Consider the following 115,343-nt stretch of genomic DNA (forward strand, 5'->3'; position numbering starts at 1 on the left):
GACAGCTGTACTGGGACTCCCGGAGAAAATTCGTCGCCGTCTGCGGACAACCAATGGCGTGGAACGGCTAAACGAAGAGATTCGCAGACGTGAACGCGTGATCCGCATCTTCTCGAACCGCGAATCAGCGATTCGCCTGATCGGCGCTCTACTCATGGAGATAGACGAAGCATGGACAACGGGGCGCAGATATCTCGATATGGAGGCGTATTGGGCATGGAGAGAACAGCAAGCATCATCCGCACAAACCGCAAAGGTGCACACGCTACGGGGATAACGGGAGGAGCTGTGGTGCGGTGAACACCGCAGGTGAAGGCTTTGCCCCTTCGTTCCTTATCATCGACCGGCGAAGCGCCTCTTGATGGAGCGACGACGGGACATATTTGATTTGCCGAGGCAAAGCCGTCAAAGGCGGCACGTCGAAACTCAGCACATTCTACATGTAGGGGCAATTTACACACAAATTCGGACTTGACCTAAAGAACTGCACCGCAAGCCGAGTGGCCTACGGCGCAGCCTTGAGTTTCGTCTTGTTGGAAGTTAACCCAGAATGGAAAGATCATCCCCAGGATACGAATTTGAAGCGTTTTGTGTTTGAATCACGGTAGTTGTTCCGCTCTGCGACTGCGTCGTACCTGTCGAACCGTCCGCTTGTTGTCCAGAGACGTTCACCACGGCTGCCGACTGCCCTTGGCCGATGGAGCTATCATGTGCACCCTGGATTTGACCAATATTTGTTCCAGTAGACTGCACCTGTGTTACATTGGTTGCACCATTCGCATGTTGGCCCGAGAGATTCGCGACGCCAGCGGCCTGGTGCTGCGCAGTATCGGAACCACTCGTAGAAGATTGGCCCTGACCAATGCCAGACTGATTGATTTGATACTGACCGTCCGTACTGTTATCGCCAATTTGCCCTGTCGAGCCATTCGCCTGTTGAACTCCCACGTTCAGCACGCCAGCGGCCTGTGTCTGATGCGAGTTGGAGTTGACATTCGTCTGATCCTGACCGAAGTCATTCAAATTCGACTGCGACTGATATTGGCCGTTTGCTCCTTCTGCAGACTGCACGCCTACATTTACAGCGCCTCCAATTTGCGTCTGGCTGCGATCCCCACTCAAACCAATTTGCTTTTGGACGGATCCCGTGGATGTCGTCTGAGACTGCATAGTGTCAGTTGAGCCATTGGCAGATTGCAAGTTCACATTTAGGCTGCCGCTAGCCTGGGTTTGTGGTAGGTACCCTCTTCCCACTTGCCCTTGTGACTGTGCTGTCAAGTATGTGTTGGATTGACTCTGAAACGTTCCTGATGCCCCTTGAGCCGACTGTCCATCCAGATTCGCCACACCACTGGCCTGCGTTTGTGTAGCCATGCCTCCAACAGCTTTTTGCTGTTGTGTTGCATTGTTGTTATCTCCCTGTTCTTGCAATGTATCAGTCGATCCATCCGCTTGCTGGCCGCTAAGGTTCACATTCGTATCTAACTGTTTTTGCTCTGCACCTGAGATCACACTGTTTTGAGTCTGTGCACTTCCTGTGCTAGTGGTTTGAGCTTGATCGCTCCCCATGGCTCCTTCTGCGGACTGGCCGTCGGCTGTGAAAACTGCTGTCTTTTGGCTTTGCCCAGTGATTGAAAACAAACTGCCTTGCGTTTGCTGAGCCGTAGTTTGATTTTGTTGTCCTTGAAATACATCCAGCGATCCATCCGCACGCTGGCCGGTCAAGGTATGGTTGACAAACGACTGTGACTGCTGTCCGAAGATAGATGCGCCAAGTTGCTGAGATTGTGCAAGCCCCGTATCATTAGCTGACTCCTGTGTGTTGTAACCCGCGACACCTGTTGCATCATTTGCGGACTGCACAGATTTCGTTGTGTTGAGCGCTTGCTGGTTTTGTCCGGAAAGCAACGTCCATTTTCCTGTCTGTGATTGAGCAACAGATGTTGCACCGGACTCTTGTTGGCCAACATCTGTCGATCTATTTGCACTTTCTGTCGCAGCTGTTACTCCACGATACGTAGCCGTTTGCTGGCTTCCTTCCGATGATGTGTTGCCCTGCGACTGTGCAACCGCCGTACCTGGATCCTGAAGCGTTCCATTTCCGTAGTCTTGCTGCTGTACAACACCATCTGCTCCGTTTGCCGACTGGCTTAACACGTTTTTCTGCGTAACACTTTGCTGCTGTGGACTAACGCCAGCAAACGCCATCGGAGAAGCAATAGCCAAAACCGTCACTGCCGCTGCCACTGTCATACCCGCCTTGCCCTTTCCGTTCATCAACGCTTTTTTCCTCCCTAATAATTGCTCTTTATATGGGAACCTCATGTACATACGAATGATCTACAAGAGGATTCCTCCACCCTTAACCCCACGGAGGTTCGCGCTGATGATCCGGCAAAACACAACCGTGGTTTGCGCCGGAGTTGTTGTCGATCTCTATCTTGTCTGTCTTTTAACCCAGCCGCTCTGAATCTATTCTCACATCACAATCCTTTAGACCGATCCCGCTGAAAAATTTTTCTCCCCGTCCGCCGACGCCCGCATCACCACCGCAAAGGTGAAATATCGCCCGTTCTGAGTTTTGCCGGACAACCTACTTTCCATACGTTGTTTGTAAAATTTTCAGTCATGGGTTTAGCAGAAGCATATTTGCGAAAAGCTGTTCATCAAATAGACAGACTTGAAGTCATAGAAGCAGATACAGACTCAAACAGTGAGGGTGAAAATGGGTGATTAGAAGTTTGGGGATTACGATTGCCGCATCGTTCGCGGGGCTTGCAGGCGGCTATGTGACTGTCCACGCGGCGACACAATCGCAGAATCAAAATGCATTCAGTCAACAGTATCAGGGCATTCAGAGTGGCAATAGCAACAGCTTAGAATCCGCCGCACAAACTTCCGCCATATCAGGAACGCAAATCTTGCAGCTCCCTACTCAATCCACCGCAACCCCTTCCACAAGTTACCATGGATATCAAGCGGTTGCGCAAGAAAGCTCCATCGGTACACAGAATGCTAGCTCATCCGAGATTCAACAAACACAAACCATCGGTACAACCGAAAGTCAGAATCAAGAGATCCCCCTTGATGAAAACGTACAACCTTTTCTGTCAGGATCACATGATTCCCCCGCTACATCCGTCGATCAATTCGCCGGTTACGCTGTTTTTGATGCATCTGGAAACATGATAAGCGACACATTCGGAAATTTAGGTAACGGAGTTCAACACTTCGACGACTTTCAACCCAATATTCCTGTCGTGCTAGTTGTTCGTGCAGTTGATAAACAAGGCAACCCGATTGCCAACCCTTCCGCAGCTAGAATTCACTTTCATTCCAATAACCCTGACGGACAAGTGAGTGTTATGGGCAAAGATGTGCATAGTCTGTACATGCCAATGGGTTCACTTGGTGTGCCGTTTATATACACAAATTTAGGAAGACAAGCGGGATTTGATGTGATTGACGCTGAAGTTCTGCGAAACTGGTCTACTGCCGCTTCCATCTGTACTCAAGGCTGGACAGAACCGTCATCCTCAAGTACCTGGTCGCAGACGTCATCCTGGTGGTACTGGGCCTACCGCCGTTCAAAAGGTTCGCAACAGACCGTCGCCGGCTACGCCGTCTTCGATTTAAATGGCAATCGCCTCAGCGACAGTTTTGGCAGTATGAGTAACGCAACAGCACATTTTGACTGCTTCCAGCCCAACCAATCTACCATTTTAATTGTCTGTGCGGTTAACTCGGCCGGTATGCCCATTGTCAGTCCAGATAATTGCTATGTGAACTTATACTCCAACAATCCGAACGGCACCATATCCGTTGGGGGACACCCAGCTTACGGTATTGAAGTTCCTGAAGGCTCCTACGGTGTGCCATTCGTCTATACAAACGCAGGAAATTCACCAAGTTATGACGTGATCGATGCCAGAATATGCAATCCAGGTGTCGTGATCAAATCTGCGTCAAGCCCTTTTGTCCCGACACCCGGTACAGCCATACAAACCGCTGACGTAAATGCGTCACAACAAGAAAGTGCCACGGTGAGTACGCCAGCGATTGCTGTTCAAAGTGAGATGACAAATGTAGGAAGCTCACAAACACAGTCGTTCAGCGGGACGACATCTGATACCCAAACGCAATCCAATGGTAGTATCACAAAGCAAACTCAACAAATTTCGACGAACGGACCCGTAAGTTTCAACCAAATTCAGTCATCAAACACCAGCACATCTCAAGTGCAGTCTACGACGATGTCTTCTCCAGGTAACGAACCTGGTACGACAATGACAATTGCCATGAACCAGCTGCAAGCAATACAACCTTCCGACTTGTCATCGTCTGCAGAATCAAATACAGGAAGTCCAATCGTGCAAACATACGCAAGCGGTTCAAATGCCACGGCAAGTGCCGACCAATCTCAATCGGCAAGTTTTCAAGTGGCTTCGGTTACGAATCTCTATGTGACGCAGAACGCGACAGCATCGACATCAGGAGTACTACTTTCGGAAGGAATAGAAGTCGACTTATCATCCACAGGAAACTCCACCGCAAACACCGGAATTTTGAACGTCTATGTCAATGGACAGTTCTTTCATACGTATGACTGCAATGGAACCGTAACCGTCGCGGAGCACCAATCGGCAACTCCTGTGAATCCAAATATACCCACAGGAGACAGTGTGGACGGCCCCAATGACAACAGTACATTGAGCGTTGAACAGGGCCAGAGTGCCCAACCCAGCAGCGCTTCGCAACCCAGCAGCGCTTCGCAATCCAGCGGCGCTTCGCAATCCAGCAGTGCTTCGCAATCCAGCGACACTGCACAATCCAGCAGTGCTTCGCAATCCAGCGACACTGCACAATCCAGCGGCGCTTCGCAATCCAGCGGCGCTTCGCAATCCAGCGGCGCTTCGCAATCCAGCAGCGCTTCGCAATCCAGCGGCGCTTCGCAATCCAGCGGCGCTTCGCAATCCAGCGGCGCTACACAATCCAGCGGCGCTTCGCAATCCAGCAGTGCTTCGCAATCCAGCGACACTGCACAATCCAGCAGTGCTTCGCAATCCAGCGACACTGCACAATCCAGCGGCGCTTCGCAATCCAGCGGCGCTACACAATCCAGCGGCGCTACACAATCCAGCGGCGCTGCACAATCCAGCAGTGCTCCGCAATCCAGCGGCGCTTCGCAATCCAGCAGCGCTGCACAACCCAGCGACACTGCACAATCCAGCGGCGCTTCGCAATCCAGCGGCGCTTCGCAACCCAGTGGGGCCAATCAGCCTACGCCAGGGAACTCCGGTTCCTCATCCCAAATGTCTCAGGAGTCAGTTTCCAGCAGCGCAACGTTAACCTTCGGCCAAAACGGCCAACAAGTAACCGTACAACTTCCGTAATGCAAAAAACGCCGGTATGAGACGCTTGCCTCATACTGGCGTTCTAAGTTGCAGTGACTGAAGATTACTCACTCTGCGCCGTGTTCGCATCCCCATCTCGGAAATTTGGCTTTGCAAAGGCACTTCGTACTCCCCAGACGTAAAACAGCAAGGCCGAAATGGCCACGACCACCATGTCGACCCCGTACGGGATGACGTTGCTGCCGCCAAACTGCTTACTCCCTAGGAATGAAATCAAAGCCATCCATAGGAAGTAGCCAATTAGCCAGATACCGGAGCGGAGGTGGCGACCTATATCCTGCCAACCACCTTTAGCCATGTAATAAAAGTAAATTGGCAATCCGATCACGATGACCACAATCACTTCTCCGGTCAACGGCCATTGCGCCCAGTACAAAATGAGCGACGCAAAGATGAACGCGATTGGAGCGATGATGGACATCCCCCGAACCTTTACCGGTCGCTTGACAGCGTCACCCATACGCCGGAACGCAATCACCGAAATCGGACCGGTCACGTAGGAAATAAGCGTCGCCACGGAGATGACTCCGGACAACTCGCCCCACCCACGAAACATCAGCATGAAGATGTACGCAATCACAAGGTTCAGCCACATGGCCGCACGCGGCACTCCATACAGAGGATGAATGCGGCCAAAGACCTCAGGGAAGTACCCGTTCTGCTGCATGCCATGCACCATGCGTGCGGTTGTTGCCGTGTAGGTGATGCCCGTACCCGATGGAGATACGAAGGCATCCAGGAAGAGGACAATGGCCAACCAGTTGACGCCAAGCGACAAGGCGAGGTCAGCGAATGGCGAGTTCAGATTCAATCCAGCCCATCCGTGCGTCAACATGTTGCCACGCACAGCTCCAATGAACGCGGTCTGCAATAGAAGGTAGATGACACCGGCCAAGAGCACCGATCCAATGACGGCCAGTGGAATATTCCGGCTCGGATTACGCGCTTCCCCGGCCAGGTTCACGGGACTTTGGAAGCCATTAAAAGCAAAGATAACGCCAGATGTCGCAATTGCAGTCAGCACGCTGGACCAGCCATTGGGCGTGAAGCCGCCGTACTGCGTGAAGTTCTGCCCGTGAAACCCCGCAACCATTAAGCCGATTACGGTCAAAGTCGGGATGATGAATTTGAAAACCGTGATGAGTGTATTGGAACGCGCAAATATCTTTACCGTCCAATAATTTAAGAAAAAGTAAATCAGCACAAGTATACCCGCCAACACGAGCCCGGGTGGCGTTAACGTTTTATTGTGATACAACCCATGCGCCCATGCTGCCCAATGCCACGGCCAGGAACTCATATATTGGATGGACGCCTCTGCTTCGACCGGAATAACCGAAACGATGGCAATCCAGTTGGCCCACCCAGAAAGAAATCCTACGAACGAACCGTGTGAATAGTGTGCGTAGCGAACCATGCCGCCCGATTGTGGAAACATTGAGCCTAATTCTGCATACGTGAGGCCAATGAGCAAAATGACGATCACGCCTAATATCCAGGCGACAAGTGCACCAGGACCAGCCACTTTAGCGGCTTTCCAGGCACCAAACAGCCAGCCCGAGCCAATAATGGAACCTAGGCCTGTCATCGTCAAGGCCAGTAGGCCAATGTCTCGCCGCATGCCTTTCTCCATGCGATCCCTCCTTAACAAAATACAATCCCGGTTGAGGCTACTCGGACATGTTATCCACTTTTTGTGAATCCGATTACAACAAATGGACTCCGGCTTCTCTCGATAGTAATGAAGAATGAAGCCCTACAAGCACACATCCCCAACCTAATGAATTTTATGATGAAGAAATCGGGCCAATTTGTCAACGTAGATACTTATTGGGTTTACAATCCAAATCACGCGCACAAATGGTTATCGTAATTTTTTGTATTTTTAAATGTATACTCAAGTTACACGCGTTGGGTAGGCATATTTCGACAAAACTTCTCATTGATACTCCTTTCTGTAAGGGTTAGGATCCTATATGAAAGCGGTTTCTGACCACTTTCGTGAAATCTGAGGGAGGGAAACTTGATGGCTGTCAATCAAGTGGGTAGCTCACTGCATCCGAACGTGATCAATTTCTTACAAGGTACAAAGGAATTGTTTATCGATGGTCGGTTTGTCCCTTCGTCGTCCGGAAAAACATTTGAAACGCTGAATCCAGCGACAGAAGAAGTGCTCGCTGTCGTCTCGGAAGCCGAAGCGGCCGATATCGACAAAGCGGTGAAAGCTGCACGACGAGCGTTCGACGAAGGACCATGGTCAACCATGAGTGGAGCCGAACGCGGACGCCTCATTTACAAATTGGCCGATTTAATGGAAGAACATCGGCTGGAACTTGCCCAGTTGGATACTCTGGATAACGGTAAACCCATTCGGGAAACGACGAATGCAGACGTCCCTCTTGCCATTGAACATTTCCGATACTACGCCGGCTGGGCTAGCAAAGTCGTCGGTCAGACCATACCTGTCGCAGGACACTACTTGAACTACACGCGGCACGAACCAGTTGGCGTCGTCGGCCAGATCATCCCATGGAACTTCCCACTCCTCATGGCAGCATGGAAGCTGGGAGCGGCTTTGGCGATGGGCTGTACCGTCGTTCTCAAGCCAGCGGAGCAAACACCGCTTTCCGCCCTCTACCTCGCGACACTCATTCAAGAAGCTGGGTTTCCCGATGGGGTGGTCAATGTCGTCCCTGGATTCGGTGAGACTGCCGGTGCCGCTCTTGTCGATCACCCGCAGGTCGATAAAATCGCATTCACCGGATCGACCGAGGTTGGCAAGTTGATTATGCGCCAGGCATCCCAGACCCTAAAGCGCGTTACATTGGAGTTAGGCGGCAAATCACCGAACATCATTCTGCCCGATGCCGACCTGTCGCGCGCAATCCCTGGTGCGTTGATGGGCATCATGTTCAACCAAGGGCAGGTTTGTTGCGCAGGATCGCGTCTGTTCGTCCAAAAGAAGGCTTACGATCATGTGGTCGCCGATCTTGTTTCCTTGGCAAAAAATATCCATCAAGGCGTCGGTATTCAGCCGGATACCGAGATGGGGCCTCTTGTCTCGGACGAACAGCAAGACAAGGTTTTGCGCTATATCGAGAGTGGTGTGAGCGACGGCGCGGAGTTACTCGTCGGCGGCGGTCGGCCCACAGACCAAGGTTACTTTGTCTCCCCTACGATTTTCGCCAATGTGCGTGATGACATGACGATTGCCAAAGAGGAAATTTTCGGGCCCGTCGTGGCTGCCATGCCATTCGACGATCTCGACGAAGTGATTCGCCGTGCAAACCGTTCCGATTACGGTCTGGCTGCGGGGCTGTGGACGGAGAACGTCCGCAATGCTCACTACGTCGCAAGCAAATTAAAGGCGGGAACGGTGTGGGTGAACTGTTATAACGTCTTTGATGCGGCAGCGCCATTTGGAGGCTACAAGCAGTCGGGCATCGGTCGCGAAATGGGATCATACGCATTGAACAACTACACAGAAGTCAAAGACGTGTGGATCAATTTGCAGTGACGCTTTGATCTCGGCCAAAAGGCCCCGCTGATGGCGAGGCCTTTTTCCTTGGGAATGGTTTTATTGTACTGGCTTGAGATGTTGCATGACAATCGCTGCAGATTGATAGTTGGCAGGGCCAGGAGTGATCCAAAGATTTGCCTTGGTTGGCCAGCCTGTGTAATTCGTATCGTTGTACTCGTACCAGTACGCTCCCGTCAGCAACGGAATGACCGGCAACTTGTCTGCGGCGATCCGCTCAATCTTGTACATGGCCTGCTTCTGTTTGGCCAGGTCCGTAGTTGACGCGAACTCGTTGAGCGCTTGATCGACTTGCGGATCCTTAAAGCCCTCGACGTTAAACGACCCATTCGAATCGAGCATGTCGTAATATGCCAAATACGGCGTTGGACCCGAGTTCGTCCAGGAAATGGCGAGATCGTACTTGCCGACTTGAACACCGTTTGCGGACGCGGTGGGCGCGATGTTTGAATAGTACGTCCCGAAGTTCACCTGGTTAATCGTGATTTTGATGCCTATCTTGGCGAGATCCTGCTGGATCAACAAGCAATCCTCGTCCCAATCGCTCCACCCAGAGACCACCTCAAGCGAGAAGTTGAGCTCCTTGCCGTTTTTCGCGTAAATGCCATTTGCGTCTTTGCGAAAACCGGCAGCTTGCAACAGTTGCTGGGCCTTCGCATCGTTGACCGCCGGGAACTTGAGGTACGATTGGGACAAGCTCGGATCGAGCCAGCTTTTGTAGTTGGGCAATGGAAGGCTGATAGGGTTGCCAACAGCTTCGTAGCCGGTTTCCCCAAGGGTGGAGAGCTTGTTTCGATCAATCGCCAAACTGATAGCCTCGCGAACGTTATAGTTGGCCAAAAGTGGGTTGGTCAGATTCGGATACAGCTCGACTTCGTTATCGGGCGGGAAGTAGTAGTGGTTGTGCGGATTTGCCGCAACGTATGTCTTCTGCACATTCGGAATATCCAAGTTGCCATATTGCACGTTGCCTTGTGCTAGGGCCAAATCTGCGCTACTGTTGCTCGTGAAAGCGGGATAGTCGAGTTCAGGTACCTTGGGTGCGCCGAGATAGTAATTTGGGTTTGCTTTAAATTTGTAGTCCTGCGAAGAAAAATATGAGACGATGAAGGGACCGGTCCCAATGGCCTTATCCCAAGTGATTTTGGCCTTCGCGGGATCGCCCAGAGAAGCCCACTCGTGTTGTGGCAAAATGTAGGTTGAACCCAGCACATATTGCTCCGCAAATGGGACGTTCACCGTTTTAAAGGTGAAGACGACTTGATAGTTGCCTACAGCCTTGACGCTCGCGAGATGTTGCCAAACACCATTGGCGTCCGCATCCGGGTACTTTTTCATGGCATTAAACGTGAACACGACGTCTTGTGCGGTAAATGCCTTCCCATCGGTCCACTTTGCATTGTGTCGAAGATTCACGGTCAACGTCTTATTGTCGCTTGAAAAGTGATAGCTCGTTCCAAGCAAGTCGAAGGTATGACCGCTGACCGCATCAAAGTAGAATAGTGTCTCGTATACATTGCCCAGCGTTCCGGCCAAATTGCCAGACGCATATGGGTTGAAGTTATCTGCGTAGGTTCCTTGCGGACTGGTGCAGACAACCAGCGGCGGCAACGTCTTGGCCGTTGCCGTGGCTGCTGGAATCGCAAAGCCAGCAACTGTGACAGCCGAAGTGGCCAATAAAACTGATAATCTTTTCTTATCCATACATTTCAACCCCCCTGAATTCGTATACAAGCAATCACACCAATCAAAGTTCGTATCGTCACTGCATTGGCCGGGGCCCTTTGTCCCGCAGGCTGAAATCCCCCCTCCAAGAGCAAGCGCTTTCATTTAGCTTAAACGTTAAAGCTAACATACACTTTCCTCTTCTTAGATGCAAGACATTTACTGATTGTCAAGGGATATTGTGGAGGTCGATTCGCGTGGTACGAAGCGAACCGGCAGTATCACAGGGCACTTGTACTCTCGCCCGTCCAGCTTGGCGATGAGCATGGAAGCAGCCTCCCGCCCGGCACGGTAAATATCGTGGTGCACCGTTGTTATCGATGGCCGCACATACTTGGAGAAGTCGGCATCATCAAACCCAATCACGGACATATCGTCCGGAACACGAAGCCCGCGTTCATGCAGATACTCTATCGCACCAAGGGCCATGATGTCGGTCGACGCAAAAATCGCCGTCGGCCGGACGCCACGTGTCAAAATGGCATGTATCGCCAACGCCCCGCCTTCACGGCTGTTCTCGCCCGTCGCACAAAGCCGCCGATCCAATGACAACCCAAGTTCAGCGTGCATACAACGAAAGATGCGGTACCGTTCACACACATACTCATAACCAAGCGGGCCCAGCAAATAGCCCATGCGGCGGTGTCCCAAGCGATAGACATGATTGATCGCTTCTCGAATCCCACGATTCGTATCCGAAATGACGTAATCACGCAGCATCGGATCGCCGCCTCTCCCCAAGGCGACAAACGGCATGCGAATTCTTTTGAAATACTGTACATATTCGTCGTTGTTTTTCAGCTCTGTGAGCACAAGTCCGTCGATCCGTTGACGCACAGAGTCGCTCAAGCCGTCCGAATAAATGATGGACACGACATAGCCATACTGTAGCGCCACTTCCGTCATTCCGCGAAGCGCTTCGGCGAAATACGAATCCGATAATACGCGTGGTGAAGCGGGGATGAAGAGTCCTATCGTATACGTGCGGCGCTTGACGAGGGCCCGTGCAGACATGTTGGGCGTGTACTGCAATTCCTCGACAGCCTGTAACACTCGCCGCCTCGTCTCATCACTGATGCGGTTGGTTCCATTTAACACGTTCGATACAGTGGTTGGCGTGACACCAACTGCTCTCGCCACATCTTTAATCGTAACTTTTTTACGCATGGTTTTCAGTCCCTAGTAAATCACGGAATGGAACGCTGTCTACTACGGTGCCAGCTTCGAGAAAATCCGTCAAGTTCGCCACCGCACCAGATACGAATAACCGAGTCTTGACACGAGCGGTTGAAAACGATTTCATCTTGGTGAGAGAAGGTTCCCTGCCACCGCCATTCTGAGTAAGGGGGAATCGAAGCTATGGACTGGTTCCAATTGCGTTACTTCATGCGCGCCGCCGAATTAGAAAACGTCAGCAAGGCGGCTGAAGAACTTTCCGTTTCGCAACCAGCCCTCAGCCGGGCCATCGCAAAACTGGAAGAGGAACTCGCTGCCCCCTTGTTTATTCGAGAAAGCCGCGGCGTTCGCCTTACTCCGTACGGCAAGACATTTTTGCCCTACGTTCAACGCGCGTTCGCAGAGCTTGCGCAGGGGCAAGAGGCTGTGCGCGCACTGGTGAATCCGAGCCATGGCGTGCTCCATATTGGACTTATCTATTCTTTGGGAACACGATTTTTGCCCGAGCTCATCCACGCGTTTAGCCAAGACGAACCCAAGATTTCTGTCCAATTAATCGAGTCGCCAACGCGCGGTTTACTGGAGTGTCTCGAACGAGGCGATATTGACATTGCGTTCTGCTCACCAGGGGACGACTTCCGTCACTTAGAGCGAATCGAAGTACTGCGGGAAGATTTGGTGTTTATCGTACCGAAGGAGCATAAATGGGCGGGCCATGAGCGAGCCGCACTGATAGAGGGCAAGGACGAGCCATTCGTTATGTATAGTAAGGAAAGTGGTATTCGCGCAATGATTATGCGATACTGCAAAATAGCAGGTTTTACACCGAAAATCGTCATGGAAGGCATCGAGGATTTGACGGTAGCAGGCTTGGTTGCAGCGGGCCTGGGAATTGCCATCGTGCCATACAACCGCCATTTGCTTCAACTTCCTATTCACGTCGTGCATATCGACATACCCAAGTGCTTTCGTGCCGTGAGCATGGTTTGGCGAAAGCACCAACTGCTCACGCCAGCAGCCCGTAAATTCGTAAACTTCGTCACGCAGCACCGAGCCGAGTTATGTCCACAGCAAAACTTGCCCAATACGCCTTTCGAGTAACAGGAGGAGCTACTCATGGAAATTCGTTGTTTTTTCCTTTCCCCACTGCGTTCATGTTGCTATATCATGGCCGAATCATTTGAAAAAGGGGCAAAGGCGGTCGTGATCGATCCAGGAGATCTTCATCTTGACCCAGTTTTTGAGTTTGTTGATAACACAGGCCTCCAAGTGGTTGCCAACTGGAACACACACGCCCACTTCGATCACATCATAGGTGTCGATGTTCTGCGCGATCGCTACGGCATTCCTGCTTGGGTGCATGAAGCGGATGCTCCAGTCTGGGCGAAGGCACATGTGGCGCATGAGCAGTTTCTTGGCGCATCGGCGCCAGCCGTGGCAAAGCCGGATCAATACATGCACGACGGTGACACGCTGACGCTGGGCACCGAGACATTCACAGTCTGGCACACGCCAGGCCATTCGCCGGGCAGCGTCTGTTTGGTAGGGAACGAGATTGTCTTTTCAGGCGATACCCTATTCGCTGGTACTATCGGACGAACAGACTTGGAAGGCTCAAGTCCGGAAGATATGCGGCAATCGCTTGCGCGTATTCTGGATTGGCATGACGATTTGATGATTTACCCAGGACACGGCGTGCCGACAAAGATGGCTGTGGAACGGCAGAACAATCGATTTTTGCGCGAGATTGCCAGCCGTTTCTCGTGAGATTACCCGTGGACCCGTGACGAGAAAGTCAAAGGGCGTCCCTTTTGCTTGGAGGTTTTTGGCACCTTTATATATGGAGTCCACGTTGAATCCCATCAACAATTCCATGATTGCGACCGCACTCGTTCCGATTGCAACACGCATACACGTTTCCGTCGCGCAAGTCACAGTACTCGTGACCGTTCTCTACCTCGCAAGCGCGATCGCCCAACCCACCTCGGGAAAACTCGCAGCGGAATTCGGTCCGAGGCGGATCTTTCTCTCTGGCATCCTCTTGGTCCTTTTTGGAGGTCTGTTAGGTGGCTTAGGGCGCAACCTAGCCATGTTGATTTTCTCGCGCATCCTGATTGGTATTGGCACTTCTCCTGCCTATCCATCTGCAATGCTTTTGATTCGGCGTCATGCCGTATGGTAACCAAACGGCGTTATATATACAGGTTTCAACTAAACATATGGGGCTGGTACGCAAATCCGCTTTCATTGACGGATGAATGGCCAGCCCCGTTTGGGGAATTACATATAGTTTGGCGTCACTCCCAAAAGTCTGCTAGATTCAATCATCCAGTGTACGTTGCCTGCGCGTCATGACCACACGCGACATGTTACAATGAATTCGAACGAGGGATGGGACGGCTGCCTGCAGAAGCTTGTTCCATGGGTGCGATTGGATCGAGATCGGTTAGCAAAAAAGCATAACTGAATATGCCGATGACGAGCACGCCGGCCGCGCAGAGAAAAGCATCCATGAAAGAACCTGTCGCTTGCACAATGAACCCAGTGACAATAGGTGCAACAATGCCCATGGCGTTATTTCCAAACGTGAGGAAACCGGTTAGGACGCCAACTGTACCACGCGGGGCAATGAACGTCGGCACACTATACGCAACCGAAGAGGTACATACGAGCGAACCTAGCGCCAAAGATATCCACAAAACCGCCCACCCCGCGGAGTGCACATAGGCGGCCCCAATAACGGATAATCCAAGCAGGAGACCAATAACCAGAACCGCTTTACGCACCCGCAAAGGGTTACGTCCGCGGCGAATCAGCGCATCCACGAGTATACCGCCCACCAGCATCTCGGCCAGGAACCCGACGAGCCATGGCACCGCCGCGTACCAACCTGTTTTTAAAACGGTCAAGTGCATTTGGTCTTCCAGATAACCAGGCAGCCAGGATAAAAAGAGCCACCAGGAATATCCGTAAGCCGCAAAGCCAATAAAGACACCCCAAACCTTCTTGAACCGAAGCAAATACACTAAATTGCTCCAAGTGCCACCGACGGCCTCACCTTCAGCTTGGCTTCCTCCCGCCTCAATGTACTTGCGTTCTTCTGACGAAAGCCGCTGATCCTCGCTTGGATTGCGATACATCGCCCAAAAGACGATGACATAGACAATGCTGAGGGCGCCAGTCGCAATGAAGCCCCCGCGCCAGCCCCAGGCCGTGACGGCCCAGGCGAGCAAAGGAGCCCCAATGGCACTAGCCAGTTTGGACTCTGAATCGTATAGAGATACCGCACGGGCGCGCTCAGCAACGGGAAACCAATACGCCGATGCCTTGGTTGCGGCTGGAAAATACGGCGCCTCACCAAACCCAAGTAGCACGCGTGCGAATAAAAGCAACCCCTGCCCCGTGGCCGCCGCCGTGGTGAAACATGCAATCGACCACAACAACATCCCCAAACGAATAACCCATTTCACGCCGACCTTATCGAGCAGCGCGCCAACCGGAATCTGAAGCAATGCGTAGGACCAACCAAATGCCGATAAGATGATGCCCATTTGCCCGGCTGTCAAGTGAAAGCCCGACTCGATGGGCTTTGTCGCGATCGACATGGTCGAGCGATCCAAGTAGTTGACGATCACGCCAAACGCAATCAGTATGCCAATCCACCAACGTCGATGTTTCATTGCGTCACTCCCCTATTGTGCGTGCTATTACGTTCTGGTCAGTTGTCCTCCATTCCTGCCGAACGCTGATTGAAAGGGCTTACATGCAAGGCGGAAGAAGGGACAACTAGGCGGATCGCCCACGGCACTCCGCAAGCGAACGCAACAGTGCGCTCCACCCACGATGCCCAAAATACTCTAAGGAAACGTAACCCGTGTAGCCCCGACCTTGCAATTCACGCAACACAGCCGTATTGTTGACATCGCCTGTCGGATCGAACACAGACACTGGCTGGCTGCGATACCAACAATCGTGATTCCAGTGATAGTTTTTGCAATGCACATGTGCGATACTTGCATACATCGCGTCTAAAACCTGCAGCGGATCAATGTGATCTGGATTGAAATTGGCCGGATCAAAAATCAATTTGACATCGCAGTCGCGCGTAGCCTCAATCAGCTCCTCAAGCGCATCAAGGTGATCCGCGAACGTCTGATAATGTGTCTCCACCCATAGCTCCATTCCGTCTGCATACGCAATTTTTGCCGCGTGGCGCAAAGCCATCAACGACTCATCCCATAGTTCGGGACTCGTTTTCGCGGACGGAATGTGACCAAAAAACGTCCGTACCGCCTTTGCACCGATTTTACGGCCTATCGCGGCTAGCTGCTGTACCTTCAGAATGTCCTTCTCCCGCTCGGCTGGACCTTGCGAAAAATAGGTATACCCACTTACCACAGGCACTTCAACGCGATTTCCTTCCAATTGCTCGATCAAGCCCTCAAGCGCATTTCGTGATGCGTACGGCTCGAGGTGACCCTCCCACAACTCCAGGCCATCGATGCTGGCACCTTCCCTGCGCCATAGATCGACTTGTTGCAACACCCATTGTACGTCGTGCTCTTTCATACCTGTCGTGCAAACACTCCACTTCATAGCTGCATCCCTCGCTTGTTCGGAGTTAGAATCTGAGCAACGCTTTACCTGGTTTACCGGAAAGCGCATGGGCATAAGCCGCTTCAAATGCATCGAGCGATACCTCAGCCCCAATGCATGCCTCCAGTTTAGACGCCAGTTCGCGATCGCGATTGAGCCACGCCAAAGCCGCCACGAAGTCGTCATAGACATAAATGATAGAGCCATACAGCGTGGCCTCTTTACGCACAAACCGCTGCATCGGAATGGCCGCTTCCTCAGCCATGCCAACGCCAATGATGGAACCGCCCGACGACACGGCAGCAAATGCCGCTTCAACGGATGCACGTGCACCCGCCGCCTCAACCACCACGGAAAAGGCGTCATCCTCAACTTGATCCGGCGTGATCGTATGCACATCTGGCAAAAACGAGCGAATCCAGGTCAGGCGGCTCGGCTGGATATCAGTTACAGTAACCTGAGCGCCCCGAGCTCTGGCAACCATCGCGCATAGTGCCCCTTCCGTCCCGCAACCGCTGACGAGAACCTCTTCACCTTCGCAAATGTGTACTTTGCGCATTGCGTGCACAGCCACCGCAAATGGCTCGACAAGAACCGCCACTCGATCGGGTATTGCTTCCGGTACAGGTACCGCGTACTTGGCTGCAACCACCCATTCGTCAGCAAAGCCACCAGGTACGTTGATGCCAAGCGATTGCTTGTTTCGACAGATGTTTGTCTGGCCCCGCTTACATCTGTCACACTCATTACAAAACGTATTGGGAATGATAACAATGCGATCCCCTGGTACAAACGAAGTCCCATCGCCGGCTTCCGTCACGACAGCAAGTACTTCATGCCCAGGCCGCACCGGGTACACAGCATGTGCAAGATGCCCCTCATATACCTTCAAATCCGATCCACAGATACCACCATACAGCGTGCTAACCCGAAGCTCGCCAGCCTGCAAGGGACGGCTTTCGGAACGAGGCGTGTGCACGAATAACTTTCCAGGCTCCTCCAGAATAAGCTCCCGCACCTGTCCCCACTCCTTCGCTCTTCGTTTCGTCGAGAAGATGACATATGCTCCACCGGCCGGGTACACCGAATGTATCACCAGCTAAAGCGGAGGTCTAATACCGATTGTGACACGCAGGCATGCATACGGGTTATATCTGAGACTCGCCTGCCTGTTACAACCGATTCAAACGATCCCGCTGGATCTTGCACGACTCGGCGTGAATGGCGCGAAATACATCCTGCATGAACTCCCCCCGCAACCCTAACGCAGTCCCCAAGCGAACATAGTTTTCCTGTACCGCGGCGGCCCGCTGCGGCTGATAGACAGACTCAGATGTCGCCTGTTTGCGCGCCCCGATCTCCGCCGACAATGTCAAACGTCTGGCAATACACGCAATCAATTCGCGATCCACTCGGTCAATCTCCCTGCGCAATGTCTCAAGGATGGGATCTGACATCGTATTCACGCCCCCCATTGTACAACACAAAATATCCCCGCCCCTTGAGGGGCGAGGATATGCTCGCGGTACCACCCTGCAAAGGCCTGCCTAAGCAATGGCGTATCACAATAAAAACCCCGCCCCAAGTAGGGACGAGGTCGTCGTGGTACCACCCTATTGCAAAGGCCGCAAGCCTTTTACTTCATTGGGATAACGGAAACGTTAGGCGCTTCCGGCTCGAGCTACAAGCTACCATACCAGTAGTCTTCACTCTGCGGCTCCGAAGTGAACTTCCACTGCCCATCTCAGTTCGGTTTGCACCAACCACCGACTCTCTGTACCGATCCGAACAGGTACTCTCTTCATCCATGCCGTTTCCACGATAGAGTTGTCAGTATAGTCGAAATATATATCGACATCCGCAGATTGTCAATCCCAAAAGCCATCTCAGCTGCGAATGAGGTGATCGAAGGCCCCCAAGGCTGCCGTCGCTCCCGATCCCATGGAGATGATAATCTGCTTATATGGGGCATTGGTACAATCCCCTGCCGCGAATACGCCGGGTATGTTTGTCGCCCCTCGGCTATCGACGACGATTTCACCAATCCGCGTACGTTCCACGACGCCGCCCAGCCACTCGGTATTCGGCACAAGGCCAATCTGAACAAAGACGCCATCCAGATCCATGTGCTTGGTTTCACCTGAACTGCGATCCAGGTACGTGATTCCGTCAACCTTGTCGGTACCGGTGATTTCTTTTGTCTCAACATGGGTGAGCACGGTGACATTGGCCAAGCTGAATAGTCGTTTTTGCAAGACATCGTCGGCCTTAAGCTCCGGCAAGAATTCGAGTACCGTCACATGGCGGGCAAGACCGGCGAGATCAATGGCGGCTTCAATTCCAGAATTCCCTCCGCCAATGACAGCCACGTGCTTTCCTTGAAACAGAGGTCCATCACAGTGCGGGCAGTAAGCGACGCCTTTATTTTTGAACTCCGCTTCTCCTGGCACGCCAAGCGTCCGCCAACGAGCCCCAGTCGCGATAATCACCGCTTTACTCCTCAAGACCGCGCCATTCTCAAGTTCGACTTCAGCAAGCTCGCCCTTTCGCAGCTGTTTTGCGCGTTGCGCTGGAATGATATCCACGTCATAATGCCGCACATGCTCCTCTAAACGAGCAGCGAACGTCGGCCCCTCCGTGTATTTGACACTGATGAAGTTTTCGATCCCCAAGGTGTCCAGAACTTGGCCGCCAAACCGCTCGGCTATCATCCCTGTGCGAATCCCTTTGCGCGCGGCATAAATTGCGGCGCTGGCCCCCGCCGGGCCGCCACCTACCACCAATACGTCGTACGGATCGCGATCCGCTAGATCAACCGGATCCGGATTGCTCCCGAGTTTCGCCAAGATTTCACCAATGGTCATTCGCCCACTTTCAAACCATTCCCCGTTCAAATACACCGCGGGCACCGCCATCACGCTTTTCGCTTCAACTTCCGCCTTGAACGCCGCCCCGTCGATCATCGTGTGCGTAATCCGGGGATGCAAAACGCTCATCGCGTTAAGAGCTTGGACGACATCGGGGCAATTGTGGCAACTCAAGCTTACGTACGTTTCAAAGTGGTATTCGCCCTGCAAGCCTTGAATTTGACGAATCACCGCTTCATCCAGCTTCGGAGTCCGGCCACTCACCTGCAAGAGCGCTAAAACAAGGGAAGTGAATTCGTGACCCAGGGGAACGCCTGCAAACGCAATGCCCGTATCTTCACCGATACGATTGAGCGTGAAACTCGGAGTCCTCGGCAGTGTCGCCTGTTCAACGCGAATATGCTGTGACATGTCTGCCAACTCGTTGACGAGGGACAGCATATCCTTTGACACATCGTCCGATCCTACGCTGACACGGATGACCACGTCCCCCTCCATCAATTGGAGGTACTGCGTCAATTGGCCGCGAATGTCATCATCTAATACCATCACTCGACCTCCTTAAATCTTGCCGACCAGGTCGAGGCTTGGCTTAAGTGTCTTTTCCCCTTCTTTCCATTTCGCCGGACAAACCTCACCGGGGTGGTTGCGCACATATTGTGCAGCCTTGATTTTATTGACAAGCATACTTGCATCGCGACCGATACCGTCAGCATGAATTTCGTACACCTGAATGACACCGTCCGGATCCACAACAAAGGTTCCCCGTTCAGCAATGCCTTGCGATTCAATAAGAACGTCGAAGTTGCGCGATAAGACGTGTGCCGCATCGCTGAGCATGGTGTAGGTAATTTTGCCGATGGCAGGTGACGCATCGTGCCATGCCTTGTGAGTGAAATGCGTGTCTGTAGAAATGGAATACACTTCTACACCGAGTGACTTCAACGTCTCATATTGATCTTGCAAGTCCTCTAATTCCGTTGGACAGACAAATGAGAAGTCTGCCGGATAAAAGCAAAGAACGTTCCACTTCCCCTTCAAATCTGCATCGGTAACTTCAACAAACTCACCATTGCGATATCCCGTAACCTTAAACGGTTTGATCTCAGTTCCTATCAGCGACATGTCATTTCCTCCTTCACATCGTTCACATGTACTTTCGCGCGATCATACCCGTGGACAATCCCGGCGATTCTTAGTAGGCTTAGTTCATATCAACTCCTTGTTGATAATTATTATTAACTTGATTCGATTATAAAGAATGCACTTGGCTTTGTCAAAACACATCTGATACATTGGATGGAGAACAGAAGGGAGGGAAGGTACGTGCACGGACATGCAATCAACAGCGTGCAGTTGCTCAAAGAGGCTGGTCTTCGGGTGACCCCCCAGCGTGAGGTGATTCTGCAGTTCCTGATGGACTACCAGGGACATGCGACAGTCGATGAGATCTATCGGTCCGTTCATCCGACCTTCCCAAGCATGAGTGTTTCGACGGTGTACAACACGGTGAAGAACTTCGCCCAACTCGGCTTGGTCAAAGAGATCACAGTCGGGGATGGACCGAGCCGTTTCGATATCAACGTCAAGCCGCACCATCACCTTGTGTGTGTCAAATGTGGCGCACTCATTGACTTTTATATGGAGGAACAACCGAAGTTCCAATTGCCGCCGGAAGCCACTGGGTTTGAAATCGAAGATTATCATGTCGAGGTCAAAGGAATTTGCCCTGCTTGCCGCGGAAAGTCCGCAGGTTGATGACATTGCCCGTCTTTTGTGGGTAAGAAACTCACACTGTGCTTCCACCGTCGTTGTACGAAAGTCGTAGATGAGGAAATCCCCCGCCGGAGAACCAGCGGGGGATTGTGCATCCTGCGCCTTTTTGGCTTTGGCTCTTTTCGTATCGGTTGTTGCTCATTGGGACAATCATGTTCGGCACAATGCGTCCAAGCGCGTGACACAACGTATTCCTGCCACACGCCAGACAAAGATCGAGTGAACGGAAGCAGCCCGATTTGCGACCCAGAAATTCCTTTAGCTCACCAAATTACTTCGGTTCACCAGGTATTGCGATGGTTTTGACTTGCTCACTGTCCGACGCATTGCCCAGATACCCAAGATTCCAGTTTTGCTCAATCGTACGCAGCAAAGAGTAGTGGTCTGCCCACGTGTTCACCTTGAAGGGGCCAACTGCCGCATTATCCACGATAATCATCGGAACCTGCCCGCCCCCGTATGGGCCGCCGGTCCATGTATAGCCGTTGTCCACCGTGACGCCTTTCGGCAGAATCGGAGCATCCGGACCAGGTGCGGTGAAAATGTCCATTGTGGCCTTGTCCGGCACGGTTCCATAGGGTGGATACTCCGCTTCATCCCACGTGATGTAAATCACGGACTTGCTCGTCTTCCAGCTCTTCGACGAGGTGATTTCCTGTACCAACCGTTGGATCGTCTGATCGCCATCTTTCGCCAATTCCGCGTCGGTCTCCTTGTACGGGGGCGTACCGTGCATGTCGTTGATGAGATTCGGGCTGATGAACGCGAAGTTCGGCACGCGGTTGTTCTGCAGATCCTGTTGCAACTGGGTCAACGGTACTACGTTTTGCAACCGCTTCTGGTTGTCAAGGATATCGGTCATCAACACGAACGGATCGTGCTTGTTCGCGTACAACGCGCCAGTCGGTGTGCTGAGAGACGTAGCGTTGTTATCCCAGTAGCCAGTATACCCGGCATACGGAATGCTCTCCATATAGCCTTTCCAAGTGAGGTGGTGCGCTTCGAGCTGATCGACCAAGTTGGTGTGATCAAAAGTCTGCGAAGGGTCGTCGCTGTTGGTCCCCCAGTTACTTCCGCTCAACAGAGCCACATAGTTGGCCAGACTGTCGTGCGTCACACCAAAATAGTTGCTTTCATAGCCGTCGCGCTGTGCAAGTTCGTTGACATACGGCATGTTGACGTTGCCAAGAATTTGTTGGGCGCCTTCGTTTTCCATCATAATCACGTAAATATGCTGGAATGGTTGCACAGATTCAGATGATCCGTGCACAGTGGATTGGCCCTTAACAGAATTCGCGACACGCTGCGCGGCGTGGGCGGGAAGCGCAACCGCTCCAACGAGCAGCGCGGCAACACCTGCGGTAGAAAACCAAACCGATCTTATCTTCATCAGCAGCCCCTCCCAAATTTCGTTCGTGGATGACACCGCCCTACACCCAGGGATATTAGCCGCCTGATATGAAGATGTCATGTGGCTTGGATTGAAGTTTTGTAAAGGATATTTTCGTAAAGGTTGTTGCTAACAGCCCATGTGTTTGAATAGACTTCATATACCTTGGCTCAGGAAAAGCGTACTGTACCCGCTTCAAACTGGGCGGGTTTTTCCAGCTTGGCTCAATTCATCAAACAACCTTCGTATACGTCTTACCACCGCGCTCAAATCGCTCCCTGGACATACTGTGTCGGGTATTATGTATTCAAAAGGCAACATCTATACGGAAACAGCTGCCCAGTCCGTCACCGACTTTCTTTGGGATTCGAAACGTAACGTTCATACCACTGTTCAAACTCGTTGGCCACAATCCTCTCACTCGTGAATCCATCCGATAGGTTTGACGCCAAGAACACAATCGGCTCTGCCATCACTTCTGGGTATAGCAAAGGAGATGTAAGCTTCGCCTTCATGTCTTCCGGAATCATGCCGGTTTCCGTTGCACCGCCCGGTAACAGCATATTGACCGTAATCCCGTGCGGCAACAAATCTTCCGCCATAATGTACGACAGGGACTCCGCCCCGGCACGAGACGGCCCATACGGGACAAAACCCCGCCGGCGCATCGTCGCGTGGTTCATACTGATGTTAATGATCTTCCCGTGGCCCTGCGCCACCATCATCGGTGCAAAACCACGGGCCACCAGAAAGTAGCCGGTCAGATTTGTGTCGATTACGTCACGAAATCCGTCCGGCGTAACTTCATAGAAAGGCAGCGGTTCGACCATAAAGCGAGGATTGACCGTTCGCATGCCAATCCCGGCGTTGTTCACGAGGACATCGAGGCTCCCCCACGTTTCTCTTACCCACGTGACCGCGTCACTCACCGAATCCTCAGAGCGAACGTCCATCGGCAGCTTGTGCGCGTCGTATCCCACATCAACAAGGCGTTTCACTTCGCTGTCCAGTTTGGAACTTTGTCGTGCGGCCAAGGCGACTGAAGCCCCTGCACGTAACAATGCTTCGCTCATGGCAAGGCCGAGGCCACTGGAAGCGCCGGTCACAAGAATGCGGACTCCTGTCAAACTGATGGGTTCCATCTCGGATAGCTCCTCACTGTGATTTACGTCGATGATGTCGTCGGTCGTTCGTAAACGCCCCAATTGTCGGACGGATGGGCCTAATTACATGGTCTGTGTGCTATCATACCCAAGAAAATTGCCAATATCTCATCTACAGTGCCTCTGTAGCGCCCATCCGTATAAACCTGAAGGGGCATATGTGGCCAAATGCAACTTATTGTAGCATCTGGAGATTATCATCGCCCTCGCCACTCAACCAAGTTCGGTCAGCCTATCGACAAGTTTACCAGGGTTGAAAATCCCCAAAGGATCGAGCATGCGTTTTATATCCTGCATGATGGCCAGGGCAGGGCCATGCTCCGCCTGTTGGTATGCACGCTTGCCAAGGCCTACGCCGTGTTCCCCTGTGCACGTGCCACCAACCGAGAGGGCAAACTCCACCACATGGTGGGAAAAGTCTTCGGCGCGCCTCAAATCGTCCGGATCGTTCGTATCTACCATGACGCCGACATGGAAGTTGCCATCACCCACGTGCCCAATGATCCCGCCGCGGATTTGCAGGCGCTCCATCCACGACTCCGCAACTGCGATGGCCTCTGGTAGCTGGGAAATCGGGACACAAACATCCGTGCTCATGTGAAACAACCCTGGGTAGGAACGCATCAGCGCATAAGCAGCATTGTGCCGCGCGGTCCACAACTGGCGTCGATCCTCCTCTGACTGCACAGCTCGAAACTGCGCACAACCCTCGTCGCGCAGGATGGCCTCCACCAGCTCCGTATCCGCCTGAACACTGGCTTCAGAACCTGACAATTCGAGGAACAATGTCGGTGTCTCCGCGTACTGTGTACCTAGCTGCTTATTGATAACCTCCATGTATTGGCGACTCACCAACTCACATCGCGTGAGCAACAAGCCCGTCCCAAGCAAGGTGCAGACAGCTTGTACAGCCGCTTGAACGCTGCCAAATTCCGCTGCAGCGGCGACTGTGCGCTCCGGTATGCCATATAACCTCAGCCACAGTTTGCTAAACACGCCCAGTGTCCCTTCCGACCCCACAAACAACTCGGTCAGATGATAGCCTGAACTCGACTTGGCGGCGAGCGATCCGGTCTGTATGACGCGTCCATCAGCCAACACGACCTCCAAGCTCCGCACGTTGTCCTTCATGCCGCCGTAGCGAACGGTCGTCGTGCCGCTGGCGTTGGTGGCCGCCATGCCACCCAGTGTGGCGTTTGCACCGGGATCGACCGGAAAAAAGAGTCCATACGGCCGCAAGGCCTCATGTAAGGCGCGTCGCGTGACACCCGGTTCGACACAGACAAGAAAATCGTTGGGCCGTACTTCGATCACGCGATTCATTCGTGTCAAATCAAGCGAAATGCCGCCATCAACCGGAATCACGTGCCCCTCCAAGCCAGACCCAGCGCCAAACGGCACAATCGGTACACGGTGCTCGCGGGCAAACCGCACCGTCTGACAAATATCATCGAGCGATTCTGCAAATACCACCGCATCAGGAAGGTGCTCTGGATGATACGACTCGTCCCGCGCATGTGCCCGCCGCACGCTCTCGCCCCGGCTCACCTTGTCCGCGCCTAACAACCTCTGCAGCGACTCCCAGTCTACACTCACTCCGTCTCACGCCTTTCCTTGTGACACTCTCCAACGACATTCACGAACACAGCGCTTCCTGTTCAAAAAAACACGTTCATCAATTCTTCTACAGAACCATTCTCGAACCCTGGGTCTTTTAATATAATAATTCGAGAGTGGAAATATTACTGATGTCATTAACAAGAGGTGATCAGGATGACCGGCACCCCCCAAATGGGTAAACCGCACATCGTAGAGCCAACCGAAACACCCCGGCCGTTCTTGAAAGCGCTTATATCCATTGCCTTGGTATGGGCGTTTGACGCGATGGACTTCTCCATCTTGACGTTTGTTCTCATTGATATTATCAAAGATTATCATGTACCGCTGACACTGGCTGCCGCTGTTTCGTCCGCCACCACGTTTGCGCGGCTCGGCGGTGGCTTTCTGGGCGGACTGTTGGGCGATGCCGCCGGGCGTAAAATTGGCCTCATCATCTCGATCCTATGGTTCAGCGTGTTCGAGTGTCTCACCGGCTTTTCCATCGGATTCGCACTGTTGTTCGTCGTTCGCATCCTTTATGGCATCGGCATGGGCGGGATGTATGCCAACGGCACGCCGATGCTGATGGAAATGATGCCTGCCAAGTGGCGCGGCCTCGCATCCGGCTTGATGCAATCAGGCTTCTCGTTTGGCTATATTTTCGCAGCAATCCTGTATCGCCTGTGGTATTCCGATCTCGGTTGGCACAATCTGTTCTTTATCGCCTGTGTTCCAGCCGTTCTCGTGGCCATCTACATCTGGCGCACCTTACCCGAATCCCGCCGTTGGAAGCAAGCTCAAGCCACGCAGAATAAGCGCATACCCATTTCTTCTATCTTTGGCAAAGGCCGTACGTGGAACACCCTCCACGCCACACTCATCGCGATCATCGCCTTTAGCGTCACCTATCCCATCAACACGTTCTACGCGACACTGCTCAAAGAAGACGGCCACTTCTCGACTGCCGTTGTCGCCAATACCATCATCATTCTGAACGTCGCCGGTATTCTCGGCAACCTGATTGGCGGTTGGGTTTCAGATGCCATCGGTCGCCGCTTGACGCTCGTGATTGCCTCGATTGGCACGGCCGCAAGCTCATTTGTCTTTTTGCACATCGCGAACCAAGCCGATCGCGACATCTTTACGTTCCTGATTGGATTTTTCTCGATTGGGGGCGTATGGTCAGTGATCCCGACGTATTTGGCCGAGCACTTCCCCACTGGCGTTCGCTCGACGGGCCAAGGCACCACGTATCATATCGGTGCGGCACTCGGAGGTGCCGTTGTTCCATTGATTGTATCCGGAATGGCCAATTCCGTTGGGGGACTCGCTGCGGCGATGACCTATTCCGTCGCGATCGCGTCCCTTCTTGTGATCATCTTTGCGTCCCTATGGCGTGAATCAAAAGGCGAAGTGTTGGAGTAAACGCTTTCGTACATCGTATCGCGATCTCCCGCTGTGCTCAGGAGGCATTGCGCATGACAAGCACAGCGGGGTGCAGCAAACCAGCGATCATACGAGCGACATCATTTCAGCATGAAGTTCTTCGTACATCGATGCTTCTGACAAGGCAATATACCTTCCTGTTTCATACATCAGACGCAGTTCATCCGGTGCTGTGTGACGCTGTAAGATCTGTTTGCACAATTCGTAATGCCGAGGCTCGTGCTCGTCGGCATGAACCTGCCAGAACAGGCTGTTCACAGCCCCCTCCGCCTGGTAATGTGGGTGCAAGACCCCTTCCCCAATGCGCGCCATAACCGCACCCGCAAAAAGTTCCGATCCGAGTCCCACCGCAGCCATGGCTTGTAGCGGCGTCGCCTCTCGGAAGAACTGAATGAAGGTGTCAATGGCTGTTTCCACTGCAGGTGACATCGGGACATCCGGTATGCCGTGCCGATCCAACTTGGCATCTGGCACCACCGACTTTAAAAAGGTCAGATACAATTTTTCGTGTGCCCTGCCAGATTCGCCGCGTCCGGCCTCATCCCATAGATTGTCTGCCACAGGAACCCACCATTCGTCAATGGGAGGCATGGCCGCAATGGCGGCTCCGAGCACGCGAGGAAAATGCCGACTGTAATAGCCATACTGAAGCGCGAAATAACGAAGCTGAACGTTGTTATAGTTGCCGCTGCACAGCGTTTGCAGGAAGCTCCCTTGAAAGAAGTGCTCGTCTACCAAGGCAAGCATGCTCTGTTCTACGTCTTCATACGTGGAGAATTGCCGATTCATGACCTGCACGTCGTACCTGCCTTTCCGTCTTGGATGACTCTCCATGATGTTCCTACTAAAAACGACCCCGAAAGCATACGAAATCTAGCCGTCAAAGGTCAAGAGAACGTCGCCCACAGAGATACGAAACATGGCACCTCGCGGGACAAGCGAAGTGCCATGCCGGAACGTGACGCATCCGTACAGGAAAAGGGACCTCAACGTCGTGTCAAAGCAGATCGGAACCAGTGGATGGTAAGCAATACAGCGACGCTTACCAAACTTAAAACAAGCTGTGAGACATCCCCTTTGTGAAAGACCATCGAGATCATGACCGCCACCATGCCAGCAATGCAAAGATAGGTGAGATACGGATAAAACCACATCTTGACTGGGAGTTCTACGCGATCGCGATTCAACTGGCGACGCAGCCGAAGTTGTGAACAGGCAATGAGCAAGTAGATAAACAGACCGACCGCACCGGACGAGTTTAAGAGAAACAAGAACACGTGCTGTGGCGAGACGTAGTCCATGATGATGGACAGGTACCCCACAATGGTGCACACAAGGATCGCACGTACGGGTACGCCGCGCCGATTCACACGCAAGAGATTCTTGGGTGCATTCCCCTGATGAGCTAGGGCAAACAACATGCGCGAAGCGGTATAAAGCCCAGAGTTCAAGCAGGATAGAACCGCTGTGATGACGACGACATCCATGGCCGAAGCGACACCGGGTACTCCTAACAGTTTCAACGCGTTGACGTAGGGGCTCGCCAAGGCCTTCGGATCGTTCCACGGCAAGATGGTCACAATGAGAAAGATAGATAAAACATAGAAGACCAGGACCCGCCAAATGACGGAATTGGTGGCCCGGGCAACGGATCGCGCGGGTTCTTTGGACTCGGCCGCGGCAATAGTTACAATTTCTGAGCCGAAAAATGAAAAGATGAGCGTGGTCACGCTCGAAAAGAGCGCCCCTACACCAAACGGTATGAAGCCACCATGTTTGGTCAAATTGGAAAAATTGAGATGAGCGTGCGGCCAAAGTCCGAGGACAAACAATGCGCCCAGCACGATGAAAACGACGATCGCCGCGACTTTGATAAAGGCGAACCAATACTCAAACTCGCCGTACGATCGCACGGAAAAGACGTTGGTCAGTGTCAATATGACAAGCAAGGCCAAGGATAACAGCCACAGTGGGACGCCAGGAAGCACCCAGTTGTGCAAGGTCAAGGCGCCTGCGGTAGCCTCAACGGCGACGACAATGACCCAGAAGTACCAGTACAGCCAGCCAATGAGAAATCCCGCCCACTCTCCAAGCGCGATCCGGCCATACTCTGCAAACGATCCCACGGATGGTCTCGCCACCGCCATTTCACCAAGCATGCGCATAATGAAAATGACCAGCAGACCGGCCATCGCGTAGGAAATGATGGCCGCGGGACCTGTCGCTTGAATCACGGCACCGCTTCCCACAAACAATCCAGCGCCGATCACGCCGCCCAGCGAGATCATGGTCATGTGCCGCATACGCAGACTTTGTTGTAGTGTTCCCGACGCATGTTCAGACTCAGTTCGCATCGCCAATGCACTCACCCTCTCCATCCAGCGCAACGCCACTGGGTTTGGTGAACCACTTTACGCTCTGACGAGTGATTTCAATACGAAGGAAACATTCGCAGGCCGCTCGGCCAACCTGCGCATAAAGTACCCATACCAGTCTTCTCCAAAGGGAACGTATACACGTACGCGATACCCTTCCTGTGCCAATGACTCTTGCAATTGTGGACGGATACCATAGAGCATCTGAAATTCCCAAACCGATTGCGGGATATTGTGCTCTCTTACAAACGCTTTCACCCAATCGATGATCCGTTCATCATGGGTGGCCACGGCAGTCGGGCAGTGTGCCTCAAGTTGGGCGGCAATCATACGCTTATAGTTTTCATCGACGTCCCGTTTCTCTGGATATGCGACGCTCGCAGGTTCCTTATATGCACCTTTGACCAAGCGAAGGTTTGGCTGCAAAGACCGCAGTGCAGCCAAATCGTCCATGCTTTTATACAGATACGCTTGGATCACAGTTCCGATTGCATGGGATCCAAATTCATCGCATAAAGCACGGTACATGTGCAGGGTCTTCTCGTTGCGCGCATAGTCCTCCATATCAATTCGAACAAAACGACCGATCTCGCGCGCTTGACGAACAATCCTTCGCATGTTTTCGTGGCATAGTTCCTCCGAGATATCCAAACCCAACTGCGTCAACTTCACCGATAGATAGACATCACCGGTTTCATTTTCCGTTGCCTGTAGCGTGCGTACACAAAACTCCGCTGCCGCTATGGCCTCTTCGCGATTGTCGACAAACTCGCCCAAATGATCGAGCGCTGTGGCCAATCCCTTGCTTTGCAGCATGCGGACGGCCCTGACGGCGTCCTCAATCGTCTCGCCTGGAACAAACCGCGAAGCACCCAGCCGCGGCCCGAAGCGGCGTGCCATACGCTCGACCTTGCGATTTTGCGATAGCTGTAAGAGTGTGCTGCGCATCCACTGCTCCATGGCCATTCCTCCGTTTCTCCAAGAAACGTCTGTTCTTGTGTTTCATTTTTGGACATATCGATCAGAAAGTTGACACACCAAGCGTATCGTGGTTTCATTTTAGACACACACATGTGAAAGCGCAATACATGGATATCATGGGGGTACATGTACAAGAGACATCGCTGTATTCATGCAGCATCTGCTGTGTCTCTCGATATGCTGCGCCTAGTACAAGTGCCTGGTTCAATGTGGGAGAGGAAGCGAACGATGGGCAATTTCATGCAGTGCGTACCTGGCCCATACGACTTAACGGAACCCGTTCTCAATCTCATTCACGACGCCATTACCGCCATCAATACGGAGGGTATGGTCACCGTCTGGAATGCCGCCGCACAGGCCCTTTACGGGATCGCGGAAGAGGAGATTTTAGGGCACTCCATCGGCGAATTCTTCCCAGCTGAGTCCATCATGTTGTTCAACGTGATGCGCACAGGAGAATCTCTGCACCAGGTCTATCATCAACCGCGATCCGACGTCCATGTCTTCATTTCCGCCGAGCCCCTATATGACACGGACGGCGAACTGATTGGCGCCGTGGCCGTCGAGCAGGATATCACCCACCTCGTGCGCATGAGCGGAGAGCAGATGCGGACGGCAGTTCAAAAAATCGACGCGAATGACGGACCTTACATAGGCCCGTCAACACAAACCATCCTACAGTTGCTCACGCACACGCCTCTGCTCGGCCATCACGCGCCCATTTTACTGATGGGTGAACCTGGTACTGGAAAACGCACCATTGCTCACACTGTGCTTTGGCAGCTGCGGCAAGATGGCCCCTTTGTCCCAATAGCCTGTAATGCGATTCCGCCCGCCCTCGCGGATGTGGAACTATTCGGATTTCAAGGAGGATTGCTGGCCGGGGAATCCGAAGGTCGCATCGGTCGGCTCGAACAGGCCGCCGGTGGCACATTGTACCTCGCGAACGTGCACGCGCTGCCCCCGCCCGCCCAGCGAGCCCTGGCCAAGGCCCTGCGCGTTGGCTCCTTTTCACGCGTGGGAAGCGCTGATCGCAAACCGATCAACTGCCACGTGATCGCGTCCGCAGTGCCCGGTACCAAGCTCGATCCGGCGCTGGAATGTGTCCTGCATCGAATTGATGTGTTACCTCTGCGCGATCGCAAAGAGGAAATTTCGGGGTTTTGTCAATTTTTCTTATCGCGTCTCGCACGAGAAATGGGACGCCCGGTCCCAACTCTCTCGGATGAAGTGCTGGCCCTGTTGCGGGCCTATGACTGGCCAGGCAATGTGGCCGAACTGGAGCAAACGATGCGACACGCAGTCACGGTGTGCCAAGGCAGCACACTGATGAAGGAAGATCTTCCGACCGCGCTCGCGCAGGGATCTCTGGCGCAGTTTACCGGAGATGCTACCCCGCTCGCCGTCGTCTCGCGCGCAGCTGAACGCACTCGCATTGAAGAAGCGTTGAAGCAGAGCAAAGGCAACAAAACCATTGCTGCGCGATTGCTTGGTATTTCTCGCGGAGCACTGTACTACAAAATGAAACAGTACCATCTCGACACCGAGTGAGTTTCATGATTCTACCCAGCCAATCCTTCTGTATGAGCTATCTCAATCCACTAAGGAGGTTTTCATATGTTACCAGAATTCCGCAATGAGCCATTCAGCCGTTTTTCCAATCCCGAAGTCCGTGCGCAGATGCTTGCGGCCCTGGAAGCCGTCAAACACGAACACGACGTTGTCTATCCGCTCTACATTGATGGTGAAGCGATCACGACCGCGAACGTGATCGAATCCCTCAATCCGTCGCGCAAGGAGCAAGTGATTGGCCGCGTTCACGAAGGAACGGCCGAGCACGCTGAACGCGCCATTGCAGGAGCTGCACGCGCCTTTACATCGTGGAGCAAGAAGTCGTTCGAAGAACGGGCACGCTATTTGTTCAAGGCCGCAGCTATTATGCGGCGACGCAAGTTTGAGTTATCCGCGACCATGGTGTTGGAAGCAGGAAAGACGTGGGCAGAGGCCGATGCAGACACCGCGGAAGCGATTGATTTCCTGGAATTTTATGCGCGAGAGGCCATGCGCCTAGGTGCGCCTCAGCCATTGACACGCATTCGCGAAGAAGACAATGAACTCTACTATATTCCGCTTGGTGTGGGCGCTATCATCACGCCTTGGAACTTCCCTCTCGCCATTCTGACCGGTATGACCACATCGGCCATCGTCGCAGGCAACACGGTCGTCTTAAAGCCTGCTATGCAAACGCCGGTGATCGCAGCTAAGTTTATGGAAGTCATGAAAGAGGCGGGCGTCCCAGCCGGCGTCATCCAGTTCGTTCCAGGTGCAGGTGAGACGGTCGGTGAGACGCTGGTGGATCACCCGCAAACCCGGTTCATTTCATTCACCGGATCACGCCGCGTCGGTTGCCGAATCTATGAGCGGGCAGCGAAAGTGCAACCGGGGCAAATTTGGTTGAAGCGCGTGATCGCAGAAATGGGCGGCAAAGACGCCATCGTGGTCGACGAGCACGCCGATCTCGACGACGCTGCCCGGCAGATTGTCGCTTCCGCATTCAATTTCGCGGGACAGAAGTGCTCAGCCTGCAGCCGGGCGATTCTGCACGAAGCGATTTACGACGAGATGGTGGACCGCCTGCTTGCCATCACGAAGGATTTGCGTATCGGCGATGCGGAAAGCCCGGACAGCCATGTCGGTCCGGTGATTGACGAGGGAGCGTTCCAAAAAGTGCTATCGTACATCGAGATTGGGCAAGGCGAAGGTACCTTGCTTTGTGGTGGTAAGCAAGCAAGCCCGGATGGCTATTTCATCGAGCCAACCATCTTTGGGGATGTGCGGCCAACGGCGCGCATTGCCCAAGAAGAAATCTTTGGACCTGTGCTCGCGCTCATCAAGGCACGCACGTTTGAGGAGGCCATTGATATCGCCAATGATACCGATTATGGGCTGACGGGATCCGTGTTCAGTCGCGACCGGGATCATTTGGAATACGCCCGTGTCAACTTCCAGGTGGGCAACCTTTACTTCAACCGCAAGTCCACCGGCGCGCTTGTCGGGGTCCATCCTTTTGGCGGATTCAACATGTCCGGCACCGATTCCAAGGCGGGCGGACGCGACTACCTGCTGCAATTCACCCAAGCGAAGGCCGTATCGGAGCGGTTGTGAGGCTTCAATCCCCCCAACGTAATATGGTGGAAGGCCGCTGGATGGCTGCCTTCCCCTCAAAAATCATTGATGACACATACATTTCCGCGACGTTTAAGCGGTCAACTGTCCAACCAATCATGGATTTATGCATTTGACGAGCTGATTGAATACGTCACGTACAGCTCGGTCATCACTTCTCCGGCCTGATTCCCGTTGTTATACACAAGTTGCAGACCAGGCACGGACGGGCTCGTTGAATATGGACCGGTAAGCGGCTGTACGCCACCACTGGGCATAACTGTAGAAATCGCGTTCACAGATCCAAGTTGCACACCCGCCTCGTTTGCTAATGTCGCAGCTTGAGCGTGCGCGCTATTTAAAGCCGCCTGATAGAGCCTTGGCCATAGTGCATCTGGGTCGAGTGGTACCACCTGATCGCTCATGAAGCCATTTTGCAAGAAACTCGGGCTGTAACTTCCTAAGCTGGCGATCACATGAGGGACTTGACCGGCGCTAGGTACGATCACATTCAGTTGCAGATTCGTCTGCGCCCCGGAATTGCCCTCGTTAAACGAGGGTGTCGTGAACTGAATATCCCCATTGGAAATCCCAACTTGCTTCAATGTGGTTCGCATGTGCTGCTCAAGAATCGACACATCCTTCATTTCCGCCGTAACCGATGAGTCTGTGACGGTCATCGCATAGGTGATGTCGGTCACCGGATTTGGTATTGGCAGCGTCGCAACGCCCTCGACGGTCATGGTGTCAGGTGCTAACACGTTGGCTGTATTTGTCGAGGGATCGGGTGCCCCCATGGCCCATGCGTTTCCCGTCAAGGCTCCCAGGAGCGCAATCCCAGAGCCGATCGCGATAAACGTTCGAGATGGCCAGCCCCTTCCCCTTGTAGCACCCGTCGTTTTCACCCATTTTCTCATTTCGTCAGCACGCCCCTCGTCAGAGTAGTATGAATCTACACTCGTTTGACGAAGGCCATGGCCAGAACGTGACAAATGATTGTCATCGCTGCAGGCGTCTCTCTATCCACCTATAAATATCGGTGTAAACTTGTTCACGGCCGATCTCGTTCAATAACTCATGGCGAGCATCGGTGTATAATTTGTAATCGATGTTCAATACACCCGCCCGTTGCAGTGCTGCTCTAAGCTTCTGTACGCCACGGCCAAAGTTGCCAACCGGATCGCGCGTACCGGAGATGAGTAGAAATGGCAGACTTTCAGGAACTTGAACCATTTGCTTGGGTTGCTCTACGATTTGCAACCCACAGAAATAATCATGGAAGAACCCAGCTGTGTGCACATGACCGCACAGTGGGTCTGCCAAATATGCGTCGACTTGTGTAGTATCTCGACTGAGCCAATCCATTTCTGTTCGATTAGGACGGAACGCCTTGTTGAAACCACCAAAGGTTAGCCGATGAAGAAAAGGACTCGGTTCCCTGCGCCCTCGCTTCGCCACCTCGCGTACAGCAAGCCACGAAGCTAGCATGAGTATTGGTCTCGAAAACCACCCCGATCCGCATAGAATCACACCCGCAAGCCGTTCTCCGAACTGTTGGATGTAACGAAGCGACAACGAAGATCCCATACTGTGTCCAAACAAAAAGATGGGAACGCCCGGGTAATCTTCTTCAATCCGTTTGGTCACCACTTCGATATCGCGCACAACCTTCTCGAACCCATCGTGATCGGCGAAATACCCAAGTATGCCATGTTGCGTTCCTGTTCGACCGTGGCCGCGATGATCGTGTCCATAGACGACGATACCCTGACTCACGAGGAACTGCGCAAAGGCATCGTAACGAGCTATGTGCTCAGCCATGCCGTGAGCAATCTGCACCACTGCGCGTGGTGCAGATCGATCTTCGGGAGACCAGGTGCAGCCGTAAATCTGGGTACTGTCATCTGACCCTATGGAGAACTCTGAAAACACAAATTATCCCTCCTCACTATTGAGATTTACATCCTTGGCACCATTTCTGGGAGGTCGGGTAGAGCCGTTCTCGACTACCACCACATCGAGGTGCTTCTTGGGCCCTATCAAATGTGTCATTGAACAGCTTAACCCTGGTCGTTCACCAACCAACTTTCCGAAGTCATCAGCGTGAGTCGTGTTCCATTCTCCTTCCTCCTGTTATCTGGATGTAGATGTGTTCATCTGCCCTCGTGCGTTGATTTCGATGGCAGCTTTCATGGCCGCCCACAGGACAAGTTGCACATAGATACACATCCCAAGTCCCACCCAACTGACCAATGAGGTACCCGAGAATAACACGCCAAAGCCCACTGCCACAATGACCCCGACGCGTAAAAACGCTTTACGGCTCATCCACCCATTCGCCTTTCCGCCCACGCCCCAGTGGGACACAACCTCATCCGGCAAGTGATCGCGATACGTACGTGCAAGGTGAATTTGAAGGTATACAAATAGACAGGAGATCAGGAATGCTGCCACAGCGGCGGACCAGTGGATAGGGACAGCGGCTGTGTACTGCGCCGAAGGAAGCGGTGCTCCAAAATCCGCAACGCGATCGGCAAGGGCGTGAACGTTGAGCGTGGAGATGAGCACAAGGTGATGACCGTCGGAAATCGCGAGCTCTGGGTAATGGCCAAGTCTGTAGACAATCGCGGTTTCACCGTTCTTGAGGCGAAATAGACCTGTCTGATAGTCGCCTGCACTGGTACCGTACATTCGTACAGCGGGTGCATAGGGGCCATCAGGCACCACCCAGTCTGCCGATGCACGAGCGAGATCGACCGTGGTCACACCGACATCGGTGCGCAGCTCGAGCGTGGAGCCGCGGACTTGCCAGCCCCCCGCAAGCATGGTAACAAGCATCCATACGCATAGAAACGACGGGGCAAACGGTAGAATGCGAAATAACAGACGGAACTGCCTTGCATAACTCTTGGCAAACGATCGCGATAACACAACGGATAAGATGACAAACGCCATCGTGAGGCCAACTGTGATCCAAATACCAGTATTCATGCTGAGTGCTTGCGCGAGGGAAAGGCGATCCGACATCCTCCCACTCCTTTGCGGGCGTTATCGTGGATCTAGCCAAAATATACGATGTTTGAACGGTTATGACAAAAGTAAGTTTACTCCCCCCGTCGATACGCGCGAATCGCGTCTGATAGTCCTCTCCGATCGCGTTTCCCGAAAAGGCTCCAACCACAATCAGATCGGGCCAGCGACCTGGAGGAATACGGATTAAACGACAGCACATCAAGACATTTACGAAAAAGATGTAATACTGGAAGCATATGTTCAAGATCGGACTTTATAGTCGAGGAAGACACCCTGCTGCAAAGACAAAGATGAGATAAATGGAACAATTGTGGAACGCGTGCGTCACTCCGAGGCATTATCATCGAATCCGGTTGGGAGAACGGGAATTAACCAACTTCTAGAGCAAGCAACATGTGAAGGGGAGATAGAGTATGAACCGGGCTCATTTGCTACACGCCGGCGCAGTCGGCCTTGCGGTTGTCGCGGCGTTGTCCTTCTCGACCATGCCAGTACTCGCAGACACCGCCAACACCACATCGAGTACCAGCGCCGCGACAACTTCGACTGGAGTGACGTGGACTGTGGATGCGGGTGCGATGTCGAAGAGTGGCGTGATGGCCATGGCGTTCTTCCCGAATGTCATCACCATTGACGCCGGCGACACGATCACGTTTGAGGGAGCAGGTCATACCGTTTCGTTTCCGGGCGCAGACGGCAAGCTTCCAGCATCAACATCCCCAGCGGCCCAGGCCCCTGCGGGCGGGAGTACGTATGACGGTACCTCCTTCACGTCTTCCGGTCTCCTGATCGGCAAGCCCTACACCTTGACGTTCACGAAACCTGGTGTCTATCCGTACTATTGTTTACTTCATCCTGGCATGATGGGCGTCGTCATCGTCAACCCAGCCGGAACCCCGTATCCGATGACGCAGGCCCAGTACAATGCCGAAGGACAGTCGGAGCAACAAGCGGATTTCACTGCTGGGGACCAAGCGGTATCGTCGTTCCAATTGAAGGCCCAGAAGAATCCGAACGGAACCACCACCTATTTTGCGCAGACGGATGCGCCCGAACCACAAACGTACACATTTGACTTGTCAGCGCAGAATAGCAGTACCGTCCGTGGCTCTGCGCTCATTGCGTTTTCGCTGCCACCGTCCCAGTCGAATCCAGAGACGACATACAGCATCGCCGTGAAGCTGGCGGGATTGACACCAGGACAATCGTACACGGCAGTGTTGAGCGAGGGGACGAGCGGCAGCGGCGTGACGGTTCCTCAGTCCCAGTTTGGAACGGTCACCGTCAACGCGGATGGTACGGGAACGGTCACCGGATCGGTCAACGCAATGGCGCTGCCGCAAGGTGTTTGGACGCTCGACATTGAGGACGCCACTCACCACATAGTGGCGAGTGGGCGCATTGACCATCCGTCGTGGGCATACGAACGCTTCCTGCCAGATACGCTCCACATCCACACGGGAGACACGGTGGTGTGGACACAGACCGGTATCAACGAAGTGCACACGGTCACGTTCCTCCCGAGCGGATGGTCCGATATCCCGAACGAGAGTCTCATGCCGGTCCCCTATGGCGGTCACATCTATGCGGGAACAGGGTTCTATAACTCTGGATTCATGGTTCCAGGCGCAACGTATGATCTCACATTTATTAAGTCAGGCAACTTTGCTTACCGCTGCTTGCTCCACGATGTGATGGGTATGTTGGGAACAGTGGACGTGACACCACAGCCCAACGTCTTGACGATCGCGCTAAACAACAGCGTGGACAACGTACCATCTCGGACAGTGGGCAAGACGACCTACGTGCCCATCTGGTACGTGATGCACATGTTGCAATCGCAAGGACTGCATAGCACTTGGAATGGATCCGACTGGAAGGTGAGCTCGACGACGCCGATTAACGCCCACAGCCAGGCCGGAAGCAGCGGCAACATCCACCTCTATTTGAACAACCAGCTTCTGTTTAGCGGCGACAGTCAGGTGTGGAGTCTGAACGGACACGCGACCACGTTCGTACCGGTACACCAAGTCGTCGGTGCACTCCAGTCGCTCGGGTTCGATGCGGCGTTTGACGGGAGCACCCTCGACATGACGCCTCAAGCGCACGCAGGATCCGTGCCTGCCCCTACCGCAGCACAAAGTATGGGTACTGGTGGCTCCCAGTCGTCCAGTGCCTCGGGAACCTCCGGAAACGCGATGAGTGGCATGAACTAAGCGGACATCAACAGACCCTCGCACGTATTGGTGCGAGGGTCTGTTGAGTTTTCGGCTGGGGAATCCAATTGGGTACCGTGAGGCGTTAAGGCTCGCATGTGAACGGCCGATGGACGGCCTGTTCACGCCTGTAGAAGCATCTTCAAGCAGTTGGCTACACTAACCACCAACCATTTAGACATGACTCTTGGCGAATGATTCGGAATCACAAACGCCAGGGGATCGAAAAAGCCGCCTTTGGTGTTGTTCATCCAAAGCGGCTTCCCCTTATCTCATGGAGCGGGTGATGGGAATCGAACCCACGCTACCAGCTTGGAAGGCTGGAGTTCTACCATTGAACTACACCCGCACATTTTGTTTGCGCACATTTCACTGGTGGGCCCACTAGGACTCGAACCTAGGACCAACCGGTTATGAGCCGGCCGCTCTAACCAACTGAGCTATGGGCCCGATGCGACGATAAAAATTATAACACAGTCGTCGCTGGTTGTCACGCTCGAGATCGAAATTCTAAGCACTCCCCTTCCCAGCGCCATTCAAGCCAGTGATGGAGGGTCAGGCAGCCAATACGGCCAGCCCGCCCCCTCGGATGAGCAATCACTGTATTATGCCCACGTGATGTCTGGCACGCCCTCAAGTAGCACCACTCGCGCAGGCGCCGCGTCAATTCCCGTAAGTTTCAGCGGCAACGCAACCATGAAGTAATGGCCTGCCGGCACGTCCTTCAAGCGCAAGCCTTCCAGAATCACGATATCCTTCGACAACAGCGACACGTGCGTCTCGTGGTTCGGCTGTGCCCGCTCAACGCCAAGACCATCAATGCCCACACCAGCGATCCCGATGTTTGCCAAATACTCGGCACCGTCCGCAGCCAAATAAATAAATTCGAAGTTGAACGTCTCCTCGAACGAGTTGCGCGTCTTGAACAACAAAAATTCGCCCGCTTGCGGTTGGTGCGGCTCCAGATCCGCCTTCGTGATGCCACCAGTGACTGAGGTCAGATCGATCACGCGGCAGGATCGAACCAACTTGTCCAAACCGACAGCTTCGATCGTCCGCCCATTCGGAATCATGTGCAGCTCGGCGTCGATGTGCGTACCGGTGTGCGCATCGAGATGCAGACGCGTCTCATGCGCACTTCCGGTGGTGAAGTCAGAGGTGGTTTCGAACTGAGGACGTTTTTCATCCTTGTTCTTGTATACCTGCATATCAGCATGGATCAACATGCTGATATCGTAGAGCTTTGCCATTTACCGCTTCACCTCCACCGGATGTCCGGTCGCGTGCTCGAGGTTGTCCATCGGCGACTCATTGCCGTAGAGCGGCCACCAGAGACCCGGCTGTTCCTTGACGAGATCGTGCGCAGCCTTCGGTCCCCATTCGCCAGCCTTGTAAGTGTGCAGCGGCACTGTGTTGTTTGCAAAGGCGTGCGCAATCGGATCGACAAACTTCCACGCCAGTGAAACTTCGTCCCAGCGCGTGAAGAACGTCGAATCGCCGTGCATCGCATCGTGCAGGAGGCGTTCGTAAGCTTCCGGCGACTTGTCGGCAGATTGACTGAACTCCATCGCGATCGGCACAACGACATTGTCGGTTCCCGGGCGCTTGACGTTCATCTGCATGTACATGCCTTCCACCGGGTTGATGCGAATGACGAGCAGGTTCGGGCCGAGATTGCCGTCCTGGTTGAAGTACAGGTGCTTCGGCATGTTGCGGAACTGGATGACGATCTCGGTCGATTTCACCGGCATCCGCTTGCCAGTTCGAATGTAAAATGGCACGCCTGCCCAACGGAAGTTGTCGATGAACAGCTTCGCCGCGACAAACGTCTCCGTCTTGGAATCCGGCGCAACACCCGGCTCTTCCAAGTATCCCGGTACTGCTTTGCCGCCGATTTCACCAGCCGTATACTGGCCACGCACGACGTACTGGCCAACTTCATCTTCCTGATACGCGCGCAAGGAGCGCAGCACCTTCACCTTTTCGTCGCGGATCGCCTCTGTGTGCAAGCGGCTGGGTGGCTCCATGGCGGTCATCATGACCATTTGCAACATGTGGTTTTGGACCATGTCGCGCAGTGCGCCTGACGTCTCGTAGTACGACGCGCGATCCTCGACGCCGACTGTCTCACTCGAGGTGATTTGCACCGACGCGATGGAACGGTTATCCCAAAGCGGTTCGAACATCGAGTTGGCAAAGCGGATGACTTCGATGTTCTGCACCATTTCTTTGCCAAGGTAGTGGTCAATACGATAGATCTCTTCTTCTGCAAACGCGCTTGAGAGCTGATCGTTCAATTCGGCAGCCGACTTGTAGTCGTGTCCGAACGGCTTCTCGATAATCAGGCGACGCCATCCTTTGGTGTCGGCAAGGCCTACCTTCTTCAAATAGAGGGCTGTTTCGCCGAAGAAACGAGGCGCCATCGACAGATAGAAGAGGCGGTTGCCGCCATGATCCTTCTTGCTCTCGACGTCCAGCACAAACTGATGCAACTTGCGGAAGTCGTCCTCGCTGTCGACGTTGCCTGGGACATAGAAGATACGCGCCAGGAAGCGCGACCAGACGTCTTCCTCCACGCCTTCCTTCACGAAGGATACAAGTGCCTTGTGCACTTCATCGCGGAACGCTTCCGTCGTGTAGTCGCGACGCGCCGTGCCGACGATGCTCAAGCCTTCCGGCATGAGACCCTTCTTCTCGAGTTGATATAAGGCCGGAAACAGTTTGCGATGGGCGAGATCGCCCGTGGCACCGAATAGGACAAAGACATGCGGCGGCAATTGACGAGTGTTGTTCTCCATCTCCACTCCAACCACTTCCCCAATCTCTTGTATATATTCCGGGACTCATTGTACATCAAGCGCTCGCGATCATACCAATGCCAATCGGCAAATGATGTGACTTGACATTAGTTTTTGATTCGCAGCCAACGTTTATGAATTATTGCGCGGAATTGCCTGACTCGCGAGCCTGTTCGCGCGCGAGCTGCCAGCGCAAGTAGGCGTGAATGAACGGATCGAGCAAGCCATCGACCACCGCCTGAACATTGCCGACTTCCTGGTTTGTGCGATGGTCCTTGACGAGCGAATACGGATGAAAGACGTAAGAGCGAATCTGGCTTCCCCACGCGATCTCCTTCTGCTCGCCGCGCAGTTCTGCGAGCTCCGCCTCGCGCTCTTCCTGACGTTTGGCCGCCAGACGCGCTTTCAGCAGTTCCATCGCAACAGCGCGGTTTTGGATCTGTGAACGCTCGCTCTGACAACTGACGACGATTCCTGTCGGCAAGTGCGTGATGCGTACAGCAGAGTCGGTGGTGTTGACGTGCTGACCGCCGGCACCCGTCGATCGGTAGGTATCGATCCGCAGTTCCTCCGGACGTATTTCGATGGTCGTATCATCCTCGGCAATCTCGGGAATCACGTCGACGGATGCGAAAGATGTATGACGACGCCCAGAGGCGTCAAACGGCGAGATGCGGACAAGCCGATGCACGCCTTTCTCGGCCTTGAGGTAGCCATAGGCGTTGTGCCCTTTGATGCGCAATGTCACGCTCTTGATACCCGCTTCGTCGCCAGGAAGATAGTCGAGAACTTCAACTTTGTATCCGTGGTCTTCCGCCCAGCGCGTATACATGCGCAGCAGGATGGACGCCCAGTCCTGCGACTCCGTGCCGCCTGCGCCCGGGTGCAACTCGACGATCGCGTTATTTGCGTCATAGTCCCCTGAAAGCATCAACTGTAACTCGAAGGAGTCGATCCCGTCCCTCAGTTTCGTCGCCATCTCGTTCGCCTCGGCGAACAGGTCCATGTCGTTCTCTTCCTGCGCAAGTTGCAATGCGACATCCGCATCGGCATGCAGGCTGGTCAGCTCGTTCATCTTATCCACGACGGACTTGAGGGCGTTCATCTCGCCGATGATTTTCTGAGCCTTCTCCTGATCATCCCAAAAATTCGGCTCCGCCATCAACGACTCGAGCGTCGCAATGCGGTTTTGCTTGTTAGGGACGTCAAAGAGACCTCCCGAAGTCCGCCAACCGAGTGGCCATCGTCTTTAGATCTTGGCGAAGCTCGCCAAAAGTCTCTGCCATAAACAGATCACTCCTCGTGTCATTTCCCACGGTATTGTATCAAACGCACGAACCCATCTGTGCCATCATTCAGCTGTTGTCATGCCCATGTCAAGAAGGCGCAGCAGGCCGCTGCGCCTTTCATCGTGCAACCCCGGTCAGCCGCCCTGTACAGGCACTGCGCCGTGTGCCTGCACAGGCTGAGGCGCCTGTTGCAAAGTCGCCTTGAAGACGTAAAGCACAACCTCTTCCTCGATGGAATGGATCATCGCTTCAAACATCTCGAATCCCTCTTTTTGGTAAATCACAAGCGGATCGGCTTGGCCGTAGGAACGCAAGTGTACACCCTGGCGGAACTGATCCATCGCATCAATGTGATCCATCCATTTCGAGTCGACTGCTCGCAGCAGGACGATACGCTCCAGTTCGCGCAAGAATCCCTGCAGCTCTTCCTCGCGGGCGTCGTAATTGGCCTTCGCCAACTCAAGCAAGCGAGTTTTAATTTCATCGCGATCAAGCTTGCGAATCGACGCTTCATCGACTTGTCCCGGCAGGAGAAAGTGATGCTCCGCGTACTGCAGAAGCGCCGGAATGTCCCAGTCCTCCGGAATTTGTTCTTCGGAACAATAGACCTCGAGCATGTGATCGACCAGGTCGTCGAGCATGCCTTCGACGACTTCTCGCAGGTTCTCGCGTTCGAGAATTTGTCGGCGTTGACGATAAATGACTTCGCGCTGCTTATTCAAAACGTCGTCATAGCGGAGGACGTGTTTGCGAAGATCGTAGTTATTGCCTTCAACCTTCTTTTGAGCACGCTCCATGGCACCGGTCAACATCTTGTGCTCAATGGGTTGATCTTCTTCAAGCCCAAGGCGATCCATCAATCGACGGATGTTCTCGGAGCCAAAGAGCCGCAACAAATCGTCCTCAAGCGACAGGAAGAACTGCGATGAACCAGGATCCCCCTGACGACCTGCACGACCGCGCAACTGATTGTCGATGCGGCGGCTCTCATGGCGCTCGGTACCAATGATGTGCAAGCCGCCAAGTGCAGGAACCCCTTCACCCAGCAGAATATCAGTACCGCGTCCGGCCATGTTGGTGGCGATGGTCACCATGCCGCGTTGCCCGGCGAGCGCGACAATTTCCGCTTCACGCGCGTGATGCTTCGCATTCAATACTTGATGCGGCACGCCCCGCTGGTGCAGAAGATGTGAAACAAGCTCCGATTTCTCGATGGACGTCGTGCCTACCAATACCGGCTGACCGACCCGATGGCGTTCGACGACGTCGTTGACCACCGCATTGAACTTCGCACGCTCCGTCTTATAGATGACGTCACCAAGGTCTTTGCGGGCAAGCGGCCGATTCGTCGGGATGACGACGACATCCATGCCGTAAATTTCAACGAACTCTTTCTCTTCCGTCTTGGCAGTACCGGTCATACCGGATAACTTTTCGTACATGCGGAAGTAGTTCTGCAACGTGATGGTGGCTAAGGTCTTCGACTCGTTCTGGACGCGCACGCCTTCCTTGGCCTCGATGGCCTGGTGCAGGCCTTCGCTGTAGCGCCGCCCCTCCATCAGGCGACCGGTGAACTCGTCGACGATGCAAATCTCGTCGCCCATCACGACATAGTCCTTGTCTCGGTGCATGAGGCCGTGTGCCTTGAGGGCTTGCGTAATATGATGCATCAACGTGACATGATCGGGATCGAACAAGTTGCTCACACCGAAGTAGGATTCCGCCTTGCGGACGCCGGAATCGGTCAAGTTGGCGGTGCGCATCTTCTCGTCGACTTCATAGTCTTCTTCCGGCTTCAAGCGGCGAACGAGAAGATCTGCCCGAAAGTAGAGATCCGCAGACTTCTCGGCAGGTCCAGAGATGATAAGCGGCGTACGCGCCTCGTCAATGAGGATGGAGTCCACTTCGTCGACGATGGCAAAGTGCAGGCGGCGTTGCACCATATCGTCAAGCGTCATCACCATGTTGTCGCGCAGATAATCGAAACCGAACTCATTGTTTGTGCCATAGGTAATATCGGCCATGTAGGCTTCGCGCTTCTGCGCGGGTGTCATGTCGTGGCCGTTATAGCCTACGGTGAGGCCGAGAAAACGATGGACCTGGCCTGTATATTCGGCGTCACGCTTGGCCAAATAGTCGTTGACCGTGACCACATGCACACCGTGTCCTGTCAAACCGTTCAGATACGAAGGCAAGGTTGCGACCAGCGTCTTACCCTCACCGGTCTTCATCTCAGCGACCCGGCCTTCATGCAACACCATGCCGCCCATCAACTGAACGTCGTAATGGCGTTGGCCAAATACGCGCTTCGCGGCCTCACGCACAACCGCGAACGCCTCGGGTAAGAGATTGTCCAACTTTTCGCCATTTGCCAGCCGTTCCCGAAACGCAGGTGTCATCGCTTGCAGTTCAGCATCTGTCATCGCCTCGAATTGCGGTTCGAGCGCATTAATCCGATCCACCTTACGGCGCAATCGGGCAATATCTCGTTCGTTCGAATTAAAGACCTGTTTGAGGAGTCCCACCGAACGGTTACACCCCCATATCGCGATCGACTTCTAACTAGAGATTGTACCGTAGCCATGCACGATATCACAACATAAAGAAATCAAACACCATTTTCGTTAAATTTCTTTTCTACAAGAAGAGGCTTCCGGCACCACCGTCGCGCACGAGCGGTGCAGGAAGCCCCTTGATGAAAAGCATGATGGAGACATTGTTCAACCACGCTGTTGAAACCTATTGCGTTGCGTCTGTTGCAGTTGTTGGAATGGTTCGCCAGAACCCTTGACGATTAGCCCTGAGGTTCGATGAGACCGTAATCTCCCCGTTTGCGGCGATAGACGACATTGACCTCTTCCGTCTCGGCGTTCGTGAAGACGAAGAAATCATGGCCGAGCAGATCCATCTGCATGATGGCCTCCTCCACGTCCATTGGCTTAATGGGAAACCGCTTTACACGAACAACGCGCAAATCCTCTTCCGTGTCCAGCACTTCATCCGCAAAGCCACGATGCCGAATTTGTGTGCGTAATCCGCGAGCACGAAACCGTCTATTCAATTTTTGTTTATATCGGTGAACCTGTTCTTCCAATTTATCTGTGACCAAATCAATGGAGGCGTACATGTCCTGCGACTTTTCTTCCGCCCGGAAGATGACACCATGTACGTGCACTGTCATTTCAACGCGGTGATACGTTCCTTCAACCGCCATCGTTACGTGAATCTGCTTGTCCGCCTCACCCTCAAAGTACCGGGTCAAGCGCCCAATTTTTTTGTCCACGTATTCCTGAAGAGCCGAAGTGACAGAAATGTTGTCGCCATGAACCTGAATCTTCATTGACAACTCCTCCTTCGTGGTGGCTACATTATAAGCCTAATGGCCGGAAAGAGGAATGGTCAGATTCGGGTTTCGAGTGGCACTCTTACATTGTATACTTGGTATACTTGAAACAAGCAACTCTCCGCAATACATAAGGCAACAAACAAACCACAAGATTGGTATGCGAGGAGAAGTACACCTTTGAAGCCGCTATCGGAACGATTTCTAACCATCGATGCAACTTGGTCCTCCTATGCACATCAGGATCAGTTAGATAACCGCTGGCTTCTGGCTCAAACGTTACACACAGCGGCCACCCGTCGAGCCTTTCTTCCTGCTCTGGGTATCAAAGACAACATGACGGTGCTTGATTTAGGCACTGGGTTTGGTGCACTGGCGTTCGAGATCGCTGCATCTTGGGGTGTTACCATGTACGCGGTCGATCGTGACGAAGCGGCAATAAGCTCAGCGGAGAGCATGCTAGCTGAAATCGCAGGTGCGCAAGGAATACATCCGCAATCAAGTATAATCTTTCACATTGGCGACGTGTACCAACTCGCTTACGAAGACAACTCGTTTGACTACGTCGTCAGTCGTTTTGTATTTCAACATCTGTCCAGCCCCCAGCTTGCTATGCAAGAAATTAGACGGATCCTAAAACCAGGGGGTATCGTCTGTATCATCGATATTGACGACAGGTTATCGTTGTCATATCCGGAACCGTCACTAGCGTTTGTCCGACTCAGAGAAGCATTTTGTCAATTGCAGAATTTGAATGGAGGAGATCGCTACATCGGTCGTAAAATTCCGTTAATGATGCACGAGTGCGGACTCGACGTTATAAGGACGCTCGTACTCCCTCAGGCTCAATTTTCCCATGTTTCTTCCGACGGTTTGGCTACTAGATTAGCAATTCAGCAGTTTCTTGAACACCAAGAAGCTATCATTGAACACGGGTTGCTAACCGCAGACGAGTTTGAAAATTATATAGGGTCATTGCAAACGTCATCCGCTAGTTGGGTTTATTCCGTCAATGAAGAACTGATTACAATCGGACGGCACCGATGATATCCACCCGACGTCTAAAACATCCATATTACCACTTTTTATCATCGTGAGAATATGAAGCAAAAGAAATGAGACCGCCGAGCTGAGGACTTGACCAACAATCGATGTGTTCTCTAGCAATCGCCTATGAATGGAGGTAGCTGTAGATCATGAATTCTGTATATGTCGGAAATGGAAAAGTACTGTCGTCTACCGTATGGGGCGGGCGACTGCTAGCACCTGGGTTTGACCTATCCATTATGCCGGTTCTTGCCACTCATGGCGTTTTCGAAGTACAACTTACAAAATACCTGATTGACACTGTTAAGCCTGGTAATGTCGTCTTTGACATAGGTGCAAATATTGGATATTTCACTGTTTTGATGGGTTTGTTGGTCCAAAGGAACGGACGAGTTGTTGCTTATGAACCATCGCCAGCCATTTTTAACTTCCTTCAGGATAATATCTTCATCAATTACACGAACGAACAAACCACCGTAGTGAATGCAGCAGTGCACGATCACGTCGGTACCATAGCACTGTTCCAAACTAGCAAATTTACAGGGAATTCATCCGTGTTCGAACCCGATACACAATACTTTTCGTATTTTAGAAGCGATGAAGAAGTGACACGTATTTCAATTGCTTGCGAACCTCTAGACAAACATCTGCATTCGTTCGAGAAGATAGATCTGATAAAGATAGACGTTGAGGGCGCAGAACTTCATGTGTTCGAAGGCATGACAGATCTATTTCATGCCAAAAAGGTAGCACGGGTCGTTTTTGAGTTTAATAAGATGCGTATTGGTGAACAGTGGCATAGGCTATTAGATAAACTCTTATATTATCGAGATGCGTTCGAAGTTACTTTTTACACATTAAATAATGAAGGTCAGCCCGTCATTTGTGACATAGTCGATTTACTACAAAGAAACAACATTGTGGAAAATATCGTCATGCTATTCCCAACCCCCTAATGTCTACCGGGATTGTCTGTCCCTAAATAAAGGAAGGTTCATTGATCATATGCAGCCTCTAAACATCTTGCTGGATGGTCTTTTCACTAACGGGTCAGGTTTCGCTGAAGATAATTTGCGAATTTTATCCGCTCTTCGGAGCGGTCGGCACAAGGTGCAAATCCAAAATCGCCTTGCCGGGCATGCCCCCAATCCTGCACTCAGGCTGTTTGAGTCAGTACGTCTGGACACAAACGACATTTACATATGCAATCTGATGTGTGGCGCAGTTGAAGCAAGAGATGACTTCCGCATCAACATAGCACGTACCACGTTCGAAACCGATCGCTTGCCTAAGGAATGGGTAACCCGATTAAATGCATTTGATGAAATTTGGGTTCCAAGCAGTTTTAATGCAGATGTTTTCAGCAGTGCAGGCGTCGTGTCGCCAATTTACGTCATACCCGAAACGATAGACTTTCAAATTTTTGACCCGAAAGGCGACGCGTGGCCGCTTCCGACCCACAACCAGTTTGTGTTCCTCTCCATTTTCGACTGGCAGGCTCGTAAAGGTTTCCGCGAGCTTTTGCAGGCTTACATGGAAGAATTCACGGTAAAAGATAACGTGGTACTCGTAGTCAAGACGTACGATTTAACAGGGAACCGGGATCCGGTAGGCGAATTGGCAAAATGCATGGAGTTGTTTTCCAAACACGACTCACCTCCAGTGTATGTCTTGAGTCGCCACTTACCAATTCATGAAGTTGCAGCGTTATATCGAGCTGCAGACGCTTTTGTCCTTCCAACGCATGGAGAAGGATGGGGCCGGCCACTCTTTGAAGCCATGGCGATGCAATTGCCTACAATTGCAACTGACTGGGGGGGTCAAAAGGACTTCATGAATGAGACAAACTCTTATCTAATCTCATATGAGCTTGGACCTGCAGAAAGCGAGTACTCAGTGTTTGATGGACATTCATGGGCTCATCCGTCCATTCCCAACCTTAAACAACGTTTACGTCAAATCTATGAATTTCCATCCGAAGCTAAGATACGCGGCCAAATAGCTCGAGAAGATTTACTGGTACATTTCAATGAATCAGTGATTCAAGCCAAGGTCGATGAACGATTACAAGCACTAAGTATCCGTATTGCAAATGAGGTGTCTAAGAAATGATTCTACCGAAAATCGAGTGGGAAGGTCCACAATTGGTGAATAGTAGCTTGGGGCTCGTCAATCGGCACTTGTGCCGCGAGTTGCTTCGGCATGGGGCACAACTCAAGGTTACCCCCACAGAAAAGGATACAATACCAGACTATTGGTTCTCTGATGCAAATATCATCCGTGATTGCTACAACGCCAACATTGGAATGCCCTTTATTCATATTCGACAGCAATGGCCTCCAAGCCTGCGTTCCTCGGAGGCACCGTTAAATATTTTGTTCCAGCCTTGGGAGTATGGACCGATCCCTGAAAAATGGATACCTTTCATTCAAACATCCGTCGATGAAATCTGGGTGAACAGTGATTACACCAAGCAGGGCTACGTTAAGTCCGGCATCAACGAGGACAAAGTCTTTACCTTCCCACTTGGTGTCGATACAACCGTATATCGAGTGAACGGGCCGCGCTACGCATTAAAAACTGCAAAATCATTTATATTTCTGTTTGTTGGCGGAACTATTTACCGCAAAGGTATAGACAAAGTGCTTGAAGCATACCGTAAAGCATTCAAACGCTCCGACGATGTATGCTTAGTGATCAAAGATTTTGGCCGAACGAGTTATTACGCGGGACAAACGTACCATGAACAAATTCTAGAGGCCACGCTTGACCCAGCTTCTCCGGAAATACTTTATATAGATTGGGATTTAACACCTGCCGAAATGGGGGCTCTGTACCGAGCAAGCAATTGCCTTGTCCATCCATATCGTGCCGAGGGATTTGGGTTGCCTATTCTTGAGGCTATGGCGTGCGGGGTACCGGCGATTATTCCTTGTATCGGCCCTGCCACAGAATTTACGACGGAAGAAAATAGCTACCGTGTGGAATCTACATTAAGCACGATATCTATGCCAACCGACATGCAACTCGTACTGCCAGCAGAAATCATTGATGTCGATGTTAACCACCTGATGGACACACTAATAGAGGCATTTACAAACCGAACACGCCACTCCGTGATGTGCGAGAAAGCTGTGCAACATGCGCAGAAATACACATGGGAAGTGATTGGAGAGATTGTTGCAAAACGCATCCAAGCCTTACATGAAAGGCCCCTGAGCAAGACTATCATCCGTCAATCCATGGAAGAACAGGCTTTTCATCTCTTACAGAATGTCAACCAACGAACCACTAATCATACTGCGACAAGTGCAACATATGCGGCAATCCTCTCTCACGGTTTGCATGAAAGTGACGTGATATTGGATATAGGCCCAAAATCAGCGGACCTGTTGGAATTTCTACAAATGAAAGGGGGACGCGTCACTACGTTAGCCCTAGTTGGCCCCTATCCTCTAGAGAATAAAATCCGCAGCCTACTGTCGGATGAGTGGTTAAACCATAAGATTTACGACGTGGTGTTCATGAGACACGTAATTGAGAAATTGCAACCCAGATCCGCTGTTGAACTACTTTTGCAACTTTACAAAGCACTGAGCTATCGTGGTCGAATTTTCATTGTAACACCAGATTGCGATAACACACAAATGATCACAAAGAAGTTTTGGACAAATCCATTTAATATACGTCCCTATTCCATGGAACTATTACAATTGCTACTTTCCGAGGTTGGATTCCGTACAATAACCGGAGGTAAAATGCCTGGAGGGGATGATGCACTGATATTTGCCTCACGTCTCGCTAATGACAATCCATTTGTATAAGAAGGCCGTTTACTCCCCCTCCTGTCATTTGGTCTCGTGTAAGTGACAGGAGGGTAGTATTTCACCGAAAAACAGTCAAAGTCGTTTCCAAGTTTCCGTCCATGACTCCCAGAATTCCTTCATATTCTGATACTGCTCTGCAATGAGGCTTGGCTGCAAAAACCATTTTACCAACATGCTATAGTAAAACGCGTATGATGCGTCCGCCGCTTTTCCAGCCTCTGTCGAGGAATCTGTACTGCTTCTGAGGAACGTAATAATATCTTGTACATATTGAATGTATTTACGAGCCTCCATAATCTCTCCTTGCTCATTGAGAATACGGATTTGTTCCACACACTCAACTGCGCGTTCGTGAAGTTTCACAAGCTTAACCTGCAAAGGCATGGTCAATGCAGACGACTGATATGCACGATGTGGATTCATGCCTTCATCCCCTTCGTTCCATTGCAACAACTCATCTATCTGTTTGACACGGCGCTGACGAACGTCCAATTCGCTTGCAATTCGTTTGAGCAGTTCTGATGACGAGAAAATCATCCCCCCCTGCTCGACAACATGGCGTGCAAGCTCCACATTCCCGTGAGCCAACGCAATGTCAGCTTCGATCACAACACGACGAACACTGGGTGGATATTGCATCGCTTTCTCTAGCCAGGATATGCTTTCCCTCATATCGCCACGTCGGAAAGCGCGGTTTGCCCGAAATTCGCACTCCCACCCGTTCTCTCCAACCCACTCCACCTCAACGAGTACATCACGCAAGGGGCTGGCAAGAATCGTTGGGAGTACCGTATGCTTATCCGTAGCTCTCGGCAACCACGCAGTTAATAACTTCGTAGCATGCAAAAGCATGAGTTCCATCAAGACATCTGCAATCTGAACCTCGGTATGTCCGTCTGAAATCCACTCGAGAATCATTTGACCGCGCGAATCGGCATCCACTAACCATTCTTGAGCTGCTTGTATATCACCGTGTTCCAGATAATATAAACCCAATAATATCTGGATCTCAGCACACGGATTCGATTTCGTATACACATCCATAGATTGCTCGGATGCCCTCAACGCCTCGATCCAATGCAACCGTTCGATCAGCGTGTCTGTCAGGGGACCACGTGAAATTTCTGAAATCCAACGCTGCCAATCCTTCCCCCCCCGAACGGCACACGCCTGGACAAAATACGCGAAGCAGAGCGGATCTTGCTTACATACATTGTATAACTGAGCACGAATCGACGCATGCTCCAGTGGCAAAAGATTTGCCAGAAACCACACGATATTTTCCTGACGAGTGTTCTCCCGAAAACTCGTCAAATACCATTCAGCAGCACAAGCTGTGTCACCTAAGAGCAGCCATGCTCTCCCCAATTCCGCAGCCGCAAGAAAACTGCCGAGCCCGGGGACCGTATCGATTAAGGGATCTTTCACGTCTCCTAATTGTCGACACTGAAGCAGTAGAGGGATGGCATCCGCGACGCGGCCGACCTGAATGAGCGCGTGCGCATGATCCATGCGGATATCAGGGAGATATGGGAAGATATTTTCACCCCGCTCCGCATACTTGATAGCCTCCGCCGTTTCACCCGTCATCGAAAGAGCCACAACCAACATTCTCAAAAGTCTCGCAAGCAGGTGGGTAGCGTGGTTGGGATTTTTTTGAAACACTTCAAACCCATGTTTACCAAGCTTCACAACCTCGTCATACCTCTGTACTCGCATGTACTCTGCCATCATGTTGGAGATGTGAAACAAGCTATCCGGATCTTTGTCCAGTTCTCTTTGCAAGAGTTCCATGTTCCGCGCCGGCTTTGCTTTGTACACAACAAACTCATACAGGTACCCTAAGTGGTGAATCCGCAGATTGAGTGTCTCGATGCGACCTCCACTGTCTATCACGGCAGGCAACACTTGTTCGTGAATAGAACCTGAATAACGATAGCCATTCTTAAAAACCCGGAGTACCTGAACAGGAGAGGAAGTCTGATACCTCGCCGAAGTCCCCGTGTAATTCACGACGCCAACCAAATAACCATCGGCCCTCGATTCCAGAAGTTTCGACCGAATATGGCGCTTGTCCATGGGATCCAAAAACTCGTCAGCATCAATCACCAGTACATACTCACCTGATGCGCGCTCAAGCGCAGCATTGCGAGCCGTGGCGAAGTCACCATCCCACTCATGAAAGTATACCTTTGCCCCATGATCTCGTGCGATATCGACCGTTTTATCTTTGGAACCTGTATCCACCACGATAATCTCGTCAACAACACCTGTAAGTGACTCTAGACATCTTGATAAAGTGAATTCCTCATCTTTCGTGATCAGACACGCTGAAAGTAACATCTCGGTCTCCTATCTTATTTACACTTTGCTGCAAGCTTCCGACATAAACTGCGCCTTTGCGTAGGCCTTCATGGCGGGTGAAACTTCGAACAACGCTAACAGCCCATCCGAAATTTCTTGGTGATACACCATTGCCAGCGTAAAGATTCGGTGTGTTTGTTCAAAGATCTCTTGTGCATTCCCATCGTTGTTGTTCTGAGCATCGACAGGTGACCACCCTGCAAGCAAATGACCTCGCGTCGTCATAACCGCCAGAGCTTCCTGCAACCTGCGCTCGCTCAATAACGTAATTGCCATTTGCCCCAACGCGCGAATTCTTTCCGGAATTGCATCCTCGGACTGATTGGAATGCAGCATTACAGTATGCCACCCGATGAAGACGACGCCGAAGTTCCAAACATCGCCGAAATTTGTTTCATCTGCGCCTGCGCCTGTTCCATAACAGAATTCAATTGATTCAACTGATTCGTGTAGTTATTGACTTGATTCGTAATCTGTTGTTGAACAAGCTTTAGGTAATTCTGAATGCTCGTCTGTTGCGCTGAAATGGCATTCAACTCACCCTCAATGGGGCTTGTGCCCGTGCCACTCGAATTTCCCAGCAATAGATTGTTCATCAGGTTATAAGCATTGCCGAGCACGCCAGACTGGGGGATTGCCGTAGTCGCTGTCGTGGAAACCACGCCAAAAAGCTGCTGCACTGCGCTTGGGTTCGACGATAGCGCAGATTCGAACATGCTTTGCCCATCGGGCAACGTTCCTGCTGCACTAGAAAAACCAGATGCGGACTGAAACTCTAAATGTCCATTGGAGGGATCAATTACAATACCAATTGACGCCAATGAATTAATTGCTGAGCTAGAAGTCGTTATGGACGCGCTCACAGCTGCGGGCAACTGGCGCAATAAGTCCATGGCAAGCGGATCTCCAAATAAAGGACCAGCGGTTCCTTGTGCCGATGAACTTCCTGTAGACGGTGGAGAATACGCGGTGTCTTGGTTAATGGTGTCCATCAGCGTGTTATACGCTGACATCCAAGTCTGGACAGCCTTCTCTGCTTCGCTTGTGTCGGTAGAGAGGGTCAGGGTTCCAGCGCTCACCATCGTCTGCGACACCTGAATGGTTACATTCGGAATATAATTTTGAAACGTGTTGGTTGACGACGTCATGGCCTGCCCATCAAGTGTAATCTGCGCATCGGTCCCATTCGTTGTAGAAAACTGCATTTGCCCTGTCCCTGAACCAATTAAGCTACCGCTTATAGAGAAGTTGTTTGTAGTCCCTGTATTGACGGACGAGAGTGACAAAAAGTACTGATTTTGTCCGTTCGTTAACACAGAGGCCTGTACTCCTGTAGCCGATGTCTGTTGATTGATGGCCGCTGCAATATCGTTCAATGATTCACCTGCCGACACACTAATCGTGGCCGTCTTACTGCTGTCGACAGTGTTTGTTAGGACAATGGTGCCCGAAGTAAGGTTTGAACTGCCGTCAGCACTCGTCTGAAACTGCGACGGAGAGTTCTGAATTGATGTTTGACTGGTGGCTAAGGAGGTTACTTGCAAAGAATACATAGCTGGTTGCGCGCTGGGCTGAACGGTAACTGTGAACGCACTTGGGTCACTCGACGTTCCTGTGACTGTGCTCCAACTTTGCAAGCTCGATAGCGTTTCCGTGGCTTGCTCGAATGTCTGCAAAGCCGTTTGCAGCCCTGTTAGTGCGGTTTGTTGTGAGCTCAATTGAGACAATTCGTTATTTGACGGTGTTTCCAACTGTTGAGTCAAAATTTGTTGTAAATCTTGGGCATATTGTGATACCGGTAAACCTGTACCACTCGGGTTTGACAGGGTATTCAACTGTTGAAGCAAGTTGGCCATGGAGCTTGAACCGGTTGATGAAATGGACATCGGTATACCACCTTTCGAAAATTCCTCGGCCGACGCATCCGCCGACCGAGGAACATGTCAATCTTATTGCAACAGCTTGAGGATTGCGTCCGGCTGTTGATCTGCTTGCGAAAGCATTGCCAAACCGACTTGTTGAAGCACTTGCTGCTGGCTGAACTGCGTGTACGCCTGCGCCATATCCGTGTTGGTGATGGTGGACTGAGCGTTCTGCAGGTTTTCTGCCGTGTTTTGCAGATTTGACACGGTGTAGTTCAGTTGGTCTTCCACAGCACCTACGTTTGCCTGGTAAGCGGACAAGCTCGTAATCGCATTTTGAATCGACGTGATGGCCTGCTGCGCGAGCGTTTGCGATGTGATGTTGATAGTTCCGCCAAGCAACGAGCCAACAGCGACAGAAGCAATTGTAATATTCAACTGAGAATTGCCTGTGCCGTCGGTGTTAATCTGGAATGTAACACCTGAGGTTGCAAGGGAACCGTCAAGCAGAGTCATGGTATTAAATTTCGTCTGATTCGCGATGTTGTTGATCTGATTCTGAAGAGCGGTCATCTCTTGATTCAAGTTCGAGAGGTCTGTGCTGTTCTCCGTTCCGTTGGCCGCTTCTACAGCCAATGTGTTCATGGTCTGAAGAATGTTGTTGATCTGATTCATCGCTCCAGACGCGGTCTGCAACATGCTGATACCATTTTGCGCATTTTGCACAGATTGGTTCAAAGCATTGACCTGTGCCGTCATCTGTTGAGCAATCGCATATCCTGCAGGATCGTCCGCGGCACTGTTGATCTTATTGCCTGTCGACAACTGCGTATACGATGTGTTCAAGGCGTTGTTCACAGCGGACAGATTGGAAAGAATGCTGGACGCGGATGCATTGTTGTTCACACTGAAATCAAGAGCCATGATAAGACCTCCTCAAAGGAATAAGAGTTGTTCTACCCACAATTATGAGTTGGGTAAATAGTTTACGAGAGAGGGGAGTAGGATTTGCGCGCCCATTTGCAAGGCCGCCGTGTAAACGGTCTGGTCTGTGGTGAATTGAGTGATCACCTGCGCCATATCCGCCCCTTCAATCCCCCCCTTCTCGTTAGTAAGATTTGTACTATACTGCTGTAACTGATTTTGTGCGGTAGTAAACCTTTGGATGCGAGCTCCAAGATCCGCATTCAGGTTGATTACCTGTGTGAGGTTTGCGTTCAGATCACTCAAGTCCTGTTGTAGACCCGTTTCGTTACCTGCCGTCAAGTCTGACTGGATATTGTTCAGCGTGTCTTGCAAATTTGGAGATGAACCTGGTGCGGTAAGGAAAATATCTGACGCAGTCACCGTGATCGAGACGCTGACACCAGAAGCTATCTGATAGTTCATTTCGGAAGTTGCTCCACTCGGTACAGGCGAAGGGCTATCAGATGGACTTTTTTTCAGATACGTACTTGGTTGCGTTTGGGATGCTTGTCCACCAAAAATATAGTTGTTACCCTGCCGCTGGTCCGCAGTCTGATAAATCCCTTGAATAAGCTGTGCAACCGTATCCGCAAGTCCTTGTTGCCCACCCGCACTCATATTGGTCGAGTTAAGCGCCTGCACCACATCAGACTGCACCTCCTGAAGCTGCGAAATAATCCCCTGGAGCGCAGTGGATGTATTGTTCATCCAAGTGAGTCCTGTCGAGATAGTTGATAGATAACCCGACGTCTCCTGAACCTCAGACGCCAAATTCATGTCTTCGGATACAGCCAAAGGATTGTCTGACGCTTTATTCAGTGTCTTGCCCGTCGATAGCTGCTCTTGCGTATTCTGCATCGAGTTATCGATATTTGTGATGTTATACAAAAACTGTTGTTGCTCCATCCACGGCGTCACGCGCATCTTCCTTCACCTCCTCATGGCTGAACCATGTTTAATAGACTCTGCATCATCGATTGAAATGTCGTGATGTATTTCGCCGCGGCAGCATAGGCGTTCTGGAACTCAACCATATATGAAGCCTGCTCGTCCAGTGATACTCCAGACACTGATTGTCGAAGTTGCGAACTTTGCTCCTGCAACGCATTTGCCGTATTCTCATTAAAGGTAACACCGGACGCTTCCGTTCCAATGCCAGAAACCATCGCTGCCAGTTGTTGGTCTGGAGTTCCCGTGACACTTTGGGATACTGAAGAACCCCCATTAGCCTGCTGATTGTAAGCCCAGTTGATGGTCCACGATGTTGTCTGCAGATTCACCATGGCAACGGCGTAGCCGTTGTCGCCGGCATTACCGGACGGACCAGTTTTCAATCCAGAAGGCGATGACATGGCGACAGTGAGAACGCCGCCACTGTACGAGAAAAACGACTGACCTCCAAGCGCACTGTTCACCTGGCTCGCAAAGCCACTTAAAAACGAGTCAATGTTGCCAAGCAGATTGCTCGCATCATCGTACCCTTGCACATTACCAGCAATCTCACCCGATGTGATGGCCGATAACTGCGGTTGCAGAGATGAAAGCGAAACCGGCGTGCTTGTTGAAAGAGATGATGCCGCGGACGAATTGGGGAACGGCGAATACGTATCATCTTTGACCACCTGAACCGCATTCGCTCCGCTACCTACAGTAACATCCACACCACCGTCTCCGGCTGAGTCAGGCGTGTACGTGATATTCGCCAATTTGGAGATTTCGTCAAGAATCTGACTTTGCTCATCAAACAGTTGGTTGGGATTTTCACCCGATTGTTTGACTTGAGTAATTTGTTTGTTCAGATTTGCCAACTGCTGTGCGTACTGGTTCAATTGCACTAATTGACCGTTCACAACCCCAGTGAGGTTGCTCTGCAACTGTTGAAGCTGCTGTGTCACAACTTGGAACGTCTGTCCAACCACTTGGCCTTGCGTGATGACCGCCTGCTTCGCAGCATCATCCGACGGGTTGTTCGAAAGTTCCTGCCATGCACTGAAAAATTGATCCATCGAATTTTGCATGCTCGTAGAACTCGGTTCGTTCAATATACCTTGAATCTGTGTAAGCACCGAGCTGTGTGTCGAGTACATCTGATATATACCTTGATTCTGTCGATCCTGTTCGTCGTAGTAAGCATCGTCCTGACGCGTAACCGACCCTACCGCAACACCTTGACCGAATTGACCTGCAACATCCGGGCCAGAGCCAGGAACAACCGGAAACGGTCCATTTTCCACAAAATTAACTTGTTCTTCCGCGTAACCAGGTGTACTGGCGTTGTCAATGTTGTTGCCCACAACGTTTTCCGCTTGTTGCATACTTTCAAGTCCAGATAGGCCCACATAGAGCGGCATAAATGTTGAAATACCCACGCTTGATTCACCTCCTAATCGAGAGCCTTATGCCAGACCGCTATAAGAACGCCCCTTATAAAGTTTCTTTAAGAAACTCTCAGAAATGCTCAATCCTTGTTCAATGAGCATTTGCTGAAGTTGGACCTTTTGGGCGATACGATGCATTTCTTCGGGACGCCGTTCCATGTCAACACGTTGTACCCGTTGTAAGCATGAACATTGTTCCGTAAGGAGTTCGATTAACCCATCCGTCCGCCCCGACTTCAGAGCTGTAAGCACACGATCCGTTGCCATTTCCAATTGGTCAACTGCATCTATGACATCAGCCATCCGCATCAAGAACCCCTTGTTGAACGATAACCTTTGCAATGTGATTCACATTCACGACATACGTTCCGTTGCGCACCGCTTCTTGAAGTTGCTTAAGCTTGTCTAAGCGACTCGTTTCCGGAGTTTGCAAATTCGTCGTCTGAGATATCTGTCGATTCCCAGTCACATCAAACGAATTGGATGGCGACCACATCGAGCTTCCCTCCTTGCCCTTCATCTTGAACAACGTCACCTTTTGTCGGATCGTTCGAGTGAGGCAAAAAATTTTTTTGTTTTTGTCGAGCAACATTGAAAAAGATAGAAATAGAAAAGGAGCGATTGCGAACCGCTCCGTGGTGCCATGACTTCGTATTTGGGTTCATGATTGGTGCTTGAAGTGACTAAGTTGATCCACATCAAGTTTTGAACGAACCTCCGAAAGAACCTCTCGATACCTGTGATAAATCGCCGACTTGGTACTACCGAGCACCTCCGCCACCTCTCGAAAACTCAACCCCTGCTCAAACACTAAAGAGAGTAACAATTGATCTTCATGAGGAAGGGTGCCTATGATATGCCCCACTTCACGAACGAATTCTTCTTGTTCCCACTCTCCTATTGGATCGGTTGCTGCGAATTGTTCCACCGCAGTGTGATCAACGGACCGTTGGTAGGCCTGAATGGCTTGCCTCATAGGTACGGACCGGGGCGTCTTTAACATATTGGAATTTCGCAGTACTTCCAGCATGGCGTATTTGATGATTTGCTTGGCGTATTTTATATCCAAAAGCCCGCGGTCCATCTGGCGCTGCCACAAAGCGGAGAGCGCAGCCGCCGCTAAATCCGATTCATCAATCATGGCGCTCCGCCGGTACCGAATCAGACGTTTCGCAAGCCGATGCACATACTGGGTATAATCTTCGAAGTTCATTCCGGCTTCCACCGCTGACACCTAACTCCCTACATACCGGCTGTGTCTACCGGCTTAGAAATCCCTTTCCCCGCTTGCCCTGTGTCTCGTCTCTATGTAGCGTAGCCGTCGCGTGCCCCAGTCCTTTAGCCATCACCTGCGTGCAATTGGCGCACAGGCGCCCCGATTGCGTCAATGTGCCGCAGCGCTCACACGGATACGCCATATTGGGATTGTCGCGCAGAATGAGGCGCCCATCGCGCAAAAACTCGACAATCTCCTCATATGTGGCGTTTGTGCCTTCCGCGACTTCATAAATATTCGCCTGCGGATGTTTTTTCAAATACTGCCGAATCTCAAGCAGGACCGCGTCTTCCTGGCGAATGCACTCCGGGCAGATGTCCCGGCCTGCGCGATTGTACAAGCGCCCACAACGTTTACAATTGGCGATTGGCATGCCAAATACCTCCCTGTCCCCCATGTTTCGCGCTTTCCCGACAAAATCCTGCCATGCTATCGCACTCGTGCCGCGACCATGGCGATCACGCTTTGGGCGCCTGAGGCGAACAGGATGTTCGCACATGCCGCGAGTGTGGCACCAGTTGTAGCGACATCGTCCAGCAGCAGCACGCGACGTCCGCCGATTGGCCTCTCTCGATTGGCGACAAAGCCCCCCTCCAACTCCCGGCGCCGCAACTGTGCATTTTTCGCCGTTTGTGACTGCGTGAACCCGCCCGGCCGTTGCACCCGAACGAGCGCCGCACGGATGGGCAGTTGCACGCGGTCGGCGACCATATCTGCGAGAATGCGAACGTGATCGTATCCCCGCTTGCGCATGCGATCCGCCGCTGTCGGCACCGGCACAACGCAGTCACACCCGGCTTCCCCAAGCTCCTGCCAGCAGGCGAGCAGCACATGCGAAAAAAACGGTGCAAGCTCGATCACGCCATCATACTTGAAGGATCGAAACAAGGTTCGTACAAATGCGTCATAGTCGATGCCGCTGTACACGTCGATGCGCCCATAGGGTGCACGCTCCACCTGCAGGGCGTGGCACTCCACTGCGATGCGGCACCTTTCCAGATCCTGCACGCAAAATGGGCATAGGCGCGAGCTGTCTGACGGCGATTGCCAGAGAGGGGCAGCGTCCGTGGTGAGGGAGGGACGCCCGCAAACGGCGCATGTCTCGGCATCCGTGGGAAAGACCCAATTCAACACGCCGTGCAGGCCGCGCCTCCAGGCAAAGCTGGATGTCATGCCGCGTTTCACAGGCATACCTCCTGTCGATCAGCGGGATCCGGCAGATACGGGTCGATCGAGCCGCGACAACGTGAACCAAAAGTCGCTGCCTTTGCCTTCTTCGCTCTCCACACCGACCTCGCCGCCCAGCGACGAGATGATGTGTTTGACGATGGCGAGGCCAAGGCCGGTACCCCCTGATGCGCGGCTGCGATCCTTTTGTACGCGGTAAAAGCGTTCAAAGACGCGATCCAACGACTCGCGCGGGATACCGATGCCATTGTCTTGCACGTGTACCTTAATGCGGTCGACCAGCACGTCCCAAGTGACGCGAATCGTGCTGCCTGGCGGCGAATAATGAATGGCGTTCGCCAGCAAGTTCAAGAACACTTGCAACAGCAGATCCGGTTCGGCCCAGACCTGAACCGAATCTCGCGACGGAGTCACGATGCGAATGCCGCGCTCGCTGGCAGTAGGGCCGATGCGATCCAGCGCCCGCTCGAGGACGACGTACAGATTGACAGCGACCGGATCGACACGGCTATCGGTCGCCTCCAGCTTCGATAATTCGAGCAAGTCAGAAACCAGATTGCCCATGCGCATCGATTCGTCATAGATGGTCTGGAGAAATTTCTGCTGCACTTCCTCGTCGACACCGCCGTCGAGCAAGGTCTCGGCGAAACCGCGAATAGCAGCAATGGGCGTTTTTAACTCATGTGAGACGTTGGCGACAAACTCGCTGCGCATCCGTTCGAGCCGGCGCCACTCGGAGACGTCATTGACGAGCATGAGCACGTCGTGCGCGCCGTCCGCCGTCGCGCGCAAGCGGGGAGCCGCCGAGATGGGTACCAGCCGAACCGTCAGCGTCACGCCCTCGCGGATGATGAGTTCGCCCGCCCACGGCGTGCCAAACAGCAATGCGTGGTCAATGGCGCTCCCCAGGTTGTAGTTGCGAAAGACCGTCCAGTGATCCCTGTCTTGCCACTGTTCGCTCGGACGCCGAAACAACCGCTCCGCCGCATGGTTGACCATCTGCACCTGGCCATCGCTGCGCAAGTAGATGACACCCGTAGTCATATTTTGCAAAATGTGGCGCAAGATATCGCGCTCCTGTGACATATCCGCGAGCGTCTCTTCGATCCGCTCGGCCATCCGGTTAAACTGGCGAAACAATACGACCTCGGAAGGCCTGTTGCGGTATTCGTACATCCGCACGTCGTATCGGCCCTCGACGATGGCATCCATCGCATCGCGCAAGTAGCTTCGCAAATTGCGGAACGCGGCCGCCTGGACGAGCAGCCCGGCTGCCAGCAAGGCCAGTCCAATCGCAAGTCCAATCCAGAAGCTTGTCATGTTGCTGGCGCGCCTTCCGTGAACTTGTAGCCAATGCCGCGCACCGTGCGGATGTAGACTGGATTCTTGGAATCCTCCTCGATCTTCTCACGCAGATGTGACACGTGCACGTCGACGATGCGCGTATCCGTGGCGCTGCTATAGCCCCAAACGCGATCCAGCAGTTGATCCCGCGACAGAACATGTTCCGGATTCTCCATGAAGTATTGAAGTAAATCGAACTCCTTGGGTGTGAAGTCCATGAGAACGCCGCCGACACGAACCTCGTGGCGGGCGACGTCGAGCACGATCCGCCCGGCACGCAGCACCTTGCCTGTGGGATTTGGCTTCGCTTCGAGCTCCTGCACATCACTGCGGCGCAGAACGGCGCGTGCCCGCGCCACCAGCTCGCGCGGGCTGAAGGGTTTCGTGACATAGTCGTCGGCACCCAGCTCGAGGCCGAGCACCAAGTCGACTTCTTCATCGCGTGCGGTCAGGAGGATGATGGGAATCTTCACACCCTCTTGGCGAAGCCGCCGACATACCTCCATCCCGTCCATACCGGGCAGCATCAGATCCAGTACGACGAGATCGTACTTGCGCGCGTCCTTGCTCAGAATGTCGTAGGCCGTCTTGCCGTCCGCGACGCCCTCCACGTCAAATCCGGAGCGGCTAAAGTTATATTCCACCAATGTCCTAATAGACGCTTCGTCGTCGACAACCAAAACTGTCGGCACAAGGTTCCCCCCGCTCATTGTCCTGTCCACATTGTAGCAAGTCTCACCAGACGACGGCCAGAACTGTTTTGTAGAACTCTATCGCTTCTTGTCAAAACAATACCAATATGTGAAACTCAATTCATAGGTTAGGGGAAGCGGGTGTCTGTGTGTCAATTGGTGAGAAAATTCACGATCTTCGCGTTCAGCGCGGCATGAGCCAGGTCGATCTCGCTGGTGATCTGGTCAGGCCGAGCATGATCAGTCAAATCGAATCTGGCAAGGTGAAGCCTTCCTACACCTTGCTCATGGAACTGGCAAAACGTTTGGGCGAGCCCGTGGAGACGTTTCTCACAGAGCTCGATCCACATTTCCTGCTGCAGGCAACGATCCGCCTCGCGCAGTACAACTTGGCGACGGGACGGCCGCAAGCCGCGCGCCAGTTGCTCGAAAACTTGCCACGTGCATCCCTGCAAACGCGCAATCTGACCGAATACAGGCTCGTCTTGGCACGCGTCCATCGCGCTTGTGGAGAGTATCCCGAGGCCGTGCGAGAACTTGAGCAATTGCGCGAGCACGCCTACAGTGCACAAGACTGGCGCCTGTTGTTTTATGTGCTGCGCGAAACCGGACAAGCCGAGTACGATCGCGGCAACCTCGGCGGCGCCTTGCAAGAGTGGCGGGAAGCGGTCACGCTGGCGGATCGGCTGGAGGAGAAAAGTAACATCTCGCCGCTCGATCTGACGCAGAGCATGATCGAGTTGCATCTGCAGCTGGACTTGCTCGATCCGGCCGGAGAAGGCTTCAGTGCACCGTGGCAGCGTTCGATCACGGCATTGCTCCCGAGTCTGAGTGTACCGCCACAAATTCCCGATGCTCATTTTGTACATGCCGCTGAGACTGATACGCCCAGCCGACAGAACCGCCCTTATCTGAACCGGGCAGCGGATTTGGCGCGGCGCATGCCAACGCTGTGGACCGTCACAGAAAGGCTTGTGCAAGCAGCGCTGGAGTTGATGCCAACGGATCCCGCGACGGCGCGGCAATGGGCAGAACAAGCAAACACCTTGGTGAGCTACGCGCAGTTGATCGAAGCCGATATCGAGGTGCGCAACCGGACCCAAGAAGCGGCGAGATACAATGAAGGGCAGGACAACCTGTGGACGAACGAATGGAAGACGGTTGAGCAAACTGCTGTCGCGATGACCACACTCTCCCCCCAATCGCGCCTGCACGACGCCTGCAAGCAAATTCGCAAGCATCTGCAGCGCAAGGAAGTGGAAGCGGCGGCAGCGTTCATCGCAGACGCCAAGGCGCTGCTCGCGTTGACGGGGGATCCCGATTCGATGATGAACCGGGATATGGAGTTGCAATTGGCGCTCCTCGACATCGAGCTGGCGGAGCAGCGCGGGCACCGCGAAGAGAGCTTGCAGAGACTCGTGCAATATGAAGCGGAATATCCAGAGTGGGGCAACCCCGAGTATCGGCGCCGCGCATGCGCTTTGCTGACACTGTGGTATGGCGATGCTGGCGACGTCGACCGCGTCCTCACGTACTGCCGCAAAATGGAGGAGCTTGCATGCGAGGCGCGGCCGTCGTTGCCGTTCTGGAGCTGACAAGCGGTTGATTGGCCGCCATCACATCACCTGGCGGAAGGAGGACCTGCCGGATCGCAGTTCAAGCGTCCGCACGTCGCAATTGGCTGGCGCTTGGGCTGCGATACGCCCCGCCTCCGCCCGTGCGTGATCCCAGTTGGTGGTGTACACGTAGGCGATGGCCAAGGCCGGATCGGAAAAACGATGGGCAATGGCAGCCGTTTGGTCGGTCGACGCCACGTCGATCACGACAACCGAAAGCGGTTGCACACGTCGTCGCGCAATCCGTTGTAGACGCCGCAGCACAGCCTCCATGTGTTGTTCGGCATTGTCGGCCAAAAGCACGTACAGCGATGCCTGTGTATCGCCTGGATTTCGCCTGGCCAGTCCAGCCAGCCCGCTCCCGGCGACAGCCAAGGCCACGTAAATGAGGGCGGCCACCAACAGTACCAACTTCGGCCACATGCCGGCCCACCTCCTTTGCCACAAGATATGTGGCGAAGGAGGTGGCGGACACTGGCGTCATGGCCACTCCGGCTGCAACCAGCGATGCTTGTACGCGTACAGAACCGCCTGACCGCGATCTGCCACCTGCAGTTTGGCGAGGATATGCGACACGTGGTTCTTCGCCGTTTTCACGGTGATGTGCAGACTTTCGGCAATCTGTTCATTGCTCTTTCCCGCCGCCAACTGGCACAACACGTCAAACTCGCGCACCGTCAACAAAGATCTCCAGCCGTCGCTCAACTGGTGCTGCCGTTCGATCTCGCCGAGCAGAAGGGGCATGACCTGCGGATGAATTAGAGCATGGCCCGCAAACGCCTCGCGAATGGCGCGCACCACATCCTCGATGGGCGCATCTTTGACGACGTAGCCGCTGATTCCGGAGCGCGCGGCAGGAAGAACCACATTAGACTGATCATGCATGGTGAGCACGACAATGCGCACGCGCGAATGCCGCTCGTGCAATGCCGTGAGCACAGCGAGACCGTCGACGTGCGGCATCGTGATGTCCAACAACAGAACGTCTGGCCGCACCGCCTCCACTTCGGCCAACACCTCGAGTCCGTTCGCCCAAAGTGCGACCACTTCAATCCCCGATTCATACAAGAGAACGTCGCGCATGGTCAGGCGATATGCTTCGTTATCGTCCGCAATGGCGACGCGAATGATTGGTTCACTCATGTTCTTCCCCTTAGACACGTTCCCTGCCATCTCCCGAGCCACCGAAAGCTCAGGTGTCTCGGCTCTTCACCATCATAGCAAACTCCGCCGCAAAGCGTCAGAAAAAAAGCACCTCCGACCAGGACCAACCTGGCCAAGAGGTGCAAATCATGGGGTGTAAGGGTGATACCAAATGATTCGATTCCCCTTGCCCGTTTTTGAGGGTCAGATCCTCTTTAGCGCTGCGCGAGTTTCTGCAACTCCGCCACCTTGTCTGTTCGTTCCCACGGGAGATCGAGATCCGCGCGGCCAAAGTGCCCGTAAGCCGCCGTTTGACGGTAGATGGGACGGCGCAAATCGAGATCGCGAATAATCGCAGCCGGGCGTAGATCGAATACTTGCCCGATCATCTCGACAATCTTCTCGTCACTGATCTGACCTGTACCGTACGTATCGACCGAAATCGACACCGGGCGGGCAACGCCAATCGCATACGCGACCTGCACTTCACACTTGCGCGCGAGCCCTGCCGCCACGACGTTTTTCGCGACGTAACGCGCTGCATAAGCGCCGCTGCGGTCGACCTTTGTCGGATCCTTGCCGGAGAACGCGCCACCGCCGTGACGTGCATAACCGCCATAGGTGTCGACAATGATCTTGCGCCCGGTCAGTCCCGCATCCCCTTGCGGTCCGCCAATGACAAAACGACCGGTCGGGTTAATGAGGTACTTCGTCTGCCCGTCGAGCAACTCCGCCGGAACGATGGGACGGATGACGCGTTCTATCATATCGCGTTCCACGGTCGCAAGATCTGTCTGTTCGTCGTGCTGTGTCGAAATGACGATGGTGTCGACGCGAACCGGAACATCGCCATCGTATTCGACGGTCACCTGCGTCTTTCCGTCTGGCCGCAGATACGATAATTCGCCGTTCTTGCGCAAAGCCGTCAACTGACGCGACAAACGGTGCGCCAACGAAATGGGCAACGGCATCAACTCCGGTGTCTCATCGCAGGCGAAGCCAAACATCAGGCCTTGGTCGCCGGCGCCGATCTCCTCGATGGCGGCGTCGCTTAACTGGCCGCGCACCTCGAGCGCCTGGTTGACACCCTGCGCAATGTCCGGAGACTGCTCGTCGATGGATGTGATAACCGCGCAGGTCTCGGCATCAAAGCCGAACTTTGCGCGCGTATAACCGATATCGGCGATGGTGCGGCGCACGACCTTCGGAATATCGACATAGCAGTTCGTCGTAATTTCTCCCGCGACCAGCACCAACCCGGTTGTCACGGTCGTCTCGCACGCCACGCGCGCATTCGGATCATATGTCAAAATCTCATCCAACACGGCGTCAGAGATTTGGTCACAAATCTTGTCTGGATGTCCCTCTGTCACAGATTCTGAGGTAAACAGGCGTCGTTGTCCCAATCTGGAACCTCCTTTAGTTCCAAGCGGCGGCATCTGCGGCCAGCTTGTCCGAGTGCAAAACAAATCATATCGTAGTATATGAAAAAATCAGAGTCAACCACTAGTCACTGTAAACGCCAGCAAGCGCTGTTCTTCATTTAGATTCCGCCGTTTCCGCCTTACCGCCCGCCATCAACACACGCAACGCGAATTTCGGCAAGGCCAGTTGGCGCCGCCAACGCTTCGGCTCAGACAGGAGTCTATATAGCCACTCCAAGTTCAAGCGTTGAAAGACATCCGGCGCGCGTGTCACCGTGCCGCCCCAAACGTCTATCGATCCGCCAATCCCAACGCCTACACACGCGGGCAAGCGACCGAGCACGTCGCGCAAGAACTGCTCCTGGCGCGGCTGCCCCATGCCAACGAGAAACAGGTTGGGTGCAAACGCCCGCACGTCGTTCACAATCGACTCGACTTCCGGCGGCGAGAAATAACCATGATGGCCGGCAAACTCGAGCGTCGGATAAGCATGTCGCAATTGGCTAAGACAAGCCGCAAGCGACACCTCGGTGGCGCCGAGCAAATAGATGCGCAGACTTTGGCGGCGATCCTCTGCGGCGCGAAAGACCGCTGGCAGTAACTCGACACCCGTCACCCGCTCGGGCACAGGTCTGCCGCGCTTCGCTGCCGCCCACACAACCCCAATGCCATCGGCTGTGACCAAGTCGGCGGAGTTGACGAGGCGCAATAGGGACTCGCTCAACTGACACTGCATGACAAACTCAGGGCCGGCCGTGACGACCAAGTGATGGTTGCCATCGCCCGTCCAGTACAGGATTTTCTCGACCGCTTCCGCTGTCGTCACGCGATGGAAACGCACGCCCAACACATCGACGACATCTTTCGCGAAACCTTGTACAGCCACGTCGCCAGCCTCCACTTTCCGAAATCTATCGCATCCATCATACCACGCAAAGACGAGCCACGCGCTAGGATAACAGACGTGCGACAGAGAGTTCAAGCGCGATGGAGGCCACGGAAACGGCCGTGACCATGAGCGCGACGACCGAGATAACAATGTGGAACATTCGGCTGCGTGGCGCCTTCATTCGGATCGCATCCCCACATGAGAATAGGCAGGGCTCCATGGCCCTGCCTTCTCCAGTTTTCCCCCGTCCACAACCGAGCTAAACAGCCAGAATCGCAGTCGCGTCTCAGATGGCTGTCTCCTCCGTGCGCGGCGAGAGCGCCTTGCGGTTGAACGCGATCACGATGGCATTCGCAACAAGCAGCGACATCGTGACGTAAAACACGGATCGAATTCCGTAGCTCGCGGCGACGCTGCCGCCAATCAGCGGCCCGACGAGATTGCCAAAGAACGTCGCGCTGGAATTCATGCCAAATGCCGTAGCCTGCTTTTCAAGCGGTGCGAGCTTGCGCACAAGCACCTGCAAAGACGGCAGCATACCGCCGATAAATAATCCAAGCAAAAACCGTCCACAAAGCAGGAGTGCTAGATTGTGTGCGAGCGACTGTGGGATAAACGCCATGGCCGCCCCAAGAAATGCGACCAAGAGAATGCGGTATTGTCCAATCCTGTCGCCGATTCGCCCAAGCGTCGGCGTGCCGATCAAGTTGGCGATGCCAGAGGTCGCGATGACCAAACCGGCAACCAAGGATAAATGCGGTCCGTGATAGATGTGGCGCGTGAAGATGGTGACAATCGGTTCGATGCTCATCATCGCCAACTGCGTCATGAACGACCCCAGGAATACCGGCCAAAGCCCGATGAGCGTGCGCCACGATCCGCGCTGTTTGGCCCTGACTTCCCGCTTGACCTTCGGTTCGTGCACAAAGATGAGAACGATGAGGCTGGCCACCACCAACAGGGCGCCTGTGAAGAAGAAGCAGCCTTGAAAGCCGAGCCATTCCGAGAGCACGCCGCCAATCAAGGGGCCGATGAGCGATCCGGCAATGTTACCGGTTTGCAGGGTGCCAAGTGCCTTTCCCGATTGTTCGGCGGGCGTAACCGACGCCTGCAAGGATATGGCCATCGAAATAAACCCAGAGAAGATGCCGTTGATGAAACGCAGCAAGAGCAATTGCCAGGGCGCGGTGACAAGGCCCATACAGGCCGTCATCGCGCCCATGCCAAAACCTGCGCGGAGCAGCATCAGCTTGCGGCCACGGCGATCGGCAAACGCCCCCCAAATCGGTTGAAAGATGAACGATGTCACGAACTGGATAGAAAATACCCAACTCGACCACCGGTCAATGCTTTGCTCCGTATGCACGCCCAGTTGCGCCAAATACAGCGGTATGAACGGGATGATGAGGCTTGTGCCCATCGTCACGCAAAAGTTGGCGAACCACAAAATGACGAGCGTGCGTTTCCAGGCAACCATGTCAATCGGCGACCCTTCGCCGCAACGTCTCGACGATCCGCGACAGCGTGTCGTCCCGGTCGCCAGCGCTGTTGCCACGCACCCCGACGTACATCTTCATCTTGGGCTCCGTGCCTGACGGTCGGATGGCTGCCCAATGTCCCCCTGCAAACAGGAACTTCTGTACATCGGAGGTCGGCAACGTCAGGCGTTCTATCTTACCGTCCGCGACGAATCGGCGCTCGCCGGAGAGATAGTCCTCAATGGCGATCAACCGAAGTCCTTCGACCTGTAATGGCTGTTCGCGCAGGGCCGCTAACGCCCTCTTCATCCGCTCCACACCGTCGCCTCCGGACAGTTCCACATTGACCAGCTTTTCGCCGTACCAACCCCATTGTTCGTACAGACGCTCCAACACATCGAACAGGGTCTCGCCCCGCGACTTGTGATACGCGGTCATCTCCGCAATGGCCAGACAACCTTGGACAGCATCCTTGTCGCGGACAATGGGCGAAAGCAAATAGCCATAGCTCTCCTCGTAGCCGACGAGCAGGCGATAGGAGCCATCCGCTTCATAAGCCGTAATGCGATCGCCGATGTACTTGAAGCCGGTTAACGTCTCCTCGACGGTGACGCCGTGCGCCTGAGCAATGGCGCGGCCAAAATCAGAGGTGACGATGGTTTTGAAGACGATGGGTGGCTGACTGTTCTGCTCCCCCGCCTGCAAGCGTCCACACATGTAATCGACCAGTAGCGCACCAACCTGGTTACCCGTGAGCAACTGTAGCTTCCCGCTCTTGTCGCGAGCGGCAATGCCGACGCGATCCGCGTCTGGATCGGTGCCCATGACGAGATCGGCTCCCACGTCGTCTGCCAACTGACAGCCAAGCGACAAGGCCTCGCCCTCTTCCGGATTGGGGCTTTTCACGGTTGGGAAATCGCCATTGGGCTCGACCTGTGGCGAGACCAAAGCCACCTGCTCATACCCGGCGAGCCGCAGCGCTTCACGGACAGGCACGTTGCCTGTTCCATGCAACGGCGTGTAGACGATCGACAGTTGCTTGCGTTCGTCGGTAAGCCGCGGATCGCGCAGTTCGCGAACGACCGTTTCGAGATACTCAGCGCGCACAGTAGTCGGGATGGACTGCAGCAGCCCCTTGGCTAGCGCCTCGTCGCGCGCCAGACTCGGCACCTGAAAGATGTCGGCAAAGGTGGCCATGCGGGCTTTGATGTCGTGCGCATCATCTTCAAGCAACTGCCCGCCGTGCCGGTTGTAAACCTTGTACCCGTTGTACTTCGGCGGATTGTGGCTGGCGGTAATCATGATGCCTGCGGCGGCGCCGAGATGGCGAACCGCCCAAGACAGCTCAGGAGTCGGACAGAGCAATGGCGCAACATACGCGCGAATGCCGTATGCTGCCAATGTGCACGCCGCGATCTCGGCAAACAGTTGCGAGTGATGGCGACAGTCATAGCCAATCGCCACCCCCGCCTTCACCGCATCCTCCCCTTGCGCCTGTAGATGGAGTGCGAGACCAGCAGTTGCGCGGCGCACCGTGTAGATGTTCATCCGATTGAGGCCTGCTCCCATGACACCGCGCAAGCCACCAGTGCCAAAGTCGAGATCGGCGCCAAAACGATCGCGGATTTCCGCCTCATTCGTCAGGCTTTTAAGTTCCTCGCGCATCTCGGCGGGCAAGTGCGGTTGATCAAGCCAGTGTTGATACTCCTTCGCTGCGTCAAACGCGGTCATGTTCGATCACGCCTCCTTCGATTGGATGGTTCGCCGACTGCCCCGGCTAAGCCGCCATCATACGCCGCCAGTGACTTGATTGAAGAACGTCAACACTTCGGCAAACGCAGAGCGAGCTGCTTGAGGATGATACGACGCCCGTGAGTCATTGAAAAACGCGTGATGCGCCCCTTCGTACACGCGGTACCGGAAGTCCTTCCCAGCTTTTTGCATTTGCTCGGCAAACGCCGGAACGGCATCGGTAATGCGCGGATCGAGCGATGCGTAAAAGCCGCGAATCGGACACTGGATGCTTGCGATCCGGTCTTCACCAGGCGCTTGGCCGTAGAAAATGACGGCGCCAGCCAGTTTCGGGTCAAGTGTCGCGAGTCGCGCCGATAGGCCCCCACCCATGCAGAAGCCGATGGAGACGACGGGTTGACCCTGACTCCCAGGATATGTATCTCGCAGGAATGAGGATGCGGCGAGCAATTGTTCGTTGTACGCATCGAGGTTCAAACCGCCAAACAAGGCCCCAAATGTGCGTCGAACCTGGGTGCGCTGCGGTTCTGGGAGCGTTTCCATCGCGCGATCGCGCGCTTCTGTGTCGTTCCAAACCTGCGGTGGCACGGTCTCGAGGAACTTTTTGACGGCGTCGATCGCGTCTGCTTCAAAGCCTTCCTTGCGCTTGCCATCGATGGCGTACAAATCCGGCGCGAGCGCGACATAACCTGCCTCCGCAAAGCGATTGGCGACGTTTTGGATGTGATCGTCCACGCCCCAGATTTCCTGTAGGACAATGACGGCTGGTTGCCCATTGGGCAGGCGCTCCGGCTTCGCCAAATAGCCCAGTTGTTCGCCGTTTTTGCCATAGCGAATCCATTCAGTATGTAATGACATATTTGCCACCTCCATGGATATTGTGTCACAGTGCAATCATCGGCTCAACTAAGCCGAAACAGGTGTGAAAACCGCTTGGAAGAGAGGTTGAGCAAGATGACCACCTATCGGGCGGCCGTGGTGACGGTGAGCGATTCGTCCGCGGCCGGGCGGCGCCAGGACACGAGCGGCCCCTTGCTTGCAGGACTCTTGTCGGAACTTGGGTTTGTGGTGATCGCAACGACCACCGTCCCCGACGAACGAACGCAGATTGCCGATCTCCTGCGCCAACATGTGACGGCAGGCGTATCGATGGTTGCGACCACCGGCGGCACGGGGCTTGGACCGCGCGACGTGACGCCGGAGGCGACGCGCGACGTCATCGAACGCGAAATTCCGGGCATCGCCGAAGCGATGCGCGCCGAGACGCTGCGGAAAACGCCATTTGCAATGACGTCGCGACAAGTTGCGGGAAGTGTCGGTCGCACGCTGATCGTCAACTTTCCGGGCAGCACCAAAGCCGTGGAAGAGTGTTTTGCGGTGGTGCGCCCAGTGCTCAAACATGTGGTAGACCTACTGATGGGAGACACCGAACATCGGCATTAGGCGATACCCACCGCATCCAATGTTTATTCCTGTCTGGTGTATTCCAGCCCCATCTCTTCTGCCCGTATCGCCGCCTGACGCATCGCATCGACAATTGCCTGCTGCACGCCACGCCCTGCCAACACCTGGAGCCCGGCGTGCGTCGTGCCGTTTGGCGACGTCACGCGTTCCCGCAGTTCGCCCGGGCTTAGCTCCCATTCGCGCAACACATGCGCGGTGCCAATCACCGTCTGAATGATGAGACGCCGCGCCAATTCCGGCGTGAAACCGAGTTCAATGGCCGCCTGTTCCATCGCCTCGAGCAAGTAGCTGAGAAAACCCGGTCCGCTCCCCGAAACAGCCGTTGCGGCATCGATCATCGCTTCCTCCATGACGACAACTTCCCCCAACTGGGACAACAAACGCACGGCTTCGTCGCGCCGCTTGGCGCTGACATCGGGAGCTGCGGCAAGCGCGATGGCGCCGGCCATGACCGCAACCGGCACGTTGGGCATCGTGCGCACCACCTGCGCCTTGCCGCACGAGGCGCGCTGGATGGCCGCGATCGAAATGCCTGCAGCAAACGAAATCAACGTCTGCCCGGACAGATAGTCCGCCATCTCCTTGCAGGCGGCAAGCACGTCGTAAGGTTTGATGGAGAGAATGACGACACCAGATTGACTGACCTCAGCGAGCGAGCTGGCAGGTGTAATGCCATACAGTTGCTGCAACTGCGCGAGGCGATCGCGATTCGAGCGGTTGAGCACGCGGATGCGCGCCGGGTGGACCGCCTGCTGTGCGACGACCCCCTTGATAAACGATTCAGCCATCGCACCGGCGCCGAGTATGAAGATGTCGTCCACGCGTTCTCCTCCTGTCTCCTAGCTTTTTGTCTTGTTGGACGGACGCCCGTCAGCGCTCCACGTCCGTTAGGAATGCCACCGTTTCGCGAATGACCTCATTCTCCCAGTGCTGGTTGTTGAACGTGTGATCCGCTTCTTCGAGTAGATGCACGCGAGCCCGCTCGCCGTACACGTCCTCCTGGTATTTGAGGGACACCTCGTACGGCACTGTGGCATCTTCCATGCCATGCAGGATCAGCACGCGGCCTGAAAAGGGACGGGCACGTTCGTACGGATCGATCGCGAGAACATCCTCGTACAACCCGCGCCCGACGAGATTGCCGCCGAGATCGATCACATCATCGTCGGCACCGACATGCTGCTCTTCGGCCGCACGCCGCATCGATTCGCGCAAACTGCCCGCAGGCGCCCAGAGAACGAGTCGATCCACCGCATCAGGCATGTCCCCCGCGACGATGGACGCCACATAGCCGCCCATGCTGAGGCCGACGAGACTGACGCGATCAGAGAGGATCCGCGGGTCGGCTTTCACCCACTCGAGGATGGCCTTGGCGTCGCGAATTTCGGAGCTCGCCGTCATGTTTTGGAAGTCGCCGTCACTGTCGCCACTTCCGGCAAAGTCAAAGCGAAAGGCAGCGATGCCGGCCGCTTCAAGCGCACGGCTCAATTTGACAAAAATCTGATGGGGTTCGATGTGTGTACCCGTAAACCCGTGAAACAAAATCGCTGCCGGCACCGGCCTTGTTGCCGCTTGATCCGGCACGTGCTCCATCCCGCGCAGCACGAGTCCGTCAACCGTCAATTCGATGGCCTTCTGCATGTGGGGCTCCCCTCCCTCTTGCACACTTTTTCCTTCTCCATGTTACCACTTGACTTTCGTCCAAACCACATGGTAATGTACTCATTGCGCGTTGCGAGAACGCGGTTTTCCCAACGCGGAGGGGTACCAAAGTGGCCAAATGGGGCGGACTGTAAATCCGTTGCGGAATGCTTCGTAGGTTCGAATCCTACCCCCTCCACCAGCGTCTGAATTTTGGACGTTTGGGAAAAGCTGAATACGCGTATGGTGAGTGTGGCGAAGGGGTTAACGCACCGGATTGTGGTTCCGGCATTCGTGGGTTCGAATCCCATCACTCACCCCATGCTGGGGAATAGCCAAGCGGTAAGGCAACGGTTTTTGGTACCGTCATGCGAAGGTTCGAATCCTTCTTCCCCAGCCATATGTGCCCTTAGCTCAGCCGGATAGAGCGTTTGACTACGAATCAAAAGGTCGGGAGTTCGAATCTCTCAGGGCACGCCATCGTGGGGGTATAGCTCAGCTGGGAGAGCACCTGCCTTGCAAGCAGGGGGTCGTCGGTTCGAATCCGTCTACCTCCACCACTTTCCTCGATAGCTCAGCGGTAGAGCATCCGGCTGTTAACCGGAGGGTCGTAGGTTCGAATCCTACTCGGGGAGCCAAGTTGCGGCCCCATGGTCAAGTGGTTAAGACACCGCCCTTTCACGGCGGTAACGCGGGTTCGAATCCCGCTGGGGTCACCATACTGCATCTTCATACTTGGACGTTTAGCTCAGTTGGGAGAGCATCTGCCTTACAAGCAGAGGGTCGGCGGTTCGAGCCCGTCAACGTCCACCACTTCTTGCCGCGGGGTGGAGCAGTTGGCAGCTCGTCGGGCTCATAACCCGAAGGTCGCAGGTTCAAGTCCTGCCCCCGCAACCATTCGGCTCGGTAGCTCAGTCGGTAGAGCAGAGGACTGAAAATCCTCGTGTCGGCGGTTCGATTCCGTCCCGAGCCACCATTCTGTGTTGCCTTTCTTCGTCGAAGTGATTGCTTAATGAAGGGACTCTCCCCTTTTTGACTCGTTCACATCATGGCCCATACCGACGGCATTGGCAACGCGCAACCCTTCCATGGCGGCGTAGCTCAGCTGGTTAGAGCACACGGTTCATACCCGTGGTGTCGGTGGTTCGAGTCCACTCGCCGCTACCAAGTTGTTTACATCCCTGAAACAAGGCGTGTTCCCTAAGTATTACGGATTGTATAGAATTCCTGACTCATGCGCGCGGCTTTTTCCGCGTTCATACATTTCATACACCAACAAAAACGAGCCCACTTTTGTGGACTCGTTTGTACATACATCGAATGAATGCCATGCTCATTCGTAGTACGTCAGATTACAGTTTGTACACGTTGGCTGCTTGCGGACCCTTCGGGCCTTCCACGATGTCGAACTCGACAGCTTGACCTTCGTCGAGCGTCTTGAAGCCGTTGCCTTGGATGGCGCTGAAGTGAACGAATACATCTTCGCCGCCTTCGACCTGAATGAAACCGTAACCCTTTTCTGCGTTAAACCACTTAACTGTACCTTGCTGCAAAATCAATTCCTCCATGGTGCTCAATGCACGCTTTCAAATTCCACACAGGCGGCCAATCCCGCTGTTCATAAGCGGCTTCGGACCCGTGCTGCCAGCCGAGATATCGGCGACACCTATAGTGTAACCTAAGTGGGTCAATTTAACCACAACTTTCTGGAGGCGTACAAAAGATGAATTTCGAAAACGCGCCGCTATCCCCCATTCTCGAGCGGATCGAAGCAACAGCCGATATGATCTGCACGTTTGACCATCGCCTTTCCTTTGCCCGCACCGAGCATGGCATCGAGGTTACATTTCGCCATCATACAGGTGCTGTCGCCGCCGTCGTCTTGGCCGTCGAGGCGCAAACGGATGCGATCGTACAAATTTCAGCCATACGAAGCCTGGACGAAGACCGCGCAACCCCCACGAAACAATCTGTCTACCGCGGGACAGCGCCAGGGCGGGCGCTCGACGACGCCACCACAGCATGGCTGGCCACCTGGTACGGGGATTGCGTTCGTCAGCTATCGACGTAGTGTACATATGCGCCGACCTTGCCCAATCAGCCAGCCCTACTTCGCCAGCCGCATCTCTCCACGCAGCACCGTGATCGCTTCGCCACCAACCCAAACCGCCGAAAGGTCGGTCGGATCGATCTCGGCCCAAATACGGCCAGGCCGCTTGAGACTCCATCCTTGTTCGAAAACGAGCCGGCCAGGTTGAAGTACGCCGCGATGTACCAATAACGCTGCCAGCGCCCCGGTCGCCGTACCCGTATGCGGATCTTCCGCGACGCCGACTGCGGGCGCGAAATCGCGCGTATGCGCGCTGGCCTGCGGATCCACAGGATCAAGCGTGTAAAGGTGCACGCAAGCGGCGCCAAGCTTGCGCGAGACAGTCGCAACCCGCTCCGTATGCGGCTCAAGAGCCAAGAGCGCAGAACGACTCACCACAGGCACCATGACCTGCCACAACCCGGTTGAAGCCATGGTGAAAGGCAAGTCCTGCACAACCTCGTCTCCCGTCATACCAAGTGCCGCAAGAATTTGTGCCTTGTCCTCTTGCTCCAAGTCGCGAAACTGCGGCTTCGCCTGCCGCATCCACACCATCCCGGTGTCTTCAATTCGCATTCGCAGCCTGCCCACGTTCGTCTCAACCTGAAGATCCCCTGTTACCTCTGACCACTCGCGCAAAAGATGCAAGGCAGCGATCGTGGCATGTCCGCAAAGGTCCACCTCAATCGTCGGCGTATAGTAACGAAAATCGTAGCGGTGATCACCAAGGTGTACGACAAAGACCGTCTCCGAACAGTTCATCTCACGAGCTATCGATTGCCGCATGTCGGCCGCAAGCTCGTCCGCATCGAGCACGACGCCGGCTGGATTGCCGAAGAATGGATCTGTCGTAAATGCATCGACCTGAAAAACTTCGATTTCCTGCATCGCTCAGCCTCCTGCCACCTATTTACTCGATCGCCAGATGGATATAATCAGGATGAATACCATGAACAGTCCGACAGCGACGCCCACTTCGGTGGTCGGAAACGACCAAAGTGCCGAGGGCGAGCGCTTGAGTACCGTCGCAATCAAAAGCCCAGCCATAAAGATGCTGAATGCGAGCAACGTGATACTAAACGACAAGCGATTGCCAATCCGAATGAGCTGGCGCATCAGCTGATCCACTTCTGCCATTTCGAGCTGCACGCGCACTTTTCCTCGTCGCCATTCGCGCAAGATGCCACGAATTTGCCGGGGAACGTCGGTCAATAGCTCGGCCGTATCGATGGCGCCCCGAAATGCCTTGCCGACGAATTGCCGCGGATTCATGCGTTCGCGCAACAATGCACGACCAAACGGCTCGGCGATATTCAGGATGCGAAACGATGGCTCCAGCCCTTCGACCACACCCTCGACCGTGACGAGCGTCTTGCCGACAAGCGCGAGATCGGAAGGAATTTTTATGCGATGGCGGTATGCGACGGAGAACAGTTCACTCACCGCATCGCCGAGACTGATTTGTGTAAACGGCAAGTCATAATACTTTTCGCGGAGGTTATCGACGTCGCGGTGCAAACGCCTGTCGTCGACGTCATTGGGGACCACGCCCATGCGGTAGAGCACGCGGACGATGGCGTCGGAGTCGCGGCGCATGAGCGCGATGATTAGCCCCGACAAATGTCGCTTCATCTCCGGAGTCAGGCGGCCAACCATGCCGAAGTCCATGAACAGCACACTGTGATCTGGCAGCACCGCGAGATTGCCTGGGTGAGGATCTGCATGAAAGAAGCCATGCATGAGCATCTGTGTAAATTCGGCGTGGGCCACACGTTGGGCGATCTCGCCTGTGCGATAGCCCGATTCACGCAAAAATGCGCCGTTCGTCAGTTTGATCCCGCGCACATACTCCATCGTCAACACGCGAGATGTGCTCCAGTCCCAGAAGATTTCTGGGATGCGCACGGTTGTATCGCCTTCGTGGATCTTGCGCAATCGATCAGCGTTACGACCCTCAATCGTATAATTCAACTCGTTGAGCAAAGTGTAGCGAAACTCTTCGACGACCTGGCTGAGCTCATAGTGCGCCGCCCATTCAAAATGTCGTTCGGCGAGGCGCGCCAAATCCATCAAAATGTCGAGATCGATCTCGATTTTTTGCTGGATGTCTGGACGCTGCACCTTCACGGCCACCTCTTCACCCGTCTGCAGCTCGGCACGGTGCACTTGACCGATGGATGCAGCACCCACGGGGACCTCGTCGAAGACCCGGAACATCTCCGTGAGCGGTTGCCCCAGCTCGGTCTCGACGATGGTGCGAATCTGGTCAAACGCGACGGGCGGCACTTCGTCCTGCAGCTTCGCCAACTGCTCAATGAACTCGGGCGGAAACACATCGGCACGCAGGCTGGCGATTTGCCCTAGCTTGATGAAGGTTGGGCCGAGCTGCTCGATGACCAGGCGCATCCGCTCATACGTCGAAATGGTCTCGCGTTCACGCCGTTCCGAAAAGATGCGCCGCGGCAAGGACAAAATGTCAAACAGACCAATCTCGTCGATAAACCAGCCAAAACCGTTGGCGACCAGAATCTGTGCAATGTCCTTGTACCGCGATAGATGGCGAACCCGCTTGCCGAGAATCTGTCCCCCAACCATGTCATTCTCCTTTGCCTGCCGACGTCAGCCAGAATCAATCGACCTGTTCGAGCTGGTCAGCGGCGGTTGACGTTTCAGTTCCGGCATTCCCGGACAGCTTGGCCTCAAGTTGCTGCACGCGGCTATCCAACCGTTCGATCAGTTGACGAAGACTCGCCAATTCAGCGCGAATGCCTTCCTGGTCTTCGCGCACGCCAAGCTTCGTTAACGCCTTTTGCACATTGTCCTGTACGGCATTCTGCAGCTCGATCCGACCTTGTTCGCCACGCTCGATCATCTCATGCACAAAATCCCGCGTCTGTTGCGGGGTCATCCGCTTCTCTTCCGCCCATTGTTTGGCGGCTTCAGACAATCGCTCGCGGCTGTAGGACATCAGTCCGACACCGAGATCGAGAACTTTTTTCCAGGAGTCTTCCACTATCGTGCACCTCGCTTCGCAATTCGCTGTGTGACTACCTTATGATGTGCGGCGCACACGCGCACGGCTTGTTGCCAATAGTGTACCACGTTCCCAGTCTACACACGCAATTGCAGGAGCGGCCGAAGCTCCGCCTCCGACAACGGCCTGTACGTGCCCGGGGTCAAGGCTGGATCGAGGGCGAGCGGGCCCATCGTCACCCGCTTCAAAAACGTCACCTGCTTTCCCAAACTCTGAAACATCCGCTTCACTTGATGAAACTTACCTTCGTAAATCTCAATGTACGCCTCCGATTCGTCACTGGACCTAACGATTTCCAATCGCCCCGGCAGGCAGACGTAGCCGTCTTCGAGGACGATACCAGCCGCTATGGCATCGCGATCGCGCTCGTCCAAGCGCCCCTCGACGCGTACGCAGTAGCGCTTAGGCACGTGACGCTTCGGAGAGAGGAGGCTGTGCGCCAATTGCCCGTCGTTTGTCAAAAGCAGCAGGCCCTCTGCATCTTTGTCAAGGCGCCCGACGGGAAACACACCAAACGACCGATCCCGAGCTGCAAGCAGTTCTGTGACAACCGGCTGGCGCAGATCTTCGGTGGCACTGAGCACGCCCTGCGGCTTGTACATCATAAAGTAAACAAACTGCTCGTATGGGATGGGCTCGCCATCGCACTCAACCACATCTTGCCCGACGACGGCATGTGCCGCAGGATCTTTCACGATCTCGCCATTGACGCGCACGCGACCAGATTTACACAGCTTCTTGACCTCACTGCGCGTACCCATACCAGCGGTGGCAAGCCACTTGTCCAACCTTACCCGTTCCACGGCCGTCCTCCTTACAATGTCCCTTACGGCTCCTGAAAGTTCCACCTTGTCTTTCCCTGACCATGCCGTACAATGGACTTGAGGCTCTTGTTGCCCAATCAAGCGAGACTACCATTCTCGAAACGAGGTGCTGTGATGCATTTGCTCACCATCGCACTTGTCGTCCTGCTCGGAATCGCCGTCATCTGTCTCGCCATCATTGCATTTGTCGCATTGACCATCTATTGGACCTTGGAACCGATTTTGAGTGTTCTCGGCAAAATCTCGACAGGACTCGAGATTGGGCGCTTTCTGTATCATCGCCTCGAATGGCTGCGCCGCCGACGCTACAAAGACTGGTACAGGGACCGTTAACAAACGTCCTGTCATTTCTTCATCAACGGTATCCGACGGGCCCCTTGCAGCAAACGGGGCCCGTCGAACTACATCTGTGGACACGGGTTTGTCCGCGGTTACGATTCGTGTTCGTCGAGCAACCACGTCTGTTCTTCCACAATGCGCTGACGCAGCCGCTCGTAACACGTCTTTGGGTCCTTTGCAAAAACCAGCCTGCCATTGACGTAGGCATACGCGTTATGTTGACACAGGCCACACAGACTAAGGCACTCGGTTTCTAACACCGTGACCCCCGGAAACTCTTCCTCCAGTTCGCCGAGCGGGTACGCGGCCAGCGGATTGCTCGCGCACACTTCGACCACGATCACGCCGTACACCGCACCGCTCTCCTTTCTCGGACAACTTCACTCACATGGGCAACACACAAACCGGCCTCTTCACCTCATACCGGAGCTTCGTGTCCATAGGCTTGCCCCCTTCATCGATGGCAAACACACCAAGTGCGTCGTCGTCTTGGTAAGCGATCAGCAGATACCTGTCATCGGCCAACAAACTGAAGTGACGCGGCGTCTTCCCGCCTGCCGCCACCTCATAGATTGCCTGCAGCAAACCGCCTGGCCGGACCTCGAATACGCTCAATGTGTCCGCGCCGCGGTTTGTCACATACAGGCGAGTCCCACGCGCATTGAGCTGGAGATGGGCAGCCCAGCGCACGCTTGCCGGATCGTCATAGAGCGGCAAAACTTGTGCGAGTTTGAATGATTGCCCGTCCCGCCTGAACACATTCACCGTTGCGTTCAACTCACCGACGACGTACAACGCCTCTCCGCTTGCCAGAAACGCCATGTGGCGTGGCCCCGTGCCTGGCGGCAAGACTATTTCATCGCTGAATGTGAGATAGCTATTGCCCTGCTCGTAGATATAGAGCCGATCCGTACCGAGATCGGCAGCAAAGACGCGTTTGGTTACCGGATCGATGGCGACTGAATGGGCATGTGGAGCCTCTTGGCGGTCTCTGTTTGGTCCGCTTCCGGAAAAGCGCAGGACTTGCGAGGCTGGTTCGAGCCAGCCGTTTTCGTCCGTCGACAGCACGGTGATGTTGCCAGACATGTAGTTGGAAACATAGATGTTGCCTGTTTCCCCGAAAGCGAGATGGCAAGGTGAAGCGCCATCTGCCAACTGCCGATTGAGTGGTATCAAAGTGTACGCCGACGGCTCATAGCGGTATGCCGCAACCTGGCCGTTTGCCGTTTCACTCACCGCATAAAGATACCGTTTCTTCTGCTCGTACAAGAGATACGAAGGAGACGCGATTCCCGATGCGCCACCCATCGGCCTGAACGACGCCGAATGTGGATCAAATTCAAGAATCCGAATGGATTGCTCGTCTTCGCCTCCATACGTACCAATGAATACAGTTGTCATAGGATCGCTCTCCCATTCATTCGAACCGGAAGTCTTCACAACGTTTCGTTGATCATACCTCGCCCTCGCCTCGATGCCAAACGCGCCGAAGTGCCCACAGCCCAGCTATCAAATTCAAATTCAAGGTTGCGATGCGATGCTTGGAACCAGAGCCCCATCTTGCTGAAATGTTAGGAGGTCCATACATGACACCTGAGGAGCGAAAACTGGCCAACCAACAGCGTGAAAGACGCATTCGCAGGTGGCTGGCAGGATTATCGTGGACGCTGCCAGCCGTGTCGTTTGGCGGATTTTTTGCAATTTGGCACGCCATTGCGGGAGGCGCGTCGGCACAGGTAAACACGACGTTGGCGAAGAGCGTTGCCCACCCGTCAACCGGTTCGGCAACGGGCACCATTCGCACCATCAGCAAGCATGTTGCGAACGATATTGTACTTCAATTTGGCGATACCGGAACAAAGGTCAAAGCGTTGCAACAGCAACTGGCCAGTTTAGGCTTTTTCTCCTATGTCGCAACCGGCGATTACGGGTCGATCACGGAAAGTGCTGTGTCTGCATTCCAGTCGTCAGTGGGTCTGCCGGCGACAGGCACGGTGGATCGCAAGACCTTGCAAGCCCTGCAGAAAGCCGTCCAAGAACAACGCATGCAAAGGCTGCAAAACCAACAAACCGCGCAAAAGCAATCCGCACAACCTACACAGCCACAGTCCACGCAGACCGTGCAGCAACAACCTGCGCAGACCACGCAAAGCGGAGGAGTCAGCAGCGGTTCCAACGCGTCCGGTTCCAACGCGTCCAACACCTACGTGCCCCCCGCAAGTTCTGTGCAAACACCACCAAGCGCCATCACATCAGCGTCTTGAGGTGTGCCAGATGGACATTGCACGGTTCCGAGCCATGGGTACGGACGTTACCGTTCGCGTCCCTGATGCCCATCGCGTACCGGACGAGTTCGGCAAAGCGCTGGCAGACGGCGTACAGCAACATATCGCCGAATTGGAGTCGATCCTGACGCGATTTCAACCGGATAGCGCCTTATCCCGATTCAACCGTTCCCAGGGCCAATGGGTGCATGTCGACCCTCGCCTCTTCGAAGTCCTGCGGCTTGCAGACGATGCGTTCGCCGCGACAAACGGCTGGTTCGATCCGTTTCTCGGCGCAGATATCCGCCGAATAGGCTACGACCTGTCGTTTGAACAACTGACAATTACCTATCGTTCCATCGATGTGAGCGATCGGATTGCCCCTGTCGATTCACCACTTGCCCTCCATGCCACCGACTGCCGCGCCCTCCTGCTGCCAGGATACGAAGTGGATTTGGGGGGCATCGGCAAAGGGTGGATCGTAAAGCAAGCTGCCCAGTGGCTTGAACAAGCTGGACTTCGATCGTTCATTTGCAATGCGGGCGGTGATATGGTGTGCCGTGGCCTCAACGGGGACAAGCCGTGGTCTGTCGGCGTACTCGATCCGTTTGCACCTAAGGCCGTCAGATTGACCCTCTCTGTGCGCGATCGCGCCGTGGCGACAAGCGGCACATACCGCCGCCGCTGGATGACTGCAAAGGGACCTGCACACCATCTGCTCGATCCATTCACCGGTCTGCCGACCGAGAGCAATGTCGTCTCCTGCACGGTCGTGCATGCTGATCTGGTGTTCGCCGAAATTCAGGCGAAAGTGGCCATCTTGTTGGGTTCAGACTTGGGCCAAACCTGGCTGTCCCAACAGGATTGTGACGAGTGGGTGTTGATCACAAGTTCGCGGGAGGTCGTTCATCAATGCAACTGATTGTAAAGCCGCAACGCTTGCCTTTTGTCTATACATGGGTGGCTGTTGCTGCCGTGATCGCCGGATCGTATGCGCTCGTTTTCCTCACGGATCCAGCTCCGGCGTCGGCCAACCGGATGCACTGGTATGTGGCGCGCGCGTCTGGCATGACGTCCTACATCTTGCTTGCCATCGCAGTTCTGCTTGGGGCGTCAAGCTCAACCGGGCTTTGGGACCGATGGAAGTTGCGCAAGCTGACCACGCAACTGCACCAGTTTTCTGCGTTGCTCGTGTTTCCCTTTTTATTTTTCCACTTGTGGGGGCTTCACGCCGACACCTCAGTGCCGTTTCCGTTGCCATCCCTGTTCATTCCATTGCACGCAAGCTATCGGCCGATGGCTGTCGGCCTTGGCATACTCGTCATGTATGGATGGGTTTTGCTCATTGTGACATCGTATTTCCGCGAAAAGCTGAATGCCAAGGTGTGGCGAACGATACACATTCTTGCCTTCCCCATGTTCATCGGCGTCACCCTGCACGGGCTGCTGTCGGGGACGGATACAGGAAAACCTTGGGCGACATTGGTTTACGCAATCCCGTGCGCTTTGTTTTTGCTGGTGTCTGGGCGCCGATTGTTCGTGACGCGATCCCGCCGACAGCCACAACATCCGAAACAGCGCGAGGGACAGAACTGATACGAGCGTGAAAACTGCTGCACGCAAACAGCGCCTGCACATGAGCAGGCGCTGTTTCTCATGAATGAACCGATTAACCGATTGGTTTCAGGCGATCCATGACAATCGCGGCCGACTGATAGTTGTACGGCGACGGATCAATCCAGAGGTTGCTTTGTGTCGACCAGCCCGTGAACTGCGCATCGTTGTACTCATACCACAGCGCACCGTTCAAGAGCGGAATGACGGGCAACTGCTCGGCAGCAATTTTCTCGATCTTGTAAATATCGCTCTTTTGCTGGACAAGGTTCGTCGTCTTTGAAAAGTCCGACAGAGCCGTATCCACCGTCGCGTTCTTATAACCCTCGATGTTGAACGAACCGTTCGAATCGAGCATGTCGTAGTACAGCGTATACGGGGTCGGCCCGACATTCGTCCAAGAAATTGCGAAATCGTAAGTCGGCTTTTGCCCTGCACCGGGATCGATCTGGTTGTAGTACGCAGAGTACTGCTCTTGTTGCACATTGACGTTGATTCCGATCTTCTGCAGATCCTGCTTAATCAGCAACGCGTCTTCATCCCAGTCGCTCCAGCCGGCGACAACCAAAAGATTGAACGACAGCTCTTTGCCGTTTTTCGCAAAGATGCCGTTCTTATCCTTCTTAAAACCGGCCGCAGTCAACAGTTGGACAGCCTTCGCATCGTTCTGCGTGAACGTTTTATCGGCGGCTGGCAGGTTCGGATTGAGCCACGACTTCTGCGGCGGCAGAACGAGGCCGTTTGGAGAAGCGACACTCTCGTATCCGGTTTCACCTTTCACCGACAGCTGCGTCCGATTGATCGCGTCGCTTATAGCCTCGCGCACAGGGAGTTCCGCGAGAAGTGGGTTGTTCAAATTCGGATACAGCTCAACTGGGTTGTTGGGCGGGAAGTAGTAGTGATTATGTTTCGGATTGGCCGCCACGAACGTCTTTTGAATATCTGGAATGTTGATGCCTGCGTACTGGATTTGACCGCTGGCGAGAGCGAGATCGGCAGCTTGGTTGGTCGCGTACGCCGGGTAGCTCAGAATTTGCACCTTCGGAGCCCCGTTGTAGTACATTTTGTTGGCCTCGTACTTGACATCCTGTGTCGAGAAGGACATCAACTTGAACGGCCCCGTACCAATCGCCTTGTCATGCGTGATTTTCGCTTTGGCAGGATCGCCAAGGCTCGCCCATTCATGTTGAGGCACGATGTATGTACCGCCAAGCACGTACTGTTCCGCGAACGGAATGTTGGGCTGCTTGAACTGGAAGACGACTTTGTAGTTGCCCTCCGCCTTGACGCTGGACAATTGCTGCCAGATGCCATTGGTGTCAGCGTCCGGGTATTTCTTCAACTCGTTGAACGTGAAGACGACATCCTGAGCTGTAAACGGCTTCCCATCTGTCCACTTCGCCTTGGATTGCAGGCCAACAGTCAGCGTCTTGGCGCCATTGCTGAATGCGAAACTTGTACCCAGCAAGTTAAACTGCTTGCCAGTCGTGTTGTCAAAATAGAAAAGGGTTTCGTAAATATTGCCCAAAGTACCCGAAACACTGTTCGTCCCCGCAAACGGATTGAAGTTGTCCTGCCAGGTGGCCAGCACGTTGGGCACAACCGTCAACGTGGTCGGCGTAGATGCTGCGGATGCCGTCGCGGCAAGGCCGGAGAGTGTGATCAGCGCTGCCGCAGGCGCTGCCAATGCGGCCGCCCATACTTTCTTCGACATATGAATCCCCCTTAGGATCTGGTATCCCTTGTTTGAAAATTGTCAACGGTGATAGAAACCGCTTTCGAATCTACTTACCAGCAGCCCCCTCCTTCTGGATAAGATTTCTGACGGGAATATCTTAGCACTTGTCATAAAGCGCTTTCAATATGTCCGCAAAAGAAATTTTCAAATTATGAATAGGACATTTTGAACAGGATCTTGACGTTCCCGTCCCTCCAAGAAGGTGGTTGCACAGGCAGAAGGACGGGAACTGCTCGAAAGCGGTTACGCTCTGCGGAGGTTGGTCGCAAGTCGCGGCGTTGTCCCGATGCCAATTCGCTTCACGCTCGAACGCATGACCAATTCGACGGGAACAGTCAAAACGGCCGGAGGCTTGTTGGGATTCTGCATGAGCTCGAGTAACTCGTGTCCAGCCATGCGCCCCATCTCCTCTTTGTTCTGACGAATGGTTGTCAAGGCGGGCGTGACATATGCGGCAAGCTGGACATCGTCAAAACCAATCAACGAAATGTCTTCTCCCGGCGTCAACCCCGCCTCGCGCATTGCCCGCATCGCACCGATGGCCATCATGTCCGAAGCGAAGAAAATGGCCGTTGGCGATTCTGGTAAGGTAAGCATCCTTTGCATAGCTTCGTAGCCCGATTCTTCTGTAAAGTCCCCCTCCATAACCCATTCCGCGCGAAATGGCAGTCCGAAATCCTGCATCGCCTGATGATACCCCAGCGTGCGATCATGTCCCGGTTTTGTCCCCGTACGATCTCCCACGAAACCGATATAACGATGACCATTTTCAGCGAGGTGGCTTACAGCCAGACGGGCGCCACCGATATTGTCGGACGCCAAATAACTCGCTCGCGAACCGAGCAGGTCGAGATCGACCGAGATGATAGGAATGCGACTGCGGGACAACGAGGTCAACCCTGGCGAGGTACGGGGAACGCCAAGCAAAAACAATCCGTCCACATCGCGGTGGCGTGCCCGGGCCTCAAATCCATGTGGCATCTTCGATCCGTTAGTAGGCGAAAAGAACAGCACATCGTAACCGCTTGCACCCACTACATCCTGGAAGCTGGCAATAATGTCATGTAAAAACGGATGGCGAAATCCCATCCCAGACTCATCCTGGAAAAACACGCCAATCGACATTGACCTGCGCGTGACCAAACCGCGCGCGGCCGCACTCGGTTGGTAGCCTAGTTCATTTGTAATTTGCTGCACTTTTTCCCGTGTCTTAGCACTCACATCAGGGTATCCGTTCAGCACCTTAGAAACTGTCGTCGCCGATACCCCAGCTCGCCTCGCAATATCATAGATAGTGGTCATTGCAACAACTTCCTTTTTCTCTGTAGTGTCAATCACCCGGCCCCAGTTGCGCTTTGACACCTTGCACAAACACATGCATCTACCCCAAGCACATGCGACATCCATGTGTCAAAAGCATTGTCCGAAACCGCTTTCGGCCCCTCTAATTCACATTGTATACGTTCTTGAATCATAAGCCAAATCCCTTTTGATAGACCGTCATTTATACGAAATTTTTGCGTATTCCAGCTTCCCTGTCCATCTGGATTTGAAAGCGTTACCCGAACGTGCTATTGATAGACATGATATCATTATGCGAAAGAGGTGTCTTGTGTGGAATTTACCAAACTTGGCCGAACAGGGCTTGTCGTCAGTCGGCTTTGCTTGGGCACGATGAACTTCGGGCCCGAAACCGATGAGAAGGACGCATTTCGCATCATGGATGCGGCGCTGGACGCCGGCATCAACTTCTTCGATACGGCGAACGTCTATGGCGGTGAAGGACATCGCGGCCGTACGGAGGAAATCATCGGTCGCTGGTTCGCACAAGGCGGAGGACGCCGGGAACGGGTGGTGCTCGCGACCAAGGTGTACAACATCATGGAAGATCCACTCGATGGCCCCAATGAGGGGCGCGGTCTTTCTGCATACAAAATCCGGCGACACCTCGAGGGCTCCTTGCGGCGCCTACAAACCGATCACATCGAACTCTATCAAATGCATCATGTCGACCTCAGCGTCACCTGGGACGAGCTTTGGGGTGCGTTTGAGGTCGCCGTTTATCAAGGCAAAATTGGCTACGTGGGAGCCAGCAACTTTGCGGGATGGCATTTGGCCGTCGCCCAGGCTGCCGCGAAACAGCGCAACTTCCTCGGACTCGTTTCCGAGCAACACAAATACCACTTGCTTTGCCGCGAACCGGAGCTCGAAGTGCTGCCAAGCGCACAGGCGCATGGTATCGGTGTGATTCCATGGAGCCCGCTCGGAGGCGGTTTGCTCGGGCGCAACGCCCTCACGCGCACCGGATCGCGAAGTGCACGCGCACATGCAGAAGTCGAGAAACACAAGGGCCAGTTGGAGGCGTTCCAGCAATTGGCCAATGAACTCGGTGAGCCGCAAGATGTGATCGCGCTCGCCTGGCTGTTGGCCAATCCAGTCGTCACAGCTCCCATCATCGGACCACGAACGATACAGCAACTTGAGGACTCGTTGCGCGCCGTCGAGGTGAAGTTGACCGACGACGTCATGCAGCGTTTACACGAAATCTTCCCCGGCCCGGGCAAGCCAGCCCCAGAGGCGTACGCCTGGTAAACCTATGAAAAATCGGCGCCAGGCGTGAAGGCCCGGCGCCAATAGCCATAGCCACATCTAACATTGCACGCCGATTTCGCGCAAAAAGGCCCTGGCAATGACCATGTGTCCACTCACGTACGGATGAACGCGATCCCCAGACCAACTCCACGTGGTCAGGTGCTGCAGGCGCTCATCAAACTCAGCCTGAATATCGATGAACGTCGCACCGGTCTCTTCCGCAACCGTTTTCATGGAATCCGCGTATGCGTCTACCATCGCGCGCATCGGATCACTCCGATTGAGTTCGAGGAAAAATGGGCTTAACAAGAACATTTCCTTTACGCGCGGAAGTGTCTTGGTGACCAGTGACCGCAACGTCTCTCGATAACGATCCAGACTGACATGGTTCTCGTACAATAGGCGCGAATCGAACTGCCGCCAGACATCGTTAACCCCAATCATCACCGACACGTAGTCGGGGCGCTGATCAATCACGTCGCGCTGCCAGCGCTCTTGCAAATCGACCACGGTATTGCCGCTCGTCCCGACGTTGACGACGCGTATTGGCCGATCTGGATACAATGCCTGCAATAAACCGTCGACAAACGCGACGTAACCAAAGCCGAGCCCGCCGCGAGGCGCTTCGCCGATCGGTTGATTGCGGCCGCAGTCGGTGATGGAATCGCCAATCATCACAAGTTTGCTGTTTGCTTCTAACCGCATCCCACACTCGCCTCCGTTCCTATCTATCCTAGCACACTTTTCTGACGCGTTATCCAAAGTTTCCATAGGTTTGCCGCCATCAGACCGATGAACAAATACAACAGGCCGCCAAAAGTCAGGTAGATCAAGCTGCTGACGATGGCTGAAATAGCACCAAACCCAATCTGGTGGCGATAGCGGGCCGGTGACGTGGGCGGATCGGTCAACATGAAACAGGCGAGAAACAATGCTGAATTGATGATCGGGTTACGAAACGCGTCTGCGGCCAAAGCGACGTGAAAAGCGCCTTCGAAGGCGAAAAAAGCTAGATAGACCGCAAAAAATGAGAAGAATTGCGGGAACTTGTTGACACGCTGGACGATGGCGTAGCCGATGACGAGCAGGATCGCGGCGCTCCACGCCGGCATGGCGGATAAATCACCCCACCAACTTTCGCTGGCGTGGAATCCTGCAACGGCGACGAGTAAGCCGACCGCCGCCGGATTCAAGATGGGCTTGCGGCCAATCTTCAGCACATGCTTGGACGCAATGGCGATGGCCGTCGTGGCCATGACGACAGGAATCGGAGTGTCTGCGGCGAGTACCAGGCCGATGATGATGGCCGTCACCAAGCCACCGTCAGACAGCCGAACAGGATAGCGGCGCAACCAGAGTGCGACGGTGTCACAGGCTACCGCGGTGGCCACCGCGACCAAGACATTGGCGACACCGCGCAGCGTGCCACTGTCGATCGCGCCGATACACATGAGCACGCACAACAGCACGAGCACAAACCCTTTCGGCGTCCGCAGATAGCGCATTAGCTTCGAATGTCGCCGCCGCGCCAGCGGGATCGTATGCGCTTCACTCATCTGTGTACACCTCCCATTGGTCCGTTGTAAACGTCGATAAATCCGGCATGATGAACAGTCCTTCGACGCCACACTTGGCGAGCAGGGCCCTTCCCTCGTCGGGGCCAAGCACCATCGCCGCCGTCGACAACGCATCTGCCATCATCGCATAGCGGGCGATCACGGTCACACTCGCCGGCGAAGTCCCTCCTCGTTGCGGCAGAACAATATGCGATGCCCCTGGCTCAACTCGGCTTTTGCGCTCATAATCGCCCGATGTACAGACCGCGCAATTCGATATGGCTAAGGTCGCCACAGTGGCACCGGACACGCGCGGATGGCGGATACCGATCCGCCACGGCTTGCCGTCCGGACGAAGCCCACCGGCATAGATATCGCCACCTGCATCGATGACAAAGCCATCGAGTTCCTGCAATTGCGTTGCGGCGAGATCGACAGCGAAGCCCTTCGCGACTGCACCGAGATCGATCACAACCGGTCGGTGCAGCGTCACGGTCCGGTGCTCATCATCCAACGTGATGTCCCGATACGTCACGTCGTCCGGTACCGATACGCTGGCGATGGAGCAGCCGGATTGATAATCGATCGCAAAGCCAAGGCGTTCCATGCGGCGGCCAACGGCGGGATCGAACTGACCAGCCGTGATGTCCGCGATCGTAAGCGCAAATCGCAGCGGATGATACAACAAAGGCGACACGACAACAGCTTCGCCGACGTGGTGGAGCAGCCGCCTGACCTCGCTGTCGGAACGGAACCGCGAACAGCTCGCCTCAACTTCGTAAAACGGACGGATTGCGCTCTCGATGCGAAGTCCGATGTCAGCCTCCGCATGGTGCCGCGATACTCCTGTTATGGCTACCCGCGTGTCCATCGCGACGAACGCCTTCTGCACAGAAGCCGGCCGCTCCATCGGCATCTCACCCTTTATCGTTTGGATTCTGTGCCTGGTCCAAGGCCTGTTGAACCGCCATCGCAAACGCGTACGAACTGAGCGTAGCACCGGAGACAAAGTCCACATCGGCACTTTGCTTTGCGATCACTTCGTTCGGCAGCACGGGATCGATATCGCTTTGCGGATAGTGAGTGTCGCACTGCGTGATTTCCACTTGCGCAATTTTACCGTCCCGGATGATCACCGAAACGACAACGGTGCCAATTTGGTCAGATCCGGAGCCTTGATAAGTCCCATCTATGTATTTTGCTGTCGACTTTGGCCGGCTTGTCTCACGGTTGCCGGCTGTCGCTGTATCGTTGGTCGTATGCGTCGAAGCAGGCCGTTCGTTTCGGCTGGTCGTGCCCGATCCGCCGCTTGGCACACCGACCACCGGTTTATCTGCGGATTGTGCGGTCACGGCATAGCCTGCGGCATACATCGCGCCAAGCGCCACGGTGCACATCGCAATCAGCTGCTTACTCATTTGCTTCGCCATCCACATCACCCCGCTCTACCCGTATCAGAATGTGGTTCAAACGATGATTCCAGTAAGCAGTATAGCCTCTGAATCTTGAAAAACGATTGGCGGTTCCCTCGAAAGGCCCCAATCATACCATACCAAAACAAAACAGACTGGCATCCGGCCAGCCTGTTTTGTTTGCTGCTCAGTTACTCCTCGATACCCTTCTCGGTCTCTTCGACAAAGCCGAGTACTGTGAAGAACCTGCCCTCAAAACTCGACGCTTCGACGTAGCCGTTGTGCAAGAGACGGTAGATGGCCGTGCGCGCCAGAGCACCGCGGCGGAACTGCGGAGCCCCTGCACTGCTGATGGACCGCAAGACCCGGTTTGTGCGATTGTCGATGGTCAGAACCACAGTCGATGTCTTCACGTTCCTTCACCTGCCTTCCTGACATTCGTGCCCGCCCCATGGCAGCGAACACACCGTATACAATGCTGCCTTGTCCCGAATTGACATGGACAAGCGCCGAAGGTCAGGAAGAAGACGCAAAGCAGGGCAGGATGACCAACGCTAGATGGCCAACCCGCCCTGCTTTTGGACAATCCTCATTCGACGTCATCCGGGATGCCGGCTGTCGCCTGCAGATTCCGTACACGACCTTCGTCCAGAAAGACGATGCCGTCACTGGTGCCGGCAAAGTAGACATCTCGGACCTGTTCGCGCGTCACGCGCAGACCCTCGCCATCATCGTGCAAAGGATGGTCAACTTCCACCTCTGGCACATACGGCCTCTTCACAGGCATCCCCCCGTCCACCGAATGTGATCGTCAAACGTAGTGTGGCCGGGAGTTCACAATACATACCCAATCTCAAGCGACCTGCTTTTGTTGTTCCATCACCTTTTGATGCGAAGGGAGGAACCACGAGACGATAAGCGTCAATAAGCCGATACCAAACATCGTGATGAAAATGTGGTGTAATGCATGGGCAAGCATTTGATCGACAAACTGCTTCATCCTTGCCGAAAGACCTGCGGCCGAACCGCCGCCGCTAAGCTCATTGAGGATGCCGGTAAGGCGACTTGGATTCAGCCCAGAAACACCTTGTGCATGCCGTGTGGCGTAATCCTGAATCCCAGCGTTAAAGAGTGCTCCGAAGACTGTGACACCAATGGTTTGGCCGAGAGATCGCGAGAACTGATTCGATCCCGTCGCTGCGCCGCGCATGTGCCAGGGCACCGCCGATTGAATCATCACCGTGGTCGGCGTCGTCATGTAGCCCATGCCGAGGCCCATGACCACCATGATGCCCACGAAGAACCAATAAGGTGAGTGCAGCGCGACGGCCAACAACCAAAGGGTGGCACAGGCGACCAAGATGGCGCCAATCACCGTCGTCCGCTTCGCTCCGACGCGATACATGAAACGTCCGGCAAATGTCGACCCGAGCGGCCACGCAATCGACATCGGCATAAGTGTCAGGCCGGAACTGGTCGCACTGTGGCCGAGGATGGTTTGAATCCACATCGGTAGATATACGTTGGCACCAATCAACACGAAACTCGAAAGAAAGCCGATCACGTTCGAGACGGCGATGACCGGATTCGAAAATAAACTCAACGGCAACATAGGTTCCTTTGCCATCCGCTCAATCCAGACAAATCCTGCAAGAAACACAGCGGCCACGACAAACAAGCCAATGACGATGCCACTATTCCAAGCGTACTTGCTGCCACCGTTCAACAAGGCGTAAAGCAAAGCGGATACGCCGACGGTGAAGACGGCCGCACCGAGATAATCGATAGATTTCGTGTGTCGCTCAAACTTCTCATGCAAGAACAGCAGCACCAAAATAAAGGAAACGGCGCCAACCGGCACGTTGATATAGAAGATCCAACGCCAGCTAACGTGATCGACAAACAGACCGCCGACGAGCGGCCCGAGCAGGCCAGCCACGCCCCATACCGAGCTGAACAGCCCTTGCATACGCGCACGCTGTTCACCAGGGAAAAGATCGCCGATGATGGTAAAGGTAACAGGCATCACGGCGCCAGCGCCAATTCCTTGAAAAGCGCGGAACCAGACCAATTCCGTCATGTTTTGTGACGCACCGGAAAGAGCGGACCCAAGAACGAATAGAATGACACCGATGCTAAAAATCACTTTGCGGCCAAAGAGGTCGGCTAACTTTCCGTATATTGGTGTCGTCACACTGGTTGTGAGCGTGTAGATGGCAAACACCCAGCTATAAAGACTGAGACCGTGCAATTCGCGCACGATGTGCGGCATCGCCGTACTGACAACGGTGACGTCAATAGCGACGAGGAACACGGCGACCAACATTGCAACCGTCACCATTTGGCGGTTTGTGTGTCGCACTCGGGATTTCCCTCCTCAATATCAATGGCAAACAACTCGCCGCCTTACCATAACGAAACTCACTATACTTTTTCAAGTATTTTCTACAAGGTCGTCACACGCTCAATTGCACGTTGTCAATGAGGCGCGCCTTGCCGAAATAGGCGGCTACCGCGAGCATGACATCCCCTTCGATCACGTCGATCGACTCCAGGTTAGCCAACGAGACGACCTCGGCATAATCCAAGCGGGCGACGGGATCCGCCACGATGCGCTCGCGCATGCCGGACGCAATCGCTTGGCCGTCGCGGTTGCCACGCGCAATTTCCCCCTGCGCCCAGGCGAGCGTTCGATAGAGTATGACTGCGTGATCGCGCTCATCAGGTGTCAGGTAGACGTTGCGCGAACTTTTCGCGAGTCCATCGGGCTCGCGCACCGTCGGCACGGAGACAATGCGTATGGGCATGTTCAGGTCGGCGACCATGCGGCGGATGATGGCGAGTTGCTGGCCGTCCTTTTGGCCAAAGCACGCCACGTCGGGAGCGACAATATGAAATAGTTTTGAGACGACCGTCGCAACGCCGGCAAAGTGGCCAGGCCGCGTCTTGCCACACAGCTTGGCAGCCATCTCTGGAAGTTGCACCGTTGTCGCCATCTGCTGCGGATACATCTCGGCGACCGTAGGCGTGAACGCCACGTCGCACTGGCCACTTGTGGCAAGCAGGCGCAAATCCCGATCAAGATCGCGCGGATAGCTACTTAGATCTTCATTGGCACCGAACTGCAGAGGATTTACAAAGATGCTTACCACAACGAAATCCGCCTCGCGGCTCGCGGCCTCGACCAGCGCGAGATGGCCCTCATGCAGATAGCCCATCGTTGGCACGAGCGCGATCCGCTTGCCATCCGCTCTCGCCGCCGCGACCGCTTGACGGACGCCAGCAATGGTTTCGCTTTGCATAAACGACTTAGTCAAGATTCTCATCCTTTCGCTGCAACATCTCCAAAAACGCTTCGTGCTCGTTTCGCTGCAGGTGAACCGTCTGTTCTTCGCCTGGGAAGGTACCCGTCTGCACCTCATCGACGTACTGCTGTGCCGCCGTCACAATGGTGTCGGCAATGGCGGCGTAGCGCTTGTTGTGTTTCGGGATGTAGCCCGACGTATATCCGATGAAATCGTGGAAGACGAGCACCTGGCCATCGCACAGGGCGCCTGCGCCAATCCCGATGGTCGGGATCGCAAGCCGTTCCGTCACAGCGGCGGCAACTTCTGCCGGTACGGCCTCGAGAACGATGGCAAACGCCCCCGCTTCCTCAAGCGCCTTCGCATCCTCGATCATCTGCATCGCCGCGTCCGCCGTTTTTCCTTGGACGGCAAATCCGCCAAACGCATGTACCGATTGCGGTGTCAGACCGATATGTCCCATGACGGGAACACCAGCCTGTACGAGTCTCGTGATCGTCGGCGCCAGTTCCCGCCCACCTTCCAACTTCAAGCCGTGCACGCCGCCTTCTTGCATGATGCGTGCGGCGCTGCGCATCGCCTCCTCGGGCGTGACTTGGTAGGTTAGGAACGGCAAATCTGCGACAACCATGGCGCCGTTTGTCGCACCGCGCGACACCATGCTCGCGTGGTAAATCATCTGATCCAACGTGACTGGGACGGTCGTCGACTGCCCTTGCACCACCATCCCCAGCGAATCGCCAATTAACAATATATGCACGCCCGCCTCCGACAGCAGCCGCGCCGTGGGATAGTCATATGCCGTCATCATTGCAATCTTTTCGCCAGCCTGCTTCATCTTGGCGAGTGTTCGCACGGTTACGTTCTTTGCCATTTAGACTCCCCCTGTTTCAGATCCAAGCCATTGCGTGAATTCGTCAGCCTGCTCGTCACCGATGCCGCCCTTCGCATGGGCGATAGGCACGGTTGCCCGGGCCAACGCGAGGTACACGGCATGGGCCTGCGGATCGCTGACGAGCGCGGCGAGGTGTTTCGCCACGGTTGAAACGTCTCCCCGTTCGATAGGCCCGGTCAACGCCTGTGGTATGCCTAGTCGATCCACGTTCTCGATGGTGCCGCGAACCAAAGGCAGCAAACTGCGCACGCCATCTGGCAGCGGAGCCAATCTCGCGGCCGTCGCTAAAAGTGCCACCAAGGCATTCGACGCGAGGACCGCCGCGGCGTGATAGGCGACTTTGTCCTGCGCGGCCAAGAGGAATGGGTGACCTCCCCAGTGCCTTGCCCAGGCAAAGGCCGCCTGCACGACGTCGGGATGGCCTTCCACGGCAATCGCGATCCCTGTCAGGGCCTTGGCACCATCGGCGTGATCGGCAAACGTCTGCAATGGATGCACGCTGCCCACGCGAGCACCGCGATCCGCCGCTACGGCAAGCGCGGTACTCGCCAGCGCACCCGAGGTATGGATGATCATCTGACCGGGACGTATCATGTCGAGTTCGCACAAGCGAGCGGCAACATTAGAAATCTCTCGATCCGGAACTGTGACCCAGATCACATCTGCGGCCCGAACCTGCGACGCGGCGTCGCTCCATTTTAGGACAGGGACGCCGGTCGCTTGTCGAAAGCGAGAGGCGTGGTGACTGCCTTCGTCCCGTTGCAGAGCACAAACAACGTCGGCTCCCATAGCTTTGCAAGCACACGCCAAGGCCGTTCCAACCCTGCCAGGGCCAACGATGGCCATCACAGAGGACAGCGAATTTATCGACTCTTCGTGATCTGCCAATTCGCGTTCGACTCCCCATGTTGACATCTCATCCGCAGGTAATTGTACCAATCTTCCATGCGAATGTGGAACGCGTATGAACACAGGCGAAACGGGTATAGCGCACTCGCGCCAGTGGTACACCAGATCCTAAGGGAAACGTCGAAGCATCCACAGGATGCTTGCGGCAGACCCTCGCTCAACCAGAAAACGAACCACCCTGGGGGGAATCGATATGGAGAAATGGCTGCAATCCTCTGCTTCGGTGCCAAAATACGCTCGAATTTGCGGGCTCGTCGCGCTTTCCATCGCCATCTTGTGCGCCATCACGCCGACATTTGGCGTGCTGCGGCTTGAGCCGGCGGCCGTCGTGCTTGGCGCCGTCGCCTTGTTCGGAGGCTTTCGTGGCGTCGGCGCGGGTATCCTCGTCATGTGTGCGATGGACCTGATTTTGAGCCCCGCATTTTGGACCAACGTCACTTGGGCGACCAGTCCTTATTCCGTCGTGGATCACTCACTCGCGTACTTTGACGTCGTCGGCATCATCGCGATGTCGGCCCTTTTGTTCCGGCGGACGCACGAGTGACGCACAGACAAGGGAGATGCGCACAGCCTGAGAGGGGGACTTCTTATCGAGGCAGATAAGCGCTGGGACGTCGCGAGCGTCGCGACGATTCCGCTCATTGTAACGCTGGGCAACTCGATGATGATCCCGGTACTTCCTATCCTGCAGCGCAAGCTCGACATTAGCGCCTTTCAAAGCAGCCTCATCATCACGGCGTATTCGATCATCGCGATCGTTCTCATTCCAGTAGCCGGATTTGTGTCGGACCGGATCGGCCGCAAGCGGGTCATCCTACCTGCACTTGCAATGACGGCTGTCGGTGGACTGGTCGCGGGAATCGGAGCAAGCCTGTTTCACAGCTACGGCTGGGTGCTCGCAGGCCGCTTCATCCAGGGGGCCGGATCCGCCGGAGCCATGCCCATTGCAATGCCGCTCGTCGGAGATATGCTGAAGCGCGACGACGAAGTCAGTAAGGCGCTTGGTACCATCGAGATGTCAAACACGTTTGGCAAGGTGCTCAGTCCCCTCCTCGGCGCGGCATTGGCAATGTGGGGATTTTCATTGCCGTTTTACGCCATTCCGGTGCTGTGTCTCATCTCCGGCATCATGGTCGCATGGTGCGTGCGCGTGCCAAAGCGCCGTGGCGAGGAGCTTGCGCGGCCTCCCAGCGTCTCCGAATTGTTCTCCTTGGTGCACAGACATCTGCGCTGGTTGTTGGCCGTGTTTTTCACCGGTGCCTCAGCGATGTTCGTTTTATTCGGCACGCTCGTGTATCTATCCGACAGGCTGGAGTCCGATTGGAACATGGACGGCATCCTAAAGGGCCTGATCCTCGCGATTCCACTGGGTTGTTTGTGCCTAACCTCCTATTTCGCCGGGCGCGTCATTGGCAATCACAAGCGGCGTATGAAATACACAGCTGTCATCGGCGGAATCGTGGCGAGCTGCGGATCGCTCATCGGCGCCATGGTACCTGGGATGTTCTGGGTCGCTGTTGCCGTGTGTGTCACCGGCATAGGCATTGGTGCCGCCCTGCCAGCCACCGATGCGTTGATTACGGAAAGTATCCGTAAAGCGCAACGCGGTTCGATCACGTCTGTCTACACAAGCACCCGTTTCATCGGCGTGGCTGCTGGCCCTCCGGTCGTTTCGTTACTCGCCAGGTTTGGGCAATCGTGGGTGTTTGGGATCATGGCGGGAGTGTGCCTGTTGGCCGCATGGTATAGCGTGTGGGGCATTCAAGCTGGCACTGGCGGCGGTCGCGGCCCTGTACATAGGAAATCACGTGACGCTTCCCTGCAGCCTATTCATGAGAAAAGCCCACGATCCATCTTTCGACGGAAAGCATAGAGGGTACATATACAATGCGGCTCGCGGTAATCCAATAACTTACACTTCGCTTCGCTGGCGATCCCTTGCAAAACGTGTTACACTGACGAACACAAACTCCTGTGATGTTGGTGGGACATTTTTTGGTTTTAATCTATGGCGAGTAATATGGGAATCCGATTCCAGCTTGAAGATGCCATGCCTCCATGAGTGGAAGGTTGATTCAGGCGATAGGGTACCCACCTGTGAGAGCAGGTTCAAAACCGATTGTCCCACGGCAGAACGGGGTACATACGAAGCCGTTCCTCGATGCGCAATGCATTGGGGGGCGGTTTTTTGTTTCCGTACACAACATCTCAAAGCGGCGTGATTCTTCATCCTGATTTGAACGTATAACCCACAGCAGGATCCATATGTTAATCGACGAGGAAACAAGTAATCTCTTTGGGAGGATGATACGATGCAGATGTTGACGCATGAAATGGCAGAACTCAATGAACTTTTGCTCAGCTGCACAAACTCGATTCAGTCGATGGCGCTGTTTTTGAACCAAGCACAGGATCAGGAACTGCGCGACATGATTGCCAGGCACTACGCGGTGCATGTGCAAGATTACAACATGAAAGTCGAATTTGCCAAACAGCAACAGGGATCGACCGATACGCTGGACGTTCCCCCGCTGCCGTCCATGCAGCCCATGCCGATGCAATCGATGTCCGTACAGCCTGTGCAACCGCAGGTCAAGTTGCAACAGCTTGATGATCGCGCCATTACGACGTCGTATCTGCTGACGCTCAAGCGAGCCGGGCGCGAGTACGCGTGGGCCGCGTTCGAGACATCCACCGTGCAGATGCGCACGTTTTTGGAAGACGCATTCCGGATGTGCTCGCACCAGGCGTTTGAGGTGTGGCAATACGCGGTCCGCAAAGGCTGGTATGCGGCGCAGCAGGCACCCGCTCAGGCCGTACAAACCCTAGCGCAAACCTATCAGGAAGTTCCTTATCATCAGCCTGCCGCCCAATATGCAAGCGGATCGCAACCACAAACGCAACAAACTGGTATGACGATGCCCGGCCATCGTTATCAATGACAACAGCCGCGGGCTAATCTCCGTTCACCGCTCGCTGCCTCTGCTGTGTCGCAGCGTCTGGCGACGACAAAGCGGCGTGCAGCGCCTTCGTTTCCTCTGCCTTGAACCGTTTGCCGCGAAGCAACAGAAGCCAGCTGATCGCGGCCAGTGCGGTGCACAGTAGATACACGTCGCGATACCCGGCCCACTGTGCGATGGCGCCGCCCAGCAAGCTGCCGAGCATCTGCCCTAGGTTGTTCGTATTGCTGTACAGCGCCGTCGCGGCCCCGGGGGTGCCCGGCATGAAATCCTGCATATAGCTCATGCCGATGCTCACGCTGATGGCGATAAACGTCGCGCAGAGAAGCTGGAGCGCCAGCATTTCCCATGGTTTCTGGGCAAGCCAGGCGCCTACGTAGTACATAGCACCGCAGACAGAGCCGAATAAAAGCAAAGGCCGCTTTCCGATCCGCACACTCAGGACACCGAGCCCAAGAATGATGGGAATTTCGAGGCCCGCGCTCAACGCGACCACAGAGCCCACCACCCTGTCCGAACCATGCAGTTCCTTCGTCACGAAGAGTGGCATGTACAGTCCATTCATGGACGACGCGGTATAAACGGCAACATAGGAGAGGCACGCGGTCACAATATGACCATCTCGCAACATGGCAAACGATTTGATCGGCCGCGAACCCTGAATACCAGCAGGCGGCCGCCGCTCGATCCGCCAAACGACGATCGCAAACACGGCTGCAAATAACAAGGCTGTCGCGGCGAACAAGCCGGAAAAGTGGCAGACCTGCAACAGATAGGACCCGAGCAAAGGTCCGATGACCCATGCCAATGAAAAGAACGACCTGAGCGATGAGGTGGCAAACGTCGCGTCGACTCCCGGCACGCGACTGGCCGTCTCGCGCGCGTACGCGAACAGCTGTGGAAACACCGAAGAGCCAAGCCCGAGCAGCACAGTCGAAACGATGAGCAGCGGCAAATAGCTGTGCAAGACGAGGAAAACGCCATACCCCAAAGCGGAACAGGCGGCCGAGACGAGCATGATGAACTTCTTGGCCACCCGTAAATCAGATAACCTGCCGAGCCACGTGCTTGCCAAAATGCCACCGACGCCATTGACACACATGAAGACCCCAAGCTCGGCCGCCGACATGTGAACGACATTGGCACCAAACAAAGACAGATAGGGCCTCGTGATGGAAACCCCAATGCCGACAAGCGTGATGGCGAGCACGAGTGTACCGTAGCCAGGCAACAAACGCGAACCGAGCGAACCAAACCGCAAACGAAAACTCAAGCCGATCCCCTCCCGGATCAAACTACACCATGGTAGCACCATGGCACGGCCCTTGAGGATTGCAGATCTGGTCAAAACATGACGAAATTGTGTGTTTGCCGAAATTGGCAGGCCTTGAATCCGCTTCACCTGTTTGGCGGGCTCATGCAAGCTGCGATACAATTTTTTCGGAATTGAAACGCGGTGCCTAAATGGGGTCTACATCTAAAGAAAGGTGAGGTTCAGATGGAGACAAATAGAGAAGAAAAATTTTGTAAAGAATCCAGAGCGACAAAGATCCTTCGTGTCTTCCCCTCCGACTTAAACGATCACAACACGATGTTTGGCGGCAAGCTGATGGCCTACATCGACGACGTGGCTTCGATTTCAGCAGAACGACACGCACGCGCAGAATGCGTCACTGCCTCCACCGACAGCGTCGACTTCTTGCTTCCGATTCGCGAAGGTCATTCCGTCTGCTTGACGTCGTATGTGACATCGACTGGCCGCAGCTCCATGGAGGTATTCGTCAAGGTGGTCGCCGAGCATCTGCGCACCGGTGAGCGGATGATTGCGGCGACCGCTTTTCTGACCTTTGTCGCACTCGGGCCAGACGGCCGCCCCGTCCCCGTGCCGAAAGTCGTGCCAGAGTCTCCGGAGGAAAAGAAGCTGCACGAAACGGCTCCTGCTCGCGCCGAGGCCCGCAAGCGCCACCGCGAACAAAGTAAACTGCTCGCCGAACATCTACGGCCTGACCGCCTCTGGGAGATGGGTAACTGAATCACTTCGCGATTTCGATCCGCTGACGAGACGCCATCGATTGCAAGCACGCGTCGATGACGCGCATGTTCGCGATGGCGTCCGCCGGTTGGAACCGAAGACTCCCCCCGTTGAGCAACGCATCGGCAAAGTCGTCGGCCTGCAGTGTATACGCGTCCAGATTCGGAAACGCCTCGACGCGCTCGCCACGCGACGTGATCACCTTAATCGACAGATCTTCACCGACAAACGCATTCGCCACCTCAATTCGCCCATCGCTGCCCAAAACTTCGAGCGTGTTGCGCGGGGCGGCCCACATTGCACAATCAAACGTCAATCCAACAGCGTTCGGGAATTCGACGAGTCCCGACACCATCATGTCCACATCGTCATGCTGCGACGATGTGAAACCGACCGCCGTCGCGGCCACAGGCTCGTCAGCAAGGATGAGCCGCGCGGCACTGATGGGGTAACAGCCCACATCATAGAGCGATCCGCCGCCCCATTCCCGGCGATACCGAACATTGCCGAAATCGGATGCATTGTTGAACGTGAACGTCGCGTGAATGCCGCGAATCACGCCAATCTCGCCGCTTCTCACAATTTGCGAGATGCGTTCGTAACGCGGATGATGGCGATACATAAACGCCTCGGCGAGAAGAACACCCGCCTTCGCACAGGCCACGACCATCTCCTCAGCTTCCGCCGCCGAGAGCGCGATCGGCTTCTCGCAAAGCACGTGTTTCCCCGCCTGGGCCGCGCGAATGGTCCATTCCTTGTGCAAGTGATTGGGCAGCGGGATGTACACCGCATCGACATCGCGATCGGCCAGCAACTCTTCGTAGTTTCCATAAGCACGGGCAATGCCAAACTGCGTAGCCGCGGCATCAGCCTTCTCCTGGCTGCGGCTGGCTACAGCGATCACGCTGCCAGTCTGCGACTTTTGAATGCCAGGAATCACCTTGCGCACCGCGATATCGGCACAGCCAAGCACGCCCCAGCGCAACTTCTGTTTCGTCATCCGTCCCACTCCATCCGCTTGTCGATTCTCGTCATCACGAGTCCATTTGCGTCTATGCGATCAGATCATTTGCGACCGTCCGTGCCAAAACGCTTTCAGTATAGCAAATTCCTTCCGCACATTTGGCTGTTTGATGACACTCGCGCCATTCTATTTGTGATTTGATGTTGGAACACGTAATATCAGGCTCGAGGTGATTTGATGCGCGGAAATAAACAGGCTATGCGGCTGATCGCCGCCGTTTGTGCCACTGTCATGGTGGTGACAGGGTGCGATTCGGTGAACAAACCGCAGCAGCCAGAAACGGAAAATGCGCCACCCGCGCGTGTACAACCAGGAGCTCTGGTGGCGGGCGGATCGACAGTCGTCGCAGAATTCGTCAATGGCAAGTGGATCTACCTACCGGCTGCATCCGTCGTCAATGCACCTTCGTCAGCATTTCAAACGGTGGATGTCTCCGCAACCGGTGAGGTTGCCGCGACGACACCAGGCAATAGCGACACATTGACCGATGGCAGCAGCGGAAGCGCACTTTGGACCTATCACCGTGGATGGCAACCGGTGCAGATTCAAGGTGATACCAATGTTCAGGTTCATGCCTTTGCACCGGATGGAACGCTCTACGCCGCGCCGGACGATGGGCAATTGGCCGGACTATGGAAGAGAACAAGTAAAGGCTGGACACAGGTGAGTGGAACTGCCCAACTGGGATACATCACGGCCATCGTTTGGTCGCCAAAGGGCGTCCTCACGGTCGTCTCCATCCCTGACAACGGCGCGACGACCATCTGGCAGCAAAACGGGCCAACATGGACTGCACTCGGCGGCGAGAACACCCCGTTTGCGGGCGATACGCTGACGGTGCAATGGTCGCCTTCCGGGCAACTCACGGTCGGTTCCAGCGGCCATGGCCTGTTTGCGTACGACCACGGAAAATGGGTGCCTGCAGGAGGTGTGCCCTCCCCCATTGCCGATGTGCAACAGTTCGCCTGGTCGCCGCAAGGCCATTTGTACGTTGCCGGCCATACGTCCGGATCGGCCGGACTCTGGGAATTGAGCGGGGGGCGTTGGCACGAAGTAAGCGGCAGCGGCCCAACTGTTGGGCAGGACAGGATCCGCGAGTTTGGTTGGTCGCCAAAGGGCGTGTTGACGGTCAGCGACGGCACGGCGTGCCAACTGTTTCAGTTGCAAAACGGACGCTGGGTGCGCATCTGGAACAAAACGAAAGCATCCGATCCCGACGCCATGCCGCCCTATTTTGCCTGGTCACCCAAGGGTGTGCTGGTGTGTGACGGAGGCGATATCGGAGGCCTCTGGCAGGAGGATCAAACTGGTACCTGGACGCTCATAGGAGGCAATGCGTCGCCTTTTCGCGGACAGCGTAATGTCTCGTTTACTTGGGCGCCTGCGGGCAGCGCGCAAAATTCAACCCAGAGGCTCCAGGCTTAGCCGCGACGAAAATACACGTAGGATAGGACCGTGGCCGCCGCCGCCCAAGTGAAAATGATTACCAGCGTGCCAAGAATGGCGAAATGCAACGGCACAACCCATGCACAAACGACGCATAACAGGCCCGCCACGACGCCAAGTGCACCTGCGGCGCGATGGGTGCGCCGCCACGCCTCGTCGCTGGCCAGCGTCCATGGTGTGCGAATGCCCACCAACCAATTTGGTGAGACGCGCGGTAAATAATTGGCCAAAACGTCGTGTACTGTGCGCGCTTCGGATCGATCCGCCAAAACGTGCCAACACCCGATCAGTGCAAGCATGATGAGAGGCATGACAATGGTCGCCCCAAATCGGCTCATATAGCCGTTCGGCTTGCCAAAGACATCGAAATCCGTCGCCACGCTGGCGAGTAACTGCGGATACAGGGCTGCACTGACAGCACACACCACCACCCAGGCTGCCCACCCCCACCAGGTGATCGCCGATTTCCGCTTATCAGCCACCTGTGCCACCTCCAAAGTACCATGCTCTTGGCCTCAGTATGTAGCCTGTTGGCTATACAGCAATTATGAAATTCACGACGTTTCCAGAGGGATTCGACATCGATGTCACGAAGTTGTGTACCTAACAATTTTATTGTGCTCCACTGTTTGCCGACCGCGCGTGGGCCGATAACGACTACAGTGCCCCTGTAACACGCAGGTTTCGCGCTTTGAAGGGATGATTTTTTGACGTGCACATCGTGCCTCAACACTACCATTTCCGCCTTGTGATACTCTCCTATATCGTCGCATCGTTGGCATCATATGCGGCCCTGGATTTGGGGCGGCGCGTCGTCGAAACGCGTGGCTCAACACAGACATGGTGGATGATTTCGGGCGGAGCGGTGATGGGCATTGGCATCTGGTCGATGCACTTTATTGCCATGCTTGCGCTCGTTTTGCCCGTCGCCATGACATACAATTGGGCCATTGTCGCGCTCTCACTTGCATTTGCCATGCTTGGGCCCATCATCGCGCTGTTTGTGGTGGCCCGCCTGCATCGGTTACGCTTCAAATTTGGCTTCGGTGCGATATTTATGGGCGCAGGTATCGTCGGCATGCACTATACAGGAATGGCGGCGATGCGGCTGACGGGATCGTTCTCGTACCGACCGGCGCTGTTCGCGCTGTCATGCGTCATTGCCGTTGGCGCGTCGTTTGTCGCGCTGACACTGGCATTCGCATTCGCACGAGCGGACGGCTGGCGCGCCTATGCCATCAAAGTGATATGCGCCCTCGTGATGGGCGTCGCCGTCGCAGGAATGCACTACACAGGTATGTGGGCAACGATCTTCCGCGTCCCGCAGGTCATGCCACACATGAACATGTCTACACATGGACCGCTCGCCATCGTCGTCGGGATATTTGGCGTCATGGTGCTGTTGCTGGCCATTGCAACAAGTGTGTTGGACCGCCGTCTAGAAGCCGACCGGATCCGTATCCAGTCTGCCGACGAACGCTTCCGCTCACTGTATATGCACCACTCGGATGCCATCTTTACGTTTGACACCAAGGGCAACTGCCTGGACATGAATCCGCAAGCTCGGCGCTTGATTGGCGCACTTGCCGCCAGTGTGGACGCACAAGCGATGTTGAGCATGATCGAAGAAGGCGACCGCACAGAGGTGGTTGGCGATTACCACCGAGCGACAAAGGGCGAAACAACACATTCAGAGTTCTCCTTGCACGGACCAAACGAGCAGACGTTAGTCGTCAGCGCCATTCAAATTCCCATCCTTGTCGATGCCGAGGTAACTGGCGTATTCGTGATCGCCCGCGACGTCACGCGCGAACGCGCCGTTGCGGACCAAATTAATCATATGGCATTTCACGACGCCCTCACGCAACTCCCCAACCGCCGCTTGTTCGAAGTGCAGGTCGACAGATTCATTGCGACAGCCGACGGGAATGCGGAAATGCACATTCTATTTGTCGATCTCGATCGTTTTAAATCGGTCAACGACACGCTGGGACACGAGTTTGGCGACAAACTGTTGCAACACGTCGCATGGCTGATTCAGGAGATCGTCGGCAATCCGGGGTTTGTCGCCCGCATGGGCGGCGACGAGTTTACCATCACCCTGTTTAACCAGCCGCTGCAGGCGGCAGTTGCCATTGCGGATGCTTTGATAGAGCGCCTGCACCGTCCACTTTTAATTGACGATCGCTCCATTTACATGACGGCAAGCCTCGGCCTCGCCAGTTATCCACAGCACGGATGCACGCGCGACATGCTTTTACGCCATGCAGATTTGGCGATGTATGCAGCCAAATCTTCAGGGCGCGGCACGTATCATGTATTTGAAGAGGCCACGGCCGCGACAGCCATGGCGCGACTGGAACTTGAGCAAGAACTGCGCGAAGCGGCAGAGAACGGCTTATTCCAACTGGTTTACCAACCAAAGGTGAGCGTTTCCTCGGGAGAAACGGTGGGTGTCGAAGCCTTGATTCGCTGGACGAGACGGTCTGGTGAACAAGTATCGCCCGCCGAATTTATCCCGATCGCGGAGGAAACCGGTCTCATCGTGCCTATCGGAGAATGGTGCTTGCGCACCGCCGCACGACAGGCAAAAGGCTGGCTGGAAGCTGGCACGCCGCGGAAAATCGCTGTCAATCTCTCGCCGCACCAAGTCATGAACGAGCGTTTCCTTGGCATCATCAGCGGAATTCTCGAGGAGACGGACCTACCGCCGCAGTATCTCGAAGTTGAAATTACAGAAAGTGCGATGATGGATGCCGAGATCGCCAACCGTTTTCTGAGTGGCTGCCGGGCGCTTGGCATCGAGGTTTCGCTCGACGATTTTGGCACAGGCTACAGTTCGCTGAGCAGGTTGACGAAATTGCCGCTCAATCTCGTCAAAATCGATCGCTCGTTTACACAACACGTCTCCACGCAGGAGAAGGCGCGTGCACTGGTCCGCAGCATCATCGATATTGCCCACAACTTGGGCATGCGTTGCCTCGCAGAAGGCGTAGAGACGCAAGAACAGCTAGCCGTCATCCAATCTCTCGGTTGCGACGAGGCCCAAGGTTTTTTGTTTTCACATCCGGTTCCTCCCGATGCGCTGGGCCAGATCCCCGCGCCGTCGATAAATCTATAGAACGAGGTGTTTTCATGGAACAAGCGAATTATCGGGTCATCGTCGCAGGGTGTGGTGGCATGGCTAACACGTGGGTGGAAGATTTGCTCAAACGGCCCTACGTGCACATTGTCGCCCTGGTTGATGTCAGGCGCGAAAACGGCGAAGCCATGGCGGCTCGTCATGGCCTTGCCGTTCCCATATTCGAGCGGATCGAAGACGCCTTAGCCGCCGTCAACGCAAATCTCGTGATTGACGTCACCATTCCGGAAAGCCATCGTGCCATCGTGACCACAGCCCTGCGCGCCGGGTGCGATGTCTTAGGTGAAAAGCCAATTGGCGCGACACCTGAAGACAGTCGTGCCATTCTCGATGCCATGCACGAAACTGGACGGCGCTATGCAGTCATGCAAAATCGGCGCTACCATCGCCAGATCCGCTCGCTGCAAGCGGCCCTGCAACGCGGTATCATTGGGGATGTCACGGCGGTGTACGCAGACTTTTTCATCGGTGCCCATTTTGGTGGGTTTCGCGACACCATGGATCACCCACTATTACTCGATATGGCCATCCATACGTTTGATCAAGCTCGCTTTTTATTGGGAGCCAAGCCAGTTTCCGTGTATTGCCACGAGTCGAATCCAAAAGGCTCTTGGTACCAAGGGGCGGCAAGTGCCATTTGTATCTTCGAAATGAGCGACGGCTCCGTCTTCAACTACCGAGGCAGTTGGTGCGCCGAGGGATGGAACACATCATGGGAGGCGGCATGGCGGGTCGTTGGCAGCCGTGGCACCGCCTTGTGGGACGGCAATCACAATCCACGTGCGCAGATCGTTGAGGAAGCGGCTGAAGGATTCATCCGGCCTTGCACTGAGTTAGAAATTCCAATTACATGGCAAGGTCGTGAAGGTCACGCTGGTTGCTTGGATGAGATGTTTCAAGCGCTTGCCGAGCACCGGCTGGCCGAGACGGATGCAACTGATAACATTCATAGTTTGAACATGGTGTTTGGCGCCATTGAGAGCGCCCGCACAGGACAAAAGGTCACCTGGTAGAACTGCGCGTTCATAACATTGTGGCTGCCTTCCAACATGGAACGGCAGCCTTTTGCGTATACATTTTGAAACCGCTTGCAGGAATCTGGACAAGGAACACGAAACAATTTGAATGGACAGACGAAATCGGTTGCGCTTCTGATGCCGACCGCAGGAAGGAGGAAACCTGTGCGACCAGGGGTGTCCCCTGGCTGTGCAGGGAACAACATGGCGACAGCTGAGACTTATGAAGAGACGCTCGCGCACGTCAACACGCACTCCAGCCCGTCAGAGTTAAAAATCACCGACATTCGTTTCGCTGACATCATCGGGGCGCCGATGCACTGCAGCCTGATGAAGATTTACACGAACCAAGGACTTGTCGGGTATGGCGAGGTTCGCGACGGAGCGAGCAAGACCTACGCACTCATGTTGAAAAGCCGACTGCTCGGCGAGAATCCCTGCAATATCGACAAGCTGTTTCGCCGTATCAAGCAATTTGGCGGGCACGCCAGGCAAGGCGGCGGTGTTTGTGGCATCGAGATCGCCCTTTGGGATCTTGCCGGAAAGGCTTACGGCGTTCCCGTATATCAAATGCTCGGAGGTAAATTCCGAGACAGCATCCGGATGTACTGCGACACCGACGTACACGGCAAACACGATGGCACGGCAATGGGCAATGCGTTGTTGAAACGTATGGAAATGGGATTCACATTTCTGAAAATGGATCTCGGCATTGGGTTGCTCCTGGACGAACCTGGTGCGCTGAGCGCCCCTCTGGGATTTCTCGATGCAATGAAACGCCTGACCCGCCCTTCGGTGCCGCCACGGGACGAATGGGAACGGCGTGAGCGCCGCAACCGTGCATACGACCTCATGAATATCGCCCACCCCTTCACCCATATCCACGTCACGGAAAAAGGGCTCGACATCCTCGAGCAGTATGTTGCCGACGTTCGCGCGGTCATTGGCTACGAAGTACCTCTCGCGATTGACCATTTCGGCCATATCGGCGTCGACGACTGCATAAAACTCGCGCGGCGCCTCGACAAGTATAACTTGGCGTGGCTGGAAGACATGGTTCCGTGGCAACTGACGGACCAGTACGTCAAACTGTCGCGCGCAAGCACCATTCCCATCTGTACAGGTGAAGATATCTACCTGAAAGAAAACTTTCGGCCGCTGTTGGAGTCCGGCGGCGTATCCGTCATTCATCCGGATGTCCTGACGTCGGGCGGCATTCTTGAGAACAAGAAAATCGGCGACATGGCGGAGGAATATGGCGTTTCGATGGCTGTACACATGGCGGAAAGCCCCATCGCCTGTATGGCGGCGGTACACAGCGCAGCGGCGACCAACAACTTCATTGCGCTCGAATATCATTCGGTCGACGTTCCCTGGTGGGACGATCTCATTGAAGGCTTGCCGAAGCCCATTGTCGATCACGGCTTTATCCGCATCCCCGACAGACCTGGACTTGGCATTGAAGCGCTCAACGATGACGTCATCCGCGCTCACCTGCATCCGGACATCCCGGGCCTTTGGGAACCGACAGACGCCTGGGATGACGAATGGTCCCACGACAGGCTCTGGAGTTAGTGAGATGCCCTGGTGAGGAGGAATGCCAATGCCCAACCGACGCGTTGCGCTGGTTTCAGACGCAAGCCACCCATTTGGCGTGGCAACGGCTAAACGTTTGGCTCACGACGGGATGACCGTCGTACTCAATGGCCCGCCAGGGCCTCGTGAGCAAGCGGTGGCCGCACTTGCACTGGTCTTGCAAGCGGAGGGCCATGATGCCTTGGTCACCGTTAACGACATGAAGGATACTGCCGCCGTCACATCGCTGTGCGACGACATTGTCACAAAGTACGGAAGGATCGATCTGCACGTACACACGCACAACCGGATCGACCGTGGTGCTGTCGCCTCGATGCCACATGGCCTCGTCCGCGATTCGCTCCATTTCCACGCCAAGACGGCGTTTCTTTGCACACAAGTGATAGGACAGCGCATGGCAGCACAAGGAGAAGGCTGTATCGTCTACGTGGGATCCATCCACGGGGACAAACCGACAGGGTCTGCCTTTTCCTACGCGCTAGCGCAGGGCGCCCTGCAAATGTTGTGCAAAGAAGCCGCGCTCGAATTGGGCCGCTCCGGCGTGCGCGTGAATCTGATCGCAATGGGGCCAGTCGAGGGTGACGACATGCGCTTCCAGAGTGACATCTCGGACATCTACTTGGATTATCAGTACAAAGTTCCCTCGGCGACACTAGGAACGGCGGAAGATGTGGCGGAAGCCGTCGCCTGGGCGACAAGCGATGGCGCTAGGTACTTGAACGGAGCCATCATCCGGCTGGATGGTGGTTTTGCCCTGCACTATATGGACCACAAAATGAAGCGGTGAGGTGAGCGATTTGAGCCTGCGAGGAAAGGTGGCCCTGGTCACCGGTGCCGGGACAGGCATTGGTCGCGGTGTCTCGATTGAACTGGCGCGCCAGGGTGCACTCGTGGCCATCAACCATTTCGATCGCGCCGAAGACGCGCATACGACGCTGAAGATGGTTCACGAGGCCAACTCAGATGGCTTGATTGTCCAAGCAGACGTGGCAGAGCCCGATCAGGTCAAGGCGATGGTCGAGCAGGTTGGGGAGCGATACGGCCGTATCGACATTCTGGTCAACAATGCAGCCACCCAGCCCAATCTCGGCCTCATGGACTACGACGACGCGTCGTATGATCGCGTCATTTCGGTCAACTTGCTTGGCTATCTGAACTGCATTCAGGCTGTGGTGCCTGTCATGAAGGCCCAGAAACAAGGCAGAATCGTCTGCATGTCGTCGGTTCACGCGAAGCGTCCAACCGATTTCGATGCGGTCTACGCCATGAGCAAAGGTGGAATCAAGATGCTGGTGCGCGAAAGCGCAATCGAACTGGCGCAGTATGGAATCACGGTAAACATGATTGAGCCGGGTGCTGTGCAGGTTGGGCGCAAAAGCGGAAACCCCCGCCCCATCGTACCACCAGATCAGGTGACGGCAGAAAGTCGGCGCCGGGGTGCGCGCAAGTTCCCCTTAGGGCGCATCGGCATACCGAGTGACATCGGCCATATCGTCTGTTTTCTCGCGTCCGACGAGGCGGAGTTTATCACTGGAGCGGCGATTCGCGCAGACGGTGGCAGCATGCTGTTGTAGGGTTCACTTTCGAGAGGAGATGTACCTGATGAAGTTCAACGATCGCGACGATATCATTCAACTCACCCCCCTCTGGCAGGGCGAGCGGTTTGACGACGGCCGGCCCCGCGTTCCGGACGACATCCTGCGCAGGATGGAACGGATCACAAACGAAGAGGCGTGGGCCGTCCTCGAGCGAAATGGCTATCGCTATCAGTTCGAGGGCAATCTGCGGATGGTCCACCCCAACAAAGTGCTGGTTGGCAGGGCGGTGACTGCCGTCATGGTCCCAAAGCGCCCCGACTTGCACGATTATCTCCTGGAATACGGACAGAAAGTCGAAGGCCGCAAGGGTTTTTTTAACGTCTGGGTGATTGATACGCTCGTCGAAGACGATGTCATCGTTGTCGACATGTTCGACAAAGTGGTGGAGGGCACATTTTCCGGGGGCAATCTCTCGACGACGATTGCGACGCGCACGAAGCGTGGACAGGTCATCTATGGCGGTATTCGAGATTTGCAACAAATTCTCGAGATCGAAAACTTGCAGACCTACTACCGCGGAATTGATCCCACGCCTATTCGCGACGTGACCCTCGTCGGCATGAATGTGCCTTGCCGTATCGGCGGGGCCATTTGTATGCCAGGCGACGTGGTGCTCGGTACACCGGCCGGTGTGACGTTCATTCCGCCGCACTTGGCTGAGGAGATCTGCGTCAGTGCGGAGAAGACGCGGCTACGCGACATGTTTGGATTCGTTCGGATCCGCGAAGGCAAGTACAGCTCATCTGATATCGATGTCGCAGAGTGGGCGCCGGAAATCGAGGAGGACTTTCGGCGTTGGCGTGAAACGAACACACCTGACGATTTGCAACACCTCGTATGGGACTAGCACCGCGTGTAAGGACGGACTCCGATAAACAGCATTTCATGTGCAAACACCCCGTTTAAAGAGACGGGGTGTCAGTCTTTGGCTAGATACTGGATACGTGTATGGCGGTTATCACACACTCATTGGTTGACTTGTATCCCGGGCGGATCGAAGGCGAATCGGCGCTGTCTCTTTGAGCGTGAAGGCGATGAATCCGCTTACCGCAGCTCCAGCCGCAGCAATCCAAAGCGGCGCCTGCAACCCATAGTGATCTGCCGCGACACCCGCAATCGACGGGATGGCGGTGCCGCCAATCAGCTCCCCGACCATTTGCACAAGGCCGACAGCCGTGCCGACGTACTTTGGCGAGAGGGACTCACCTGGGACGACAACCATAAATAACGGGAAACATGCTTGCCCGGCGCATGTTAGGAAACCAATGATGGACATCACAAGCACGCTGCCATGAATCAGGGCAAGACAAACAGGTGAGAGAACGGCGACAAACGAGAATAGAACAAGCGTCGGCTTGCGGCCCCACTTGTCAGAGATATAAGGCCCCATGAACCCCCAGAAGAATGTGCCCAAACCCATGGCAGCGGTGATGATGCCCATCTCGGGACCGGTATACTTGTCATATTCAACCAAGAATGTCGGGGCAAACGTCGTAAAGGCGAACAACCAGGTCATCATCAAGGCGGCGATTGCCATTGTAATCCAGATGTTGCGTGTGCGGAAAATCACCGGATAGTCTTCGCGGCGCAGTCGGTGCTCGTGCTTCGCAAGTTGCTCTTTCGACATGCGCTTATTGGGATCTTTCATCCAGAATAAAAGGATGAAGAACATGATGAGCCCTGGAATGCCTGCGATGTAGAAACCGGCATGCCACGAATACTTGGTGGCGACGTATGTCAGGACAAGTGGGCCGATCGTCGAGCCAATAAGACCTAATGAGCTTTGCACAAATCCCATGTTAAAGCCGCGGCGTTGTTCCGAGGAATCTGCAATCACGGACGCTTGTGCAATGGGTAGCACCGGACCTTCGGAAACACCCATTAAAGCGCGGATTGACAGCATCGCACCAAAACTTTTCGCAATGCCGGACAAGAACGAGAACAGCGAAAACGCGAGCGTGATTGGCAATAATACATGTTTACGAGAGCCGATAAAGTCGGAAATGGTACCGAACACAAAACCTGAAAGCGACCAACAGATGGCGAGCACTGATACGATGAGCCCCAACTCTGCATTGTTAAACTTCAAATCCGGTCCAAGGAATGGAAACAAATAGACAACACTGAGTCGTTCCATGAAGACAAAACCGAATGTAAAAAACATCATAAGGACGACGCCATTTTCGTACCGGAAAAATGATTTTTTCGATCCATCCTCCACGTTAAACACCCTTTCCCTGCTAAATCGGTATACCCGAACCGGTATCTGCAAGCGCTTTCAGCAACGTTTAGACTCGGCCTTTTGCCGGTACCGACCCCTCTCTATGAGATAGATATTGACGATGGAAGCACACACGAAGACTGAGATGATGTGCCATAACCATACGCCCCACCGAATTTGGGAAGCAACCCTGTTGTTCCTGTATGCGGAACTGTCAGACTTCATTTTCATACAATCTAGATACAAGCCAACGGGGCTTCCACGGCACATTGAACTGGCATGGATAGCCCCGGTAACACCGATTTTCACTTGGATTTACCCTTCTATTTGCACCACTTGCGTACATCGCGAAATGCCATGCGCATGTAGACAACCGCGGCGACGATGGCCGACAGCACTGCCACCGCCGTCGTAATAAACAAACCAAACTCCCAAATCACCGGTTCACCGCTCAGCTCAGGCTGTATCGCCATCCCGTTGCCGTACGCGGCAAGGAAGTAGTTTTGCGCAAACAGCCAGACACACAGCGAAGAGAGTAAAAACAGTCCTGTAGAAATCGCAGCCACATAGCGAATTCTCATCTCGCCACCTCCATATCTAGTAGACGATACCAGCCAACTTTTCGTTTCACACATGGTCATACCTTTGTCGCCGAAATGTAACGGTGTGTTCATAAACCCTGTCATAACTCGTTTGATTCAACTTTCAAGTTCCCATAATGTTTGTGGTGAGACGCCAGTAGACCTATGAAATGCCTTCGTTTTTCATCCTGGTATAGGAGGTGTTGATGTGCTTGGTGCAGCTGCGTGGAAGCGAACCTCGGGTCGACTTTTGCTGATGACGATACTGACCGTGATCGCTGTCTTCACCTGCCGCCCCGCGCTTGTTTCAGCTCACGCATATGTCGTTCAGTCCAGCCCAACGGTGAGCCAATCGCTCCAACAATCACCCGGTGTAGTCGAAATCGAGTTCGACGAGAACGTCCAACTCATCCCCGACGGCTTGACCGTGACAAACGTGGATAACCAGCGGATCGATTTGGGCGATGGACATTTGAATCCAGTCAATCACCGCGAGATTGAGATACGCATCCCCAAACAATTGGCAAAAGGACTTTATACAATTCATTGGCAGGTGATCTCCGCTGATGGACATCTCGTGTCCGGCACCATCCCGTTTGGCATTGGCGTCGACGTGAACGCCCTACACCTAGGGGCGAGTGAAACGGGCTATACGCCAGGCGTCTGGATGGTGCTCGATCGCATTTTGCAATACGCCGGCCTGGCCCTCGCCATCGGTGGCGCGATCGGCTTGCGCCTTAGCGAGGCTGGCCTGCCACAGCTACGTCATCGTGCCAGCAAGGCACTGGTGGGCATTGGATGGCTCATGCTGGTCGTGGGTATCGGGCTCGATCTACCCTTGCAGACGGCGATCACTTGGAATGTGCACGGAGCCTCTGCCTTCTCAGCACGATATATTGAACGAACGCTGAACCT

General features: G+C 54.4%; 105 protein-coding genes, 13 tRNA genes, 1 other RNA gene and 1 other annotated feature (1 of these 120 running past the window's edge). Of the genes, 47 read left to right on the forward strand and 72 right to left on the reverse strand.

The genetic code is table 11. From position 1 onward, the window contains the following. Positions 1 to 277, forward strand: a 277-nt coding sequence (locus tag C7445_RS09005) for a transposase (RefSeq protein ID WP_208320879.1), incomplete at its 5' end; no start/stop codon positions are given. Positions 278 to 540: 263 nt separating this feature from the next. Here C7445_RS09005 and C7445_RS09010 read toward each other — a convergent pair. Further along, positions 541 to 2,280 (reverse strand): serine-rich family protein, encoded by a 1,740-nt coding sequence (locus tag C7445_RS09010; protein WP_134159741.1) that lies wholly within the window; start codon positions 2,278 to 2,280, stop codon positions 541 to 543. Between the two features lie 449 nt (positions 2,281 to 2,729). Between C7445_RS09010 and C7445_RS09015 the strand changes: the two genes are divergently transcribed. After that, complete coding sequence (locus C7445_RS09015) at positions 2,730 to 5,393, forward strand: hypothetical protein (protein ID WP_134159742.1); 2,664 nt, start codon at positions 2,730 to 2,732, stop codon at positions 5,391 to 5,393. Between the two features lie 64 nt (positions 5,394 to 5,457). On the opposite strand, the gene C7445_RS09020 is transcribed toward C7445_RS09015, so the two are convergent. Continuing rightward, positions 5,458 to 7,047, reverse strand: a complete 1,590-nt coding sequence (locus tag C7445_RS09020) for an APC family permease (protein WP_134159743.1) — start codon at positions 7,045 to 7,047, stop codon at positions 5,458 to 5,460. Between the two features lie 393 nt (positions 7,048 to 7,440). Between C7445_RS09020 and C7445_RS09025 the strand changes: the two genes are divergently transcribed. Continuing rightward, a complete protein-coding gene (locus C7445_RS09025; protein ID WP_134159744.1) occupies positions 7,441 to 8,931 on the forward strand; it encodes an aldehyde dehydrogenase family protein in 1,491 nt (496 codons plus the stop codon). A gap of 60 nt (positions 8,932 to 8,991) precedes the next feature. On the opposite strand, the gene C7445_RS09030 is transcribed toward C7445_RS09025, so the two are convergent. Both C7445_RS09030 and C7445_RS09035 read right to left on the reverse strand, forming a co-directional pair. After that, positions 8,992 to 10,656, reverse strand: a complete 1,665-nt coding sequence (locus C7445_RS09030) for an ABC transporter substrate-binding protein (RefSeq protein ID WP_243835089.1) — start codon at positions 10,654 to 10,656, stop codon at positions 8,992 to 8,994. Between the two features lie 180 nt (positions 10,657 to 10,836). Beyond that, a complete protein-coding gene (locus C7445_RS09035) occupies positions 10,837 to 11,844 on the reverse strand; it encodes a LacI family DNA-binding transcriptional regulator (protein WP_134159745.1) in 1,008 nt (335 codons plus the stop codon). Between the two features lie 192 nt (positions 11,845 to 12,036). Here C7445_RS09035 and C7445_RS09040 point away from each other — a divergent pair, with 192 nt between their 5' ends. The 3 genes from C7445_RS09040 (at position 12,037) to C7445_RS09050 (ending at position 14,035) form a co-directional block, all read left to right on the forward strand. Then, a complete protein-coding gene (locus C7445_RS09040) occupies positions 12,037 to 12,954 on the forward strand; it encodes a LysR substrate-binding domain-containing protein (RefSeq protein WP_134159746.1) in 918 nt (305 codons plus the stop codon). 66 nt (positions 12,955 to 13,020) lie between these two features. Further along, on the forward strand, positions 13,021 to 13,620 hold the full coding sequence (locus tag C7445_RS09045; RefSeq protein ID WP_134159747.1) for an MBL fold metallo-hydrolase: 600 nt from the start codon (positions 13,021 to 13,023) through the stop codon (positions 13,618 to 13,620). 85 nt (positions 13,621 to 13,705) lie between these two features. Then, positions 13,706 to 14,035 carry an MFS transporter gene (locus tag C7445_RS09050; protein ID WP_243835090.1) on the forward strand — a complete coding sequence of 110 codons (330 nt, stop codon included), beginning with the start codon at positions 13,706 to 13,708 and terminating at the stop codon, positions 14,033 to 14,035. Between the two features lie 187 nt (positions 14,036 to 14,222). Here C7445_RS09050 and C7445_RS09055 read toward each other — a convergent pair whose 3' ends face one another. From C7445_RS09055 to ahpC, 6 genes are all read right to left on the reverse strand, one after another. Next, on the reverse strand, positions 14,223 to 15,533 hold the full coding sequence (locus C7445_RS09055; RefSeq protein ID WP_134159748.1) for an MFS transporter: 1,311 nt from the start codon (positions 15,531 to 15,533) through the stop codon (positions 14,223 to 14,225). Positions 15,534 to 15,639: 106 nt separating this feature from the next. Continuing rightward, a complete protein-coding gene (locus C7445_RS09060) occupies positions 15,640 to 16,449 on the reverse strand; it encodes a sugar phosphate isomerase/epimerase family protein (RefSeq protein ID WP_134159749.1) in 810 nt (269 codons plus the stop codon). A 25-nt stretch (positions 16,450 to 16,474) separates the two neighbouring features. Continuing rightward, the gene (locus C7445_RS09065) at positions 16,475 to 17,467 is read right to left on the reverse strand and encodes a zinc-dependent alcohol dehydrogenase (RefSeq protein ID WP_134159750.1); all 993 of its coding nucleotides are present in this window, start codon (positions 17,465 to 17,467) and stop codon (positions 16,475 to 16,477) included. Between the two features lie 154 nt (positions 17,468 to 17,621). Beyond that, positions 17,622 to 17,906: a chorismate mutase gene (locus tag C7445_RS09070; RefSeq protein ID WP_166669068.1), complete on the reverse strand. Its 285-nt coding sequence runs from the start codon at positions 17,904 to 17,906 to the stop codon at positions 17,622 to 17,624. A gap of 127 nt (positions 17,907 to 18,033) precedes the next feature. After that, positions 18,034 to 18,266, reverse strand: a binding site (T-box leader). Positions 18,267 to 18,335: 69 nt separating this feature from the next. Next, positions 18,336 to 19,865: an alkyl hydroperoxide reductase subunit F gene (gene ahpF / locus C7445_RS09075; protein WP_134159752.1), complete on the reverse strand. Its 1,530-nt coding sequence runs from the start codon at positions 19,863 to 19,865 to the stop codon at positions 18,336 to 18,338. Between the two features lie 12 nt (positions 19,866 to 19,877). Beyond that, complete coding sequence (gene ahpC, locus C7445_RS09080; protein ID WP_134159753.1) at positions 19,878 to 20,441, reverse strand: alkyl hydroperoxide reductase subunit C; 564 nt, start codon at positions 20,439 to 20,441, stop codon at positions 19,878 to 19,880. A 201-nt stretch (positions 20,442 to 20,642) separates the two neighbouring features. Between ahpC and C7445_RS09085 the strand changes: the two genes are divergently transcribed. Next, positions 20,643 to 21,074, forward strand: a complete 432-nt coding sequence (locus C7445_RS09085; RefSeq protein WP_243835091.1) for a Fur family transcriptional regulator — start codon at positions 20,643 to 20,645, stop codon at positions 21,072 to 21,074. Between the two features lie 289 nt (positions 21,075 to 21,363). On the opposite strand, the gene C7445_RS09090 is transcribed toward C7445_RS09085, so the two are convergent. The 3 genes from C7445_RS09090 to C7445_RS09100 form a co-directional block, all read right to left on the reverse strand. Next, positions 21,364 to 22,482 (reverse strand): alkaline phosphatase family protein, encoded by a 1,119-nt coding sequence (locus C7445_RS09090; protein ID WP_134159755.1) that lies wholly within the window; start codon positions 22,480 to 22,482, stop codon positions 21,364 to 21,366. 347 nt (positions 22,483 to 22,829) lie between these two features. Next, positions 22,830 to 23,624, reverse strand: a complete 795-nt coding sequence (locus tag C7445_RS09095) for an SDR family NAD(P)-dependent oxidoreductase (protein WP_134159756.1) — start codon at positions 23,622 to 23,624, stop codon at positions 22,830 to 22,832. A 234-nt stretch (positions 23,625 to 23,858) separates the two neighbouring features. Next, the gene (locus C7445_RS09100) at positions 23,859 to 25,241 is read right to left on the reverse strand and encodes an FAD-binding oxidoreductase (protein ID WP_134159757.1); all 1,383 of its coding nucleotides are present in this window, start codon (positions 25,239 to 25,241) and stop codon (positions 23,859 to 23,861) included. A 177-nt stretch (positions 25,242 to 25,418) separates the two neighbouring features. Here C7445_RS09100 and C7445_RS09105 point away from each other — a divergent pair, with 177 nt between their 5' ends. After that, complete coding sequence (locus C7445_RS09105) at positions 25,419 to 26,669, forward strand: MFS transporter (RefSeq protein WP_243835092.1); 1,251 nt, start codon at positions 25,419 to 25,421, stop codon at positions 26,667 to 26,669. An 87-nt stretch (positions 26,670 to 26,756) separates the two neighbouring features. Here the strand turns inward: C7445_RS09105 and C7445_RS09110 are convergent, their stop codons facing one another. The 3 genes from C7445_RS09110 to C7445_RS09120 all read right to left on the reverse strand — a co-directional run bounded on the left by C7445_RS09110 (position 26,757) and on the right by C7445_RS09120 (position 30,025). Further along, complete coding sequence (locus C7445_RS09110; RefSeq protein WP_243835093.1) at positions 26,757 to 27,524, reverse strand: iron-containing redox enzyme family protein; 768 nt, start codon at positions 27,522 to 27,524, stop codon at positions 26,757 to 26,759. 152 nt (positions 27,525 to 27,676) lie between these two features. Then, positions 27,677 to 29,068, reverse strand: a complete 1,392-nt coding sequence (locus C7445_RS09115) for an amino acid permease (protein WP_134159758.1) — start codon at positions 29,066 to 29,068, stop codon at positions 27,677 to 27,679. 33 nt (positions 29,069 to 29,101) lie between these two features. Beyond that, a complete protein-coding gene (locus C7445_RS09120) occupies positions 29,102 to 30,025 on the reverse strand; it encodes a proline dehydrogenase family protein (RefSeq protein WP_134159759.1) in 924 nt (307 codons plus the stop codon). A 249-nt stretch (positions 30,026 to 30,274) separates the two neighbouring features. Between C7445_RS09120 and C7445_RS09125 the strand changes: the two genes are divergently transcribed. Further along, positions 30,275 to 31,597: a sigma 54-interacting transcriptional regulator gene (locus C7445_RS09125; RefSeq protein ID WP_166669069.1), complete on the forward strand. Its 1,323-nt coding sequence runs from the start codon at positions 30,275 to 30,277 to the stop codon at positions 31,595 to 31,597. Positions 31,598 to 31,663: 66 nt separating this feature from the next. Then, complete coding sequence (gene pruA, locus C7445_RS09130; RefSeq protein WP_134159761.1) at positions 31,664 to 33,211, forward strand: L-glutamate gamma-semialdehyde dehydrogenase; 1,548 nt, start codon at positions 31,664 to 31,666, stop codon at positions 33,209 to 33,211. Positions 33,212 to 33,336: 125 nt separating this feature from the next. Here the strand turns inward: pruA and C7445_RS09135 are convergent, their stop codons facing one another. From C7445_RS09135 to C7445_RS09145, 3 genes are all read right to left on the reverse strand, one after another. Then, positions 33,337 to 34,128: an SIMPL domain-containing protein gene (locus tag C7445_RS09135; RefSeq protein WP_134159762.1), complete on the reverse strand. Its 792-nt coding sequence runs from the start codon at positions 34,126 to 34,128 to the stop codon at positions 33,337 to 33,339. 82 nt (positions 34,129 to 34,210) lie between these two features. Continuing rightward, positions 34,211 to 35,143, reverse strand: coding sequence for an alpha/beta hydrolase (locus C7445_RS09140; protein ID WP_134159763.1), 933 nt, complete (start codon positions 35,141 to 35,143; stop codon positions 34,211 to 34,213). A 201-nt stretch (positions 35,144 to 35,344) separates the two neighbouring features. Further along, a complete protein-coding gene (locus C7445_RS09145) occupies positions 35,345 to 36,238 on the reverse strand; it encodes a DUF1648 domain-containing protein (RefSeq protein ID WP_134159764.1) in 894 nt (297 codons plus the stop codon). 419 nt (positions 36,239 to 36,657) lie between these two features. Here C7445_RS09145 and C7445_RS09150 point away from each other — a divergent pair, with 419 nt between their 5' ends. Then, complete coding sequence (locus C7445_RS09150; protein ID WP_134159765.1) at positions 36,658 to 38,460, forward strand: cupredoxin domain-containing protein; 1,803 nt, start codon at positions 36,658 to 36,660, stop codon at positions 38,458 to 38,460. A 275-nt stretch (positions 38,461 to 38,735) separates the two neighbouring features. Here the strand turns inward: C7445_RS09150 and C7445_RS09155 are convergent. From C7445_RS09155 to hpf, 7 genes are all read right to left on the reverse strand, one after another. After that, a tRNA-Gly gene (locus C7445_RS09155) sits at positions 38,736 to 38,809 on the reverse strand. 24 nt (positions 38,810 to 38,833) lie between these two features. Further along, positions 38,834 to 38,910 (reverse strand) — tRNA-Ile (locus C7445_RS09160). 155 nt (positions 38,911 to 39,065) lie between these two features. Then, the gene (locus C7445_RS09165; RefSeq protein WP_134159766.1) at positions 39,066 to 39,710 is read right to left on the reverse strand and encodes a cyclase family protein; all 645 of its coding nucleotides are present in this window, start codon (positions 39,708 to 39,710) and stop codon (positions 39,066 to 39,068) included. Then, positions 39,711 to 41,258, reverse strand: coding sequence for a glucose-6-phosphate dehydrogenase (zwf, locus tag C7445_RS09170; protein ID WP_134159863.1), 1,548 nt, complete (start codon positions 41,256 to 41,258; stop codon positions 39,711 to 39,713). Between the two features lie 139 nt (positions 41,259 to 41,397). After that, positions 41,398 to 42,544 (reverse strand): peptide chain release factor 2 gene (gene prfB, locus C7445_RS09175; protein WP_166669071.1). Its coding sequence is split into 2 segments (ribosomal slippage): positions 41,398 to 42,465 and positions 42,467 to 42,544, totalling 1,146 coding nucleotides; the frame shifts between segments, so codons are not numbered across the junction. Positions 42,545 to 42,681: 137 nt separating this feature from the next. Beyond that, positions 42,682 to 45,072 carry a preprotein translocase subunit SecA gene (secA, locus tag C7445_RS09180; protein ID WP_134159768.1) on the reverse strand — a complete coding sequence of 797 codons (2,391 nt, stop codon included), beginning with the start codon at positions 45,070 to 45,072 and terminating at the stop codon, positions 42,682 to 42,684. A 269-nt stretch (positions 45,073 to 45,341) separates the two neighbouring features. After that, a complete protein-coding gene (gene hpf, locus C7445_RS09185; RefSeq protein ID WP_134159769.1) occupies positions 45,342 to 45,887 on the reverse strand; it encodes a ribosome hibernation-promoting factor, HPF/YfiA family in 546 nt (181 codons plus the stop codon). Between the two features lie 183 nt (positions 45,888 to 46,070). Between hpf and C7445_RS09190 the strand changes: the two genes are divergently transcribed. The 4 genes from C7445_RS09190 to C7445_RS09205 all read left to right on the forward strand — a co-directional run bounded on the left by C7445_RS09190 (position 46,071) and on the right by C7445_RS09205 (position 50,761). Next, positions 46,071 to 46,937 carry a class I SAM-dependent methyltransferase gene (locus C7445_RS09190; RefSeq protein ID WP_166669072.1) on the forward strand — a complete coding sequence of 289 codons (867 nt, stop codon included), beginning with the start codon at positions 46,071 to 46,073 and terminating at the stop codon, positions 46,935 to 46,937. A 149-nt stretch (positions 46,938 to 47,086) separates the two neighbouring features. Further along, entirely contained in the window at positions 47,087 to 47,893 is an 807-nt protein-coding gene (locus C7445_RS09195; RefSeq protein WP_134159771.1) for an FkbM family methyltransferase, read from the forward strand. Between the two features lie 49 nt (positions 47,894 to 47,942). Then, positions 47,943 to 49,049, forward strand: coding sequence for a glycosyltransferase (locus C7445_RS09200; protein ID WP_134159772.1), 1,107 nt, complete (start codon positions 47,943 to 47,945; stop codon positions 49,047 to 49,049). Next, a complete protein-coding gene (locus tag C7445_RS09205) occupies positions 49,046 to 50,761 on the forward strand; it encodes a glycosyltransferase (RefSeq protein WP_134159773.1) in 1,716 nt (571 codons plus the stop codon). Before C7445_RS09200 ends, C7445_RS09205 begins: the two co-directional genes overlap by 4 nt. 75 nt (positions 50,762 to 50,836) lie before the next feature. Here C7445_RS09205 and C7445_RS09210 read toward each other — a convergent pair whose 3' ends face one another. From C7445_RS09210 to C7445_RS09270, 13 genes are all read right to left on the reverse strand, one after another. Then, positions 50,837 to 53,107: a glycosyltransferase gene (locus tag C7445_RS09210; RefSeq protein WP_134159774.1), complete on the reverse strand. Its 2,271-nt coding sequence runs from the start codon at positions 53,105 to 53,107 to the stop codon at positions 50,837 to 50,839. 18 nt (positions 53,108 to 53,125) lie between these two features. Next, positions 53,126 to 53,464: a hypothetical protein gene (locus C7445_RS09215; RefSeq protein WP_134159775.1), complete on the reverse strand. Its 339-nt coding sequence runs from the start codon at positions 53,462 to 53,464 to the stop codon at positions 53,126 to 53,128. Next, complete coding sequence (gene fliD, locus C7445_RS09220; protein ID WP_134159776.1) at positions 53,464 to 55,014, reverse strand: flagellar filament capping protein FliD; 1,551 nt, start codon at positions 55,012 to 55,014, stop codon at positions 53,464 to 53,466. Before fliD ends, C7445_RS09215 begins: the two co-directional genes overlap by 1 nt. Positions 55,015 to 55,077: 63 nt before the next feature. Beyond that, on the reverse strand, positions 55,078 to 55,914 hold the full coding sequence (locus C7445_RS09225) for a flagellin N-terminal helical domain-containing protein (RefSeq protein ID WP_134159777.1): 837 nt from the start codon (positions 55,912 to 55,914) through the stop codon (positions 55,078 to 55,080). 42 nt (positions 55,915 to 55,956) lie between these two features. After that, on the reverse strand, positions 55,957 to 56,880 hold the full coding sequence (locus C7445_RS09230) for a flagellin N-terminal helical domain-containing protein (RefSeq protein WP_134159778.1): 924 nt from the start codon (positions 56,878 to 56,880) through the stop codon (positions 55,957 to 55,959). 14 nt (positions 56,881 to 56,894) lie between these two features. Beyond that, on the reverse strand, positions 56,895 to 58,325 hold the full coding sequence (gene flgK, locus C7445_RS09235) for a flagellar hook-associated protein FlgK (protein ID WP_243835094.1): 1,431 nt from the start codon (positions 58,323 to 58,325) through the stop codon (positions 56,895 to 56,897). Positions 58,326 to 58,352: 27 nt separating this feature from the next. Continuing rightward, positions 58,353 to 58,637: a hypothetical protein gene (locus C7445_RS09240; RefSeq protein WP_134159779.1), complete on the reverse strand. Its 285-nt coding sequence runs from the start codon at positions 58,635 to 58,637 to the stop codon at positions 58,353 to 58,355. Beyond that, positions 58,630 to 58,830: a flagellar biosynthesis anti-sigma factor FlgM gene (locus tag C7445_RS09245; protein ID WP_134159780.1), complete on the reverse strand. Its 201-nt coding sequence runs from the start codon at positions 58,828 to 58,830 to the stop codon at positions 58,630 to 58,632. Before C7445_RS09245 ends, C7445_RS09240 begins: the two co-directional genes overlap by 8 nt. 165 nt (positions 58,831 to 58,995) lie before the next feature. Then, a complete protein-coding gene (locus C7445_RS09250; RefSeq protein ID WP_243835095.1) occupies positions 58,996 to 59,547 on the reverse strand; it encodes a sigma-70 family RNA polymerase sigma factor in 552 nt (183 codons plus the stop codon). A 46-nt stretch (positions 59,548 to 59,593) separates the two neighbouring features. Continuing rightward, positions 59,594 to 59,983, reverse strand: coding sequence for a TIGR03826 family flagellar region protein (locus C7445_RS09255; protein ID WP_134159782.1), 390 nt, complete (start codon positions 59,981 to 59,983; stop codon positions 59,594 to 59,596). Positions 59,984 to 60,039: 56 nt separating this feature from the next. Then, positions 60,040 to 60,795 (reverse strand): ComF family protein, encoded by a 756-nt coding sequence (locus C7445_RS09260; protein ID WP_166669074.1) that lies wholly within the window; start codon positions 60,793 to 60,795, stop codon positions 60,040 to 60,042. Between the two features lie 18 nt (positions 60,796 to 60,813). Then, positions 60,814 to 62,118 (reverse strand): sensor histidine kinase, encoded by a 1,305-nt coding sequence (locus C7445_RS09265; protein WP_134159784.1) that lies wholly within the window; start codon positions 62,116 to 62,118, stop codon positions 60,814 to 60,816. Continuing rightward, entirely contained in the window at positions 62,115 to 62,834 is a 720-nt protein-coding gene (locus C7445_RS09270) for a response regulator transcription factor (protein WP_134159785.1), read from the reverse strand. Before C7445_RS09270 ends, C7445_RS09265 begins: the two co-directional genes overlap by 4 nt. A 149-nt stretch (positions 62,835 to 62,983) precedes the next feature. On the opposite strand from C7445_RS09270, the gene C7445_RS09275 reads away from it, so the two are divergent. After that, positions 62,984 to 64,429 (forward strand): helix-turn-helix domain-containing protein, encoded by a 1,446-nt coding sequence (locus tag C7445_RS09275; protein ID WP_134159786.1) that lies wholly within the window; start codon positions 62,984 to 62,986, stop codon positions 64,427 to 64,429. A gap of 21 nt (positions 64,430 to 64,450) precedes the next feature. Here C7445_RS09275 and C7445_RS09280 read toward each other — a convergent pair whose 3' ends face one another. The 7 genes from C7445_RS09280 to C7445_RS09310 all read right to left on the reverse strand — a co-directional run bounded on the left by C7445_RS09280 (position 64,451) and on the right by C7445_RS09310 (position 71,994). Further along, complete coding sequence (locus C7445_RS09280) at positions 64,451 to 64,873, reverse strand: hypothetical protein (RefSeq protein WP_134159787.1); 423 nt, start codon at positions 64,871 to 64,873, stop codon at positions 64,451 to 64,453. Between the two features lie 57 nt (positions 64,874 to 64,930). Next, on the reverse strand, positions 64,931 to 65,593 hold the full coding sequence (locus tag C7445_RS09285; protein WP_134159788.1) for a response regulator: 663 nt from the start codon (positions 65,591 to 65,593) through the stop codon (positions 64,931 to 64,933). 215 nt (positions 65,594 to 65,808) lie between these two features. Then, positions 65,809 to 66,999, reverse strand: coding sequence for a methionine adenosyltransferase (metK, locus tag C7445_RS09290; protein WP_243835096.1), 1,191 nt, complete (start codon positions 66,997 to 66,999; stop codon positions 65,809 to 65,811). Between the two features lie 133 nt (positions 67,000 to 67,132). Beyond that, positions 67,133 to 67,903: a WecB/TagA/CpsF family glycosyltransferase gene (locus C7445_RS09295; protein ID WP_134159790.1), complete on the reverse strand. Its 771-nt coding sequence runs from the start codon at positions 67,901 to 67,903 to the stop codon at positions 67,133 to 67,135. A 289-nt stretch (positions 67,904 to 68,192) separates the two neighbouring features. Further along, a complete protein-coding gene (locus C7445_RS09300; protein WP_134159791.1) occupies positions 68,193 to 69,383 on the reverse strand; it encodes an MFS transporter in 1,191 nt (396 codons plus the stop codon). Between the two features lies 1 nt (position 69,384). Then, on the reverse strand, positions 69,385 to 71,115 hold the full coding sequence (locus C7445_RS09305; RefSeq protein ID WP_134159792.1) for a phospho-sugar mutase: 1,731 nt from the start codon (positions 71,113 to 71,115) through the stop codon (positions 69,385 to 69,387). Between the two features lie 57 nt (positions 71,116 to 71,172). Next, the gene (locus tag C7445_RS09310; protein ID WP_134159793.1) at positions 71,173 to 71,994 is read right to left on the reverse strand and encodes a dienelactone hydrolase family protein; all 822 of its coding nucleotides are present in this window, start codon (positions 71,992 to 71,994) and stop codon (positions 71,173 to 71,175) included. A gap of 96 nt (positions 71,995 to 72,090) precedes the next feature. Here C7445_RS09310 and C7445_RS09315 point away from each other — a divergent pair, with 96 nt between their 5' ends. Beyond that, positions 72,091 to 72,579 carry a MogA/MoaB family molybdenum cofactor biosynthesis protein gene (locus C7445_RS09315; protein WP_134159794.1) on the forward strand — a complete coding sequence of 163 codons (489 nt, stop codon included), beginning with the start codon at positions 72,091 to 72,093 and terminating at the stop codon, positions 72,577 to 72,579. 23 nt (positions 72,580 to 72,602) lie between these two features. On the opposite strand, the gene proC is transcribed toward C7445_RS09315, so the two are convergent. Together proC and C7445_RS09325 are read right to left on the reverse strand one after the other, a co-directional pair. Further along, positions 72,603 to 73,421, reverse strand: coding sequence for a pyrroline-5-carboxylate reductase (gene proC / locus C7445_RS09320; RefSeq protein ID WP_134159795.1), 819 nt, complete (start codon positions 73,419 to 73,421; stop codon positions 72,603 to 72,605). A 49-nt stretch (positions 73,422 to 73,470) separates the two neighbouring features. Continuing rightward, the gene (locus C7445_RS09325; protein WP_134159796.1) at positions 73,471 to 74,241 is read right to left on the reverse strand and encodes an alpha/beta hydrolase family protein; all 771 of its coding nucleotides are present in this window, start codon (positions 74,239 to 74,241) and stop codon (positions 73,471 to 73,473) included. A 117-nt stretch (positions 74,242 to 74,358) separates the two neighbouring features. On the opposite strand from C7445_RS09325, the gene C7445_RS09330 reads away from it, so the two are divergent. The 11 genes from C7445_RS09330 to C7445_RS09380 all read left to right on the forward strand — a co-directional run bounded on the left by C7445_RS09330 (position 74,359) and on the right by C7445_RS09380 (position 75,408). Then, positions 74,359 to 74,443 (forward strand) — tRNA-Tyr (locus C7445_RS09330). Between the two features lie 44 nt (positions 74,444 to 74,487). Beyond that, a tRNA-His gene (locus tag C7445_RS09335) sits at positions 74,488 to 74,563 on the forward strand. Between the two features lie 3 nt (positions 74,564 to 74,566). Next, a tRNA-Gln gene (locus C7445_RS09340) sits at positions 74,567 to 74,641 on the forward strand. A 3-nt stretch (positions 74,642 to 74,644) separates the two neighbouring features. Continuing rightward, positions 74,645 to 74,721, forward strand: a tRNA-Arg gene (locus tag C7445_RS09345). Between the two features lie 4 nt (positions 74,722 to 74,725). After that, positions 74,726 to 74,801: transfer RNA gene (locus tag C7445_RS09350), tRNA-Ala, on the forward strand. A 3-nt stretch (positions 74,802 to 74,804) separates the two neighbouring features. After that, positions 74,805 to 74,879 (forward strand) — tRNA-Asn (locus C7445_RS09355). A gap of 6 nt (positions 74,880 to 74,885) precedes the next feature. Then, a tRNA-Glu gene (locus tag C7445_RS09360) sits at positions 74,886 to 74,960 on the forward strand. Positions 74,961 to 74,978: 18 nt separating this feature from the next. Further along, positions 74,979 to 75,054 (forward strand) — tRNA-Val (locus C7445_RS09365). A gap of 8 nt (positions 75,055 to 75,062) precedes the next feature. Then, positions 75,063 to 75,138, forward strand: a tRNA-Met gene (locus tag C7445_RS09370). A gap of 3 nt (positions 75,139 to 75,141) precedes the next feature. Next, a tRNA-Phe gene (locus tag C7445_RS09375) sits at positions 75,142 to 75,217 on the forward strand. A 114-nt stretch (positions 75,218 to 75,331) separates the two neighbouring features. Further along, positions 75,332 to 75,408: transfer RNA gene (locus tag C7445_RS09380), tRNA-Met, on the forward strand. A gap of 185 nt (positions 75,409 to 75,593) precedes the next feature. Here C7445_RS09380 and C7445_RS09385 read toward each other — a convergent pair. Next, positions 75,594 to 75,809: a cold-shock protein gene (locus C7445_RS09385; protein WP_134159797.1), complete on the reverse strand. Its 216-nt coding sequence runs from the start codon at positions 75,807 to 75,809 to the stop codon at positions 75,594 to 75,596. A 155-nt stretch (positions 75,810 to 75,964) separates the two neighbouring features. On the opposite strand from C7445_RS09385, the gene C7445_RS09390 reads away from it, so the two are divergent. Further along, a complete protein-coding gene (locus tag C7445_RS09390) occupies positions 75,965 to 76,312 on the forward strand; it encodes a hypothetical protein (protein ID WP_134159798.1) in 348 nt (115 codons plus the stop codon). A 36-nt stretch (positions 76,313 to 76,348) separates the two neighbouring features. Here C7445_RS09390 and C7445_RS09395 read toward each other — a convergent pair whose 3' ends face one another. From C7445_RS09395 to C7445_RS09410, 4 genes are all read right to left on the reverse strand, one after another. Continuing rightward, positions 76,349 to 77,218 carry a PhzF family phenazine biosynthesis protein gene (locus C7445_RS09395; protein ID WP_134159799.1) on the reverse strand — a complete coding sequence of 290 codons (870 nt, stop codon included), beginning with the start codon at positions 77,216 to 77,218 and terminating at the stop codon, positions 76,349 to 76,351. Between the two features lie 18 nt (positions 77,219 to 77,236). Further along, on the reverse strand, positions 77,237 to 78,925 hold the full coding sequence (locus C7445_RS09400) for an ABC1 kinase family protein (protein WP_134159800.1): 1,689 nt from the start codon (positions 78,923 to 78,925) through the stop codon (positions 77,237 to 77,239). A gap of 34 nt (positions 78,926 to 78,959) precedes the next feature. Beyond that, complete coding sequence (locus C7445_RS09405) at positions 78,960 to 79,343, reverse strand: phasin family protein (RefSeq protein ID WP_243835097.1); 384 nt, start codon at positions 79,341 to 79,343, stop codon at positions 78,960 to 78,962. Between the two features lie 98 nt (positions 79,344 to 79,441). Then, positions 79,442 to 80,167 (reverse strand): pseudouridine synthase, encoded by a 726-nt coding sequence (locus tag C7445_RS09410; protein WP_134159801.1) that lies wholly within the window; start codon positions 80,165 to 80,167, stop codon positions 79,442 to 79,444. Between the two features lie 135 nt (positions 80,168 to 80,302). Between C7445_RS09410 and C7445_RS09415 the strand changes: the two genes are divergently transcribed. After that, positions 80,303 to 80,521, forward strand: a complete 219-nt coding sequence (locus C7445_RS09415; RefSeq protein WP_243835098.1) for a hypothetical protein — start codon at positions 80,303 to 80,305, stop codon at positions 80,519 to 80,521. Between the two features lie 98 nt (positions 80,522 to 80,619). Here C7445_RS09415 and C7445_RS09420 read toward each other — a convergent pair whose 3' ends face one another. Together C7445_RS09420 and C7445_RS09425 are read right to left on the reverse strand one after the other, a co-directional pair. Continuing rightward, a complete protein-coding gene (locus C7445_RS09420) occupies positions 80,620 to 80,880 on the reverse strand; it encodes a YuzB family protein (protein WP_134159802.1) in 261 nt (86 codons plus the stop codon). 31 nt (positions 80,881 to 80,911) lie between these two features. Continuing rightward, positions 80,912 to 81,928: a lactonase family protein gene (locus tag C7445_RS09425; protein ID WP_134159803.1), complete on the reverse strand. Its 1,017-nt coding sequence runs from the start codon at positions 81,926 to 81,928 to the stop codon at positions 80,912 to 80,914. Positions 81,929 to 82,113: 185 nt separating this feature from the next. On the opposite strand from C7445_RS09425, the gene C7445_RS09430 reads away from it, so the two are divergent. The 3 genes from C7445_RS09430 to C7445_RS09440 are packed head-to-tail and all read left to right on the forward strand — an operon-like array spanning position 82,114 to position 84,387. Continuing rightward, the gene (locus C7445_RS09430; protein ID WP_134159804.1) at positions 82,114 to 82,791 is read left to right on the forward strand and encodes a peptidoglycan-binding domain-containing protein; all 678 of its coding nucleotides are present in this window, start codon (positions 82,114 to 82,116) and stop codon (positions 82,789 to 82,791) included. Positions 82,792 to 82,801: 10 nt separating this feature from the next. After that, positions 82,802 to 83,713: an FAD:protein FMN transferase gene (locus C7445_RS09435; protein WP_166669075.1), complete on the forward strand. Its 912-nt coding sequence runs from the start codon at positions 82,802 to 82,804 to the stop codon at positions 83,711 to 83,713. Then, a complete protein-coding gene (locus C7445_RS09440; RefSeq protein WP_134159806.1) occupies positions 83,704 to 84,387 on the forward strand; it encodes a ferric reductase-like transmembrane domain-containing protein in 684 nt (227 codons plus the stop codon). The genes C7445_RS09435 and C7445_RS09440 overlap by 10 nt, the downstream gene beginning before the upstream one ends. 73 nt (positions 84,388 to 84,460) lie before the next feature. Here C7445_RS09440 and C7445_RS09445 read toward each other — a convergent pair whose 3' ends face one another. Both C7445_RS09445 and C7445_RS09450 read right to left on the reverse strand, forming a co-directional pair. Continuing rightward, complete coding sequence (locus tag C7445_RS09445; RefSeq protein ID WP_134159807.1) at positions 84,461 to 86,119, reverse strand: ABC transporter substrate-binding protein; 1,659 nt, start codon at positions 86,117 to 86,119, stop codon at positions 84,461 to 84,463. Positions 86,120 to 86,386: 267 nt separating this feature from the next. Further along, positions 86,387 to 87,445 (reverse strand): LacI family DNA-binding transcriptional regulator, encoded by a 1,059-nt coding sequence (locus C7445_RS09450; RefSeq protein WP_134159808.1) that lies wholly within the window; start codon positions 87,443 to 87,445, stop codon positions 86,387 to 86,389. Between the two features lie 312 nt (positions 87,446 to 87,757). Between C7445_RS09450 and C7445_RS09455 the strand changes: the two genes are divergently transcribed. After that, positions 87,758 to 88,735: an aldo/keto reductase gene (locus C7445_RS09455; protein WP_134159809.1), complete on the forward strand. Its 978-nt coding sequence runs from the start codon at positions 87,758 to 87,760 to the stop codon at positions 88,733 to 88,735. A 57-nt stretch (positions 88,736 to 88,792) separates the two neighbouring features. Here C7445_RS09455 and C7445_RS09460 read toward each other — a convergent pair whose 3' ends face one another. The 10 genes from C7445_RS09460 to C7445_RS09505 all read right to left on the reverse strand — a co-directional run bounded on the left by C7445_RS09460 (position 88,793) and on the right by C7445_RS09505 (position 96,791). Continuing rightward, positions 88,793 to 89,440: an SGNH/GDSL hydrolase family protein gene (locus C7445_RS09460; RefSeq protein ID WP_134159810.1), complete on the reverse strand. Its 648-nt coding sequence runs from the start codon at positions 89,438 to 89,440 to the stop codon at positions 88,793 to 88,795. 23 nt (positions 89,441 to 89,463) lie between these two features. Continuing rightward, positions 89,464 to 90,291, reverse strand: a complete 828-nt coding sequence (locus C7445_RS09465) for an RnfABCDGE type electron transport complex subunit D (RefSeq protein ID WP_166669076.1) — start codon at positions 90,289 to 90,291, stop codon at positions 89,464 to 89,466. Continuing rightward, entirely contained in the window at positions 90,284 to 91,201 is a 918-nt protein-coding gene (locus tag C7445_RS09470; RefSeq protein ID WP_166669077.1) for an FAD:protein FMN transferase, read from the reverse strand. Before C7445_RS09470 ends, C7445_RS09465 begins: the two co-directional genes overlap by 8 nt. A gap of 7 nt (positions 91,202 to 91,208) precedes the next feature. After that, a complete protein-coding gene (locus C7445_RS09475; protein ID WP_243835099.1) occupies positions 91,209 to 91,721 on the reverse strand; it encodes an FMN-binding protein in 513 nt (170 codons plus the stop codon). A 173-nt stretch (positions 91,722 to 91,894) separates the two neighbouring features. Continuing rightward, positions 91,895 to 92,116, reverse strand: coding sequence for a hypothetical protein (locus C7445_RS09480; RefSeq protein WP_134159814.1), 222 nt, complete (start codon positions 92,114 to 92,116; stop codon positions 91,895 to 91,897). Positions 92,117 to 92,292: 176 nt separating this feature from the next. After that, positions 92,293 to 92,484: a YozQ family protein gene (locus tag C7445_RS09485; RefSeq protein WP_134159815.1), complete on the reverse strand. Its 192-nt coding sequence runs from the start codon at positions 92,482 to 92,484 to the stop codon at positions 92,293 to 92,295. Between the two features lie 72 nt (positions 92,485 to 92,556). Continuing rightward, complete coding sequence (locus C7445_RS09490; protein WP_134159816.1) at positions 92,557 to 94,065, reverse strand: MDR family MFS transporter; 1,509 nt, start codon at positions 94,063 to 94,065, stop codon at positions 92,557 to 92,559. 94 nt (positions 94,066 to 94,159) lie between these two features. Then, positions 94,160 to 95,029, reverse strand: coding sequence for a pantoate--beta-alanine ligase (gene panC, locus C7445_RS09495; RefSeq protein WP_424923002.1), 870 nt, complete (start codon positions 95,027 to 95,029; stop codon positions 94,160 to 94,162). Next, positions 95,013 to 95,882, reverse strand: a complete 870-nt coding sequence (panB, locus tag C7445_RS09500; protein ID WP_134159817.1) for a 3-methyl-2-oxobutanoate hydroxymethyltransferase — start codon at positions 95,880 to 95,882, stop codon at positions 95,013 to 95,015. The genes panC and panB overlap by 17 nt, the downstream gene beginning before the upstream one ends. Further along, a complete protein-coding gene (locus C7445_RS09505; protein ID WP_243835100.1) occupies positions 95,883 to 96,791 on the reverse strand; it encodes a Rossmann-like and DUF2520 domain-containing protein in 909 nt (302 codons plus the stop codon). Between the two features lie 214 nt (positions 96,792 to 97,005). Between C7445_RS09505 and C7445_RS09510 the strand changes: the two genes are divergently transcribed. From C7445_RS09510 to C7445_RS09525, 4 genes are all read left to right on the forward strand, one after another. Beyond that, a complete protein-coding gene (locus tag C7445_RS09510; protein ID WP_134159819.1) occupies positions 97,006 to 97,356 on the forward strand; it encodes a hypothetical protein in 351 nt (116 codons plus the stop codon). 117 nt (positions 97,357 to 97,473) lie between these two features. Further along, positions 97,474 to 98,685, forward strand: coding sequence for an MFS transporter (locus C7445_RS09515; RefSeq protein WP_243835101.1), 1,212 nt, complete (start codon positions 97,474 to 97,476; stop codon positions 98,683 to 98,685). A gap of 93 nt (positions 98,686 to 98,778) precedes the next feature. Beyond that, a non-coding RNA gene (ssrS, locus tag C7445_RS09520) (6S RNA) lies at positions 98,779 to 98,957 on the forward strand. Between the two features lie 167 nt (positions 98,958 to 99,124). Continuing rightward, the gene (locus C7445_RS09525; RefSeq protein WP_134159821.1) at positions 99,125 to 99,754 is read left to right on the forward strand and encodes a spore coat protein; all 630 of its coding nucleotides are present in this window, start codon (positions 99,125 to 99,127) and stop codon (positions 99,752 to 99,754) included. Positions 99,755 to 99,767: 13 nt separating this feature from the next. Here the strand turns inward: C7445_RS09525 and C7445_RS09530 are convergent, their stop codons facing one another. Beyond that, the gene (locus tag C7445_RS09530; RefSeq protein WP_166669078.1) at positions 99,768 to 101,045 is read right to left on the reverse strand and encodes a sugar efflux transporter; all 1,278 of its coding nucleotides are present in this window, start codon (positions 101,043 to 101,045) and stop codon (positions 99,768 to 99,770) included. A gap of 225 nt (positions 101,046 to 101,270) precedes the next feature. Here C7445_RS09530 and C7445_RS09535 point away from each other — a divergent pair, with 225 nt between their 5' ends. Beyond that, on the forward strand, positions 101,271 to 101,804 hold the full coding sequence (locus C7445_RS09535; protein WP_134159823.1) for an acyl-CoA thioesterase: 534 nt from the start codon (positions 101,271 to 101,273) through the stop codon (positions 101,802 to 101,804). A 1-nt stretch (position 101,805) separates the two neighbouring features. On the opposite strand, the gene C7445_RS09540 is transcribed toward C7445_RS09535, so the two are convergent. After that, positions 101,806 to 102,804, reverse strand: coding sequence for a Gfo/Idh/MocA family protein (locus C7445_RS09540; RefSeq protein ID WP_134159824.1), 999 nt, complete (start codon positions 102,802 to 102,804; stop codon positions 101,806 to 101,808). Positions 102,805 to 103,005: 201 nt separating this feature from the next. On the opposite strand from C7445_RS09540, the gene C7445_RS09545 reads away from it, so the two are divergent. Next, positions 103,006 to 104,253, forward strand: coding sequence for a WD40 repeat domain-containing protein (locus C7445_RS09545; RefSeq protein ID WP_243835102.1), 1,248 nt, complete (start codon positions 103,006 to 103,008; stop codon positions 104,251 to 104,253). On the opposite strand, the gene C7445_RS09550 is transcribed toward C7445_RS09545, so the two are convergent. After that, positions 104,250 to 104,756 carry an SdpI family protein gene (locus tag C7445_RS09550; protein WP_166669079.1) on the reverse strand — a complete coding sequence of 169 codons (507 nt, stop codon included), beginning with the start codon at positions 104,754 to 104,756 and terminating at the stop codon, positions 104,250 to 104,252. The genes C7445_RS09545 and C7445_RS09550 overlap by 4 nt on opposite strands. A gap of 230 nt (positions 104,757 to 104,986) precedes the next feature. Between C7445_RS09550 and C7445_RS09555 the strand changes: the two genes are divergently transcribed. The 6 genes from C7445_RS09555 to C7445_RS09580 all read left to right on the forward strand — a co-directional run bounded on the left by C7445_RS09555 (position 104,987) and on the right by C7445_RS09580 (position 112,473). Then, a complete protein-coding gene (locus C7445_RS09555) occupies positions 104,987 to 107,395 on the forward strand; it encodes an EAL domain-containing protein (RefSeq protein ID WP_134159826.1) in 2,409 nt (802 codons plus the stop codon). A 14-nt stretch (positions 107,396 to 107,409) separates the two neighbouring features. Then, a complete protein-coding gene (locus C7445_RS09560) occupies positions 107,410 to 108,429 on the forward strand; it encodes a Gfo/Idh/MocA family protein (protein ID WP_134159827.1) in 1,020 nt (339 codons plus the stop codon). A gap of 207 nt (positions 108,430 to 108,636) precedes the next feature. Further along, complete coding sequence (locus C7445_RS09565; protein ID WP_134159869.1) at positions 108,637 to 110,007, forward strand: mandelate racemase/muconate lactonizing enzyme family protein; 1,371 nt, start codon at positions 108,637 to 108,639, stop codon at positions 110,005 to 110,007. Between the two features lie 28 nt (positions 110,008 to 110,035). After that, positions 110,036 to 110,815: an SDR family NAD(P)-dependent oxidoreductase gene (locus tag C7445_RS09570; protein ID WP_134159828.1), complete on the forward strand. Its 780-nt coding sequence runs from the start codon at positions 110,036 to 110,038 to the stop codon at positions 110,813 to 110,815. Position 110,816: 1 nt separating this feature from the next. Beyond that, positions 110,817 to 111,602, forward strand: a complete 786-nt coding sequence (locus C7445_RS09575) for an SDR family NAD(P)-dependent oxidoreductase (RefSeq protein ID WP_243835103.1) — start codon at positions 110,817 to 110,819, stop codon at positions 111,600 to 111,602. Positions 111,603 to 111,630: 28 nt separating this feature from the next. Further along, on the forward strand, positions 111,631 to 112,473 hold the full coding sequence (locus C7445_RS09580) for an RraA family protein (protein ID WP_134159830.1): 843 nt from the start codon (positions 111,631 to 111,633) through the stop codon (positions 112,471 to 112,473). 111 nt (positions 112,474 to 112,584) lie between these two features. Here the strand turns inward: C7445_RS09580 and C7445_RS09585 are convergent, their stop codons facing one another. Both C7445_RS09585 and C7445_RS09590 read right to left on the reverse strand, forming a co-directional pair. Then, positions 112,585 to 113,856 (reverse strand): MFS transporter, encoded by a 1,272-nt coding sequence (locus C7445_RS09585; protein WP_243835104.1) that lies wholly within the window; start codon positions 113,854 to 113,856, stop codon positions 112,585 to 112,587. A 314-nt stretch (positions 113,857 to 114,170) separates the two neighbouring features. After that, the gene (locus C7445_RS09590) at positions 114,171 to 114,428 is read right to left on the reverse strand and encodes a hypothetical protein (protein WP_134159831.1); all 258 of its coding nucleotides are present in this window, start codon (positions 114,426 to 114,428) and stop codon (positions 114,171 to 114,173) included. Between the two features lie 208 nt (positions 114,429 to 114,636). Between C7445_RS09590 and C7445_RS09595 the strand changes: the two genes are divergently transcribed. Then, a protein-coding gene (locus C7445_RS09595) for a copper resistance CopC/CopD family protein (protein ID WP_134159832.1) crosses the window boundary here: on the forward strand, positions 114,637 to 115,343 show its start. Its footprint extends 949 nt past the window's final position; the window shows 707 of its 1,656 coding nt (coding positions 1–707); it begins with the start codon at positions 114,637 to 114,639; its stop codon lies off the right edge, out of view.

Origin of the sequence: Alicyclobacillus sacchari, assembly GCF_004366795.1 — a bacterium.
GTDB classification, from domain to species: domain Bacteria; phylum Bacillota; class Bacilli; order Alicyclobacillales; family Alicyclobacillaceae; genus Alicyclobacillus; species Alicyclobacillus sacchari.

Excerpts from the sequence above, each read along its gene's own strand:
- C7445_RS09435 (WP_166669075.1), top strand. The coding sequence starts at position 82,802 with ATGGACATTGCACGGTTCCGAGCCATGGGTACGGACGTTACCGTTCGC.
- C7445_RS09090 (WP_134159755.1), bottom strand. The coding sequence starts at position 22,482 with ATGAAGATAAGATCGGTTTGGTTTTCTACCGCAGGTGTTGCCGCGCTG.
- C7445_RS09255 (WP_134159782.1), bottom strand. The coding sequence starts at position 59,983 with ATGCCAATCGCCAATTGTAAACGTTGTGGGCGCTTGTACAATCGCGCA.
- C7445_RS09265 (WP_134159784.1), bottom strand. The coding sequence starts at position 62,118 with ATGACAAGCTTCTGGATTGGACTTGCGATTGGACTGGCCTTGCTGGCA.
- C7445_RS09515 (WP_243835101.1), top strand. The coding sequence starts at position 97,474 with ATGATGATCCCGGTACTTCCTATCCTGCAGCGCAAGCTCGACATTAGC.
- C7445_RS09285 (WP_134159788.1), bottom strand. The coding sequence starts at position 65,593 with ATGAGTGAACCAATCATTCGCGTCGCCATTGCGGACGATAACGAAGCA.
- C7445_RS09430 (WP_134159804.1), top strand. The coding sequence starts at position 82,114 with ATGACACCTGAGGAGCGAAAACTGGCCAACCAACAGCGTGAAAGACGC.
- C7445_RS09560 (WP_134159827.1), top strand. The coding sequence starts at position 107,410 with ATGGAACAAGCGAATTATCGGGTCATCGTCGCAGGGTGTGGTGGCATG.
- C7445_RS09230 (WP_134159778.1), bottom strand. The coding sequence starts at position 56,880 with ATGCGCGTGACGCCGTGGATGGAGCAACAACAGTTTTTGTATAACATC.
- panB (WP_134159817.1), bottom strand. The coding sequence starts at position 95,882 with ATGGCAAAGAACGTAACCGTGCGAACACTCGCCAAGATGAAGCAGGCT.
- C7445_RS09095 (WP_134159756.1), bottom strand. The coding sequence starts at position 23,624 with ATGGAACCCATCAGTTTGACAGGAGTCCGCATTCTTGTGACCGGCGCT.
- C7445_RS09385 (WP_134159797.1), bottom strand. The coding sequence starts at position 75,809 with ATGGAGGAATTGATTTTGCAGCAAGGTACAGTTAAGTGGTTTAACGCA.
- C7445_RS09110 (WP_243835093.1), bottom strand. The coding sequence starts at position 27,524 with ATGGAGAGTCATCCAAGACGGAAAGGCAGGTACGACGTGCAGGTCATG.
- C7445_RS09045 (WP_134159747.1), top strand. The coding sequence starts at position 13,021 with ATGGCCGAATCATTTGAAAAAGGGGCAAAGGCGGTCGTGATCGATCCA.
- C7445_RS09200 (WP_134159772.1), top strand. The coding sequence starts at position 47,943 with ATGCAGCCTCTAAACATCTTGCTGGATGGTCTTTTCACTAACGGGTCA.
- C7445_RS09055 (WP_134159748.1), bottom strand. The coding sequence starts at position 15,533 with ATGAAACATCGACGTTGGTGGATTGGCATACTGATTGCGTTTGGCGTG.
- C7445_RS09280 (WP_134159787.1), bottom strand. The coding sequence starts at position 64,873 with ATGTGGCCGAAGTTGGTACTGTTGGTGGCCGCCCTCATTTACGTGGCC.
- C7445_RS09205 (WP_134159773.1), top strand. The coding sequence starts at position 49,046 with ATGATTCTACCGAAAATCGAGTGGGAAGGTCCACAATTGGTGAATAGT.
- C7445_RS09030 (WP_243835089.1), bottom strand. The coding sequence starts at position 10,656 with ATGGATAAGAAAAGATTATCAGTTTTATTGGCCACTTCGGCTGTCACA.
- panC (WP_424923002.1), bottom strand. The coding sequence starts at position 95,029 with ATGAGAATCTTGACTAAGTCGTTTATGCAAAGCGAAACCATTGCTGGC.
- C7445_RS09225 (WP_134159777.1), bottom strand. The coding sequence starts at position 55,914 with ATGGCTCTTGATTTCAGTGTGAACAACAATGCATCCGCGTCCAGCATT.
- C7445_RS09590 (WP_134159831.1), bottom strand. The coding sequence starts at position 114,428 with ATGAGAATTCGCTATGTGGCTGCGATTTCTACAGGACTGTTTTTACTC.
- C7445_RS09315 (WP_134159794.1), top strand. The coding sequence starts at position 72,091 with ATGACCACCTATCGGGCGGCCGTGGTGACGGTGAGCGATTCGTCCGCG.
- C7445_RS09450 (WP_134159808.1), bottom strand. The coding sequence starts at position 87,445 with ATGACCACTATCTATGATATTGCGAGGCGAGCTGGGGTATCGGCGACG.
- ahpC (WP_134159753.1), bottom strand. The coding sequence starts at position 20,441 with ATGTCGCTGATAGGAACTGAGATCAAACCGTTTAAGGTTACGGGATAT.
- C7445_RS09215 (WP_134159775.1), bottom strand. The coding sequence starts at position 53,464 with ATGCTGCATTCCAATCAGTCCGAGGATGCAATTCCGGAAAGAATTCGC.
- C7445_RS09025 (WP_134159744.1), top strand. The coding sequence starts at position 7,441 with ATGGCTGTCAATCAAGTGGGTAGCTCACTGCATCCGAACGTGATCAAT.
- C7445_RS09390 (WP_134159798.1), top strand. The coding sequence starts at position 75,965 with ATGAATTTCGAAAACGCGCCGCTATCCCCCATTCTCGAGCGGATCGAA.
- C7445_RS09475 (WP_243835099.1), bottom strand. The coding sequence starts at position 91,721 with ATGGCGAAGCAAATGAGTAAGCAGCTGATTGCGATGTGCACCGTGGCG.
- C7445_RS09445 (WP_134159807.1), bottom strand. The coding sequence starts at position 86,119 with ATGTCGAAGAAAGTATGGGCGGCCGCATTGGCAGCGCCTGCGGCAGCG.
- C7445_RS09300 (WP_134159791.1), bottom strand. The coding sequence starts at position 69,383 with ATGGTTGCCTGGAAACGCACGCTCGTCATTTTGTGGTTCGCCAACTTT.
- C7445_RS09250 (WP_243835095.1), bottom strand. The coding sequence starts at position 59,547 with ATGAACTTCGAAGATTATACCCAGTATGTGCATCGGCTTGCGAAACGT.
- zwf (WP_134159863.1), bottom strand. The coding sequence starts at position 41,258 with ATGGAGAACAACACTCGTCAATTGCCGCCGCATGTCTTTGTCCTATTC.
- C7445_RS09470 (WP_166669077.1), bottom strand. The coding sequence starts at position 91,201 with ATGGAGCGGCCGGCTTCTGTGCAGAAGGCGTTCGTCGCGATGGACACG.
- C7445_RS09195 (WP_134159771.1), top strand. The coding sequence starts at position 47,087 with ATGAATTCTGTATATGTCGGAAATGGAAAAGTACTGTCGTCTACCGTA.
- C7445_RS09510 (WP_134159819.1), top strand. The coding sequence starts at position 97,006 with ATGGAGAAATGGCTGCAATCCTCTGCTTCGGTGCCAAAATACGCTCGA.
- C7445_RS09040 (WP_134159746.1), top strand. The coding sequence starts at position 12,037 with ATGGACTGGTTCCAATTGCGTTACTTCATGCGCGCCGCCGAATTAGAA.
- C7445_RS09120 (WP_134159759.1), bottom strand. The coding sequence starts at position 30,025 with ATGGAGCAGTGGATGCGCAGCACACTCTTACAGCTATCGCAAAATCGC.
- fliD (WP_134159776.1), bottom strand. The coding sequence starts at position 55,014 with ATGTCCATTTCATCAACCGGTTCAAGCTCCATGGCCAACTTGCTTCAA.
- C7445_RS09305 (WP_134159792.1), bottom strand. The coding sequence starts at position 71,115 with ATGACCGCGTTTGACGCAGCGAAGGAGTATCAACACTGGCTTGATCAA.
- C7445_RS09310 (WP_134159793.1), bottom strand. The coding sequence starts at position 71,994 with ATGTCATTACATACTGAATGGATTCGCTATGGCAAAAACGGCGAACAA.
- C7445_RS09150 (WP_134159765.1), top strand. The coding sequence starts at position 36,658 with ATGAACCGGGCTCATTTGCTACACGCCGGCGCAGTCGGCCTTGCGGTT.
- C7445_RS09325 (WP_134159796.1), bottom strand. The coding sequence starts at position 74,241 with ATGCAGAAGGCCATCGAATTGACGGTTGACGGACTCGTGCTGCGCGGG.
- C7445_RS09440 (WP_134159806.1), top strand. The coding sequence starts at position 83,704 with ATGCAACTGATTGTAAAGCCGCAACGCTTGCCTTTTGTCTATACATGG.
- C7445_RS09465 (WP_166669076.1), bottom strand. The coding sequence starts at position 90,291 with ATGAGTGAAGCGCATACGATCCCGCTGGCGCGGCGGCGACATTCGAAG.
- C7445_RS09415 (WP_243835098.1), top strand. The coding sequence starts at position 80,303 with ATGCATTTGCTCACCATCGCACTTGTCGTCCTGCTCGGAATCGCCGTC.
- C7445_RS09395 (WP_134159799.1), bottom strand. The coding sequence starts at position 77,218 with ATGCAGGAAATCGAAGTTTTTCAGGTCGATGCATTTACGACAGATCCA.
- C7445_RS09425 (WP_134159803.1), bottom strand. The coding sequence starts at position 81,928 with ATGACAACTGTATTCATTGGTACGTATGGAGGCGAAGACGAGCAATCC.
- C7445_RS09165 (WP_134159766.1), bottom strand. The coding sequence starts at position 39,710 with ATGGCAAAGCTCTACGATATCAGCATGTTGATCCATGCTGATATGCAG.
- C7445_RS09145 (WP_134159764.1), bottom strand. The coding sequence starts at position 36,238 with ATGTCGGATCGCCTTTCCCTCGCGCAAGCACTCAGCATGAATACTGGT.
- C7445_RS09245 (WP_134159780.1), bottom strand. The coding sequence starts at position 58,830 with ATGTGGTCGCCATCCAATTCGTTTGATGTGACTGGGAATCGACAGATA.
- C7445_RS09210 (WP_134159774.1), bottom strand. The coding sequence starts at position 53,107 with ATGTTACTTTCAGCGTGTCTGATCACGAAAGATGAGGAATTCACTTTA.
- C7445_RS09565 (WP_134159869.1), top strand. The coding sequence starts at position 108,637 with ATGGCGACAGCTGAGACTTATGAAGAGACGCTCGCGCACGTCAACACG.
- C7445_RS09035 (WP_134159745.1), bottom strand. The coding sequence starts at position 11,844 with ATGCGTAAAAAAGTTACGATTAAAGATGTGGCGAGAGCAGTTGGTGTC.
- C7445_RS09060 (WP_134159749.1), bottom strand. The coding sequence starts at position 16,449 with ATGAAGTGGAGTGTTTGCACGACAGGTATGAAAGAGCACGACGTACAA.
- C7445_RS09135 (WP_134159762.1), bottom strand. The coding sequence starts at position 34,128 with ATGAGAAAATGGGTGAAAACGACGGGTGCTACAAGGGGAAGGGGCTGG.
- C7445_RS09580 (WP_134159830.1), top strand. The coding sequence starts at position 111,631 with ATGAAGTTCAACGATCGCGACGATATCATTCAACTCACCCCCCTCTGG.
- C7445_RS09535 (WP_134159823.1), top strand. The coding sequence starts at position 101,271 with ATGGAGACAAATAGAGAAGAAAAATTTTGTAAAGAATCCAGAGCGACA.
- C7445_RS09240 (WP_134159779.1), bottom strand. The coding sequence starts at position 58,637 with ATGGCTGATGTCATAGATGCAGTTGACCAATTGGAAATGGCAACGGAT.
- C7445_RS09020 (WP_134159743.1), bottom strand. The coding sequence starts at position 7,047 with ATGGAGAAAGGCATGCGGCGAGACATTGGCCTACTGGCCTTGACGATG.
- C7445_RS09460 (WP_134159810.1), bottom strand. The coding sequence starts at position 89,440 with ATGCGGTTAGAAGCAAACAGCAAACTTGTGATGATTGGCGATTCCATC.
- C7445_RS09070 (WP_166669068.1), bottom strand. The coding sequence starts at position 17,906 with ATGTCAGATCCCATCCTTGAGACATTGCGCAGGGAGATTGACCGAGTG.
- pruA (WP_134159761.1), top strand. The coding sequence starts at position 31,664 with ATGTTACCAGAATTCCGCAATGAGCCATTCAGCCGTTTTTCCAATCCC.
- C7445_RS09400 (WP_134159800.1), bottom strand. The coding sequence starts at position 78,925 with ATGGTTGGGGGACAGATTCTCGGCAAGCGGGTTCGCCATCTATCGCGG.
- C7445_RS09125 (WP_166669069.1), top strand. The coding sequence starts at position 30,275 with ATGGGCAATTTCATGCAGTGCGTACCTGGCCCATACGACTTAACGGAA.
- hpf (WP_134159769.1), bottom strand. The coding sequence starts at position 45,887 with ATGAAGATTCAGGTTCATGGCGACAACATTTCTGTCACTTCGGCTCTT.
- C7445_RS09570 (WP_134159828.1), top strand. The coding sequence starts at position 110,036 with ATGCCCAACCGACGCGTTGCGCTGGTTTCAGACGCAAGCCACCCATTT.
- ahpF (WP_134159752.1), bottom strand. The coding sequence starts at position 19,865 with ATGGTATTAGATGATGACATTCGCGGCCAATTGACGCAGTACCTCCAA.
- C7445_RS09105 (WP_243835092.1), top strand. The coding sequence starts at position 25,419 with ATGACCGGCACCCCCCAAATGGGTAAACCGCACATCGTAGAGCCAACC.
- C7445_RS09115 (WP_134159758.1), bottom strand. The coding sequence starts at position 29,068 with ATGGAGAGGGTGAGTGCATTGGCGATGCGAACTGAGTCTGAACATGCG.
- C7445_RS09540 (WP_134159824.1), bottom strand. The coding sequence starts at position 102,804 with ATGACGAAACAGAAGTTGCGCTGGGGCGTGCTTGGCTGTGCCGATATC.
- C7445_RS09525 (WP_134159821.1), top strand. The coding sequence starts at position 99,125 with ATGCAGATGTTGACGCATGAAATGGCAGAACTCAATGAACTTTTGCTC.
- C7445_RS09545 (WP_243835102.1), top strand. The coding sequence starts at position 103,006 with ATGCGCGGAAATAAACAGGCTATGCGGCTGATCGCCGCCGTTTGTGCC.